Consider the following 110,031-nt stretch of genomic DNA (forward strand, 5'->3'; position numbering starts at 1 on the left):
AGGCCGCCGAATAGGGGCTGAAAGCCGGGGCCGGCGGCAACCGCGCCGGCCCCGGCGGACCGGGTTGGAACCGAGCGGGGTGGTCGCCCGTTCCAGCTGATCTTTCTCACGGGGAAATCATCATGGCGCCGCGCCCGGCCTGGAAAGGCTATCTGAAGCTCTCGCTGGTCACCTGCGCCATCGAACTGACCAACGTGGTCACCCATGCCGACAAGGTCTCGTTCCATATCCTGAACCGCAAGACCGGCAATACGGTGAAGCGGATCTATGTCGACGCCGAGACCGGCAACCCGGTCGAGGACGGCGACGAGATCAAGGGATACGAGATCGAAAAGGGCGACTTCGTCCACATAGAGGAGGATGAGATCGAGGCGGTGCAGATCGAAACCTCGCACACGATGAGCCTCGACGGCTTCGTCGACAAATCCTCGATCCGGCAGATCTATCTCGACACACCCTACTATGTCGCGCCGGCCGACAAGGTTTCGGAAGAGGCCTTCGCCGTCATCCGGGATGCGATGGCGGGCAAGAAGATGGCCGGGCTGGCGCGCATCGTCCTTTATCGACGCGAACGTCCCGTGGTCATCGAGCCGCTCGGCAAGGGCATGGTGCTGACCACGCTGCGCTACGACAACACGGTGCGCCAGCCGGAGACTGTCTTCGGCGACATCGAGGCGGTGAAGACCGACCAGGAGATGACCGATCTGGCCGAGCTCATCATCGACAAGAAGAAGACGAAGTTCGATCCCTCGAAATTCGACGACAAATATGAGGAAGCCCTGCTCGAACTGATCCGCGCCAAGAAGGCGGGGCACAAGGCGCCCAAGGCCAAGGAGGCGCCCAAACCCTCCAATGTGGTCAACCTGTTCGACGCGCTGAAGAAGAGCCTGTCGTCGGATTCGGCGCCAACCAAGTCATCCCCGGCGAAAGCCAAGCCGGCGGCCAAACGTGCCAAGGCGAAAAGCGTTGCGCCGAAGCGCAAATCGGCCTGAGGATACGAGATGGCCAGCAGCCTCGAACAGTACCATTCGAAGCGTGACTTCAAGAAGACCGCCGAGCCGGCGGGCAAGGTTGCGCGCGGCAAGCAGGACGGCGGCATCTTCGTCGTCCAGAAGCATGCCGCCACACGGCTGCATTACGATTTTCGACTTGAGTATGACGGCGTGCTGTGGAGCTGGGCGGTGACGCGCGGCCCGAGCCTCGATCCGCACGAAAAGCGGCTGGCCGTGCATGTCGAGGATCATCCCATCGACTATGCCGGCTTCGAGGGCACCATCCCCAAGGGCGAATATGGCGGTGGCTCGGTCCTCGTCTGGGACGAGGGCACCTGGACGCCCGAGGGCGATCCGGCCAAGATGATGGCGAAGGGCCACATCAACTTCGAACTCGATGGTCACAAGCTGCGTGGCAAATGGCATCTGGTGCGGCTGCGGCCGCGCCCCGGCGAAAAACGCGACAACTGGCTGCTGATCAAGTCGGACGATGCCGCCGCACGCCCCGGCGAGGATATTCTGCAAGACGAGCCGAAATCGGTGAAATCAGGCCTGACGATCGAGGAGGTCGGTGAAGGCAAGGCGGCCAAGGGTGAGAAGCCGAAGGTCTGGCATTCGAACAAGCCGGCCGCCGGCAAGGCCAGGACCGGCGGCAAGAAGCTCGATTTCATCGAGCCGCAGCTCGCCACGCTGGAGCGCGACGCACCCTCGGGCCAGGACTGGCTGCATGAGGTGAAGTTCGACGGCTATCGCATGCAGGCGCAGATCGCCGGCACCGACGTTCGGCTCCTGACCCGCACCGGCCTGGACTGGACGGAAAAATTCGGCGGCGAGATCGCGGCCGAACTCGCCGCGCTGAAATGCAGCGACGCCATCCTCGACGGCGAGATCGTCGTTCTGGCCGACAGCGGCGTGTCGTCCTTCGCGCTGCTGCAGCAGGATCTGTCGGCGAAGCGGACGAATCGCTTCATCTATTACGTCTTCGACCTGATGCGGCTCGACGGCAAGGATTTGCGCCGGGAGCCGCTTGTCGAGCGCAAGCAGGCCTTGCAGGCGCTGCTCGGCCAGCCATCCGACGCCACGGCGGTGCGTTTTTCCGACCATTTTGCGGAACCCGGCAAGATCATGCTGGAACATGCCTGCCGAATGGGGCTGGAAGGCGTCGTCTCAAAACGCGCCGATGCGCTCTACCGCGGCGGGCGCGGTCCGACATGGGTCAAATCGAAATGCACGGCACGGCAGGAATTCGTCATTGGCGGCTATCTGCCGTCGGACAAGACCGGGCGCGGCCTGCGCTCGCTGCTGGTCGGCTATTTCGAAGACGGCGGCCTGCACTATGCCGGCCGTGTCGGCACCGGCTTCTCCACGAAGAGCGCCAACGACCTGAAGAAGAAGCTCGATGCGCTGAAGGCGGACGCCTCGCCCTTCGATGCGGCCGTGCCGAAGGGTAAGGGCCTGGTCTGGGTCAAGCCGGAACTGGTCGGCGAAGTGGAGTTTCGCAGCTGGACGCCGGACCGTATAATACGCCATGCTTCGTTCCAGGGGTTGCGCGAGGACAAGCCGGCGGAGGAAGTCGTGCAGGAAAAGCCCAAGGCAACGGGAACAGGGGCCACGGGAACCAAGCCAGCGACAGGCAAGAGCCCGGCCAAGGCCACGCCGGCGGCAGGCAACGCCAATACGGCAGCAACGGCGGCGAAAACCACCGTGAAGCTGTCCCACCCGGACAAGCTTCTGTGGCCCGACGAAAAGATCTCGAAGCAGGCCCTGCTCGATCATTACGCGCTGGTATGGCCGCGCATGAAGCAATTCGTGGTCGACCGCCCGCTCAGCCTGGTCAGGGCGCCCGATGGCGTCGGCGGCCAGCGTTTCTTCCAGAAGCATGCCTCGCCCGGCATGCATGCGAAAATCGAGAAGACCAAGGATCCCACGGATGGCGAGGAAATCCTGTTCATCCGCGATTTCGACGGCATCGCGGCGCTGGTCCAGCTCGGCGTGGTCGAGATCCATATCTGGGGTTGCACCATCGACAAGCTTGAACAGCCCGACCAGATCGTCTTCGACCTCGACCCCGACGAGGGCGTCGATGTGAAGGCGGTGCGCGAGGCGGCGCTCGACATCAAGGGCAAGCTCGACGAGCTGTCGCTGCCCAACTTCGTCAAGACATCGGGCGGCAAGGGCTTTCACGTCGTCGTTCCGCTGAAGCCGTCGGCGGATTGGGCCGAGGTCAAAGGCTTCGCCCATGATTTTGCCAGGGCGCTGGAGCAAGGCGCGCCGGACCGCTACACCGCGACGCTGTCGAAGAAGGCGCGCACGGGAAAGATCTTCGTCGACTATTTGCGCAACGGCAGCGGCGCGACCACCGTCGCGCCCTACTCCTCGCGCGCCAAGAAGGGCGCGACGGTGTCGATGCCGGTTACCTGGGCCGAGATCGAGGCCGGCCTGCCGCCGAACGCCTTCCCGATCGGCGACAAGACGACGCTGAAACGGCTTTCCGAAGCCGATCCCTGGGTGGATTTCTTCAAGAAGGGCAAGGTGCTGAAGCGGGGGTAGCTCGACTTTCAACGCTGCGGGACTCTCACCCCAAAAACACCCTCTCGAACGCCTGCTTGCCCGGCGGCGAGAAAATCACCGCGCGGCTCTCTTTCTCGCGGCGCGCCCATTTCTCGGCAAGAATCTTGTCGAGGATGGCGGCGCCCAGCGTCCCGGCGAGGTGCGAACGCCGCACGCTCCAGTCGAGGCAGGCGCGGCACACCGGCCGCCGCGGCTTGGTGTAGACATCGATGCCGATCGCCACGAAATGCGATGCGGCGGACGGCCCGAGCCTGATCTCCTTGTCGTCGCGGACCAGTATGTTTTTCTCGACAAAGCGGTCCAGCATCGCAACCGCCTGCTCTCCGGCGAGGTGATCGTAGCAGACGCGCGCGACGCGCATCGCGCTGTCGCGCGGGCCCGGCCGGACGCGCCTGGGGCCAACGGCTTCCGCCACGCCGGTGATAGCCTCGATCATGCCGGCCACTTGCGGGCCGGCCAGACCGTAATAGCGATGCCGGCCTTGGCTGGCCAAGGTCAGCAGCCCGCCCTCCATCAGCTTGGACAGATGCGAGGAGGCGGTCGGCAGCGACACGCCGGCCTCCAGCGCCAGTTCGCTCGCGGTCAATGCCGTGCCGCCCATCAGGGCGTTCAGCATGTTGGCGCGGGCCGGATCGCCGACCAGGCTGGCTATGCGGGCAATGTCGGGTCCTTCACGCATGGTTTGATCCTCATCGAAGCATACTTGTCAGGTAACCATTATTCTCCGATGAGATCAAGGAGACGAGGATGGCCGCACGAACCGCTTTCACCCCCGAACCGGTCCCCCGCCGCCAATCGTTCCCGTTCGTCACCTGGGTCCGCTCACGGCTGCTGGCCCGCTGGTATGACCGCCATTCGCAGCGCCGCGACCTCTCGGAGATCGACGACCACCTGCTGCGTGACCTCGGCCTGACACGGGAGGACGTGCGCCGCGAATGCGCGAAATCCTTCTGGCAGGCGTGATCGCCAAGTCATCTGCCTAGCAGATCGGGTGGCACGACGTTTCGAGGCCGCTCGAACTATCGGCGCGAAAGCCATCAAGGAGAAAACGACCATGACCATCACCTGCTTCATCCGTTATGAGATCGACCCGTTCGGCAAGGCCGCCTTCGAGGAGTATGCCCGCAACTGGGGTCAGGCCATTCCACGCTGCGGCGCCGATCTGATCGGCTATTTCGCGCCGCATGAGGGCTCGGCCACGACGGCCTATGCCGCCTACAACATCGAAAGCCTTGCCGCCTACGAAGCCTACCGCGCCCGGCTTGCCGCGGACCCCGCCGGCAAGGCAAACTATGAGTTCGCCAGGCGCCAACGCTTTATCCTCAGGGAGGACCGCATGTTCCTGAAACTGGCTTCCGGCCCGCATGCGCCGCTGGTGAAGGCATGATCGCCGTCATCTTCGAGGTGCAGCCGGCGGAGGGCAAGCGCGATGCCTATCTCGGCATCGCCGCGAACTTGCGCCCGCTGCTCGACCGCATTGACGGGTTCATCTCCGTCGAGCGCTTCCAGAGCCTGGCCGACCCGAACCGGGTGCTGTCGCTGTCGTTCTGGCGCGACGAGGAGGCGGTGAAGGCCTGGCGCAACACCGAAGAGCACCGGCAGGCGCAGCAGGCCGGGCGCGGCGGTATCTTTGCCGGCTATCGGTTGCGGATCGCGCACGTGGTGCGCGACTACGGACTGACCGAGAGGGACGAGGCGCCGGCGGACAGCCGCGCGACGAATGGATAGCGCCGTTCCTTCCCGCTGCTAGGCATTCCCGATCAGCACGCCCGCCGCGAACACCAGGGCGCCGCCCAGCACCACCTGGAAGGCGGCGCGCAGGAACGGGGTCTGCATGTAGCGGTTCTGGACGAAGGCGATGGCCCACAGTTCGAAAAACACCACCACGGCGGCTACCGCCGTCGCGGTCCAGAAATGCGGGATAAGATAGGGCAGCGCGTGGCCGAGGCCGCCCAGCGTCGTCATGATGCCGACGGTCAGGCCGCGCTTGATCGGCGAACCCCTGCCCGACAGCTTGCCGTCGTCGGAAGCGACCTCGGTGAAGCCCATCGAGATGCCGGCGCCGATCGAGGCGGCGAGACCGACGAGAAGCGTCTGCCAAGTGTCATGGGTGGCAAAGGCGGCGGCGAAGATCGGCGCCAGCGTCGACACCGACCCGTCCATCAGCCCGGCCAGGCCCGGTTGCACATAGGTGAGGATGAACTGGCGCTGCTCGGCGGTCGCCTCCTCGACCTTGACTTCGCCCGGCACATGTTTCTGCTCCAACGCATGCGCCGAGCTTTCATGGCCCTGTTCGGCCGCGGCCAGATCGTCAAGCAGCTTGCGGGTCGAGGCGTCAGTGGTGCGCTTGGCCGCCTCGACATAGAACAGGTAGGCCTGCCGCTCCATCGCCTCGGCCTGGCGGCGCACAGCCTCGATGCCGAGCGGCCGCACCAGCCAGTCGGGCTTGCGCTCGAAATAGCCCCTCACATGCTCACGGCGGACCAGCGGAATGCGCTCGCCGAAACGCTTGCGGAAGAGTTCGATCAGCGAGTCGCGATGGCCGTCTTCCTCCTCGGCCATGGCCTCGAAGAGTTTGGCCGATTGCGGAAAAGTCTCGGACAATCCGTCCGCATAGGCCCGGTAGATACGCCCGTCATCCTCCTCCGATGAAATGGCCAGCGCCAGGATCTCCTGTTCGGAGAGCGATTCGAAGGAGCGGCGGCCGAAGCCGAAAACACGGGAAAGCATGAGGAAATCACCCTAGTTTAGAATTGTTCTAAACTATGATTTGCAACGTCCATGGTCAATCGTGCGCTTAGCCACAGTCAAGAATAGTTGAAGCCGGGCACTGGGCGTCTCTCTTCATATCAGCGAATGTTCACCTATATATGGGGGCCAAGCAAAAAAGGAACGAGCTGATGACGGACAAGAAGCCTCCGCACGCCTACGACCCGAAACCGGTCCTCGATCTCATCGCCAGCATCGAGGCCGACCTGCAGCGCCTGAAGGGACTGGTCGAGCAGCAGGTCGAGAAATTCGACCCCGCCAACCCGCACAACAAGGCACCAGACGGCAAGCTGACCGAGGAAGGCGTCGAGTGCTGCTACCGCATGTTCGACGAAGGCAAGTCGCGCTATTCGGTGGCCCAGCAGATGAAGATCTCGTTTGCCGCCGCCACGCATCGGTTCAACAACTGGCGCAAGCTGGGCGGCAGCAAGCGGCAGCGGACATTGCTGGGGTGAATTGCGACATGCGGGCGTGACGGCCGCAACGCTGGATACATTTGTATCTTTGATCACAATCGCGAACTTTGTCCCGGTCACATCTTTTCGTTGGCATCGCGCGAGCCTTTGCGTGCACCATGGCCGGATCGCATCGCCACAGGACCCGCCATGACCACCCCTCCCGGCATCGCCGACATCCACGCCGCCGCCGCACGGCTCTCGGGCCTGATCGTCGAGACCCCCTTGATCGAATCGCAGGAGCTGAACAGGCGCTTCGGCGGCCGCATCCTGTTCAAGCCGGAGACGCTGCAGCGGACCGGCTCGTTCAAGTTCCGCGGTGCCTACAACAAGCTGTCGACGCTGAGCGAGGCGGAGCGTTCTCGTGGCGTCGTCGCTTTCTCCTCGGGCAATCACGCGCAAGGCGTGGCGGCTTCCGCCGCCATGTTCGGCGTCAAGGCGGTCATCGCCATGCCGGCGGACGCGCCTGACATGAAGATCGCCAATGTCCGCAAGATGGGCGCCGAAGTGGTGCCCTTCGACCGTTTCAAGGACGACCGCATGGCGGTCGTGCGCCCCTATCTCGACAGGGGCATGGCGTTGGTGCCGCCTTTCGACGATCCGGCCATCATTGCCGGCCAAGGCACGATCGGACTGGAGCTGGTGAGGCAGGCGCGGGCGCTGGGTGTCTCGCTCGACGCGGTCGTCATCCCCTGTGGCGGCGGCGGCCTGACCAGCGGCATCTCGGTTGCCGTGAAGGATACCTCGTCCGGCACCGCGATCTGGGCGGTCGAACCCGAGCATTTCGACGACACGCGCCGCTCGCTGGCGGCGGGCGCCAGGGTGTCGAACGAGCCGGGCCATAGTTCGATCTGCGACGCCATCCTCACCGCCGAGCCGGGTGCGATCACCTTCGAGATCAACCGCCGCAACCTCGCCGGCGCCGTCGCCGTCTCCGAGGATGCCGTCAGGCAGGCGATGCGCGACGCCATGGCCTTTCTGAAGCTGGTGGTCGAGCCCGGCGGCTGCGTCGCGCTGGCGGCGCTGTCATCGGGCGAGATCGAGCTGTCGGGCAAATGCGTTGCCGTGGTGCTGTCCGGCGGCAATGTCGATTTCGGCACCTATGCCGGGATCATGGCGGCGTAGGGCGGCACGGTTCAGCTCTCGTCAGTCCAGCGTGCGCCTGAACCGCACCAGCGCAACGCCGGCGAACAGCGCGACAAAGACCACCAGCCAGCCGATCTCGGTCGCCACCGCCGGCAGTTCCGCGCCCTTCAGCATCACCGCGCGGGTGATGCGCAGGAAATGCGTCAGCGGGAAGATCTCGCCGAAGGTCTGCGCCCAGTCCGGCATGCCGCGATAGGGGAACATGAAGCCCGACAGCATGATCGAGGGCAGGAAGAAGAAGAAGGTGAGCTGAAGCGCCTGCATCTGCGTGCGTGCGATCGTCGAGATCGTGTAGCCGAGCAGCACCAGCGACAGCACGAACACCAGCACCGCCGACAGAAGCAGCGTCATCGAGCCGGTGAACGGGATGGCGAACAGAAGCTTCGACGCCGCCAGCACCACCCCCACTTGCACCGCTCCGACCGCCAGGTAGGGCAGCACCTTGCCCATCATGATCTCCAGCGGGCTCGACGGCATCGCCAGGAGATTCTCCATCGTGCCGCGCTCGGTCTCACGCGTCAGCGCGATCGAGGTCATCATCACCATCGTCATCTGCAGGATGACCCCGAGCAGGCCGGGCACGATGTTGTATTGCGAGATGCCTTCGGGATTGTAGCGGCGGTGGACGACGACATCGAGCTGGCCCCTGGCGGCTTCCGCCGCGGCTTCCTGCGTGCCCTGCGCTCTCAGCAGCGCCTGGCCGGCGATGGTGCCGAGCGTCGAGATGGCGCCGCTGGCGACCGCCGGATCGGTGGCATCGGCCTCGATCAGGATTTGCGGCTTGTCGCCGCGCTCGACGCGCCGGGCGAAATCGGCCGGGATGGTGACGACGAAAGCGACGTCGCCACGCGCCATCAGGAACTCGGCCTCGTCCGCGCTTTGCGCGACATGGTCGAAGCGGTAATAACCGGTGGTCTGCAGCGCCGCGACCATGGCGCGGGTATAGGGATCGCTGCTGGTCGCCACCAGGGCCGCCGGCAGGCTTTTCGGGTCGTTGTTGATGGCGTAGCCGAACAGCACGAGCTGGATAAGCGGCACGCCCAGCATCATGGCGAAAGTGATGCGGTCGCGCCGCATCTGGATGAACTCCTTGATCAGCAGGGCGCCGAGCCTGGCGAAGGAAAAGACGCTGTTCATGCCATGTTGTCCTTCGATCCCGACATGAACTGGATGAAGACATCCTCCAGGCTCGTCTCGCCCGGCGTCACCGTCACGCCCTTGTGCTCCCTCTCGACATCGGCAAGCGCGGCCTCGAGCTTCTCGCGGTCGGAGCCGACGACGTGCAGCGTCGCGCCGAACGGCGCCACCTGGTCGACGCCGGGGCGGCCTTGCAGCGCTTGCGCCACCTCGTCGAGCTTTGGACCCTGCAGTACGAAGGTGGTCAGGCCCGCATTCTTCACCACCTCGGCGACCGTCCCGGTGGCCAGCATCTTGCCATAGGAGATGTAGCTGATGCGGTGGCAGCGCTCGGCCTCGTCCATGTAATGTGTGGACACCAGCACGGTCAGCCCGCCGCTCGCCAGGCGATGGATCTCGTCCCAGAACTCGCGCCGCGCCTTCGGGTCGACGCCGGCCGTCGGCTCATCCAGCAGCAGCAGTTTCGGCTTGTGCATGATGCAGGCGGCCAGCGCCAGGCGCTGCTTCCAGCCACCGGACAAGGTGCCGGCCAGCTGGTTGCGGCGCGTCGTAAGCCCGAGCTCCTCCAGTGTGCGCGAGACATAGTCCTCGACCGGCCGCAGCCGGTAGAGCCGCGCCACGAATTCGAGGTTCTCGCCGATCGTCAGATCCTCGTAGAACGAGAATTTCTGCGTCATGTAGCCGACTTCGCGCTTGATCCTGAGGCTGTCGGTGCGGATGTTGAAGCCCAGCACCGTGCCTTCGCCCTCGTCCGGCGTCAGCAAGCCGCACATGATGCGGATGGTGGTGGTCTTGCCCGAGCCGTTGGGGCCGAGGAAGCCGACGATCTCGCCCTCGGCGACCGACATCGTCACATGGTCGACGACGGTCTTGTCGCCGAAGCGCTTGACCAGGCCGTGAACGTCGATGGCGTTCATTTTCCCATATCCGCGAGATCGACATCGACGATCTGGCCGGGCTGCAGCGGCCCCGCATCGCCCTCCGGCCGCGCCTCGACGAGGTAGACCAGCTTCTGCCGGTTTTCGAGGGAGTAGATCACCGGTGGGGTGAATTCGGGATCGGGCGAGACGTAGCTGACGCGCGCCTTCACCCCCGGGCCGCAGCCGTCGCAATGGACGCGGAGCAGGCTGCCGACCTTGACCGAGGAGAAGGCGCTTTCCGGAATATAGACGCTGAGCTTCACCGCGCCGTCGGGAAGCACCGAGATAACCGGCGCGGTCGGGCCCGCCGTGTCGCCGGGATTGCGGATGACGTCGTTGACGCGGCCTGGCGAAGGTGCCGCCAACACCCGTTTGGAGAGCCGCCATTGCGCCTGATCCAGTGCCGCCTGCGCCTGTTTGACCTGATTGTCGGCGGCCTTGATCGTTTCGGCGCGCGCCGGCAGGCCGCCGACCGCCAGGTTGGCCTCCGCCTGGCCGACCTGCGCATTGGCCGTCTCCAGCGTCGCGGAAGCCGTGTCGAAATCTGCCTGCGTGCCGGCGCCGCGTTTGAACAGGTCGCTGGCGCGGTCGAATTTTCGCTTTGCGTCGGCGGCCTGTGCCTTGGTCATGTCGACCTCGGCCTTCAGCACGGCGATCTCTTCCGGCCGCTTGCCGACCTGGAGATCGGCATACTGCGCCTGCGCCTGGGCCAGCGCCGCCTGCGCTTGCGCCACCGCGATCTTGGCGTCGGCATTTTCGAGTGTCACCACGGTGGCTCCCGGCATGACGCGGTCGCCTCGCTTCACCGCCACCGTATCGACCTGCGCCACCTCGATCGGCGCCAGGAGCACATAATCGCCCTCGACATAACCGACGGCGAGCGGCGCCACCGGCGCGCAGGCGCCGAACAATTGCGCGGCGAGCGGCAGCGAGCACAGAAAGCTCATTGTTTTGATCCCTTCATTCCTGGTCCCTTCCGGGCGGCCAGTATGGCGCCGAGATTGTCCGTGGTGACCGCCACCACCTTGGCGGCCTCGGCGGCGCCGATGTCGCGCCAGCCCATGCGGCGCATGACAGCCTCGCGGCCGATGCGGAAATAGATGACCTGCCCGATCAACGTGAACACAGTGAGCCGGGTGCGTTCGCTCTCGGCCGGCTCTCCGGTGGCCTGCTCCCAGATCTGGCACAGCCGGCGGTGCGTCGGCTCGAAGACGCCGTCATAGATGCGGTCGAGCGCCGCCGTCGGATAAGACAGCTCGCGCAGCACGAATTGCACGATCTCTCCGGCCTGCGGCTGAGCCACGATGAAGCCGACCATCCGCTCGAGCGCCGTGAAGAGCTGCGCGCCTGCCGCTTCCGGATCGCTTGCCGCCGCCTGTCCATGGCCGAGCCTCTCGCCTGCGCCCAGTGCCTGCCCGGCGACGGCCTGGATGGTCGCGACGATGAAGTCGGCGGCAGCGGCGCGAAGACCTTCCTTGCCGCCGAAATGATAGGCGATCGAGCCTATATTGGCGCCCGCCTCGGCGGCAATCTGGCGCGTCGAGGTGCCGTCGAAGCCCTGCCGCCCGAACAGTTTCAACGCCGCCTGGACCAGCGCGGCGCGCGTCGGCTCTGCCGGGGAGGTCTCGCGGCGGGGCCGCCTGGCATCTGGCAATTTGATCATGCAAAAGACTTTAATCAATCGATTGATTAAAGTCAACTTGCATGCGGCGCTGTCTTGCCATCGCGCGCGGCAACCGCTTTAGTGCGCGGCCATGGGCAAGGAAGTCGAGCGTAAATTCCTGGTCTCCAGCACCGCATGGCGGGATCTGGCGGAAGCCGATATCCGCATTCTTCAGTTCTATCTCGCCACGGCACCCGGGCGAACCGTCCGCATCCGCATCAGTGATGGCGCCTCCGCCAAGCTGACGCTCAAATTCGGCAGCAACGCGCGCGAGCGCGACGAATTCGAATATTCGATCCCGCTGGCGGAGGCGGTGGAGATGCTGGACTTCGCCATCGGACGTGTCATCGAGAAGACACGTCACCATGTTAGGCATCGCGGCTATCTCTATGAAGTCGATGTCTTTGGCGGTGCACTGGCGGGACTTGTGGTGGCCGAGCTCGAGACCCCAGAAGAGGTTCCGGACGAAATGCTGCCTGATTGGCTCGGCCGCGAAGTGACCGGCGAGCAGAAATTCTACAACGCGTCGCTCGCCCTCGGGGGGATACCGGAGATCGCCGCATGAGCTTTCGTATCGATCCGCGCCTGCCGCTGACCGGGGAGGTCAGGCGTATCCTTGCCGAGGAGATCGGCAAGGCCCTGCTGCATCTGGAGATGGCGCACACCCGGCCGGAACAGGGGCTGCACAAGTGCCGCAAGCGGCTCAAGAGCGCGCGTGCCTTGTTGCGCCTGGTTCGTTCCGGTGACGAAACTTTCTGCGCCACGGAAAACCAGTGCTATCGCAATGTCGCGGCGCTGCTTGCCGGTCCGCGTGAAGCCACGGCGCTGATCGAAACCATCGATCGGCTGGCGGCGGACTTTGGTAGGGAAAGCACCGGTAGCGGGCTTGATGCCGTGCGCGATAGGTTGATCGTACGCCAGCATGATCTGCACGAAGGCGCCGGGCTGAAGGCGGCGATCGGGGCGGCCAACGCCGCCTGCGAAGACGGCCTGAAGCGCATTGGAACCCTTGCTTTGCCCGATCAGCCGGAACAGGCCGCGGACGTGCTTGCCGAAGGCGCCCGCGTCGCCTTGCGGCGCGCCAGGAAGGCGCTCGACAAGGCTGGCGCGCGCGGTGAAGCCGACGATTTCCATGACCTGCGCAAGGCTGCCAAGACGCATGGCATGCACCTGTCGCTGCTGGGCAGGCTGTGGCCGACCCCGATCAAGGCGCGGCGCAAGGCCGTGGATGAACTGGGCGAGCGGCTCGGTGAACTGCATGATGTGTTCGTCATGCGCGCGCTGCTCGAGGCGGACAGCGAGCCGCTGGGGCCGCCCGAGGACACAAAACTTCTCGGCAAGTTGCTTAAGCGCTCGGAAAAGAGCCTCAGGAAAGCCTGTCTCGCCGAGGCCGCCGAACTGTTCGGCGACAGCCCCAGGCACGCGACGAAAAAGCTCGCCCGCAAGGCACGCGACGATCTTGCCGGCGCTGCCTCGCTGGAAGACACGAACGCCACCGCCAATTGACAGCGGCTGGCGCCCAGCCGCCCGTCCGTGGTAATCGCCGTATGGAATGACCAAGCCCGGCGACACGCTCCTGGATCGACTTGGCCGCTGGCTTGCCGGCCGGTTGCAGGACGAATCCTCCGGCTATGAACCCTATACGCCATCGGACCCAGAAACGCTGCGCCGCAGTTGGAGCCGGGCGACATCCTGCTGATCGAGGGCAACCAGAAGATTTCGGCGGCGATCAAGTACCTCACCCAGTCAACCTGGTCGCACGCGGCTTTCTATGTCGGCGACGCGCTGGCCGAACCGGAGGACGGTACGGAACGGCGGCGGCTGATCGAGGTCACGCTCGGCGAAGGCAGCGTCGCCGTACCGCTGTCGCGCTACCGGACCTACAACACCCGCATTTGCCGCGCGAGCGGACTGGGGCCGGAGGATCGCGACAAGGTGGTCGCCTTCATGATCGGCAAGCTCGGTTTGAAATACGACCTCAAGAATATCTTCGACATGCTGCGCTATTTCCTGCCGACGCCGCCAGTGCCGGTGCGTTGGCGCCGCCGCATGCTGGCGTTCGGTTCCGGCGACCCGACACGCGCCATCTGCTCGACGCTGATTGCCGAGGCCTATGGCCAGATCCGCTACCCGATCCTGCCCGAGATCACCCGCGCGCCCGGCCGTGCCTCGGCGCAGTCGAACTATTCGCGCAGGGAAATCCTGCACATCCGCCACCACTCGCTCTATACGCCACGCGATTTCGACCTGTCGCCGTTTTTCCGCATCGTCAAACCGACGCTGGAATACGGTTTCGACTACCGGCAGATGGTCTGGGACGACAAGGCAAGCACAGACGCCGAAGCCGCAAAGGCCGGAACAATCGCCTCAGACACGTGATGGCTTCGGCCTGGGTCAGGACATGCCCTGTGGCGCGGCCTGTCCGACGAGGTGCATGCGTTTCACATGGCGGCCTACATCATGCCGAAACCGCTACAGGGCCCTGGTTTTCGGCTCTGTGTTCGACCCAGACATGGACCGGTTCGTCCCGGCCGCGGATGCTCACCGGTCCATGATCGCGCGCATTCAACTGTGTCGCGGGCGATTCCGCCTTCGCGGCCTCGATCAGTCGTGATCCAAAACAGATATTCGCCTGAACCTCACGGCACAGCGACTGCAAACGGCTGGCGACGTTGACGGTGTCGCCCACCACCGCGAAGGACAGATTGCGCTCGCTGCCGACAGCGCCGATGACGACTGCGCCGTATTGTGCACCGATCCGAACGTCCAACGGCGGATATCCCCTGGACACACGCTGCACATTCCAGCCTTCGAGAGCGGCGATCATCGCTTCAGCGCACTGAATGGCGCGAGTCGCGTCGTCATGGCTGGCTTGCGGAACCCCGAATGTCGCCATGATGCAATCGCCGATATAGTTATCGACGGTGCCGTGGTGGTCGAAAATAACCTGCTCCATGCGACGGTGGAACTGACGCAGAAGTTCAAACACTGCTTCGGCCGGATGATCCTCGGAATAATGTGTGAAGCCGACGATGTCGGCGAACAGCACCGCGATATTCTGCCGGCGGACCGGGCCGAAGGGCTCGTCATCCGTGGCGAGCTGGTCGACGACGTTGGGCGAAAAATGCCGGGCAAGATTGGCGCGGGCACGCTCTGCCTTGACATAGTCCTCCGACAGACGTCGGGAACGAGAGACGACCAGCGCCATGATCGCGCCGATAATCAGCACAACCAACACATTGGTCGCCTGTGCGAACGTATCGACGAAATTGGGGTTGAGATAAAGCCTCAACCGCTCTGTCATCGGCAGCGAATAGAGGTTCGTCGCCGGAATGACGGTTCCCGGATGAAAAATCACCCATCCCACCCCGATCGCCCACGTCAAGGCCGCGAGCGCGCCGAGATAGAGCGCCAATCGTGTCGAAAGGGTCAGCGCGCCAAGGCACACGAAAATCAGCAGGAATTTGAAGCTGCCCTCGCGCAGTTGCATTGCGGCCGGCACCACCTCCGCGGAAAACGGGTTGGGCGTTACCAGCAGAATGGTCAACAGAATGATGTCAAGCGTACCGACGAGGTAACCGATCCACCATGGCCCCGTGCGACGGCGCACAAGAAGAAACTGGATCAGGCCGACGAGCTGGAACAGCACGAGGCCCGCCAGCACGAAGAGCAGTGAGGCATCCCAGCGGCTGATCAATGAAAAGAAGCAGGAGATCACAGCGAGCGATGCCGTACGCGCCCAGAACTGCAATGCAGCACCCTGGCGTTCTGCGCGCTCCCGCAAATTCTTCAGGCGCGAATAGCGGCGAAGTTCAAGTGTCGGTGAGGTCGGCATAGCATCACTTCGATTTCACGGGGACGAGTCACGCATTCGGCAAACTCGCCTAATACAGTCTGGCCCGCCTACTACAGTCTGGCAAATCAGTGTGCGAATTCTATCATGAATGTTGGTGCCGGATCTGTTCTATCCCAACGCGCCCTACCGGCGCGGTCGGTATCGCGGGCCGCGTGGCTGGTCCGGGCGGCCAGCCGGTGGCGAATGGTGGCAGTCGGCGCCGCGGGAGCGGTGCGCGACAAGCTCAGCCGCCAGGTGCAGCCAGGCTCGGGATGATTGGTCAGGCCGGCAGGGGGTGGCGTTTTGCAGGAGCGGCGGGCTGGGCGCCGGCATCGCGCGGATGCGGGCCGATCGGCATGATCGCGGGAAACGGCGTCGCCCCGAAGGCAAACGTCCATTTGTAACCGGTGAGCCCGTCCTCGGGCGTCGTATGCTGGTCGTGATGGGCGAGCAGTTTGGCGCGCTCGGCCAGCTCCTCCGCCTCACGCCGCACCATCTCCGCCGTCTCCGGACGCATCCGCCTGGAGAAGCTGACGAAGGTCGCCCCCTTATCGATATGGCTGATGGCCCAGCCGATGAAATTCTTGTTGGTCATCTCGAACAGCGGCCTGAGTGGCCCCTCGAAATTCCACTGGATCGGCGTTTCGACCAGCAATTTCGCCGACAGGCCACGGCCAAGCGCGATCAGGCCGAGCTGCTCGAGGTCGCGCAGATAGAGGAACATCGAGGCCTCGCTCAGGCCTTGCGAACGCATGATGCCTTCAGGCGTGAATTTCTCCGAGAGCATGACGAAGATGAACAGCAACGCCGGCCGGCCGGCGAGCCGGCGCTCGATCTCGGGCGCGATGTGGTTGACCGGCCCCGGCCCGCGGTTCATCGAGCCGAGCACGTTGTCCAGCTCGACACCGGCGGCGGCACAGATATCCACCAGCCGGTCGAGCTTGCAGTTCTTCTCGTGGAAGATGCGCTTCACCGTCGGCTCGGAAACGCCCATGCGCTCGGCAAGCTCACGATAGGTGACACCTTTCGCCTTCAGCGTCCGCTTCAGCGCCTCGAAGATCAGAGCGTTCATGGGATGCACCTCTTGCCGGCATTTTAGTATCGATATTCGAGACTAGCGGTAATCGAGCTTCCGGAAAAGTATCAAAAACACTAGCTACCCGCCTGTCATCACAGGAGAACAGCCATGAACCGTTTCATCCTCCCAGCCTTTGCCGCCATCATCGGCATCGCCACCGCACCCGCCGTCCGGGCCGGCGAACTCTGGCGCGCCACGGGCCTCGAACAACCGGAATCGGCGCTGTTCGATGCCGCCAACAATCGCATCATCGTCTCCAACATATCAGGCAATCCGGGCGAGGCGGACGGCAACGGCTATCTCAGCCTGCTGTCGCTGGACGGCAAGACGGTCACCCAGCATTGGACCGACGGCATGGACGCGCCCAAGGGCATGGCGATAGCGGGCGGCAGGCTCTATGTCGCCGACATCACCAAGATCCGCGTCGTCGATCTGGCCAGCGGCAGGCTGATCGCCAGCATCGCGGTGCCGAATGCGGTCTTCCTCAACGACATGACTTCGGACCAGACGGGCAAGGTCTATGTCAGCGACATGCTGGCCGAGACGATCTATCGCATCGACGGCGACAAACCGGAGCTGTTCGCCAGGGATGCGTTGCTGGCTTCACCCAACGGCGTCTTCGCCGATGGCGACAGGCTGATCGTCGCCTCCTGGGGCAAGGGCATCAAGGCGGATTTCAGCACGGCGGAGCCCGGCGGGCTGCTGGCCGTCGACCTCGCCACGAGGAAAATCACGCCTTTGCCCGGCGCGCAGAACTTTGCCGACCTCGACGGCGTCGTCGCCATTGGCGACGCCATCTATGCCACCGCCTACATGACCGGCACGCTCTACCGGTACAAGGCCGGCGGAACCCCGGAAGCGGTGGCGCATTTCAAGCCCGGCAGCGCCGACATCGGCACCGACGGCAAGTCGATCCTCTATGTGCCGCTGATGAGCGAGGGCGAAGTGGCGGCATTGAAGCTCGACTGAGCACCGGCGCTTCGGGGTCGATCCATGCGACCCATGCTAACAGCCGTGGAATGGACCGTGCTACGACGGTCGATCCCACGGTAATGGTCAAGGAGGATTGCCATGGACGACCGGGAAATCAGGGCGGCCCTGGATCGCCACTGGGCCGCCTCCGATGCCGGTGACTTCGAGGCCGAACACGAGATCTACCGGGAGGATGCGGTGCTCGACTATCCGCAATCGGGCGAGCGCATCCGCGGCCGGCGCGACATCCAGTCGTCGCGCGCCGCGCAGCCGGACCGCAAGCGCTTCAGCGTGCGGCGGATCACCGGCGCCGGTAACCTCTTGGTCACCGAATATGTGCTGACCTATGACGGGCGGCCCTCCTATACGGTCAGCATCATGGAGTTCCTTGACGGCAAGGTCGCCCGCGAGACGCAGTATTTCGGCGATCCGTTCGAGCCGGGAGCTTCGCGGGCGCAATGGGTCGAGCGGATGCCGTGAGTCACGGGGAGGATCATCAGCCGCTCGCCCGCTCCGAGCTGCCGGACGATACGGCCGCCCTCGCCCGGTTTCTCGTCGGCAAGCTGGTGGTGCGCGACTTGCCCGAAGGCAGGGTCAGCGGCCGCATCGTCGAGACGGAAGCCTATGTCGTCGGTGACGCGGCCGGGCACGGCTTTCGAGGGATGACGCAGCGCAACCGGTCGCTGTTTCTCGAAGCCGGGCACGCCTATGTCTACCTCGCCTATGGCACCTCCTTCATGCTGAATGTCTCGAGCGAGACGCCAGGGGTGGGGACCGGTGTGCTGATCCGGGCGCTGGAACCGCTGGAAGGCGTCGCGATCATGCGGCTGAACCGAGGCGTCGAGCGCCTGCGCGACTTGGCGCGGGGGCCCGGAAGGCTGGCCGCGGCGTTGCGGATAGATCGTTCGCTCGACGGGATCGACCTGTGCCGGGAAGGCCCGCTGTGGCTCGCCCACGATGAATGTGAGCCCTGTGCGATCGGACAGGGCATCAGGATCGGCATTTCGAAGGACGCCGACCGCCTGCTGCGGTTCTACGTCAGGGAAAGTCCGTTCGTCAGCGGCCCGGCATCGCTCAATCGTTGAGAGACAGCTGCTCCGCCCCTTGTTTCCCCGCCAATTGGCCCCGCGCGTCGCGGATCGACGCGGCATAGGTCACCAGCGGCGGCTTGACGCCGTGGTTGATCAGCATGCGCCGGATCTGCGGCGAGGCGCCCGAGATGATGAAGCGCACGCCGGCGCGCCCCGCCTTGTGGGCCGCGCTTTCGATGACATTGGCCGCCGTCGAATCGAAAAGCGGCACGGCCGAACAGTCGAGCACGAAGTTGCGGCGCTGGTCGGCGATGCGGTCGAGCACGCTGCCGACGGTGGACGCGGCACCGAAGAAGAAGGCGCCCGAGATGCGGTAGACGACGGTGTCGGCGTCGCTTGCCTCCGTGGAATCATAGGCGCGGGCGCCGCCGACGCTGTCGGCGACGTCGTCCTGCGCCAGGTCCGCCTCGACCGCGACGGACTTGGCCATTCGGTCGATGAACAGGATCGAGCCGAGCGCGAAGCCGACGACGATGCCTTCGGTGAGATCGCGGAAGACGACGATGAGGAAGGTCGCCATTAGCACCAGCGCATCGCCGCGCGATGCCATGAGCAGCGTGGCGAAGGCTTGTTTCTCGACCATGTTCCAGCAGACCACCGCCAGGACGCCGGCAAGGGCCGCGAGCGGGATGTAGCTGGCAAGCGGCGCCGCCACCAGCATCAGCACCAGCAGGATTCCCGAATGGACCATGCCCGAGACCGGGCCGTGCGCGCCGGCCCGCACATTGGTGGCGGTGCGGGCGATGGTGCCGGTGGCGCAGATGCCGCCGAACAAAGCCGACGCGACGTTGGCGAAGCCCTGCGCCACCAACTCGCAATTCGAGCGGTGCCGCCGGCCCGTCATGCCGTCGGCGACGACGGCCGACAGCAGCGATTCGATGGCGCCGAGCAGCGCGAACGCGATGGCGTCCGGCAAGACGTCGAGCATCCTGCCGAAGCTGACGGGTGGCATGCCAGGCCATTCCAGGCTGCGCGGAATGCCGCCATAGCGCGTGCCGATCGTCTCGGCCGGCAACGCCAACAGCGCCACGACCAGCGAGGCGAGCCCGATGGCGATCAACATGGCCGGCCATTTCGGCCGCCAGCGCTTCAGGAAGACGATGGTCGCGATGGTCAGCGCCGCCACGGCGGTCGCCGCGAGGTTGATCGTGCCGGCTGCTTCGCCAAGCTCGATCAGCTTGGGCACGAACGGTCCGGGCTCCCGGCCCGGCAAGGTCAGCCCGAACAGTTCGACGATCTGGCCGGAGAAGATGATGACGGCGATGCCGGCGGTGAAGCCGACAGTGACCGGATAGGGAATGAACTTGATGTAAGTGCCGAGTCGGAGATAGCCGATGGCAAGCAGGAACACACCGGCCATCATCGTCGCCAGCAGCAGGCCGTCAACGCCGACGCGCGCCACCGTCGCCGCCACCAGCACGATGAAGGCGCCGGCCGGCCCGCCGATCTGGAAGCGGCTGCCGCCCAAGGCCGAGATGATGAAGCCGCCGACGATGGAAGTGTAGAGGCCTCGCTCCGGCGTCACGCCAGAAGCGATCGCGATCGCCATCGACAGCGGCAGCGCGACGATGGCGACAGTCAGCCCGGCGATGACGTCGGCCTTGAAATGCGGCAGGCGGTAGCCCTCCCGCCAGACGGTCACCAACTTCGGCGTGAACAGCTCGGAGAATGTCGGCTTCACCGCCTGATGCACTGCCTGACGCGCTTGATCCATGAACTGCCCCTGCAAAAGGCGGCGGGATCGTCGGCAGGACTGTCGGCGGTCGCCGTCGCGATTTATTCCGGCTCAGCCTTGGGTTCCGGCGGCATGGCGGGCTTGAGGCGCACGCCCCTGCCGCCGCGCTCGCTGGCCTGGTTCTCGCCGATCAGTTCCACCCCGGCTTCGTCGAGAGCCTGGATGACCTTCATCAGCGTATCGACCACGCCCCTGACCACGCCGCCGCTCGCCTCCATGCGCTGGATGGTGGGAAGCGAGACGCCGGCGCGCTCGGCGAGCGTCCTCTGGTCGATGCCGGCCAGCGCCCTTGCGGCGCGCATCTGCGCGGCAGTGATCATCGGCCGGAATCCCCGTCTGAGCCTGCTGACATAACGTATAATACCATTATTATCATGTTTCAAGCATCATTAATGAAGTTTTAGACGTAACCACTGCCGGCTAATATCCATTTTCTTCGGTACTCACCAAGGATTTCGGGTAGGGTGGTGCAACAGAGGCAGGGGGTACGCGGGTGAACGTTTTCAAGACCTTGGTGATATCGGCAGGCTTGCTGTCGACGGTTTTGTCGCTGACAGGCTGCGGAGGCCACCTCATCAACAGGTTGATCTGACTCAGTCAGGCTCCTCGCTCACCGCCCTACGCCGTTGCAGAAGCCTCGCCACCAACCAGCATAGCATCGCCCAGGCGAAGCCGGCACACCAGCCCGCCAGCACATCCGACGGCCAGTGGACGCCGAGATAGATGCGGCTGACGCCGACCAGCACTGTCGTCAGCACCGCCAGGAACAGCACGTAGACCTTGGTCGTCCGGCCCGGCAGGAAGCGCGCCGCCAGCGAACCGAGCGTGAGGTAGGTCACCGCCGACAGCATGGCATGGCCGCTCGGGAAGGAAAGCGACATCTCGTCGACGAGATGCGAAACCAGTTCCGGGCGTGGCCGGTCGACGCCGACTTTCAGCAGGCTCGACAGCACCTGGCCGCCCGCCACGGCAACGAACATGAGAAGCGCCGTCGCCGGGCGGCGAATCAACAGCAGATAGATGATCGTCGCCGCCGTGATCAGCACCAGAACACTGGAGCTGCCGAGACTGGTGATATCGCGCATCGCGCCTTCCAGCCATGGCGGACCGATCGGGATCGCCGGTTGACCGGCCCGGCGGAATGCAAGGAGGATTTCGGTATCGAAGGCGTGCGGCGTGGTGGCCCGTGCCACCTCCATCAATTCCTCGAACCCCCACAGCCCACCGGCGATGACCAGGCCGGCCAGCAGCACCGGGAATTCCACCCGGTTGAGCAGAGCCTTCGCGACGTTCTTCATCGGCACCGTTACATCCGCCCTTGCAGATACGGTCCAAGCGTGATCAGCGCGACTGCGGCGATCGCCAGCGCGATGCCGGCCGCCTGCAGCGCGTTGACGCGCTCGCCGAAGAACACCAGCGCAACGACGTTGACCGAAACCAGCTGGATCACCGCCGAAAGGCTGAACGATACCGACATGCCGAATTCGCGGATCAGCCGCAGCATGATCAGATTGCCCAGCGAATAGAGCGCCAGCGTCAGCAGGATCTTGCCCAGGCTGGGCGCCAGTCCCCATTGCTTGGCGGCGGTAGCCGCCAGGAGGAAGATCACCGTCGAAAAGCCGAGCTGCAGAAGTCCCGAAAAACTCAACGTCCCGTCCCCCTTCGAAGCGGCTTTCGCCTGATAGCGCCGACCTTGTTTCCGAAGCGTGCCGGTACGTCAAGCGACGTCGTTCAAACGAGGGTCTTGGCAACCGCGAGGCTGAAGCTCAATGTGCCGCAATCGCCCAGCCTGTCGATAAAAGGGCGGCAAGGGGTTCATGATTCGTATTTTTCACAACTTGGCGCGGCGCTGGAGCGAGCTTTCCCTTGCTCTGCAATTCGTCGTTGCCGGCGGTTTTGGGCTCCTGGTCGTCATGGTGATCGTCGGGACCTGGGTGACGACGCAGATCCGGGACGGCGTCATTCGCAATTCGGCCGCCACGACGGCGCTCTATGTAGACAGCGTGATCGCGCCGCTGCTGCCCGACCTGCGCAAGAGCGAGGAGCTCAGCGCATCCGTCAAGCAGGCCCTCGACGAGACGCTCGGCCAGGGCGCGCTCGGCAAACGCCTGGCGTCCTTCAGGCTCTGGCGCCGCGACGGCACGATCCTCTATTCGAAGGACCCGGTTTTGACCGGCCGCCGCTTCGACCTGAACGACAATCTGCGTTCTGCCTTCCAGGGCAGCGTCGTTGCCCAGTTCGATACGTTCGACGAGAACGAAGACAAGGAGCGGGCCGCGGGTGTGCCGTTGCTCGAGATCTACAATCCAGTGCGCGAGCCCTGGTCCGGCGAAGTGGTCGCCGTCACCGAATTCTACGAGGTCGCTAGCGATTTCAAGGCGACCCTTGCTTCCGCCCTGCTGTCGAGCTGGCTGGTCGTGGCAGGCACCACCTTGACGGCATTCCTGCTTCTGTCGGGAATTGTCCTGCGCGGCAGCCGCATTATCGACGACCAGCGCGGGGCGCTGCGCCGCCAGGTGGCGGAGCTGCAGGGCCTGGTGACGCAGAACAGCGCCTTGCGGCATCGTGTGCAGCGGGCGTCCCGCCGCGCCACGGCGCTCAACGAAAGATATCTGCGCCGGATCGGCGCCGATCTGCATGACGGCCCTGCCCAGCTCGTGGCGCTGGCCGCGCTGCGCATGGACAGTCCGGTGTTTACCGGCGACGGCCATGGCAGCGAAGGCCGCTCGACCGAGGTCGCCATGATCCGCAAGACGCTGGAGGATGCGATGCGCGAAATACGCGGCATCTGCACCGGTCTGGTCCTGCCGCAGATAGAAACGGCGGCGGCGGCGGACGTTCTGCGGCTGGCCGTCGAGGAGCATGAGCGCCGGACGGGCACATCGGTGACGCTTACGATGCCGAAACATTTGCCGGAGCCTGGCGCTTCTGAGAAGATCAGCATTTATCGCTTCGTGCAGGAGGGGCTGAACAATGCCTACCGCCACGGACGGGGCAAGGATCAGGCGGTGCGTGCAGGCATGAAAAATGGTCGGTTTTTCGTTGAAGTATCGGACGGCGGACCGGGCTTCGATCTGGCGCGGGCAGAGGGGTTGGGCCTTGCCGGTCTCAGGGAGCGGGTTGAAAGCATTGGCGGCCAATTCGAAACACTGACAGGGCCGAAAGGCACGAAGCTGGTGATCCGTCTTTCGGTCGAGGAGCAAGCATGATCGGCGCCATCCGCATTGCCATTGTCGACGATCATCCGCTGTTCCGCGAAGGCGTGACGCGCAGCCTGTCGGAGATCGGCGGCTTCGAGATGGTCGGCGAAGGTGCGACCGCGCAGGACGCGGAGCGCATCGCCTCGACCATGCAGCCCGACATATTGCTCATCGACATTTCCATGCCGGGCGGCGGCCTGGCCGCGGTTGCCAGCATCCTTGCCGACCATCCCGCCCAAAAGATCGTCATGCTGACCGTTTCGGAGGCGAATGCCGATGTGACCAAGGCCTTGAACGCCGGGGTGCTCGGCTATGTCCTCAAAGGTGTCGGATCGCGCGCGCTTGCCGATATCCTGCGCAACGTGGCAACCGGCGAAAGCTATCTTTCGCCGATGCTGTCAGCCCGGCTGCTTTCCGATGTGCAGTCCCTGCAGCCCGCCAACGGGGTCGCGGACCGGCTGCGGCAACTCACCGGCCGGCAGACCGAAATACTGCGGCTGGTGGCGGAGGGACTGAGCAACAAGGAAATCGCCTTGCGCCTGGAGCTGCAGGAGAAGACCGTCAAGCATCACATGACGGGGGTGCTGTCGAAACTCAACGTGCGAAACCGTACTGAAGCGGCCCTCATCATGCGCGAGTTTCGCGACCGCGACAGGGACCGTTCGTAGCCATCGCGGAACGCCGCGAAACGAGGTCACCTCCGCCGGGGGCGGCGGAGGTGACGTGTGAAACTGGTCGTTGCCTGTCGACCAACTTCACAAGGCCGAAATTCAGGGGGCCGAAATTCAGGGGGCCGCAATTCATGGGGCCGCAATTCATGGGGCCGAAATCCAAAGCGCCGAAATTCAAAGCGCCTTGAGCCGGCTGGCATCGGCCGGTGTGGCACGGCGATCGATGATCGTGCGGCCGAGCTTATCCATCATGCTGAAACGGCCGTTCTCGATCTTTTCCGTCAAGCCGTCAGGGTGCTGAACTGTAATCTTGTTGCCGTCCACGTCGACCGTGTCGCCGGTCATGGCGTTGACATGGCTTGTGCTCTGGTCGCCCTGGCCCTGGCTCTTACCCTTCCCGCTATTCCCGCCGCCGCTGTTTCCGCCATTGCCACTGTTGCCGTTGTTGCCGCCACCGTTGCCGTTGTTACCCCCACCACCGTTGCCGCCATTGCCACCGCCATTGCCGCCGCCACCGCCGTTGCCGCCCTTGTCGGCATGTGCGGTCGCGGCATCGAGTCCAGGCACGAAGCCATGGAAGACTATTTCATAGGGAGCGATGGTTAGCGCCAGGACGGCCGCCGATCCGATAGCCAGACGGCAACAACGGGCCGTGATCGATCCACGCATACTGATCTCCGTCGATTGAGCCGGCGTGCCCACCCCAACGTTGCAGTGCAACAACATCGCCGAAAAACGTGGTGGCCGGAAGCGACCCCCGACCGTTGCGTTTGTCCCCCAGGACCTTTGCAGGCGCAAGATCGGACCAAAGTCCCAGGGCGACGCGTGGAGAATCGCCCTCGCGAGTGAGCAGCAGCGGAGATACCATGTCACGAAAATGTGATCAGCCTGCCGTAAGCGGTCGAACAGGCAACAAGCTCCAGCCAAAACCAAGCCAGAGGTTCCCATGACCGAACATCGATCCCCCGACGCCCGATTCCGCACCAGCCTGCTCGAGGAAAACGAGGGCCCCGCCAACAATCCTAGCGAAAACCGCACCATGGGCGAGATCATCGCCGCGCGATTCTCGCGCCGCGGCTTCCTCAAGGGTTCGCTTGCTGTTTCGGCGATCGCCGCCACCGTCAGCCCGCTGGCCATGATCGCCGCCGATGATGCCCGTGCCGCGGAAGGTTCGGCCTTCAAATTCGACGAGCTGGAGGCCGGTATCGACGACAAGCACCACGTCGCGCCCGGCTACGACGCCGACGTTTTGCTGCGCTGGGGCGATCCGCTGTTTGTCGATTCGCCGGAATTCGACCCCACGAAGCAGTCGGCGCAAGCCCAGGCCAGGCAGTTCGGCTACAACAACGACTATGTCGGTTACATTCCGCTCGACGGCTCGGCCGAACATGGCCTGCTGGTGGTCAACCACGAATACACCAACCCGCATCTGATGTTCCCGGGCATCGTCAAGATCGTCGAGAAGGACGGCAAGAAGTCGGCCGAGGTGGCGCCGCTCTCGAAGGAGCAGGTCGATGTCGAGATGGCCGCCCATGGCGGCACCATCGTCGAGATCCGCAAGGAGGGCGGCAAATGGCGGGTGATTCGCGACGGTAAGCTCAACCGCCGCATCACCGCCAACACCGAAATGGCGTTGTCGGGCCCGGTCGCCGGCCATGACCGCGTGAAGACCAATGCCGACCCGTCCGGCGTCAAGGTGTTCGGCACCATCAACAATTGCGCCGGCGGGGTCACGCCCTGGGGCACCTATGTGATGTCCGAGGAGAACATCCATGGCTACTTCTCCGGCGAGCTGCCGGAGGGCCACAAGGAGGCCGCCAACTACAAGCGCCTCGGCATTCCGGAAGGCGCCTATGAATGGGGCGCGCACTATGACCGCTTCAACCTGGCCAAGGAGCCGAACGAGCCCAACCGCTTCGGCTGGATCGTCGAGGTCGACGTCAACGACCCGGCCTCGGTGCCGCGCAAGCGCACCGCCATGGGCCGCTTCAAGCATGAGGGCGCCGAATCGATCGTCGCCAAGGACGGTCGCGTGGTCTTCTATCTCGGCGACGACGAGCGCTTCGACTATGTCTACAAGTTCGTCACCAAGGGCATGTTCAACGCCGGCGACCGCGCGGCCAACAAGGATATGCTCGACGACGGCACACTGCATGTCGCAAAATTCGCGGAGGACGGCTCGGTCGAATGGATGCCGATCGTGTTCGGCCACGGCCGGCTGACGGCGGAAAACGGTTTTGCCGGCCAGGCCGACGTGCTGATCGAGACACGCCGCGCCGCCGACCTGCTTGGCGCCACCAAGATGGACCGGCCCGAAGACATCCAGCCCAACGCCGGCAACGGCAAGGTCTATGTCATGCTGACCAACAATTCCAAGCGCAAGGCCGATCAGGTCGACGCCGCCAACCCGCGTTCCGAAAACGCCTTCGGCCACATCATCGAAATCGTCGAGGACGATGGCGATTTCGCCGCCACCAAGGGCAAGTGGGAAGTGCTGCTGAAATGCGGCGACCCGTCGGTGGCCGCCGTCGGCGCCACCTTCTCCACCGCGACGAGCGCCAATGGCTGGTTCGGCATGCCCGACAATTGCGCGGTCGATTCGGCCGGGCGCCTGTGGGTCGCCACCGACGGCCAGGGCCCGAAGGCCACCGGCCGCACCGACGGCCTGTGGGCGGTGGACACGGAAGGATCGGCGCGGGCGACCTCGAGACTGTTCTTCCGGGTGCCGATCGGCGCCGAGATGTGCGGCCCGCAGTTTGCGCCCGACGATCAGACCGCCTTCGTCGCCGTCCAGCATCCGGGTGACGGCGGCGAGGATTGGGAAGCGTTCGGCCGGCCCTCCTATTATGAGGACCTGTCAACCCGCTGGCCCGATTTCAAGCCCGACATGCCGGTGCGGCCGGCGGTGGTCGCCATCACCAAACAGGGTGGCGGCAAGATCGCCATCTGAGGTCACGCGAGACAAAAAATGAGAGGGGCTCCGGCGATCCGGGGCCCCTCCTTTGTGCGACATCGTATTCAAGCCTCGGGAAAGATTGGAAATTTACACGTGGCGCCCTAGATCGTGATCAGGAGATCATCGCCATGCCCAAGTCGATCTACGACCGTGGCCTGCTCAAACCTGACGAAGTGGCCACCTTGCAACGTGTCTTCGACGAGGCCTGCCGCCGACGGCAAGCGCATCCCGAATCCGCCGAGGCGCGTGAATTGGCGCTCACCTTGCTGGCCCTCTACAATGCCGGCATGGTCGACGAGGAGATGCTGACCGAGGCTGTCGGTTTCCGGCGGCTGGAGCCGAAATCGGCGTGAGGCCGACGGAAAATGTTGTCCTATGCGGTCGCTCAGCGCGATGCGCCGGAGGGGCGGGATGAGCCGGCGATCCGAGCAGCTATCGCCTTGGCCAATATGCCGGCATTGGCAAAGCAGCCGCGGATGCTCGGCCGCATGCCGGTGAACCACAGGCCGGGCAGTTTCGGATCGGCCTGGCCGCCGTTGAAGAGCGGAACGCCCTTGTCGTCGAGCACGCCGAGATTGCCGACCATCCGCTCCAGCCCGGTGCGGTAGCCCGTCGCGGCAATGACGATGTCGGGAGCGATCAAGCTGCCATTGGCCAGGATGACGCCGTCGCGGGTGAACTCCCGTACCCCGGGCACCACCACGATCCTGCCCGATTTGATGGCATCGACGGCGCCATCGTCGGCGGCGATCGCGGTGTAGTCCGAGCTCAGGCGACTGGCGCCGCCGGCGGGCGCGGGTGGCATGCCGAATTTGGTGAGATCGCCGAATACCAGGCGCTGCGTCACCGCCATCACCGCATCGGCGACGCGCAGAGGCAGGCGCGCCATGAGCGGCGAGAGGCGGTGCACGGCGATCTTGCCGACGCGCTTGGGCAAAAGGGCGGGGCCGTTGCGGGCCGACAGCCAGACAGCGGCGGTATCGACACCCGCCAGATGATTGAGTGCGTCGAAGCCCGAATTGCCGGCGCCGACAACCAGAACCTTCTTGCCCGCATAGGCCTGGGCATCGCCAAAATCCGCCGAATGGATGATCCGGCCCGCGAACGCCTGCATGCCCGTCCACTGCGGCGTGAAGGGTTCCCGGTCGCGGCCGGTGGCGACAACGACATGACGTGCCAGGCGCGAGCCGGCGCCGGTGCGCACGAGCCAGTGATCGCCCCTGAACGTGATGGCCTCGACGGAAACGCCAAACTCCACCGGCAGACGATTCGCCTCATGGAAATCGCTCATATGACGGATGACGACGTCCCGGTGCGGAAAAGCGGGGGTGCCCTTGGGATAGGCAAGGCCGGGCAGCGCCGAGAGATCGCGGTGGGTGTTGAGGTGCAGCTGCTCGTGGCGCCGGCGCCAGGGCTCGGCCAGCCGGCTTTCCTTCTCCAGGATCGCCGTCGCCACGCCGGCCTTCATCAAGGCCCTCGCGACGGCCAGCCCGGCGGCGCCGGCGCCAATGACGATCGCCGGCTCGACCGTCTCCGCCTGCTCCACCATCGATCTGCTTGTCGTATCAGCCATTCACTCTCGAATCCCATTCGCCCTCGCGGCAGCCCCTGAAGGCTCGCAGGCCGCTGTAACAGTTTGATCGCGCGCAAGAACCCGAACGGCAACTCGATGCCGATTTTCGATGGTCCCGCGCCGAGGCGGCTTCGCTTCCGGAGCGTTCCACCGCCCGGCGCAAACAGCCGGTCGCGGCACCGCGTCAAAACCACGACATGGAGCGGATTACCCGCTTCTGTCCGAATACATACAACCCTATATGGCATATCGGCGACATCGGCGATAATCAGGTCGCGGCAAAGTGATTGATTCGAGGTCCGGGGGCAGGCGGATCTCGTCACGGACGCGGGCATTCGAAACCGGCAACCCGATTTCGGCTTCCCTGCGGAAAATCAAGACGCCGTGGCGCGTCTTGCGTGTCGTCGGACACGTCGCGCCACGGACGGCACGCGGAATCTCGACCATGCCCTCCTTGCGGATCTATTTCGACAACATCCTCGAGGGGGCCTCGCCCAAGGTCGAGCGCCGGGCGCTGACGCATGTCGAACGGCTGGCGCTGGTGCGCCGCCATGGCGGCTTCTCGCTCGCCTATTCCACCGCCGTGCAAAGCAAGCTTTCCTATTTTGGCGATGCCGACGGTTACATCGCCTTCGGCACCAAGATGAAGCATCATTTCGCGCTCGGCGATCCGGTGGCGGCGCCGGATCGGCGGCCCGATTACATCAGACGCTTCGTCGAGAGCGCCGGCGGCCCGTGGTTCGTGCAGATCGGCGAACAGACCGCCCAGGTCCTTGCCGGCCTTGGCTACAAAATCAACCGGCTGGGCATCGACACGCGCCTTGTTCTGCCCGACCATGACTTTTCCGGCAAGCGGAACGAAACGGTGCGTTATTCCGAGCGCTGGCTGCTAAAGAAGGGCTTTTCATTCGAGGAGGACAAACGCACGATCCATCTCGACGAGATCTCCCGGCTGTCTCAAAACTGGCGCGGCGACCGCATCGTCAAGCGGTGGGAGATGGGTTTCCTCAACCGACCGTTCTACGATCAGCTCGGCACCGATATGCGCCGTTTCGTGCTGCACGGTCCCGATGGCGATCTGGTCGCCCTGCTCGATTTCGATCCGATGTTCGCCGACGGCAAGGTGATCGGCTACACCACCGCCTTCAAGCGCAAGCATATCGATGCCTCGCCGCATGCCGAGATCGGCCTGACCAAATTCGCCGTCGACCGCTTTCGCGACGAGGGCATTTCGGTGGTGACGCTCGGCCTGTCGCCGCTGGTCGATATCGGCCCGAGCGGATTTGCCGAAAGCGAGTTCTGGCGCAACACCTTCCAGCGCGCCTACGATTCGCCCTGGGTCAACCGCCGCAGGTTCAACCTGCAGGGACAGGCGGCATTCAAGCGCCGCTTCCACGGCGCCGAGGAGCCGGTCTATATCGCCTTTCGCGAGGGGACCTACATCGAGATGCTGGGATTGCTGCGGCTGGTCAAGGCCATTTGAGGCCTCCCCTCACGACTTTAGGGCCGCGTCAGTTCCTCAGCCGGTAGCCGGTCCGGAAGATCCAGGCGACGATCGCGATGCAGACGGCCAGGAACACCAGCGTCATGCCGAGGCTGACGACGACCGAGACATCGGCCTTGCCGTAGAAACTCCAGCGGAAGCCGCTGATCAGGTAGACCACCGGGTTGAACAGCGTGATCGTCTTCCAGATGCCAGGCAGCATGTGGATCGAATAGAAGCTGCCGCCGAGGAAGGTCAGCGGGGTGATGATCAGCAGCGGCACCAGCTGCAGCTGCTCGAAGCTTTTCGCCCAGATGCCGATGATGAAGCCGAACAGGCTGAAGGTCACCGCCGTCAGGATCAGAAAGGCGAGCATCCAGAACGGATGTTCGATGTGCAGCGGCACGAACAGCGAGGCCGTGGCCAGGATAATCAGGCCGAGGATGATCGACTTGGTCGCGGCGCCGCCGACATAGGCGATGACGATCTCCAGGTAGGAGACCGGCGCCGACAAAAGCTCGTAGATCGAACCGACGAATTTCGGGAAATAGATGGCGAATGAGGCGTTGGAGATCGACTGCGTCAACAGCGACAGCATGATCAGTCCCGGCACGATGAAGGCGCCATAGGCGATGCCGTCGATTTCGGTGATGCGCGAGCCGATGGCGGAGCCGAAGACGACGAAATAGAGCGACGTCGAGATGACCGGCGAGATGATGCTCTGCAGCACGGTGCGGAACGCACGCGCCATCTCGACCCGGTAGATCGCCCATATCGCACGCAGGTTCATGGCTCTTGCCTCAGGAGATTGACGAAGATCTCTTCGAGCGAGCTGTTCTTGGTGTCGAGATCGCGGAACTCGATGCCGGCGGCCTCGAGATCCCGGATCAGCGAGGCGACGCCCGGCCGGTCGCTCTGGTTGTCATAGGTATAGATGAGTTGTGTGCCGTCCGGCGACAGTTCGAGCGCGTAGCGCGAGAGCCCGTCGGGCACGTTGCCTAGCGGCGCGCGCAGCTCCAGCCTCATCTCCTTGCGGCCGAGCTTGCGCATCAGTTCGGCCTTGCCCTCGACCAGGATGATCTCGCCGCGGTTGATGACGCCGACGCGGTCGGCCATGGCCTCGGCTTCCTCGATATAGTGCGTGGTGAGGATGATGGTGACGCCGTCCTCGCGCAGCCGGCGCACCATCGCCCACATGTCCTGGCGCAGCTCGACGTCGACGCCGGCGGTCGGCTCGTCGAGGAACAGGATGCGCGGCTCGTGCGACAGCGCCTTGGCGATCATCAGCCGCCGCTTCATGCCGCCCGACAGCGTGATCGCCTTGGCGTCCTTCTTGTCCCACAGCGAAAGGTCGCGCAGCACCTTCTCGACGAAGGCCGGATTGGCCGGCTTGCCGAACAGGCCGCGGCTGTAATTGACGGTCGCCCAGACGCTCTCGAAGGCGTCGATGGTGAGTTCCTGCGGCACCAGCCCGATCATGCCGCGCGCGGCCCGATAGTCCTTGTTGATGTCATGGCCATCGACGGTGACGGTGCCCGACGAGCGGTTGACGATGCCGCAGACGATCGAGATCAGCGTCGTCTTGCCGGCGCCGTTGGGGCCGAGCAGCGCGAAGATCTCGCCGCGTTCTATGTCGAGGCTGACTTCCTTGAGCGCGGTGAAGCCGGTGGCGTAGGTCTTGGAGACCCCGGAAATGGACAATATGGAGGGCATGGTTGAAAACGGCTGCCTGAAAGAGGTGACTTGATATAGGCCTGTTGTCGCCCGGTGCAACCGCAAGTCCATGCCCTGCTGCCAGTTCTGGACATCGAAGCTCGAGGCTGGCTGGGAATGCGCCGCGCCTATCCGGAAAATTGTCCTGCGGCGTTCAGCCTCGCGGCAGGACGCCGCTTTGACCTGACCCTGCTTCGGGCCTATCCTTCGCCGGTATTGGAAGCAATCCCAGGAAAATGTGAACGGTTTTCCGTCCGGAATGCGTCGAAAAAAATAATAGCAGCCGGAGCCCGCCATGGACCCGCTCATACTGTCGCGCATGCAGTTCGGCGCGAATATTTCGTTTCATATCCTGTTTCCGACAATCACCATTGCCCTTGGCTGGGTGCTGCTGTTCTTCAAGCTGCGCTACAACGCGACCAGTGATTCCGCCTGGATGCGCGCCTATTTCACCTGGGTGAAGGTGTTCGCGCTGTCGTTTGCCATGGGCGTGGTTTCGGGCGTCACCATGAGCTTCCAGTTCGGCACCAACTGGCCGGGCTACATGCAGCATGTCGGCAACATCGCCGGGCCGCTGCTCGCCTACGAGATCCTCACCGCCTTCTTCCTCGAAGCGGCCTTTCTCGGCATCATGCTGTTCGGCTTCCGCCGCGTCTCCAACCGCATCCACACGCTGGCGACGGTGCTGGTCGCCGGCGGCACGACGCTGTCGGCGTTCTGGATCATCGCGCTCAATTCCTGGATGCAGACGCCGGCCGGCTTCGAGATGCGCGACGGCGTCGCGCACGCCGTCGACTGGTGGGCCATCGTCTTCAACCCGTCCATGCCCTACCGGCTGGTGCACATGCTGCTCGCTTCGGGGCTGACGGTGTCGTTCCTGATCGCCGGCCTGTCGGCGCTGCGCTACCTCAACGGCGACCGTTCGGAATCGATGTGGAAGGCGCTGCGCACCGGCGTCTTCACCGCGGCGATCCTGATCCCGGTCCAGATCCTGGCCGGCGACCAGCACGGGCTCAACACGCTGGAACACCAGCCGCAGAAGATCGCCGCCATGGAGGCCAACTGGAACACCGGTCCCAACGTGCCGCTGGTTTTGTTCGCGCTGCCCGACGAGGCGGCCAGGGAAAACAAGTTCGAGGTCGCGATTCCGGACGGGGCCAGCCTTATCCTGCGGCACTCGACCGCCGGCGTCGTGCCAGGGCTGAACGACTTTCCCGGCAACCATCCGCCGGTCTTTCCGCTCTTCTGGAGCTTCCGCATCATGGTCGGCACCGGGCTTTTGATGCTCGCCGTCTCCTGGTCGGCCGCCTTCTTCCTCAAGCGCCGCCACGCGCTGCCAAAGCCGCTCGCCATGCTGATGGTGCCGATGGCGTTGTCGGGCTGGCTGGCGACGCTGGCCGGCTGGTACACCACCGAGATCGGCCGCCAGCCCTGGCTGGTGACCGGCGTGCTGAAAACCGCCGACGCCGTCGGCCCGGTGGCCGGCAGCCATGTCGCGCTGACGCTTGCCATCTATCTCCTCCTCTACGTGCTTTTGCTGATCGCCTATCTCGGCGTGCTGGTGCACCTGGCGCTGAAGGCGGCCAAGGATGGCGACACCTCGCCGCTGCCGGGGGTGATGAAGACGGCCATGTCGCAACCGGCGGCGGGAGAGTGAGCATGTCTTCATCGCAGGTCCGCGCCGCCCCTCACCTGCCTGCCGGCATCCTCTCCCCGTATAGTGAAGGGGAGAGGGGCGCTGTCGTCGCCGGTTTCGCCAATCATCATCGTGGTAGCAGGAAGGGCGCCGGCGCTGCGGCCAGCCTCCTACTCCCCGTCACTATACGGGAAGAAGTGCCCGGCAGGGCGATGAGGGTCAGCGCCAACCCCGACAATCGATTTAAAACGATTGCTTCAAGCGGTAGGGCAGTGCACCCGGCCCATCGCGGCTCGGAGATATACCGATGACCTTCGACTGGCCAACCGCCCTCCCGCTGATCTTTGCCGGCCTGATGGGCCTTGCAATCCTGATCTACGTCATCCTCGACGGCTTCGACCTCGGCATCGGCATCCTGTTCGCCGCCGCCGAAGACACTGAGCAGGACACCATGATCGCCGCGATCGGCCCGTTCTGGGATGCCAACGAAACCTGGCTGGTGCTGGCCGTCGGCCTGCTGCTGGTCGCCTTTCCGCTGGCGCATGGCGTCATCCTGACGGCTCTCTACATTCCGGTCTTCGTCCTGCTGGTCGGCTTGATCCTGCGCGGCGTCGCCTTCGATTTCCGCGCCAAGGTGCCGGCAGGGAAGAAACATCGCTGGAACCGTATTTTCTTCCTGGGCTCGCTCATCGCCTCGCTGGCGCAAGGCTATATGCTGGGCGTCTACGTGCTCGGCCTCGATGTCGGACCAGGCGGCATGGCGTTTGGCGTGCTGGTGGCGTTCTGCCTGGCGGCGGCCTACGCGGCGATGGGCTCCGCCTGGGTGATCTACAAGACCCAAGGCGCGCTGCAGAAGAAGGCGGTGCTCTGGCTGCGCACCGCCCTGGTGCTGACCGCGCTCGGCATGGCCGCCGTGTCGCTGGCGACGCCGTTCGCCAGCCCGCGCATCTTCGCCAAATGGTTCGTCTGGCCTGAGATGCTCTATCTGTCGCCGCTGCCGATCGTGTCGGCGCTGCTGTTTGCCTGGCTGTGGCGGCAGACCTTCCATCTGCCGAGACCTGACGATCGCCATTCGCTGACGCCGTTCCTGACGCTGGCCGCCATCTTCGCGCTCGGTTTTGCCGGCCTGGCCTGGTCGTTCTATCCCTATGTGGTGCCCGATCGCCTGACCATCTGGCAGGCGGCGTCGGCGCCCGAAAGCCTGGCGATCATCCTGGCCGGCACCGTGGTGGTGCTGCCGGTCATCATCTTCTATTCGTTCTATGCCTACCGCGTGTTCGGCGGCAAGGCGACGGATCTGACGTATGATTGAGGCTTGTTAGAGCGGCAGGCAGGCCGGCGGGGCAGGCTGTCCCGCCGGCCTGTCGTCCTTTGTGCACCCTCGCGAGCAACTAATTGCTCGCCGACAGCACCAGCACCGGCTTTTCGCTATAAAGCGCCGGGAAAAGCGTCTTCAAATTCGCCACCTTGGGCAGGTCGTTGTAGACGATGTAGGGATAGGTCGGGTTCAGCGTCAAAAAGTCCTGGTGGTAGTTCTCGGCCGGGTAGAAGGTCTTGCCTGTCTCCAGCGTGGTGACGATCGGCTCGCCGAACACTTTGGCCTTGTCGAGCTGGGCGATGTAGCTCTGCGCGATTTTCTTCTGGGCGTCGTTCTCGGCGAAGATCGTCGAGCGGTACTGGGTGCCCGAGTCCGGACCCTGGTAGTTGAGCTGGGTCGGGTTCTGGGCGACCGAGAAATAGACCTGCAGCAGCTGGCCGTAGGTCACCTTGGACGGATCATAGGTGATCTCGACGGACTCTGCATGGCCGGTGCGGCCGGTGCCGACCGTCTCGTAGACGGCGTCGTCCTTGGCGCCGCCGGTATAGCCCGAGACCGCCTTGCTGACGCCCTTGACGTGCTGGAACACGCCCTGCACGCCCCAGAAGCAGCCGCCGGCGAAGATCGCCTTCTCGGTGCCGGTGGCGGCCTTTTCATCGATTTCCGGCGGTGGGATCTTCACGGCATCCTCGGCGGAAATGGCCGGCGTCAGCCAGAAGGCAGCGCCCGCGACGGCAAGGGCGAGTGCGGCGAGCGCGCCGCGGACAAAGCCTGTCGAACGGTTGTTGATAGTGGTCATGGTTGCACTCCTCATGGCTTCCATTTGGGATCAGTCTATTGGATCAGCTACGGTGGCGCGATGCGTGAGTTGCGGCGGAGGCTCACATTCGCGTGCGCCTCCCGACTGTCCCCGGCTGGACAGGGAGCCGCCAGGGACAGAAGGCCAATCTCAATTGGCGGTGGCATCCCTCGCCGGCTTCATCGCATCCGTGGCGGGTTTCATGGCATTCGCGGCTGGCTTCATGGAGTTGGTGGCCATCGGGTCGGCCGGCTTCATCGCTTCGGCCGGCTTCATCGCTTCGGTTGCCGGCTTCATGGCGTCCGCGGCCGGCGCCATGGCGTTGGCGGCGGGCTTCATCGCATTGGTGGCATCGTCGGCACGCGCGATGCCGCCGGCAAACAGCGCCATGGAGCACAAAGCGAGGGCGAGCGCCGGCAGCGTCAGGCGGGAGAAAGTGGTCATGGTCGGTTCCTTGGGTTTAGGGTTGTTGGCACGCCTTTTGGCGGCCGGGCTCTTGCACCGCTGCTCATGCGGCGGCGCAAATCTCTGTTTGAACAATTCCGCTCGAACGCGATCTAATTGGCGGCTGCGGCCAGGATCGGTCCGCCGCCGGGCGACTGCACCAGCACGGCGGTGCTGAGGCCGCCCGAGGCCGCCGGCAAATCGAGCGTCTTGGCGACGCCGCTCCAGCTGCCGAGTTTTGTCAGCGCATGCACGACATTGGCATGCGGCAAGGTGCGGCCGGTATTTTCGCCGCGCGCCACCGGCACCTCGACGACACCCTTGGTGTAGCGCACCAGCCAGACATCGGCGTGGCCGCCCGGAGCGGCGCCGGCGCCGATCGCGACCTTGCCGCCCTCGAGCGACAGCGACGGGCCTCCGGCCTTGGCCGTAGCCGCGATCAGATGTTCGATCTCGCCGGGCGCGGCGCCGACGACGTCGGCATGGCCGTTGACCACCACTTGCGGCGTGAACGGCCCGTCATGGCCGAGCGGCGGCTCGTAGGACACCTGGCGCTGGGTGAATTCCTGCTTGCCGAACGTGTCCTTCCAGCCGAGGTAGTCCCAGTAGGTGACGTTGAACGACAGCGCCAGCACGCCGGGCCGGTCCTTGACCTTGATGAGGTTGGCGTTGGCCGGCGGGCAGGACGAGCAGCCCTGGCTGGTGAACAGCTCGACCACGGTGAGCGGTTGGGCGATGGCGCCGGCAAGCGATCCGGCGAGCGCCAGCGCGGCGAGGCCGGACAGTGCGAAAAACCTGCTTGATAGGACTGGCGACATCGGCTTGCTCCGTGGGGACGACGCCACGATGCGCCGCTCATATCCCCACTTCGCCGCGACCGACCGTTTCGTTACGGCGCTCACCGGTTTGTGATTGAAGGCGCCTCTTCCCTGCGGGCGTCATTGGCGAACTCGGTCGCCGCATACGATCTCCCCACCAAGAGGGGGAGATCGTCTACGTCACTGCGTCAGTGCCGTCTCCGAGGGCCGCTTGTTGTAGTCGCATTTGCCCGTGACGTTGTAGAAGAAGTCGGCGTTGCTGACAGGCGCCGGAACCGAGTTACCGCCGTCTTCCCAGGCCTGATAGGCTGTCGCGCCGCAAGGCACGACGCTGAAGATATCGACGATCTGGCCGGTCGCGGTCTCATTGTAGGTCACCTGGTTGGTCTGCGGATCCTTGACCCCGCTGTAGAGTCGGTTCGAGGTGGTCGGATCATTTGTCTGGAGGTATTGCGGGTTCCCTGATGGCACATACATCTGCAGAGAGAGGCCACCCATCTGGCTGACGTCGATCGATGCGCCGGGGCCATTGGCGGGGTACATCGTGTCGACACAGTAATAGAACGTGCCACTCGCATCTTTCAGGAGCGTCACGCCGTTTGGCGGGTTTTTGCCCACAGTGCAGACCTGCTTCTGCACCAGCGTGGTGACGGTCTTGCCGGTTGAATCGGTGGTGAGGACGTTGACATTGGTGGTGCCGTAGCCCTTCGGGTCCCCGGTGTTCCCATAGGTGTAGTCGATCGTCATCAGCGGCTTGGCCGTCGTCCCGCCGAATTGCGTGCCGTAGAGCGTCATCTTCTTGTTCCAGTAACCCGACACCCCGGAGACCTTGAAGGTGGCATTCACCAGTGCCGGCGGCTTGCTTACCGCCGCGCCGACGGCGATCGGTACGGTGTTGATCCTGGCAATCGACATGAAAACGGTCGGCATGGCGAAGCTTGCCGTGGCCTGCGCCGTGGTGGCGGTGGTGGCGGTGCCGGCCACGAAGTTTGTCAGCGTCGCTGTGCCCTGCCCGCCATTGGCGGCGAAGGAATCCTGCAACAGCGTCTGGCGTTGCGCCAGCGTCGCCGTGGTGTCCATGGTGGTGATCGTCAGGATCGCGGCATCCAGCGCCTGCTGCTGGTTGGATTTGGTCTGGACCGCGCCGGTATAGTCGACCGAGAAGCCGATGACCGCGATCAGCGGCATCAGCATCACCAGGAAGAGCGGCATCATCGACCCGCTGCGGGAGCGGGCAAAGCCGCGCAAAACGCTGAACATTTCAAAACCCCCGACAGACATTAGCGAGCGTGCAATTACCACGTAGCCGCCAAACCAAGCTCTAATGTGATCGATCAAAGTTTATGCATTCCTTCCACGAGGGCCGGTTTTTCCGATTCTTTTGCCGATCTCACCGCTTTGTGAGTGGTAAGGCAGCCCTTAGGCGCCAAGCCTTGCCGCCGCTTGCCGCCCCTGCTAAAGCGCGCGGCATGAGCACGCCCCTCGACCACATCCGCAATTTTTCCATCGTCGCCCATATCGACCATGGCAAATCCACGCTTGCCGACCGCCTGATCCAGTCGACCGGCGGGCTGGAGCTGCGCGACATGAAGGAGCAGGTGCTGGACTCGATGGACATCGAGCGCGAGCGCGGCATCACCATCAAGGCGCAGACGGTGCGGCTGAAGTACCGCGCCAACAATGGCGAGGACTATATCCTCAACCTCATCGACACGCCCGGCCATGTTGACTTCGCCTATGAAGTGTCGCGGTCGCTCGCCGCCTGCGAGGGTTCGCTGCTGGTGGTCGACGCTTCGCAAGGCGTCGAGGCGCAGACGCTCGCCAATGTCTACCAGGCCATCGACAACAACCACGAGATCGTCGTGGTGCTGAACAAGGTCGACCTGCCGGCCGCCGAGCCCGAACGCATCCGCGAGCAAGTCGAGGAGGTGATCGGCATCGACGCCTCCAATGCCGTGCTGATCTCGGCCAAGACCGGCCTCGGCATTCCCGATGTGCTGGAAGCCATCGTCCACCAATTGCCGCCGCCGCGCGAGGGCGATGCATCAGCACCCTTGAAGGCGATGCTGGTCGACAGCTGGTACGACGCCTATCTCGGCGTCATCGTGCTGGTGCGCATCATCGACGGCGTGCTGAAGAAGGGCCAGACCATCCGCATGATGGGCACCGGCGCCAAGTACCTGGTCGAGCGCACCGGCGTGTTCACGCCCGCCCGCATCAATGTCGACGAGCTCGGCCCCGGCGAGTTCGGGTTCTTCACCGGCTCGATCAAGGAAGTGGCCGACACCCGCGTCGGCGACACCATAACCGAGGACAAGCGCCAGACCGCGCACGCGCTGCCCGGCTTCAAGCCGGCGCAGCCGGTGGTGTTCTGCGGCCTGTTCCCGGTCGACGCCGCCGATTTCGAGGACCTGCGCGCCGCCGTCGGCAAGCTGCGCCTCAACGACGCGTCCTTCTCCTATGAAATGGAAACCTCCGCCGCGCTTGGCTTCGGCTATCGCTGCGGCTTCTTGGGTCTCTTGCATCTCGAAATCATCCAGGAACGGCTGGAGCGGGAGTTCAACCTCGACCTCATCGCCACCGCGCCCTCGGTCGTCTACCGGCTGCTGCTCAATGACGGCTCGATGAAGGAACTGCACAACCCGGCCGACATGCCCGACGTGGTGAAAATCTCGGCGATCGAGGAGCCGTGGATCCGCGCCACCATATTGACGCCCGACGACTACCTCGGCGGCATCCTGAAACTCTGCCAGGACCGGCGCGGCATCCAGGCCGACCTCTCCTATGTCGGCAAACGCGCCATGCTGACTTACGACCTGCCGCTCAACGAAGTCGTCTTCGACTTCTACGACCGGCTGAAGTCGATCTCGAAAGGCTACGCCTCGTTCGACTATCACCTGACCGACTATCGCGAGGGCGACCTGGTGAAGATGTCGATCCTGGTCAATGAGGAGCCGGTCGACGCGCTGTCGATGCTGGTGCACCGCACGGCGGCCGAAAAGCGCGGCCGCCAGATGTGCGAGAAGCTGAAGGAGCTGATCCCGCACCATCTCTTCAAGATCCCGATCCAAGCCGCCATCGGCGGCAAGGTCATCGCCCGCGAAACCATCTCCGCCCTGCGCAAGGACGTGACCGCCAAATGCTACGGCGGCGACGTGTCCCGCAAACGCAAGCTGCTGGACAAGCAGAAAGAGGGCAAGAAGCGGATGCGGCAGTTCGGCAAGGTGGATATCCCGCAGGAGGCGTTTATCCAGGCGCTGAAGATGGGAGATTGAGAAGTCAAACGGTTCTTGATATGTTCTGGATGAGAAGAGCCACACCGCCCGGAAGGTCTCCAACCTTATCTTTACGGCCATCCTCTGCTGGTGGTTGGCTTGGTAGGGCTAGGTGTTTGGGCTATGCGCGATGCGCGGTTGGCCTTCATACAAATTCATTGGCAAATTCGGCTGGTATCACGCATGCTCGCCAAAGTGATTTGCGTTTACCAGTTAGGCGATAAGCGCAGGAGGTATCAATGACTGAAGCACTGAAAAAACTGATTGAAGCTACCAAGACGCTCGATCAGACAAAAACCGATAAGGAACAGCAACGCCGAAGCTTTGCTTATGGTAATACGAAGTTCGAGAACGATAGAATAACTCGTGAAATGGTCGATAAGCAGGCGGAACTTTTGAGCAAAAGTGCTAAGGGTTAATTGTCGGCTGAAGGTCATTATAGTGGTCGATTCCACACAACGTCACAGCCGAGCATTTGAAGCTGAGCTGATATCGGACCCGGAGCTTAAGGCGGAGGCTGAGGCCAGGAATGGCCTGAGGCAGTATGATTACGGCATCCAGACGGTTTATCAGGCGCTTGACCGCGGCAGCTTCAAGCTCCGACCGTCTCTGATACTTGCCTTGCAGCGAGAAGCGCTGGCTGGAATTAGCGCATATGCGGGTAATTTTCGGCCCGCAGGCGTTGAAATAGTTGGCAGTAAACACAAACCGGCTGAAGCTCACCTTGTGCCAGAACTAATTGAAGAGCTTTGTGACTACGTCAACGAGAATTGGGACAAGACAACGGCTATACATCTCGCAGCATACATAATGTGGCGACTTAATTGGGTGCATCCTTTTGCCGATGGTAACGGTCGGACATCCCGTATATTGTCCTATGTTGTTTTGTGTATAAAGGCGGAGAGCGTGTTTCCCGGAACACCAACCATTCCGGAACAGATAGTAGAGAACAGAAATCCGTACTTCGATGCATTGGATGCGGCGGACGCTGCCTCCAAAGAGGGGCGTATCGATCTTTCTCAGATGGAAGAATTGCTGTCTGGAATGTTGGCGCGGCAGCTAACAAACGCTTATGAAAAGGCTGGTGGTCGAGCTTAGAGTTCGCTCGGCTAACGGCTGCCCTCATCCTTCCTTCCCTTTCGCTTAACTCTCACTACGTCGCCTCTCTCTGTGGTGCCTTCGGCCTTGCCGGCACCTTCGTTGCCAGCGCTCCGCTGCGTGAATCCCTCTGGGCGATCGACGGCGTGGCGCTCGTCGTCGCCACCGCGCTGCTCACCATGAAATACCAGCGTCTCGGCAATGATTGCGTCGCCGCCGGGTTCCTGACATTCCTGGCCGGCGAAAGCTTGCTTCTATCCGGCAATGCGGCGGGGCTGGAAGCGAGCGTGCCTTCCTATGTCGGCGGCATCTCGCTGTGGGCGGCGGCGCTGATCATGGTCAGCGCGCCTGATACCTTCGCGCTGTGGATGCGGCTCACCGCCTTCATCGCTGCCGCGCTGTTCCTGGCCTCGGTGGGCATGGTGCTGTGGGGTACGCCCTTGCTGCCGACCTCGGCGCCGCTGCCGGCGGCAGGCTATCCCTTCCTGGTGGCGACCTTCGCCGGTTGGATCTGGACGTTGGTGAAGCCGGCGCGGTGAGCGGGACCGCCTTGTCTCCATGCGTCGGCGCCGCCCCTCACCTGCCTGCCGGCATCCTCTCCCCGTAAACGGGGCGACGGACGCTGTGATGGCGACTTTCGCCAATCGCCAACGCTTGCAGAAAAGGCGCCGGCCTTGCGGCCAGCTCCTCTCGCCCCGTTTACGGGGAGAGATGTCCGGCAGGACAGTGAGGGGCGGCGCCGACCTTGGCAACAGCAACAGTCCGCCCCGAACCACGGCCGGCCCGTATTGACATCGGGTCCGCGCATGCGTCATTGGACGCGGGCCGATTGGGGGACTATCCGTGAAAAAGATCTACGCAAAACCGAGGCTGAGCAAGCGCGAGAAGCTTTCGGCCGTGACGGCTGTCGCGTGTCCAGTGTCGGTCTGCCTGCGCTAAAGACGTTTTCTGGGAACGGGCAGGCCTGCTGCCGCCGCTCGCGTTCCCGCGACAAATCCCAGCAGGGTTGGTACGAATTCATACCAACCATCCGGCTCGGTTGATCGCGCGGCGCGGGGCCGGTACACAAATCTGGCGGCGGACCTTCATCAGGTCGCTAGTGGCCGGCGCGGGGCTCAGGCAATTGTCTCACAGGCATCGCGCCGGCCATCTTTCCCGAACGATATGAGTGTGGACCAAAGGCGCTCCACATCGCCCGGAGGTCCCGTCCTGACCTTCGTCAGTTGGATCTTGACGCTGCTGGCGACCGGGCAGGTGCTGGTACGTCGAGGTCAGCCCAGTCCGCGACGGGAAGAACAGCGTCGGCGCGACGTCCAAGATTGGCGCCGCGCCCGCGTCAGCTTTCAATCCAGACCTTCTCGAAATGCTGCTCCAGCGCCTGGTGCTGTTCGCAGCCTTCGATGCCCTTGCGGTAGGTCCGGTAGACGGAGCGCCAGTAGGGCTGGATGATGATGCCTGAGTCGCGCAGATTCTTCTCGATCTCGGCCATGATCTCCTTGCGCGCCTTGGGGTCGGGCATGGCGAGCGCCTTGTCGAGCAGCTCGTCGAACTCCTTCGAGGCATAGGCGCTTTCGTTCCAGGCGGCGCCCGATTTATACGCCAGCGCCAGCACCTGGACGCCGAGTGGGCGGCCGAGCCATTCGGTGCAGGAGAAAGGATATTTGCTCCAGTCGTTCCAGAAGGTGGCGGCGGGCAACACGGTGCGCTTGATCTTGAGGCCCGCCTCGCGCATCTGCGCTGATATGGCGTCGCCGGTGCTCTTCTGCCATTCGACGTCGACCGAGATGAGGTCGTACTCATGGTCGGCCTTGCCGCTCTCGGCCAGCAGCTTCTTCGCCGCCTCCATATCGCGCTTGGCCGGGCCGATATCGGCATATTCGGGGTGCATGGGGCCGACATGGTGGTTGTCGGCGGGCTTGCCGCGGCCGTCGAGGCCGAGCTTCAGCACGGCGGAATTGTCGACGGCGAGCTGCGCGGCGCGGCGCACCTTGATGTCGTCATAGGGCGGATTGGCGACATTGAAGCGGGCGACGATGGTCGAGCCGGTGGCGATCTCGGAATTCTTCAGCCCCATCTTGTCGGTCTGCGAGACGGCGTCGGAAGCGGTTTCGTGGTCGGTGTCGATCTCGCCGGATTCGAACGCCGACAGCATGGCGTTGGGGTCGGAGCCGTAGTCGATCCACTGGATGCCATCCAGATAGAACTCGCCCTTCCACCAGGGCTTGTCCCTGCGCTTGACCTCCGCACCCGTCTCGGCGTCCCATTTCACCAGTTCGCAGGGGCCGGTGGTGATCGCCAGCGCCTTCATCGGATCGCCGTCGCCATCATAGGAGCGGTGCATGATCAGCGCCGGATAGTCGGCCATGCCGGCGATCAGCGAAATGTCTGGCTTCGGCAGATTGAGCTTGATCGTGTACTCATCGACCTTCTCGATGCCGCCATCGACCACCTTCTTGGTGTCGGCATTGACCAGCGCGCCCATCCGCGCGGCGACCGAGTTGCCGGCAACGCCAGCCTCGCACCAGCGGGTGAGGTTGTGGATCACGTCGTCGGCGTTGAAGGCGTCGCCGTTCGACCAGGTGATGCCCTTGCGCACATGCAGCGTCAGCGTTTTGGCGTCATCGCTCATCTCCCATTTTTCGAGCAGCCAGGGCTCGAAGGAGAAGTCGGTGTTCCAGCGCACCAGATATTCGTTGCAGTGGCGCGCGACGTTGGACATTTCGACGCCGTCGAAGGTGCGCGGGTCCTTGAACCCCTTGACGTTCATGGCGACGCGCAGTACGCCGCCCTTCTTCGGCTCGGCGGCGCGGGCGGGCGTCGGGGCAATGCCGCCCAGCGCAAAAGCGCCGGCGGCGCTGACGCCGAGGCCGGCCATCAGCGCCAGATATTCGCGACGGCTGATGCCGCCCGCCTTGAAATCGTCGGCGACAGGTTTGGCGCGCGGGTGAAGTTTGCGGTCGGTCAGCATGAATTTCATCGTCGTTCCCTTTGTCGTTGGTGCATGCCCAAAAGTGCCCAGCAGCTTTAGGACGAGGCATGCACGGAAACAGGCTGCCCCCCGGCGGACAAGCCGACGCGGCGCCGCTGCGACCGCCGGGGCGCCATTGCCTGAGAGGGAATGATAGGGCTGGGTGACGTGGCGGAATGTTCTGGAATCCGCAGGACTTGTGCAGAGCTCCGCAGGGACCGTTGCCTTCGTCATCCTCGGGTCTGCGCCGCGTCGCCGCGCTCCTTGCTCCGCCCGTCACGACGAAGCGATGGCGACGCCCAACAAAAACCCGGCGCGAGGCCGGGTTTTTCAAGCGATGCCTGTCAGCCGCGGATCAGCTCACCTGGACCTTCGACGCGGCCTGGTCCTCGGCCAGCTTCTGCTGGAACATCTGCGCGAAGTCGATCGGGTCGAGCATCAGCGGCGGGAAGCCGCCATTGCGCGTCGCCTCGGCGATGATCTGGCGGGCGAAGGGGAACAAAAGGCGCGGGCATTCGATGAACAGGATCGGCAGCATGTGCTCCTGCGGGAAGCCCGAAATGGCAAAGACGCCGCCATAAACCAGCTCGACGTTGAACAGCACTTCCTGGTCGAAGGAAGCCTTGGCGTTCAGCGTCAGATTGACGTCGAACTGCTTGTCGGAAAGCGGGTTGGCGTTGACGTTGACATTGATGGCGATGCCGGGGGCCTTGTCGCGGCCGCGCAGCGAGTTCGGCGCGCCGGGGCTTTCGAAGGACAGGTCCTTCACATACTGGGCCAGCACGTTGAGCGATGGCTGCGCCGCGTTGCCGTTGCCGTTGGCGCCGACCGGCGCGTCATCATTGCTGGCCATGAGCCTTATCCTTTTCCCCTGGGCAGTCTCGCTCACCGAATTGAATCGGGGCTGACCGAATTGAAATCGGGCGTTCGCTACCATGGCCGGCATGACAAGACAAGGTTTGCCGCCCGGTGGTTCCGAGGCAATCGACGCGGACGCTTTGTGACGGGAAGATCATCGCCGAGGGCAGTGCCGCCCCTCACCTGCCTGCCGGCATCCTCTCCCCTTATAGTGACGGGGAGAGGGGTGCTGTCATCGGCGCTTTCGCCAATCGCCAACGTTGCAGGATTGAGCGCCAGCGCCGCCCCAATCAGCCCTTTCTCCCCGTCACTATACGGGGAGAAATGTCCGGCGGGACAATGCGGCGCCGGCCTCGACAAAACAGACCGGAACGCCGCGGCCGCGAGCTAGTCGTCCTTCAGCCGCCGCCACGGCGAATTGTGGTCCGGGCCGCGCTTCAGGTCGTCCTCGCGCGAATAGTCGCCGTCGTCGAGGTCGATGACCTTGTCGCGCTGCCGGCGGAAGCCGCCGGTGGAGAAATTGCTGGCCACGACGATGCGGCCCTTCAGCTTGCTCCAGGCAAGGTCGCGCACCGGCGGCAGGAACAGGAGCAGGCCGACAATGTCCGTGATGAAACCGGGAATGATCAGCAGGATCGCCGCCACCACGATCATGGCGCCATGGGCGAGCTGGCCGCTGGGGTCGCGGCCGGCGGCCATCTCGGTGCGGATACGGGTCATGACGCCGAAACGCTGGTGGCGCAGCAAAAGCACGCCGGCGAAGCTCGAGGCCAGCACCAGGCCGACCGTCGCCAGCGCGCCGACCTCACGGCCGACGACGACGAAACCGGCGATTTCCAGCAGCGGAAGCGCCAGGAGAAAGAGGGGAAGCAGCGAAATGCGCAAGTCTTTACCGATCATTCGATTGTTTTGTCCCCCTGGCGGCCAATCGCCGCTGGCACGGAGGCTGTTAGATAGGTATGCCTGCCTTTGATTTGAATGATTGCGCCTTGCGTTCTATATGCTTTGAATGGTGAACGCTATGCGACCGCGGCCTTCGGCTGGACGGTCCGGCCTAGAGGCAGGGATTGATTGGCGGAAAATATGGGCTTCTTCGACTTCGGCACGATTTTCTTCCTGATCGCGGCGGTGGTGATCTTCTTCCAACTGCGCAACGTGCTGGGCCGCCGGACCGGTAGCGAGCGGCCGCCTTTCGACCCCTACACGGCGGCGCGCACCGACAAGGACGCCACGCAGAAGCCCGAGAACGTCGTTTCGCTGCCGCGCAAGCGGGCGCCTGGCGAGCCGGCGGCGGCCGACACCTATACGGCCATCGACGCCTTCGCCAAGCCCGGCACCGATCTCAACAAGGGCTTGCGCGCGATCAAGGACAACGACTCCTCCTTCGACCCCAAGGGGTTCGTCGACGGCGCCAAGATGGCCTATGAGATGATCGTCATGGCCTATGCCGACGGCGACCGCAAAACGCTGAAGAACCTTCTGTCCCGCGAGGTCTATGACGGCTTCGTCGCCGCGATCGGCGAGCGCGAGGCCAAGTCGGAGAAGATCCAGTCCTCCTTCGTCGGCATCGACAAGGCCGACATCGTCTCGGCCGAGATGAAGGGCGGCGAGGCGCATGTGACGCTGCGCATCATCAGCGAGCTGATCTCGGCGACGCGCGACCAGGCCGGTACGGTCATCGACGGCGATCCCGAGACGGTGGCCGAGGTCAAGGATGTCTGGACCTTCGCCCGCGACACACGCTCGCGCGATCCGAACTGGAAGCTCGTCGCCACCGAAGAAGAAGACTGAGTCCGAAAAAGGCAGGCTCCGGTGTCGCTGTCGCCTCTCCTTGTAGAAAGGTCCTTCGGCGGCCTGCCCGGCTGGGGCGACGACGACCACCTGCCGGCCTTCGCTGCTTTTGCCCGGTCCGCCTTCCATGTGCCGGTAAAACCCTATCGCAGCGGTGCGCTCGGCGTCGATTTCGGCGCCTTCGCAGGGGCCTATGCGCAAGCACGCGAAGCCCCTGCCGCCAGTTCGTCCGAAGCGCGTGCCTTCTTCGAGCGCCATTTCGTGCCCATGCTGGTGCGGCCGGACACCGGCGCCGGTCTCGTCACCGGTTTCTACGAGCCGCGAGTCGAGGCATCGCCGGTACGGACGGAGCGTTTCTGCGTGCCGCTGCTGTCGCGTCCGGCCAATCTCATTGACGTGGACGACGCCAACCGGCCCGCCGGGATGGATCCTTACCTCGCCTTCGCGCGCCGGACCGCCGACGGCCTGGCCGAATATCCCGACCGTGGCGCGATCGAGCGCGACGCGCTCGCCGGCCAGGGGCTGGAGATCGCCTGGCTGGCCGACAAGGTCGATGCCTTCTTCATCCATGTCCAAGGCGCGGCGCGGCTTGTCATGACGGACGGGCGGCTTAGCCGCGTCACCTACGCCGCCAAGTCAGGCCAGCGCTTTACTGGCCCCGGCAAAATCCTGAGCGGGCTCGGTGAAATCCCGCTGGCGCAGGTGACGATGCAGTCGATCCGCGCCTGGTTCAAGGCGCATCCGGAGCGGGTCGACGAGATCCTGTGGCAGAACCGCTCCTACATCTTCTTCCGCGAGGCTGCAGTGGAAGATGCCGCGCTCGGTCCGATCGCCGCCGCCAAGGTGCCGCTGACGCCGGGCCGCTCGATGGCCGTCGACCGGCTGCTGCACACATTCGGCACGCCCTTTTACATCGACGCGCCGACGCTCACCGCCTTCGACGAAAGGCCGTTCCGGCGGCTGATGATCGCGCAGGACACCGGCTCGGCCATAACAGGGCCGGCGCGGGGCGACCTGTTCGCCGGCTCGGGCGATGCCGCCGGCGAGATCGCCGGCGTGGTGCGCAACGCCGCCGATTTTTATGCGCTGGTGCCGCGCGCGCTGGCCGGGGGCGCGAGATGAGCAAGCGCGGGGATAAGCTCAGCGACGACGATCGGGTGCTGTGGAACCTGGTGGCGCGCACCGCCAAGCCGCTCAAAGGCCGCGCCGCCGTCGACATTCCGGACATGGCCGTCGATGCCAGGCCGACGCCGGCGCAGCCGGTCCAGCCTTCCGCCAACGCGCCGGGCACGGTAAAGCCGAAGATCCAGCATGTCACGCACCGCCTCGACGAGCCGACGCTGGACAAGCTGCAAAAAGGCCGGCTGCCGATCGAGGGCCGCGTCGACCTGCATGGCATGACGCAGGACGAGGCCTATTCGCTGCTGTTCTCATTCCTGCACCGGGCGCATGCCGGCGGCGTCCGCTATGTGCTGGTCATCACCGGCAAGGGGTCTTCCTCGGGCGGCGATGGCATCTTGCGGCGCGCCGTGCCGGCCTGGCTGTCGACACCGGCGTTCCGGCCGCTGGTTTCCAGTCACGACCATGCCGCCCGCAACCATGGCGGCTCGGGCGCGCTTTATATCAGGTTGCGGCGGGCGCGCTCATGACGCCGTTCGGCGAGCGGCTGCGGGCGCTGCGCGCCGAGCGCGGCGTCAGCCAGAAGGACATGGCGGCGGCGATCGGCGTCAGCGCCGCCTATCTCTCGGCACTGGAGCACGGCAGGCGCGGCGCGCCGACCTGGACGCTGATCCAGAAGATCATCGGTTATTTCAACGTCATATGGGACGATGCGGAGGAGCTGGCGCGGCTGGCCGAAACCTCGCATCCGCGGGTGAAACTCGATACGTCGGGTCTTTCCCCCGCCGCCACCGAACTTGCCAATCTTCTGGCCGAGACCATCGAGAAACTCGATGAGGCCGAGCTTCTGCGCATTACCGCTTCGATCCGCGCGGCGCTGGGCCGGCGGTCTTAGCTTGACGGCGCCCGTCGGCGAGCAGCAGGCGGGCGCCGTGCTGAGATCAATTCTTGCCGGCTGTGCTGCCGCCATTGCCGCCACGACCATGGTCGCCATGACCCTGGCCGCCATTTCCACCTCCCAGGCAGTCCGAAGCGCCGGCCTCGCCGCAACAGCGGCCGGCCCACAAATCGTTGAGGTTGGTGTTGGCGCAGCTTGGAATGGTCTGCCCGGCCAGAGCGGATCCGGTCAGCGCCGCAACGGCAGCCGCGGCGAGGAGAGTGTTGCGCAGAAAAGCAGTCATTTGAAGTCTCCATGATTTGGGTTTCTATCGTTCACGGCTATGTGTCGCCGGGCGAAACGGAAATGGTTCACGGAGAGATGAAAGATTTACTGGAGAGCGACGCAAGACGCGCGATCGGCAATGTTAGCGCCGCCCCTCATCTAACGGCATCTTCTCCCCGTAGAAGGGGAGAAGGGGCAACCTCGCCACCCTTCTTGCACTACTAACAATTGGCAAAACCGTTGATGACGGCACATTTCTCCCCGTCACGGGGAGAAATGCCCGGCAGGGTAATGACGGGCGGCGCCGGCCATCGCAAGGAAAAAGCGGGAAGACACTTTCGGCACGAGAGCTGCGCGGTTCGAACCCGCAGCGCTCTTTGCTACTGCACCGAGCCGACCAGGACCTGCTGGCCGCCGCGGATCGAGACCCAGCGGCCGGTGTTGTCGATCGCCTGCCGCTTGAGGAAGCGGTAGCCGGTCTGGTCCCAGGACTTGACCTTGTCGGTCAGATTGTCGAGCACATAGTCGCCGCCGTCGGTGCGCACCGTCAGCACGGCGTGGCCTTCACCGTCGGGCTTGCGGACCACGGTTATCAGGAGGTCGGCGAGCGACATGCCCATGCGGGACAGCTGGCGCCGCTTCTCCAGCACGTAGTCCTCGCAGTCGCCGACGCCCTTGTCCGGATAGGCCCAGACCTCGTCCTTGCCGTAAATGTCCATGTCGCTCATCGGCTTTACGGCGGCATTGACCCTGGCGGTAACGTTGACCAGCTTGCGCATCAACCCCTCGGTCAGGACCGCCGGCGCGAGATTGGCCGGGCGGATCGAGCATTCGCCCGGACGCTGCTTGCAGAAATCGTAGTGGCCGATCGGCTGCGAGGTGAGGCCCCCGGTCGCCATGGCGCCCGAAGCCCAGGCCGGTGCCATCCAGCCCCCCGTTAACGCCAGCCCTGCTGCCGCGCATACGCGCAGCCTTCGCATGGTTGAGGAATTCATTGTCCCCGCTCGCCCTGTTGTTAACGAAACGTTAAGGGCGATTTACACTCCGTGTCAATTACGACGTCGGCCTCATTTGCGGCATGGTTACCAGCAGGGAGGCGCAGCGGCCCTTGTGCAACAGAATCGGACCCGCGGCCGGTTCCGTCTGCAAAACCGCCTACCTCTTGGCGGTGCGGACCAGCTTCGGCTTCACCGGGACGCGGTTCTGGCGGCCATAGCTGGTGATGAAGTCGACGATGCGCGGCACGATTTCGGAGCGGAAGCGCGAGCCGTTGAAGACGCCGTAATGGCCGACTGCCGGCTGCATGTAGTGCGCCTTCTTGTCGCCGGGGATGTTGACGCACAAATCCTGCGCCGCCTTGGTCTGGCCAAGACCCGAAATGTCGTCGTTCTCGCCCTCGACCGTGAACAGGGCAACGTTGCGTATGACGGACGGATCGATCCTGGTGCCGCGATGCGTCATCTCGCCCTTGGGCAGCGCATGGCGCACGAAGACCGTGTCGACCGTCTGCAGATAGAACTCCGCCGTCAGGTCCATCACCGCCAGATATTCGTCATAGAAGTCGCGGTGCTTTTCGGCGTTGTCGCCATCGTGCTTCACAAGGTTCATGAAGAATTCCTTGTGGGCGATGATGTGGCGGTCGAGGTTCATGCTCATGAAGCCGGAAAGCTGCAGGAAACCGGGATAGACCTCGCGGCCGAAGCCCGGCACTGGCCAGGGCGCGCGCATGACGACATTGTCGCGGAACCAGTCGATGCCCTTTTCCTTGGCCAGCAGGTTGACGGCGGTCGGGTTGCGGCGGGTGTCGATCGGTCCGCCCATCAGGGTCATCGTCGAAGGCACGAACGGGTCGCCCTTCGCTTCCATCAGCGCCACGGCCGCAAGCACCGGCACGGAAGGCTGGCACACGGCCATCACATGCGTGTCGGGACCCAGCGTGTGCAGCATGTCGATGACGTAGTCGATATAATCGTCGAGATCGAAGCTGCCATCGGCCAGCGGGACCATGCGGGCGTCGACCCAGTCGGTGATATGGACGTCGGCATAGGGCAGCATCGCCTCGACCGTGCCGCGCAGCAGCGTGGCATAGTGGCCCGACATCGGCGCCACGATCAAAAGCTTCGGGTCGGCCTTGCGCCCGGCGGGAACGGCGCGCTCGAACCGGACGAGATTGCAGAACGGCTTCGACCAGACTGTCTTTTCGGTGACCGCGACGCTCGTCCAGTCGACCACCGTCTTGGCTAGGCCGAATTGCGGCTTGCCGTAGCGGCGCGTGGTGCGCTCGAACAGCTCGGCGCCCGCGGCGATCGAACGGCCCCAGGGCGTATGCGAAACCGGGTTGAGCGGGTTGGAGTAGAACAACCGGACCGCGTCGGCATAGAGCCGCGCCGGCTGCAGGGCGGCGTGGTTCATTTCATAGAGCTGGTAGAACATACGTTACCCCGCGACCGAAGGGACGACGATCAGCGCCGTGCCCAGATGTCTCGCGGGAACGTTAACAACTAATTGCTGCGATGCAATACGTCACGTGGCGTGACCAATGCTTCTTTCGTTGAAAGCCTTTAAAACCGGGCACGGCCGGGCCCAGCCGGCTCAATGTGCAGTGCCGAAATGTGTACGATATGTGTCGCCTGCACCCGACCATGATCCCGAAAGTTCCCGGTTGCTCCGCTGATCCGCGGTCGGCAAGAGATCATGGTCAGGAGACGATCAAATCAGACGCGCGCCATGCAGACGGAAGTCTGTCCGGAGCCGACGAAGCCGAGCTGGCCGGCGGCGCCTTTCGACAGGTCGAGCACCCGGCCCTTGATGAAGGGCCCGCGATCGTTGATGCGCACGACGACGCTGCGGCCGTTGTTCTTGTTGGTGACCCGCAATTTGGTGCCGAAAGGCAGGGTGCGGTGGGCGGCGGTCATCGCCGAGGGGTTCATGCGCTCGCCCGATGCGGTCCTCGAGTGCAGCGCGTACCAGGAAGCGCGGCCACACTGACCGGCGGCGGCGGTTGCCGAAGTGGCGGAAGCGCCTACCATCAGGCCAGCAGCGATCGTTACCGCGACAAGCGCGGTCTGTTTCGTGGTCTTCATATTTGGGGGATGGCTCCGTTTTTGACAGACCCAAGCCGTTAGGTGGGAAATAAGGCAGGAAATGCGGCAGTGATCTGGCGGTTCCATGGCAAGATCACACGTTTGGAGTCGGGGGGTAACAGTTTGTCAGGGATTTTCGGACCGGACTTCATCAGTTATCGATGATGTTCGTGCCGATATCCGAGATCCGTTTGACAAGATCCGGGATTAATCTCCAAGTAGAAACCGCTGGGATCGAGCCACTTCCTCTGGCTCTTTCATCGCGGCTATGGCGCCGCTGTCGATCGACTGGGAAAGCGAGATCCGACTATGAAACTGACCAAGAATCTGCTGGCGTTGATTGTACTCGCGATCGGTGCGTTGTGGTCGCTGCAAGGCATCGGCGTGGTCGGCGGGAGCTTCATGACCGGCCAGTCGCAATGGCTCTATATTGGCCTCGCCGCTATGCTGGCCGGCCTGGCGGGACTGGTATGGGCGAACCGTAGGCAGGGTTGAGGTTCGAGCAAACGCGCCCGGTGCTGAGCGCGCCGGCCGTGACCGCGTTCACTGCGACCAGTACTGCCAGGCCCAGTAAAAACTCTCGTCGCGCGGTGGCAGGCGATCGCGCCCGGCGCGAAGATGGACCGGCGCCGGCGAGTGCGGGCTGTCCTCACTTGCCGCGTTCTCATCGGAAGCAAGGCCGAGCAGCCAGGCGCCGACATGGGCAAACAACACCGCGGTGGAATGGGTCATCGTCATTCTCCTTTTCCGATCATTCCCGCCCCGCCCATGGGACCAGCACGCGCTCGATGCGGCGGATGGTGAATTCGAGCACGAAGGCGATGGCCGCGATCACCAAGATGCCCATGATCACCACGTCGGTGACGAGAAACTGGGCCGCCGACTGGATCATGAAGCCAAGCCCGCGCGTCGCCGCCACCAGCTCGGCCGCGACCAGTGTCGACCAACCGGCGCCGAGCGCGATGCGCAGGCCGGTCAGGATCGAGGGCAGGGCGCTGGGCAGGATCACGTGGCGGACCACTTGGCGCCGAGTCGCACCAAGCGAACGCGCGGCGTTGATGCGCTCCCGCGAGACGCCGCGGACGCCCGAGGCGGTCGACAGGGCGACCGGCGCCAGCATGGCGATGGCGATCACCAGGATTTTCGAAGGCTCGCCGATGCCGAACCAAATGATGACCAGCGGCAGGTAGGCCAGCGGCGGGATCGGCCGCAGGAATTCGAGCAGCGGATCGAAGATGCCGCGCCCCACCGTGCTGATGCCGATGGCGAGCCCCACCGGCACGCCGACCAGGATGGCGGCGACCAGCGCGGCAAAGACGCGGCCCAGACTGGCGACGACATGCTGCGACAGCGTCGCGTCGACGAAGCCGTCGTTCATAACCACGATGAACTTGTTCCACACGGCAAGCGGCGAGGGCAGGAACACCGGCGACACCAGTTGCAGGCGGGCCGAGAGTGTCCAGAGCGCCAGCACCGCCAGGATGGTGGTGGCGCTGACCATGCGCGCCGAAACGCCCGTCCGTTTCGCCCGTGGCCTGGACCAGGGCACCGACAGGCCGTCGGTTTCGTCTGTCCTTGAACCGGGCCGTTCCGTGTAGGAGGAAATGGTCATGCCGCCTCTCCCTCGAAGATCGCGTCGGTCAGTTCGCCGCGCGCAGCCCCGAAGGCCGGATCGGCCTTGATGGCGCGAATGGGCTCGCCTGCCGCGTAACGCCTGGAGAAGCACGGCTCGAAGGTTCGCACCACGCGGCCCGGGCCGGGCGCCAGCACGACGATGCGGGTGGCGAGCACCAGCGCCTCCTCGATGCCGTGCGTGACCATCAGCACGCCGGCATGGCTTGCCGTCCAAAGGTCGAGCAGCGTCGTCTGCATGCGCTCGCGCGTCAGTGCGTCAAGCGCGCCGAGCGGCTCGTCGAGCAGCAGGAATTCGGGTTCGGCGGCGAGCGCCCGGGCAAGCCCGACACGCTGGCGCATGCCGCCGGAGAGCTCCCAGATACGTTTGTCGCCGGCTTCAGCGAGTTTGACCAGCGCCAGCAGTTCATCGGCGCGGCGCGCCCGTTCGGCTGGCCTCACACCGCGCAACCTGAGCGCGAAGGCGACGTTCTCGCGCGCCGTGAGCCACGGAAACAGAGCATCGTTCTGGAACACCACCGCCCGATCAGAACCGGGCCCGGTGATCGGCTTGCCATTGACCGTGGCACTGCCGCGCGCGGGCGTGACCAGGCCTGCCGCGACGTTGAGCAGCGAGGTCTTGCCACAGCCGGAGCGGCCGACAAGGACGACGAAATCGTCCTTGGCAACGCCGATCGACACGTGCTCGACGGCGGGTGCCGGCTGGCCGTCATAGTGGATGGAGATCTTGTCGAGCAAGAGATGCTGCATGGGCCTCGCCGATTTGAAGGATATCCGCCTGCCCCGAAACCGCGCCTCGTCTGCGACTTCGGGACAGGCAACGCGCGGCGTCAGGGAAGGAGAGCCGCGTGTGCGACGCGTCAGTTCGAGGCCAGCGCCTCGGTGACGTATTTCGAAGTGACATATTTCGAATAGTCCGGCAGCACCGCGTCGACCTTGCCTTGCTCCTTGAGGAAGGCGGATGCCGCCGCGATCGCAGTGACCGTGCCGCCGCCGAGGAACTTCCCGGATGCCTGCTCTTCAAGGGTGGGGAAGACGTAGCCCTTGAGCAACTCCGGCACCTCTTCCAGCTTGGCGCCCGTGAGCTTGGCGATCGCCGCGGCCTGCGGCGACGACACCGACCAGGCGTCGGGCTTGGCGAGATAGTCCCCATAGGCGGTGCCCGTCACCTTGACGAAGTCGCGCACGGCTTCCGGGTTCTTCTCGGCGAAGTCGGTGCGCACTATCCAGGCGTCGAAGGTTGGCGCGCCCCAGGCGGCGACCTGCGAGGAATCCAGCACCACCTTGCCGGATGTCTTGATCTGGCCCAGCGCCGGATCCCAGACATAGGCGGCGTCGATATCGCCGCGCGCGAAAGCGGCGGCGATTTCCGGCGGCCTTAGGTTGAGGATCTGGACCGATTTCGGATCGACATTCTCGTGCTTGAGCGCGGCAAGCAGGCTGTAATGCGTCGTCGACACGAACGGCACGGCGACCTTCTTGCCGGCGAGGTCCGCGACCTTCCCGATGCCGGCGCCGTTGCGGGCGACCAGCGCCTCGGATTGCCCGATCAGGCCGACGACGAAAATGGTCTGGATCGGCAGTTCTCGGCTTGCGGCGGCCGCCAGCGGGCTCGAGCCGACATAGCCGATATCGACCGAGCCGGAGGCGACGGCGGCGATGACATCGGCGCCGGAATCGAACTTGCGCCAATCGATGCTGGCCTTGGTGGCCTTCTCATAGGCGCCGTCGGCCTGCGGCACTTTCGAGGGCTCGACCACCGTCTGGTAGCCGATGGTGATCTTCAAGTCGTTGGCCATGGCCGGGCCGAGGAAGGCGGCGCCGGCAAGGGCAGCGGAAGACAGGAGGAGGATGCGTCGCGAAATGCTGGACATGAAAGGCTCCTTGAAAGGAAAAACCGGATTGCATGTCCATAGTTCGCTAATTCCATGGTTCTTGTAGAGTTAAATCCTTCCAAGGAAGAGGAGCTTGTTGGAAAAAAGCCACCGCCGGCGGGTCGCCACGGCGGAAGTGACGGTTGCCGGCGTCCAAGAGCGGCGGCCCACCAACTTTGACCCGAGGGCGCGACCTCGACGGTTGCAGATACAGACAGGTTCAAACGAGATTCCGATTTTTCCCTACTTCCTGCAAACTTGTGCTTCAAACTGCAGAGAATTTAAAAGCGGATTCCGCGTACCGGCATTTAAGTATAGTAACCTTATGGACATAGGAGTGAGGTGCCGATGCCTGGCCATACCAAGCGTATTATGGCGACCGCTGGGGCCACTGGGTTCCGGCTGCAGGCCTTCGTGCAAGTAAGCCATGTTTTCCGTGTCATCGGCGTCACAAGTCGGGGGTAAAATCGCCACAACGGCTTGAAAACCAAGCAAGATCAACCGCAATTGGCTTGAATATCATGTCGCTGGAATTTATGTGTCATGGTGGCTTCGGCGCGGCGGGGAGGCACCCGAGGCGTTTCGCAACGGATGGCTTAGGGCCATCGCAGGACAGAGAAACGTTCGGTTCATGCTCACCAAAAAAGGCAAGTACGGCCTCAAGGCGCTCGTACATCTCGCGCACATGCCGGCCGGACGGCTCTCCTTCGTCGGCGATATCGCAACCGGCAACAACATCCCGAAGAAATTCCTCGACGCCATACTGGGCGAGCTGCGCAATGCCGGCTTCGTCCAGAGCCGCAAGGGCAAGGAGGGCGGCTATCGCCTGGCCCGGCCCGCCGACGAGATCAAGGTCGGCCACGTCGTGCGCGTCCTCGACGGGCCGTTGGCCCCGATCCCCTGCGCCAGCCGCACACAATATCAGCGCTGTGAAGATTGCAACGAGGCGACATGCCAAGTCCGACATCTGATGCTGGAAGTCCGGCAGGCGATCGCCGAGGTGCTCGACCAGCGCAGCCTCGCCGAGATGCGCGACATTGCCGACGACCTCCCGGTCGCGAGGGACGACTTGCCGGTGGTGCGGAACGGCCTGTCGGTCGCGGTGAAGGCCCAGGCCTGAAATCGGTACTTCGCAGGGGGCTCGCTCGCGCATGACCGGGCGAACCAACCCGACCCGTTCCATCATCATCGTTGGCGGCGGCGCTAGCGGCGTCGTGCTGGCCGCGCATCTGCTCAAATCGCCCAATCCGGACCTGCGCGTCACACTGATCGAAAAACGCCCGCATTTCGGCCAGGGCATCGCCTATTCGACGCTGCTGTCGGCGCATGTGCTGAATGTCAGCGCCGCCGGCATGAGCGCCTACGCCGACGATCCCGGCAATTTCTGGCGCTGGCTGCTGGAGCGGGGGTTTGCGACACCGGAGCAGGCTCCGGTCTATGCGCCGCGCAGCCTCTATGCGCTTTATCTCAAGGAATTGCTCGACGACCTGGAAGCGCGCGAGCGCGAGGCCGGCCGGCTGCGCCTGATCCGCGAGGAGAGCCTGTCGATCACGCCGACTGCGTCCGGGGTCGAGGTGGCGCTCGCCAACGGCACCAGCGTGGTCGCCCATCTTGCCGTGCTCGCCACCGGCCATGACGAACAGCCCGCGCAGGGCCATGCGATCCGGATGGGCTCGGAAGCCGACACCGCGCTTGATCCCGATAGCCGTATCCTGGTGCTGGGCACGGGCTTGAGCATGGTCGATGCATTCCTTTCCCTGGAGCAGCGCGGCCATCGCGGCGACATCATCGCGGTGTCGCGGCGCGGCCTGCTGCCCTCGCCGCATCGCAAGGGCAATCCGATCAAACTCGACGTCGCCGATATCCCGCTCGGCACCCAGCTCTCCTATTTCGTCGGCTGGTTCCGCGACCTCATTCGTGAGAACCAGAAGGCCGGCGTCGACTGGCGCGACGTGGTGGACGGCCTGCGCCCCTTCAACCAGAAGATCTGGCAGAACTGGCCGGCCTCGGCCAAGCGCCGCTTCGTCGAACACACCAAGGCCTGGTGGGACATTCATCGCCACCGCATGGCACCCGAGGTCTACGCCAGGGTGACGGAAGCCGTGCAATCGGGCCACGTCCGGCCGCTCGCCGGGCGCGTCGTCGGCGTCACGCCGGGCGACGGCTTCGCGGTGGAGGTCCAGTCGCGCCATACCCAGCGTCTCGAAACATTCGACGTCGCCCGCATCTACGATTGCTCGGGTATCGTGCGCGACATCTCGACCTCGCCGAACAGCGTGGTGCGCTCGCTGGTCCGCCGCGGTCTGGCGCGGCCGGATCCGCTGCGCATCGGCCTCGACGTCTCGGCCAATTGCGAGATCATCGCCGCCGACGGCACCGTTTCGCGAAAAATCCTCGCCGTCGGCCCGCTGACGCGCGGCACCTTCTTCGAGATCGACGCCATTCCCGATATCCGCGTCCAGTGCGCCAGGCTGAGCAAGCGGTTGCTAGGGTAAGCAATCTCGGCGGGTGATCGCCTTCCGCGATCGCACCATATCCGGCTGAGTGCAGTCTGGTATCTATTCGGCTGGAACAACTTCCGTCTTTAACTATAGACCGCAGGACTAAAGTCTTGCGCGCTGGTAGGCCTTGGTCCGAGAGGCCTTCAAACGTTCTGTTCTTGTCCATTGGACGTTCCGTACTTTAGTCAATTGATATATATACGAGACGTGACGCAGTCCCGTCGCCAAAGGCGTTCTCATCCTCGACCGCGCTGAAGTGCATTTCAGCCGGCGCGAAGAGCCATTCTGGTTCGGCGCACCGATCACCGCTCTCCTAGTGGCGACATCGCGCGCCCAGCCTACGAGTTCAAGCTGGCCGCGGGCTACCCAGCGGACAAAGAATGGCCGGCGCGGGGATGCTTGGGTTGGAAGCAGGTCGCACCGGCCATCGCGGGTTAGGCTTCGATTGGGATCGTCCCCCGCATGGCCAAGCTACACATATATTAGCGGTTGCTCAACTGAGACTGAAGTCCCTCCAGCTACCGGCCGGAGGGACGGCGTTCAGCCGCCCAATGCCTCACACACAGCGCGCGCGGTCTCGGCGCCGGAAAAATTCTGCTGGCCGGTGATCAGGTTGCCGTCGCGCACCGCAAAGGCGCGCCACAGGCCGGCCTGGACATAGTTGGCGCCGATCGCCTTCAGCTCATCCTCGATCCGCCACGGCATCAGATGTTTGCCGCGCTCCAGCGCACCCATCTCCCAGGTCGCGTTGTCGGCGAAATCCTCCTCGATATTCGCGAACCCGGTCACCGTCTTGTCGGCGACGAGCAGCGATCCGTCGGCACGCCTGGCATAGCGCAGCAGCGCTGTGCCATGGCAGAGCGCCGCGGCCACCTTGCCTGCTTCGTGGAAGGCGACGAAGATCCGTTGCAGCGCTTCCGCCCGGGCGTAGTTGAACATCGGCGCCTGGCCGCCGGCGACGACGATCGCGTCGAAGCCGTCGAGCGCGATCTCCGCGACAGGCCTTGTGTTGTCGACCAGGCTCGCCAGTTTCGGGCTCGAGATGAAGCCGAGCGAGATGAGGTCGGTTTCCGAATAGCCCGAGGGATCACGCGGTCGCTCAGCGCGTCCGCCTCGCATCTGCCGCCATCGGGCGAGAAGATCTCGACGTCGTAACCCCGCTCTGTGAAAACGTACCAAGGATGCGTCAGCTCGCTCCACCAGAAGCCGACCGGCCAGCCGGTCGTGGTCGAGACGGCCGGATTGGCGATGACGATCGCCACCCGTTTCGGCCTGCGTGCATTGACCGGATTGGTATCCCGTACACTCATCCTGGCTCTCCTTCATGAAGCTGTCGCCGGTAAAGCCGAATGCTGCAATCTGGCCGTATGGGCGGGCAAAATCCGCTTTCGCCGCCGCCGGGCGTTGCCTAGGGTGGCGGCATGGCACCACGCGGCAGACTTTACGGTTGTCCAGTCGAGTTCGCGCTCGACGCACTGGGCGGCAAATGGAAGACGGTGATCCTGGCCCGGATCAAGCAAGGTCCGCTGCGCTATTCCGAGTTGCGCCGATCGATCCCTTCGCTTTCCGACAAGATGCTGACGCAGCGCCTGGCCAACCTGGTCGAGATCGGCTTTGTCGCGCTGGAGGCGTCGCCCGACGGCAAGGGACGCTATGTCTTGACCGAGCGTGGTCGCGATCTGGCCGCCACGCTGCAAGCGCTCTACGACTGGGGCGATGTGCACGGGCGCGCGGACGGCGTCCGCTTCCGCACCGACACCGAGACCCGGCAAGGCGCCTAGATCTTTTATTTTACGCAATTCCCTAGGGAAAGCGCGACGCGCTTTTCCCTGGAAAACCGATCGCACTTTTCCTGGAATTGCTTTAGCTCCCGCCGGCAAGCGCGCCGCAAAAACCCGCGACATCGGTGATGGCAGCCTCGCCGAGGAAGCCAAGCGTGGCTATCGAGCGGTCGCGGGCCACACGGTTGCCGAAGCCGCAGGCGTCCTCGATCACCACGGCGACAAAACCATTGTCGGTCGCCTGGCGAACAGTCGGCTCGATGCCGATCTCCATCGCCACGCCGGCGAGCGCGACGGCGCGCACACCGCAATCGCGCAAGGCAAAGCTCAGCGCCGTGGAATCGAAGGCCGACATGGTCAGCTTGTCGAACACCGCCTCGTCGGCGCGTGGCGCGAGTTCGGGAACGATCTTCGTCGCCTCGGCATCGCGCGGGAACCAGGGCTCGACCGTGTCTGGACTGTCACGCCGCTGCCAGGCCATGGCGGTGCGCAGCTGGGTGGCGCCCATCCACCTGCGTGGCAAGGAGAGATGGCGTGTGAACGCCACCCGCATGCCGGCCGAGCGGGCTGCTTCGAGGACGCTGCCGGTGCGCTCGACGATGTCGGCCGCACCAGCGATCTGGCGGCAGATGCCGACCTGCATGTCGTAGATCACCAGCGCCATGCGGCGGGGATCGCACCATTCAGCCAGGCTGGCGGGGATCTCGATGTCTTCGCTGGATCGGATCATGCTGCCGTCCGGTCCCATGGCTTGGCGATGTCGACAGTCGGGTCGAACAGATATTCGAGCGGCAAGGGGGCGGGGTCGAAGGCAAGAAAATACCATTCCAGCAGCCCGGCCTTCGACAGCGGGAAGTCGTCGGTGTAGTTTCTTGCTTCTTCGACGCTGTCGAGCTCGAAAACGACGATGACGCCGCCGACATCGGCGCGCGCAGGGTTTTCGCGCACGATGCCTGCCTTCCAAAGCCGCCAGACATTCGAGACTTCATCGCGCAAATAGGGTTTCAAATCGTCGAGGGTGACGCCGGGCTTGAAGTTGTCATAGGCGAGGATCTTCATCGGCCGCCTCCTTGAATTGATATGGCGTATGTTCGGCTAGCACGGCGAAATCGGCGGCGGCAACGAACGAGGTGGTTCGTTAGACGCCTCGCCTGGGACGGGCCATGGAATTTCATTCCCCGTCTGGCCACCGGATTGGCACGATCTATCTTCTTTCCAACTGCGATCGGCTGGAAAAGACGCTAGGTTGACCCATGGAGGCCCCGACATGAGCGAGCATAGAAAAACCACGGCCGACAGTGGCTCCTCGGACAGCGCACTCTCGCGCCTGCGCCCGCCCTATGCGTCGTTGCTCGATCTGATAGGGCAGACGCCCATCGTCGAGCTGACCAAATTCGACACCGGAAAATGCCGGCTGTTCATCAAGCTCGAGAGCCAGAACCCTGGCGGCTCGATCAAGGACCGTATCGCGCTGTCGATGATCGCGGCGGCCGAGAAACAGGGCAAGCTGAAGCCCGGCGGCACCATCGTCGAGGCGACAGCCGGCAATACCGGCCTTGGCCTTGCCCAAGTCGGCATTCCCAAGGGGTACCGCATCATTCTGGTGGTGCCCGACAAGATGTCGCGTGAAAAAATCCAGCATCTGCGCGCGCTAGGCGCGGAAGTGCGCATGACGCGTTCCGATGTCGGCAAGGGCCATGCCGAATATTACCAGGACATGGCGGAGAAAATCGCCGCCGAACTGCCCGGTGCCTTCTACGCTAACCAGTTCGCCAATCCGGCCAACCCGCTTGCGCATCAGACGACCACCGGCCCGGAGATTTTCTCGCAGCTTGACGGGGATGTCGACGCGGTGGTGGTCGGCGTCGGCTCGGGCGGCACGCTGACCGGGCTTGGCCGCTACTTCGCCGAGGTGTCGCCGAAGACGGAGATGGTGTTGGCCGATCCGGTCGGCTCGGTGCTGGCGCCGCTGATCAAGACCGGCAAGATGGAAGAGGCGGGAAGCTGGACGGTGGAAGGTATCGGCGAGGATTTCGTGCCGCCCAATGCCGATCTGTCTCTGGTCAAGAAGGCCTATTCCATCACGGACAAGCAGAGCATGCTGGCGGTGAGGGATATGTTGTCCCGGGAAGGCATCCTGGCCGGTTCGTCTTCGGGCACTTTGTTGTCGGCGGCGCTGCGCTATTGCCGCGAGCAGACGGTGCCCAAGCGCGTCGTAACCTTCGTCTGCGACAGCGGCAACAAGTACCTGTCAAAAGTGTTCGACGATTTTTGGCTGGCCGAGCAGGGCTTGGCCGAACACGAACAGCATGGCGACCTGCGCGACCTCGTGATGCGCACTCACCGCACTGGCGATACCGTCTATGTCGGGCCGGACGAGAGCCTGCTCAACGCCTATGGACGCATGCGCCGCTCCGATGTCTCGCAACTGCCGGTGCTCGACAATGGCAAACTCGTCGGCATCGTCGACGAGAGCGACATCCTTGCCCATGTCGACGGCCCGTATGACGGGCGCTGGGAGCGCTTCAACGGCCCGGTGCGCACGGCCATGACCTCGAACCTGCACACGCTGCAGGCCAGCCAGACGCTGGACGCGCTGCTGCCGGTGTTCGACCGCAACGAGGTCGCCATCATCTTCGACGGCGACGAGTTCGTCGGCCTGATTACCCGCATCGACCTGATCAACCATTTGAGGCGCGCACGATGACAACATCCGGAAAGAACCGCCTGGCGTTCTCGACGCGCACCATCCATGGCGGCCAGAGCCACGACCCGCTGACCGGTGCGGTGATGGTGCCGATCTACGCCACCTCGACCTATGGCCAGCAGTCGCCCGGCGTGCACAAGGGTTTCGAATATGCCCGCAGCCAGAACCCGACGCGCTTCGCCTTCGAGCGCGCCGTGGCCGATCTCGAAAGCGGCTCGGCGGCTTTCGCGTTCGCCTCCGGCCTGGCGTCGATCGCCACGGTCCTCGAATTGCTCGATTCGGGCGCGCATATCGTCGCCACCGACGACATTTATGGCGGCTCGTTCCGGCTGATGGAGCGGGTGCGAAAGCGCTCGGCCAATCTGCAGATTTCCTTCGTCGATTTCACCAATCTTGCCGCGGTTGAAGCCGCGATCCGGCCGGAAACAAAAATGCTTTGGGTCGAGACGCCCACCAATCCATTGCTGCGTATCGTCGATCTCGAAGGCGTAGCGGCGTTGGCGAAGCGCAAGGGGATCTTGTCCGGCGCCGACAACACCTTCTGCAGCCCCTATATCCAGCGGCCGCTGGAGCTCGGCATCGACATCGTGGTCCATTCGACAACGAAATATTTGAACGGCCATTCCGACATGGTCGGCGGCGTTGCCGTGGTCGGCGACAACCAGGATCTGGCCGACCGGCTGAAATTCCTGCAGAACGCCATCGGCGCCATATCAGGCCCGTTCGACAGTTTTCTGGCGTTGCGCGGTTTGAAGACCCTGGCGCTCAGGATGGAGCGCCATTCCGCCAACGGCCTGAAGATCGCGCAGTGGCTGGAAGCGCGAAAAGATGTGCGCCGCGTCATCTATCCCGGCCTCGCCAGCCATCCCCAGCACGCCATCGCGGTGCAGCAGATGCATGCCTTCGGCGGCATGATCACCGCTGTGCTCGATCGCGACCTTGCTGGCACCAAACGCTTTCTCGAACGCACGCAGCTGTTCACGCTGGCCGAAAGTCTTGGCGGGGTGGAGAGCCTGATCGAGCACCCGGCGCTGATGACGCATGGTTCCATTCCCGCCGAGAAACGGGCTGAGATCGGCATATCGGATTCGCTGGTGCGGCTGTCGGCCGGGATCGAGGATGGCGACGATCTGATCGCCGATCTGAATCAGGCGCTGGGGGGCTGAGTGCCTTCGGCATGACCAAGGAGCCCGCGTTGCTCGCTGCATGCTCCGAGGCGCGCCTTGCTCCGCCCCACGGACTGATGGCCGTCTCGCCGATCTGAGCCAGATCAAGCGTCGTGTTTGTGGCGGTGCTTTCCGCGATCCTTCTCGGCGTGCGACTCTCCGGAGCGCACCGGCTTGGAGTTGTCCTTGTCGCGGCGCCCTCGGTGCTGGTCGCCTATCGGAGATAGCGGCACGCCGTGGCGCGCGTTTTTCGTTTCGAGACGGGTGATGAAGATATCGAAGCGATTGGGCATCGTCCGGTCAGTGCTCCGTCGTACTGTCGGGTTTGTTGTCGGAAAGCCTGACGTCTGTCGGCAAGGCACTCGCGGCCTGCTTGGTCAGGCTGGTGTCGTTCCGGGCTGGCAGCCGCTTGTCCTGGCGTGCGGCAATCCGGTCGCGACCGGCATAGTAGGGCTCGAAAGCATCCTGTATCGTCAGGCTGTCCATCCTGTCCTCCCTTGGGAATCAGGGGCTAAATCTGCCAAAACCGGTTTCGTTCCCTACTGTGGCGAAGGAATGGCGATTGGCTTAAATCAGTGTGAGTTTTGCAAGCCGGCGCCAGCCATGCCAAATGGGTTTGGCGGGCCAAACAGGGGCTGCACGGAGACGGCATTGGTGACTGGCGAGACGGGCAAGCGCAGCTATGTGGTCGGGCAGACCGAAATCGCGGCCCGTCCGCTCGATCCGGCGCTCTATCTGGTGGCGACGCCGATCGGCAACCTCGCCGATATCACGCTGCGCGCGCTGGAGACGCTGGCCTCCGCCGACATCGTCGCCTGCGAGGACACGCGCGTGTCGCGCGTGCTGCTCGACCGCTACGGCATTCGCCGCCGCACCACGGCCTATCACGAGCACAATGCCGGCGAGGCCGGGCCGAAATTGATCGCGGCGCTCGAAGCCGGCCAGAGCGTGGCGCTGATCTCGGATGCCGGGACGCCGCTGGTCTCCGATCCCGGCTACCGGCTGGTCGGCGAGGCACTCGACCACGGCCTCCGCGTCGTGCCGATCCCCGGCCCGTCGGCGCCGCTTGCCGCGCTGACGGCGTCGGGCCTGCCGTCGGACGCCTTTCTGTTCGCAGGCTTCCTGCCGGTTAAATCGGGACAACGCCTGGCCCGGCTGGAGGCGCTGAAAGCCGTGCCGGCAACGCTGATCTTCTTCGAATCGCCGCGCCGGCTGGCCGAGTCGCTCGGCGCCATGGTCGAGGCGCTCGGCGGCGAGCGCAAAGCCGCCATCGGCCGGGAATTGACCAAGACGTTCGAGGAGATGCGCACCGGCACGCTGCGGGCGCTCGCCGACCACTACGCGGCGGCCGATACCCCCAAGGGCGAGATCGTCGTCTGCGTCGGCGCCGCCGAGGCCAAGGCCGACGAACCTGAAGACATCGATCGCCTGCTTTTGTCGCTCGCCGCTGAAATGCCCGCTTCCAAGGCGGCGGCGGAAGCGGCGAAAATGACCGGCGGCCAGAAACAGACGCTGTATCGGCGGCTGCTCGAGCTCAAGGACAGACCATGATCCCGAACCGAAGGTCAGCAAATGCAAAAAACGGAAACCGGTTTTCAGAAAAGGTCATGGCCGAGCAAAGAGAGAGAAGCGGTGGCTGAGCGCCCGAGCGCCAGCCGCCAAAAGGCCTACCGGCGCGGCCATCGCGGCGAATGGCTGGCAGCGGCCGCGCTGATGTTGAAGGGCTACCGGATTCTCGCGCGCCGCCACCGCACCCGCTTCGGCGAGATCGACCTGATCGCGCGGCGTGGCGACCTCGTGCTGTTCGTCGAGGTCAAGGCGCGTCGCACGCTGATCGAGGCCATGGAGGCGATCGGCCACGAATCGGAGCGCCGCATCGAGGGTGCGGCCGATATCTGGCTGTCGCGGCAGCCCGATTATGGCAGGCTATCGATGCGCTTCGACATGGTCGCCGTGCTGCCCTGGCGCTGGCCGGTCCATGTCCCGAATGCGTTTTATGGAAGGAGTTAGGCTCGTTGCCGGAGGCAATCCATTCGTCGAGGTTAGCGCTGCCCCTCATCGCCCTGCCGGGCACTTCTCCCCGTATAGTGACGGGGAGAAGGAGGCTGCCGCACCCTTGGCGCCTAACCTGCAACGCGTTGGTGGTTGGCGAAACCGGCGGTGACAGCGCCCCTCTCCCCGTCACTATACGGGGAGAGGATGCCGGCAGGCAGGTGAGGGGCGGCGCTGACGTTCGGGGATAGGTGACTGCAATCGAACCGGTCGCTGCGCTCATCCCCAGATCATCAGGGCCACCAGCCCGGCGATCCCCACCACCAGGCGCCACCAGCCGAACAGCGAGTAGCCGTTGCGCGAGACGTAGTCGAGCAGGTATCGCACCACGACCAAGGCCGTGACGAACGCGGCAACGAAGCCGATGGCGATGATCGGCAAGTCGGCCGAGGTCAGCACGTTGCGGTTCTTGAACAGGTCGAAGGCAAAGGCGCCGACCATGGTCGGGATGGCGAGGAAGAAGGAAAATTCCGCCGCCGCCCGCTTGTCGACACCCAGGAGCAGCGCGCCGACGATGGTCGAACCCGAGCGCGACGTGCCGGGGATCAGCGACAGGCACTGGAACAGGCCGATCTGCAGGTAAAGTCTGGTCGGGAAGCGCTCAACGTCGCGATAGACCGGCTTGAGGTTCATGCGGTCGACGACCAGCAGCACGACGCCGCCGATGATCAGCATGATGCAGATCAGTCGGGGTGATTCGAACAGCACCGTCTTGATGAAATCATGCGCCAGCGCGCCGATGACCGCCGCCGGCAGGAAGGCTATAAGGATGCCGATGACGAAATGCCGAGTCAGCCGGTCATGCGGCAGGTCGAGGAGCATCTGCCACAGGCGCCGGAAATAGACGCTGAGGATCGCCAGGATGGCGCCGAGCTGGATCAGGATCTCGAAGGCTTTGCCGGTCGACTGGAACCCGAGGAAATGGCCAGCGAGCAGGATGTGGCCGGTCGAGGACACCGGGATGAATTCGGTCAACCCCTCAAGCAGGCCAAGCAGCAGGGCTTCGACGATGGTCTGGCTTTCCATTTCTACCTCGGCATTGGCGTGACGGCTAACAGAATGGCTTGCTTGTCATGGCGCCGAAGTCCCCCTATAGGTCGCAACACCCCTGACGGCCCGCTAGCCGGGCGGCCAAGACTTACCGGTGCGCCCTGCGATTCGCCAGTGTGGCAATCCGGAATTCGCCACACCTGGGACGAGCGCGATGCGCGAATTCCGGATTCTGAACCATACCAGTGCGCTTTATCATCGCGGAACCATGCTGACGCTTTTCCACCATCCCATGTTCGCCACCTGCCGCTTCGTCCGCCTCGCCTTTGGCGAGTATGGCGAGGAGCTGGCGCTGATCGAGGAAAAGCCGTGGACGCGGCGCAAGGAGTTCCTGGCGCTGAATCCGGCCGGGACACTGCCGATCCTGCTGGCCGAAGGCGACGTGCCGATCATCGGCGCGACGGTGATTTCCGAATATCTCGACGAGACGCGGGGCGTGCTCAAGCGCGACAAGCGGCTGTTCGCCGAGGACCCGATGCAGCGCGCCGAAATCCGCCGGCTGATCGACTGGTATCTCAACAAGGCCGAAAGCGAAGTGACGCGCCATCTGGTGCGCGAACGCGTGCTGAAGCCGGTGATGCCGGAAACGGCGGGCGGCGGTTCGCCCGATTCAGGCGCCATCCGCGCCGCGCGCGCCAATATCCGCCAGCACATGAAATACACCAACTGGCTGGCCGGCACCCGTCACTGGCTGGCCGGCGGCAGGGTCACCTATGCCGATCTGGCGGCCGCCGCGACGCTGTCGGTGCTCGACTATCTCGGCGAGATCGACTGGCGCGAACACCCCGCCGCGCGCGAATGGTACACGCGGGTGAAGTCGCGGCCCTCCTTCCGGCCGCTCCTGACCGACCGCGTGCGCGGCCTGTCGCCGGTATCGCACTATGCGGATCTCGACTTCTGACGCGCCAAAACTGCGCGCGCTGATCGACGCGGAGGCGCGGCGCGCCGGCTTCGACGCGGTCGCCGTCACCGCTCCAGATGCCATCCCGCTGGCGCCGGCCCGCCTGGCCGAATTCATCGCCGACGGCTTTCACGGCTCAATGGACTGGATCGCGGAGACGATTGCGCGCCGCGCCGAGCCATCCACGCTGTGGCCCGCCGTGCGCTCGATCGTCGTGCTGGCGATGAATTACGGGCCGGACCATGATCCGCGCGACGTGCTGGCCAAGCGCGACCGCGGCGCGATCTCGGTCTACGCGAAAAACCGCGACTATCACGAGATCATGAAGGGCCGGCTGAAGCAGATCGCCGGCAAGATCGTCGCGCGCGCCGGCGGCGACGTGAAGGTCTTCGTCGACACGGCGCCCGTGATGGAAAAGCCGCTGGCTGAAGCAGCGGGCCTGGGCTGGCAAGGCAAGCACACCAATCTGGTCAGCCGTGAGCACGGCTCCTGGCTGTTCCTCGGCACCATCTTCACCACGGCCGAACTGGAACCGGACAAGCCCGAGATCGACCATTGCGGCTCCTGCCGTGCCTGCCTCGACGCCTGCCCGACCGACGCGTTCCCCGCGCCCTACAGGCTCGATGCCCGGCGCTGCATCTCCTACCTCACTATCGAGAACAAGGGGCCGATCCCGCATGAATTTCGGGAAAAGATCGGCAACCGCATCTATGGCTGCGACGACTGCCTCGCCGCTTGTCCTTGGAACAAATTCGCCCGCGCCGCGTCCGAGGCCAAGCTCGCCGCGCGCGACGATCTGCGCGAGCCGCCGCTCGCCGATCTTTTGGCCCTCGACGACGCTGGCTTCCGCGCCTTCTTCTCCGGCTCGCCGATCAAACGCATCGGCCGCGACCGTTTCGTCCGCAACGTGCTGATCGCCGCCGGAAATTCCGGCGATGGCGCACTTGCCGGCGTCGTCCGGGATCTGCTCGGCGATGCCTCGCCGCTGGTGCGGGGCGCGGCAATATGGGCGCTGGCGCGGCTGGTGCCGGAGAACGAATATGCCGAACGGGCCGCGAACGGCTTGAACAGCGAGGACGACGCGGCGGTGCGCGAGGAATGGCGCCTGGCGCGGCCGAACAGGGCACATGCATGAGCGGAAAACAGGTCTTCATTTTCGGCGCCGGTTATTCGGGCAAGGCCTTTGCCCGTGCCAATAGGGGAGCCGCCACGATCGCCGGCACGACACGCTCCGAGGAAAAATTCGAAGCGCTGCGCCAGGCCGGCATCGTCCCGCTGCTGTTCCACGGCAAGTTGACGAACGAAATCGGCGATGCGCTGGAGAAAACCACGCATCTGGTGGTTTCGGTCGGTCCGGAAGAAGCCGGCGATCCGGTGTTGAATGCCACCCGCCAGGCAATCGCAGGGATGCCGGCGCTGGAATGGATCGGCTATCTCTCGACCGTTGGCGTCTATGGCGATCATGGCGGCGCCTGGGTCGACGAGACGGCCGCCTGCCGGCCGGTGTCGAAGCGCTCGGTCATGCGGGTCGAGGCCGAGCAGGCCTGGGAGAAGCTCGGCCGGGAAATCGATTGGCCGGTGGCGATCCTGCGCCTCTCCGGCATCTACGGTCCGGGCCGCAACGCGCTGGTCAATCTGGAGAACGGTACTGCCAGGCGGCTGGTCAAGCCGGACCAGGTGTTCAATCGCATCCATTGCGACGACATATCAGGCGCGCTGTGGCATCTGCTCAGCGGCAATAGAGGCGGCATTTTCAACGTCACCGACGATGAACCGGCGCCGCCGCAGGATGTCGTCGCCTACGCCGCACATCTGATGAGCGTTGAGCCGCCGCCCGAAATCCCCTTCGACACCGCCCAACTTTCGCCCATGGCGCGGTCCTTCTATGGCGAGAACAAGCGGGTCGCCAATGCGGCGATCAAGGCGGCGGGCTATCGCTTTCGCTTTCCGGACTATCGCGCCGCTTTCGACCATATGTGGGCAAGCGGCGACTGGCATGACGGTGCGCCGCGCAGCCCGATGAGGGGCGCGGAGGGCTAGGATGATCGAAGCGTGGCGCTTGGCGTGGTATGATTCGGCGATTGCAGGCACGGGGGTGCGGTTCATGAAATCATCGATGCGGCCGCTTGGCGCAAGAAATGCGTTATTGGCGGCAGTGCTGGCTCTGGCAGGCCTCGCCGCGCAGCCGGCAGCAGCCGAGGAACGGGCGAAAGACCTGTTCGGCGCCGAGAAGCTGCCGACGGCCACCGCCCCGCAATCCTTCGGCTTCTATTCCAAGGGCTGCTTTGCCGGCGGTGTCGCCATCCCCATGGACGGCCCGACCTGGCAGGTGATGCGGCCCTCGCGCAACCGCCGCTGGGGTCATCCGGCCATGATCGCCTTGATCGAAAAGTTGTCGCGCGACGCGGTCGCCGACGGCTGGCCTGGCCTTCTGATTGGCGATATCGCGCAGCCACGCGGCGGCCCGATGACGACGGGCCATGCCTCGCACCAGATCGGCCTCGACGCCGACATCTGGCTGACGCCAATGCCTGACCGCACGATGACCAGGGCACAGCGCGAAAACATGAGCGCCACCTTGATGGTCGACGAAAAGACGCATCTGGTGAAAGACGCGCTGTGGACGCCGCAGCACACGGCGTTGCTCAAGCGGGCAGCGAGCTATCCGCAGGTCGAGCGCATCCTCGTCAATCCGGGCATCAAGAAAAAACTTTGCGATACCGTCAAGGGCGACCGCTCCTGGCTGCGCAAGATCCGACCGTTCTGGGGCCACGACTATCATTTCCACATGCGCATAGGCTGCCAGCCGGGCTCGCCCAATTGCAAGGCGCAGGAAACGACGCCCGATGATGACGGTTGCGGCAAGCCGCTGGCCTGGTGGTTCACGGAAGAGCCGTGGCGCCCCAACAAGAACCCGGATGCGCCGAAGGCGCGCGACCTGATGATGATGGCGAACCTACCCAAGGAATGCCGCGCCGTGCTCGACGCACCCGGACCGGCCTCCGCCGAGGCGGCGACCTATCACAGTGGCGCCGTGCCGGTCGCGGTGGCAGGGCCCGAACCGGAAACGCCGTCGCAGCCTGCCACCACGGCCAGTGGCGGCGGCGATCTGCCAGGCGCGGCAAATGCTTTCGCGGCGACGCCCAGAATGGGCGCGCCCGTTCCCCGGCCACGGCCGCCGGTTCCCGGGTCACAGCCGCCGGTGAACTGACTGCCAGCAGGTCATTTCCTGCGTCCAAAGATTGCCGCAGACGAGCCGATCGCCGAAGCCGGCGTTGCCCCTCATTGTCCTGCCGGACATTTCTCCCCGTATAGTGACGGGGGAGAAAGGAGCTGATCGTACCGATGACGCCCTTCTTGTAACGTTGGCGATTGGCGGAATCATCGACGAGAGCGCCCCTCTCCCCGTCTCTATACGGGGAGAGGATGCCGGCAGGCAGGTGAGGGGCGGCGCCTGCGCTTGAAAACCGGCACTGAAGCGGCTTTCCCTTTGTGGGGTCATGCGCTAGTCAACGACCGGGCGGTGAGAGGCCGCCGAAAAGAGGCGGACGAAGAGCATGGCAGGCGAAGACGACACCTCGTTGCGGTTTCCGATCCTGATCGGTGACATTGGCGGCACCAATGCGCGCTTTTCGATCGTGCTCGACGCCAATTCCGAGGGCGGCGAGCCGATCATCGTCCAGACCGCCAATTACAACACCATCGATGAGGCGATCCAGGCGGCGGTGCTCGACCGCTCCTCGGTCCGGCCCAATTCGGCGGTGCTGGCCGTGGCCGGCCCCGTCGACGGCGACGAGATCGAGCTCACCAACTGCCCCTGGGTCGTCAAGCCGAGGCAGATGTTCGCCAATCTGGGGCTGAGCGACATCGTCGTGCTCAACGATTTCGAGGCCCAGGCGCTGGCCGTCGTGGCGCTGGGCGAAGAGCATATGGAAAAGATTGGCGGCGGCACGCCGGAGCCCAATGCCGGCCGCGTCGTGCTGGGTCCGGGAACCGGGCTCGGCGTCGCCGGGCTGGTCCACGCGCTGCATCACTGGATCCCGGTGCCCGGCGAAGGCGGCCATATGGACATCGGGCCGCGGACGCCGCGCGATTTCAAGGTCTTCCCGCATATCGAGAAGCTCGAGGGCCGCATTTCGGGCGAACAGATCCTGTGCGGACGCGGTCTCGTCAACGTCTACCGGGCGGTGGCCAAGGCGGATGGCAAGCCGTCGCCCTTCACCACGCCGGCCGAAGTCACCGCTGCGGCGCTGGCCAAGACCGATCCGGTGGCGCAGGAAGCGCTCGAGACCTTCGTCACCTGCCTCGGCCGCACCGCCGGCGATCTGGCGCTGGTGTTCATGAGCCGGGGCGGCGTGTTCCTCACCGGCGGCATCGCGCAAAAGATCGTGCCGGCGCTGAAACAAGGCAATTTCCGCGCCGCCTTCGAGGACAAGGCGCCGCACAGCGCGCTGATGCGCACCATGCCGGTCTATGTCATCACCCATCCGCTGGCCGCCCTTCTCGGCCTTGCCGCCTATGCCAGGAACCCCTCGCTGTTCGGTGTCCAGACATCGGGCCGGCGCTGGCGCGACGAAGTTAGTCACCCCAAGGCATAGGCAAGCCGGCTGCTTGGCGTTAATAGGGGGGCCGAATTGCCCGGCCACGGGACGCGGAAACCGACAAAGCCCTCTGATTTTGACACTTCAAACTCCAAACAAGCTGAAAGCCAGGCCCGGCGAGGTCACAGCGGTGCTGCGCCGCATTCTCGCTGAGAACAGCCGTGACTATCGCTGGACCTATGTGATGGTCATCACCTGCTCGCTGATCGTTTCGGGCACGACCGCCTTCACGGCCTGGATCATGGCCCCGATGGTCAACCAGATCTTCTACGAACGGCGTGGCGACGCGATCGTGTGGATCTGCGCCGGCTTCATGGCGGCCTTCCTGCTGCGCGGCTTTGCCGGCTATGGCCAGGCGGTGGCGCTGGCCAAGATCGGCAACAATCTGGTGGCGCGCTACCAGAAGCGCATCTTCGATCACCTGATGAAGCTCGGCGTCGGCTTCTTCAACGACACGCGTTCGGGCCGGCTGGCGGCGCAGGTCAACGAAAACGTCGGCGGCATTCGCGACCTCCTGTCGTTGACGCTGACCTCGATCACCCGCGACGCGGTGACGCTGATCGGCCTGCTCGGCGTCATGGTCTACCAGGATCCGGTCCTGTCGCTCAGTTCGCTGCTGATCGGCCCGCCGCTGATCTGGGCCGTCGTCTACCTCACCCGTCGCGTGCGGCGCATAACCCGCGAATCCGTGCTGATCAATTCGCGCCTGATCGGCGCCGTTCAGGAGGCCACGCAAGGCATCGCCATCGTCAAGGCCTTCACCATGGAGGACGAACTGTCCGGCCGCATCGGCAAGCTCGCCAGCGACGCCGAACAGCGCTCGAACAAGATTGCCCGCGTATCCGAACGGCTGTCGCCGATTTCCGACATGCTGGCCGGCTTCGCCGTCACTTCCGTCATCGCCTATTCCGGTTACCGGGCTCTGGTTCTCGGGCAGCCGCCGGGCGCGGTCTTCTCGTTCATCACCGCGCTGATCCTGGCCTATGATCCGGCGCGCCGCCTGGCACGCATGCAGGTCGGCATGGAACGGGCGCTGGTCAATGCACGCATGATCTACGAGCTGCTCGACCTCGAGCCGAAGCAGGGTGACGCGCCTGGCGCCACCACGGCAAACTTCACCACGGGCGAAGTGCGCTTCAACAACGTGTCCTTCCGCTACGTCGAGGAGGCGCCTGTCCTTCAGGACCTCAGCTTTGTCGCCGCGGCCGGCAAGATGACCGCCGTCATCGGCGCGTCCGGTGCCGGCAAGACCACGTTGGTGGCGCTGCTGCAGCGCTTCTACGACGTCGAGAGCGGCGCGATCGAGATCGATGGCCAGGACATTTCCAAGGTCACCAAACAGTCGCTGCGCGGCTCGATAGCCTATGTTTCGCAGGCGCCCTACCTGTTCGAAGGCACCATCCGCGACAACATCCGCTATGGCCGCCCCTCGGCCACCGATGCCGAGATCGAGCAAGCCGCGCGACTGGCCGCGGCCGACGAGTTCATCCGCCAGCAGCCGCAAGGTTATGACACGCCGGTGGGCGAGAACGGCGCCACGCTGTCCGGCGGCCAGCGCCAGCGCGTGTCGATCGCCCGCGCCATCGTGCGCCAGGCACCGATCCTGCTGCTCGACGAGGCGACATCGGCGCTCGACAACGAGGCGGAAGCGCGCGTCCAGCAGGCGCTCACCAAGGTCATGGAAGGGCGCACAACCATCGTCATCGCGCACCGCCTGTCCACCGTGGTCAATGCCGACCACATCATCGTGCTGGAACAGGGCCATCTGGTCGAAGAGGGCACGCACGCCTCGCTGATGGCCGATCCGCACAGCGTCTATGCCCGTTTCCACCGGATACAGGGCGTCAAGGGCCTGGGGCTTGTCGACGACAGCGCCCCGGTCGAGACGTCGGTTCAGGAACTAGAGACCCAGAACATCGCCGGGAGCACGGCATGAGCGAGACAACATCAGGCAAGCCGGCCAGCGATATGGACCTTGTGGTGGTCGGCGCCGCCGGCCGCATGGGCCAGACGCTGATCCGCGCCATCCACGCCATTCCGGGCGCCCGCGTCATCGGCGCGGTCGAGCGCCCGGATTCGCCTCACCTGGGCAAGGATGCAGGCGAACTCGCCGGCGTCGGCCGCATCGACGTGGCGATCGGCAGCGATCCGTTGCCGGTCTTCGCGAGGGCCGACGGCGTGCTCGATTTCACCACTCCGGCCTCGACGGTCGAGTTCGCCGGCTACGCGGCGCAGGCGCGCATCGTCCATGTCATCGGCACGACAGGCTGTTCGGCCGACGACAACGCGAAAATCGCTGCCGCGGCCCGCCACGCGACGATCGTCAAGTCGGGCAATATGAGCCTCGGCGTCAATCTGCTGGCGGTGCTGGTCGAACAGGCGGCACGCGCGCTCGATGCCGATGATTTCGACATCGAGATCCTCGAAATGCACCACAGGCACAAGGTCGACGCGCCTTCGGGCACGGCGCTTCTGCTCGGCGAAGCGGCCGCCGCCGGGCGCGGCATTGCACTGGCCGGAAATGATGTGCGTTCACGCGACGGCCATACGGGTGTGCGACAAACCGGCTCGATCGGTTTTGCCACGCTGCGCGGCGGCTCGGTGGTCGGCGACCACAGCGTGATCCTGGCCGGCACCGGCGAGCGCATCACGCTGTCGCACCACGCCGAGGACCGCGCCATCTTTGCCCGCGGTGCCGTCAAGGCCGCGCTTTGGGCGTATGGCCAGAAGCCGGGACTGTATTCAATGCGGGACGTGCTTGGGCTTGCCTGAAACGACCCTGAACCATCTTCGTTCTTACGCAGGACGGAAAACCGTTACACATTTTTCCTGGAATGCTCAGACCCCAGAGGAGCAAAAATGTCGAGAACCCTCGTGCTCGTGCGCCACGGCCAGAGCGAATGGAACCTGAAGAACCTGTTCACCGGCTGGCGCGACGTCGACCTGACGGAGCAGGGCCATGCCGAGGCCAAGGCCGCCGGCCAAAAACTCAAGGCGCGCGGCCTGAAGTTCGACATCGCCTTCACCTCGGCGCTGATCCGGGCGCAAAAAACCTGCCAGCACATTCTCGACGCCGTCGGCCAGAGCGACTTGCGGACCATTCGCGACCAGGCGCTGAACGAGCGCGACTATGGCGACCTCTCCGGCCTCAACAAGGACGACGCGCGCCAGAAATGGGGCGAGGAGCAGGTGCATGTCTGGCGCCGCTCCTATGATGTGCCGCCGCCCGCCGGCGAAAGCCTGAAGGACACCGGCGCCCGCGTCTGGCCCTATTACCTGCACGATCTGCAACCGCATGTGCTGCGCGGCGGCACGGTGCTGGTCGCCGCGCACGGCAATTCGCTGCGCGCGCTGATCATGGCGCTGGACGGCAAGTCGGGCGAGGAGATCGTCAAGCTGGAACTCGGCACCGGCGTGCCGGTGATCTACCAGCTCAATGCCGATTCGACCGTGGCTTCGAAGGAAGTGCTGGAAGGCTAAGCCGGCAAGCGAGCAGCGGGTTTAAAAAAGCGCGTTGACAGCAATCGCTTGCCCGCTTATTGAGCCCGCACCAGCCCAGATGGCGGAATTGGTAGACGCGCACGGTTCAGGTCCGTGTTCCGCAAGGAGTGGAGGTTCGAGTCCTCTTCTGGGCACCATCTTTTCCCGACTACCAACGGGATCAATAAGATAAGCCTTTTCAATTCATTGTGCTCGCCCTTGTGTGTTACAAAGGTGTGCATCAATGCATTTCCGGCTGGTCAGACCCGTGAAGCGAAAAGGCACCATCAATCAGCAATTCAACCAGCGCATTCCGGCTGACGTGCGGGACCGCGCGGTAGGCGTCACGCTCCACATTCCCGTTGGCCTCCAGGTCGTAAGGAAAACGGTCACCTCTAAGGATCATGCCATCCGTGTGTCGCTGCGGGCCTCCACGCCAAGCGAAATCAAGGTGCGCCAGGCCCAAGTAGCCGGCTATTTGGAAACCGTGTGGCAAGGCCTCCGAGAGCCGCCTTTGGTCTTGTCGCACAGGCAGGCCGTTGCGCTTTCCCGTGATGTCTACGCCTGGGGGTCTCTGGCGGAGATAGACCCGGACCTGTCCGACGCAGAGAGCGCCTTCACTGGAGACATCGGTGGCGGGGTCTATAAGAATGCGATGGCGAGGCTAGAGGCTGGAACGGACCCTTCAGGCCGCGACCCCGCCATGGCTACGGCCCACCAAATTCTCGTTCGTCGCGGACTCCTTAACGTCAATCCTGTGTCGGTCGAGTTGCTTGCGCGTGAAACGCTTCGCTCCCTAAAGGATGGTTTCACACAGGCAGACCGGGAGACAGCGGGCGATTATTCGCCGGACCCGAAGGCAAGCCGGTTTCCTCCATTGGAGATTACGAATTCCACCACCACTACCGCCGGGCCGGCCGCAGCGATCTCTTTAACGGGGCTTGTAGAAGGCTGGTGGACTGAGGCGAAGACAGCCGGCCGGACCATCAGCACCTACGAAAGCTACAAAAGCGCAGCGGCTCGCCTAATCGAGTTCCTTGAAAATGACGATGCGGCGGCGGTCACTCCAACTAACCTTGTAGCCTTCAAGGACCATAGGCTTGCGCAGGGTGTTAGCCCCAAGACTGTAGGTGACAGCGACATTGCCGGGCTCCGTTCCGTCTTCAAGTGGGCGGTGGCTAACCTGAAGCTGCCAAGCAACCCCGCTGAGGCCATCACTGTGACCCGACCGAAGGTTGTCCGCACACGCGACAAAGGCTTCGCCCCGGAAGAGGTCCAGGCGATCCTTGCCCACAGTCTCTATCATCACCGGAAGGGTCGAGAGTCTGACAAGTTGGTGGCCGCCAAGCGCTGGGTGCCATGGCTCTGTGCCTACTCAGGGGGGCGCCTTGGGGAGATCGTCCAGTTGCGTAAGCAGGACATCCGCAAGGAAGGCGAATACTGGGTGATGACGATTACGCCAGAGGCCGGCACTGTAAAGGATAAGGAGTTGCGGTTGGTAGTTCTACATAGCCACCTCATAGAGCAGGGCTTCGCGGACTTCGTTACGGCCGCCCCTGCCGGCTACCTCTTCCTGAAGCCACGGAAAGATGGGGAGACGAGAGGGGTGCGGAGAAGCGTAAAGAACCGCATCACGGAATTCGTGCGGGAAGTCGTCAAAGATAAGGCGGTGGCCCCCAATCACGGCTGGCGGCATCTCTTCAAGACGATTGGGCGAGAGGCAGGCATTCAGGACAGCGTGTTGGATGGCATCTGCGGCCATGCCTCCAAGACAGTGGGTGGAAGTTACGGCGGGGTGAGCCTCAGGGCTCAGGTGGAAGCGTTCGAGAAGTTCCCCGCCTTCATTGTGTCTAGCTGAGTTTCCCTCCCTCTTCGCCAATGTTCTAATGCGGCCCATACCGACGCTTAGGCGAACGCGGCCTACGCGCTGTTTCCCAGAGTTGTGTCCCGAAAAACGCATTGAAGGCTACGTAGAATGGTGACGCTGACCCAAGAAGGGATCGAAGGCAACCGCCACATGCAAGCCCTTGTTCGATTCGGGCATGTGATGATGTGCGTGAGTAACGCAGACCATTATCTTCACAGGATGGAAACTCTCAAGAGAGAAGTCACTCTGGAGAACGTGCTGGAAATTGACGGCTTGTTGTTAGCCTTCAGTGTGACTTACGGCCGTCTCTTCACGGAGGCCGCTGGAGAGTTTCCTCGGCTCGATCGCAATGCAGTCTACAAGACCGGAGAGCTGAGGACGACGCACGACCGGATCATGGAGATACGGAACAAGCGGTACGCCCATGAGGGCGCTGGGAGAGACATTGAGTTCTCTATGGGGGTCGAGCTGAAGGACAGCGTACTGACCGTGAAGCCCAGCATTGCGTTCGCCATTCCGGGCCATGAGTTCCCAAGCTATCGAACGCTAATCGATGTTTTACAGACGTATACCTACGAGAAGCTGCACAAGATCATTGTGAAGGCGTCTTCGGCGCTGGGGGTGAGGGTAGATTTCCCGCATGGCCCCCCGCCCGCTAATAAGGTAGGACGCGACTAAGGCGCTTCGAGGCGTGGACACGATCCCGCCGCCGCTGTTGAAACGCCGGAGATTACAAAGGAGGTGGGATGGTGGACAAAGAAACAAGGAAGCTGTTTATCGTACTTGCGATCCTAACTGGTCCAGTTGCCGGAGTGATCTTCGCGTTCAAAAACTATGGTGAGACTAACCCTGTATGCTCCTTCCTAGGCGGCTTGGTGACAGGACCGCTCTTTCTAGTATTTACCTACGGTTTCATTCTGAGCGGGGCATATACGGGCGGTGCACTAGACAAGCGGTTCAACAAGCCGAAGCCGCGAGAGACCTACGGTGGAGGCTTCTATCCGCCTAACCAGTTTAAAGAGGGGCTTTCCATGGCGGGAGGGTTCGCTATCACCGCATGTTGGATGGTGCCTCTCTACTGGATGGCGATGGAACTACCTGTGATCGGAAGCCAATTGGGTTTCATGTTTAGGGACTGACCCGCTCATGTTCCGGTTCGGTCCAGCACCCTCATTACCTGAGTCGCGGACCACTTGCCTCCTCGTGAGTATTTTGCCCCCATGTCGTTTATCGTTTCGGCCATGGCGGTGAGGGTCTGACCGGCGCTCCGCAAGGGGCCTATGATCCTCATAGCCTTCTCCGCTTCGGCCTTCGCCTTCCTTTGTATCGCCTGGTTGCGCTTCATGGGTCTTGTCCCGGAGACCACCCAATTGAGCCCTGGCCGCCTTGAGGGCCGCCTTGGTGCGCTCCGAGATGAACTTCCGCTCCTGCTCCGCCATGGCGGCATAGAGGTGGAGCTGGAAGGGGTCCGCGTTCGGCATCTGGGCCACCCTGAGGCGAACCTTCTTGTCTTTCATGAGGGTGGCGATGAAAGCCACCTCTCGGCTCAGGCGGTCCAGCTTGGCGACCAGAAGCTCCGCCCCTGTCGCACGCACCAGCTTGATAGCCTCCGCGAGCTGGGGCCTGTCGTCGCTGCCCTCGGATAGCACGTCCTGGACGCGCCCTATGACCTCCCACGCGACCTCCGAGAAGGTCTCCAGGTAGATGCCGAAGTCGCGTTCCTGGGCCTCCAGGCCTAGCCCGCTGCGGCCCTGCTCTTCTGTGTGCTGACCCGCGTATAGACCACTTACTGCTTCATTGCCTTGCCCCGTCACACGACTCCAAGGGGAGTCTAGATGTCAACGATGGTTGTGCCTGTAAAACCACACAGGTGCCGATGACGAAGCCAGCGAGGCCGAGCCGTTTGAAGCGTCTGGGGGTGGCACGGGGAGAAGTCCCGTCCGCTGCCACGTAAATTGGAGCGCTCGGGTGGTCGACCCTTTTAGGCGGCCTCGGCAAGATTGCGTTCGGCTCGCGCCAGGACTACGTCAGGTGGATGACGAAATCAGCAGAAAGCTCTTTCTCTGACCCTAAGGTTCGCGTCGTTGACGGTGGGCTTCACATAGATGGCTACCCCGATGCTGCCTACCTGGTTCTCTTGAAATCCAAGAAGGCAAAGCGCCTCGTTCGGCTTAGGGCTCATCAATCCGCGCTCATTTTTTGCGAGCGGGCGATGCAAGAGCTGGGCGCAATCCCCGAGGACCGTTCCATAGCCAGGGAGGCAGTACTAGTCGGCGTGGCGGTCAAGTTCTTCTCTTGCTTTGGCCAGAATGCGGTGGTGGGGCCTCTCAGCGCGAATCGGGTCTTCACCGCGATGCCTGACGCGAGGGAGTGCTACGCATATTGGAAGGACATTCGGGACAAACATATTGTCCACGACGAGAGTGCATTGACCTTTGAAGGAACGGGGCTCGTCTTGGGTTCCGGCGGCGATCTCCATGACGTCTTGTCGATGAAGGTATCCATCGAGATCACAGATCGCGAACATGCCCAGCTTCTCTACGATCTTATTGACCACACTCTCAAACACCTTGAGAAGGAGGTCAGCGACTTGCTTCCTGCCGTTTTTGAGGAGGCGGCGGCCATGACGGCAGACGAGCGTCTCTCGCTGCCTTGCATGTCGTTCACGAAGCCGAACCTTTCCGATGTTGCTACCCGGCGTTAGCTTGGCGTGGAGACTCCTTCATAGAATGCTGCGAGCGACTCGGTGGAGGCTTGGTTCGGCGGAGCATAGACCGACTGTTTCCCCAAGTTCGACCTGCGAGGGGTCGAGCGCCTTCGGCGGACGATCAGGGAGATGGACGCACGATCATCGTCCCCTCCGCTCCCTAACTCAGTCGAAGCTAAAAGCGACTTGTTGCCTTTATGGTCTGGATGGTTGGCCAAACGTTCGCAAGTGTTCCCGCGATGTCTTGGTAGAAAGTCGCGACGTTACGTTGCGGAAATGCGTTGCATTCATTAGGGTTTACTTAAGCGAGTCGGGAGGACGCGACGTTTAGGGCAACCAGATGCGAGGTGACACGCAATGTCCGTCCAAGCAAAGAGAGCGTTCGATTACCGTCCCGACCATTTGATACAGGACTTCAAGGAACACATACGGGCCTTCGGTGAGCCGCATACTTGGCGGTATCACACCCATGAGCCCCCTGCTCCAGAAGGCGCGGAGGTCTTGCTGGCAAACTTCGTGATCCCCCGTGAGTTCGTCAGGAGCAAGGGTCTCGCGCCTTGTCCCATCTGTAGCCCGAAGTCCCCCCAATATGCGAAGGGCCACCTGATATGGTCGACGGTCGGCGGGACCCTCCACGCGGTTGGCCATTGCTGCGGTCACAAGCACTTCGAGGACGGTTCATTCGGGAGAGGCATTGCGACCGCCATAGAGCTTGAACAGCGACGGGCCGACGAGACATTCCTTCTGGACAACTGGGAGTACCCCCGCGAGTTGCTGGCACTCTCCAGGGACCTGACGCCATGGGCGAGGAGCTATGACCAGGTTGTGAAGAACCTGAAGGGCGGCCTGACCCCGATGGTCTGCAAGGCCATCTATCGCGCTGCCGGTGATGGCGCTTTCCTATCAGTCGAGGACCAGGTGCAAGGCCTGGGCCGCAAGATGGTGAGCATCAAGACGCCCTTCGGCTCAAGGCCGGTCCAAGGGGGACTAGTCCTCCGGGGTGGCAGGCGGGCTGTGTCGTGCGAGGGACGCATCAAGGCCGCATCACTGACCTTCGAGCAACTGGACTGGGTGTCATATGAAGACGCCTTTTGGTGGGCGTCCTCGCAACCAAGCGGAGACCTGAAGTTGCTGGCAAGGCACATCAAGGAGGCAGTCGCGGTGTTCCAGGACGCCCACGCCGACTTCCTCGCGCTGCAAGCCTTCCTCTCGGAGGAGAATTTAGAGCTGATCAGCGCATGGTCTGCGGTCGCCCATGCCGCCAACCCCCTCAGGCTTCACGCCCATGCTGGGGAAGACCTCGTGATCTGGCGGGGCGCCGTAAGGGTCCGCCGCATCCTCATCCCCCGGAACATCTGGGGGCGCCTATTGGCTCTGCCCGCACTAGCCGCCAGCGCGGACTGATTTGGATTGTGCCACCGACTGGTGTTGGGTGGCATGGTGGAGTTCCGTTCGCGGAGAGAGTGAGTGGAGGGTCTTATTAGGGACGCGCTTCCCCCTCCTTCTGGCGGGCGGAAGTACCATCAGTAGTCACTTGAGCGCTCAAAACAGGCGGCCAAAGGTTTCGCCCGGAACTTCATCGAGCACTGTGGCAGTCCACAAGGCCGGCTGCGATATCAAGGGCAACATCAACGAGGGGGGTGAGCACATCTACCACATGCCGGGGGAGGCGTATTATCTGGCTACGCGCCTAAACCCAGCCCGTGAGGAGCGATGGGTCTGCACCCAATGGGAAGCTTGGTGAGCTAGCTGGAGGAAGGTGAAGGTCTAAGGGACAGGCCCGGCGGATCAGAGAGGCTTCCTCACTCCATGTCCGCCACGTCGCCGCCCGCCTGCGGGGACAACGCAATGAGCGGTGACCCCGAATGCTTGGCCTCCAGATAAGCCCTGCGATTTGAGCGCACCGCAGGAGGCATCGAGGCCAATTGATGAGGAGGCATGACAAGGCCCGCGCGAGAGCAAGACGGCATGCGGGTCAGGGCAGTTGGCTTAAGTAAGGCCTGGGTTGTAGATTGGCTCAAATGCCGATTCGAGCCACTTGACGGAAGCCTCTGGGAAGGCTGTACGGAACATTCCGGTGGTCCATTTTCAGTTAGAATGGTCGGGACTGGCTCTCCCTTTTTTGGGCCGTAGGGAGTTATTTCGTGTCCGTTGAAAGTCCCGCGTCGAAGCGACGCCCATACAGTAGATTTAAGGTAAAGCAGGCAGATGGGGTGGCGACAGAATGCTCGTCTCGCGTCGCCAAAAGCGGAAACCAAGCGCACAGCTTCTACATCGGCGACGACAAGTTTACTATCTTTACAGAGGACGCCTTGTCCCCGGTCACTGTCGGAGATCGTGTCCGCTTTGATTATGAAATCCGTCACCTCAGGTCAGGATATCGTAACGAATACCTTTCTGTTGTTCCTGATAGCCTTGTTGTTTTTGCCCTAAGCGAGCTTAACGCGGTCGTCGAGGGAAGCGTCTACATCCTCAGCAACCCCTCGATGCCAGGGCTGCTGAAGGTTGGATTCACCACTGGAGCGGTTTCGAAACGTGCATCCGAATTGTCCGGCGTTACCAGCATCCCGACGGGCTTTCGAATCGAATGGACGTTGCCGATTACAGGTGATCCGCGAGCCGTCGAGCAACGCGCTCATGCACATTTAGCTCCCAATCGTCACGGCAAGGAGTTCTTTAAGGTTTCACTTGATGCCGCCAAGGCCGCATGCATCCAGAGTTTCGCTGAGCTATATCCTGATCGCGCTGCAAGCATGGATGAGGCGTTTGCCAAACGCGCTGAGGCAGAAGGCCAACGCCGAAACGAGCTACAGCGGCTAGCATCAATACGCGAAGAGGAGCGTCAAAAGGAACTCGAACAGAAGGCATTTGACGGGTCCAGAGAAGGGCGGTGGCGCAAAGAGGGTTCTTGCAAAGTGGTTCTGTTCGATTTTGATTCGGAACCCAATCGCAACCCACCTTCATTCCTCTCCAAGCTCTTTGGTGCGAGGTTTGCCGATTTCATGGAGTTCAAAATTGAGGCCCGTCAGCCGAGAGAGGGCATTGCCTGGGGCTTGTCAGTTTCGGGCCGCATCCAAGAAAAGTCGATGTGGGAGACTCGGGAATTTGCGACGCTTGAAGAAGCTATGGATCAGCTGGCGCGGGCGACTAGGGATTTTACGGTAGCCAATCGAAGGGCAACAATCCAAGTCCCAAACGTACTCATTGAAAATCCGCCAGAACTACCTGAGGACTATTTAAACCCTCGTGTGACGTTGTCGTTGCCGTCCCTCGACGGCTTAGTGTTCAGGCCTGCCCCGATTATAGACCGACGTTCTCGGTACAGATGAGCCCAACAGTCCCGCTTGACGACGCCGCTATCTAGCTCGGTGCTTTCGAAGTTGGCGAGGTCCACGGGGCAAACCAGCAGGATCGCACTGGTTAGGTTTTGACGGCCACAGGAAGAGCGATTCCAACCTCTGTCAATGACGCCGCTAACATATGTTGCGCAGCCGTAACCAGATCGCTCCTCGCCACCATGATCCCATCGTGCATGGGCAAAGCCGCTATCCCCATCCTCGCCAGCCGCAGCAAGACGGCAACCAAGATGCAGCTTTCGGTGAACATCAGGTCTAGCGCGATGTCCTTTCCAAAGAGCGGTACTAGGGCCGGATGCTTAGCCCCGATCGCCTCCGCCAGCATTCTTCCCGTCCAGCCCTCAGGCAGTTCCTTCTTAACCTCGCTCGGCAGCCGGGTCATCTCGTTCGAAGACGACAGCATGGCCGCAAAGCCCGCCTTCACGCCGGCACGATGTCCCTCCAACCCTGGGATGGCATAGAGGTCGCCTTCGGGCGGCTGAGCCCCTACCCGTGCATAGGCGAGCCTCGGGAACATGCTGGCGAAGTCGAGGTCGGCAATGGGCTCCCCGTTGATGCGAAGGTCATACCGCAGGCTCTTCGACATGGACTCCCAGAAGCCACCATAGAGCCGGCCATGAAGGTGGAAGGCATGCGGGTCCCCTATGTCGCGCAGCATGAAGCGGCGGGTCAGCCTGAAGCCGGCTTGGGGCTGGCCTTGTAGCTCTATGCGCTGGGTGGCGAGGAAGGTGTTGATCTCCTCCATCTCCCGCCGCAGTGAGCTTATCTCGGGGGTGTCCACATAGTCCACCAGTTGGTAGGGGAGCTTCTTGCCCTTGCCATCACGGCCCATCCTCGCGGTCAGCCATATGGTCTCCTCCCCCTCTGCTCTGCCCACCTCCGCCACTGTCCCCGGAAGCAGGGCTTCAAGCAGGCATCCGGTCGCCTCAATGCCGGTCCTACGCTTCTTGATGTGTGCTGCATGCTTGACCACTAGGCCCATGGTGGCCATCGCATCGATGACATGGGGAAGGTGCCCAAAACCCCTGCGGTCATAGCGGGACAAGGTGTCGTGGCGCAGAGGGATTGCGAGACGGCGGCTATGCCCGGGGTGACCTTGATGAATGACGGCAAGGTTGGCCACGATGCATGACACGATGTTGGTCACCCTCTCCACCTGCTCCTGCTTGGGTTGCCTGATGCGGGCTGGAGGTCCCTTGGTGGGGGCTTGGATCACGAGCCTTGTGATGGACTCTGAGAGGGCCTTAAGGTTGGGGCTTAGTGCCGTTGCCCAAGGATCAAACCAATGGTCGGGGGAGGAGAAGGGATGATCCATCACTGGCAAGCCACACGAAGGGAGAACCCAAGGTGTCGCTCCAAGCCGTCTGTGATTGAAGGGGCCGGGGGAATGGAGAACGCTTTACGGGGCACACCAAGGCGCACCACAAGGGGAATGGGGGGAGCTAAGGCCCGACATGTGCGTCCCCGATTGCTCACCAAGTCGCAAATCGGCATGACCAAATTTCATTGCAATGGCGGGTGCGAGGGATGGAGGCCAAACCGAACCGCCTTCAGTTCGATGATTTCCCGCACGGCCAGTTCAGTTAGTGGGTCACCGGCTTTCGCCAGAGCCTCACCGATCTTTCTCAGCACCACGCCCGATGATCGTGGGTAAGCGTGAATCTCAACTGGAATGTCTTGTCCCGAAGGATTCCACATCTGCCAGCGCCGATGCGTGCCACTCGCCAAACGATGCACAGCTTTCGCGGCCTGGACTAACTGGAACTCCCTCGTCCGATGGCTCCCGAAGTCATCCTCGATCAAGGCCGCTACTGCCAAATAGATGGCGATTAGGCGGCTCGCTGGAATCTCGGCCTCGCGTAGACGTGCGAAGGCAATTCTCGCCTTGGTGGCGGCATCCTGCCCCCTTAGGTTCATTGCTACTTCCGATCTCCCAGCAGCGGCGAGGCAGTGGTCCATTTCGACAATCGCAGAAAGCGTGTCGCCGGCTTTACGGTTTGCTGTCAGCCAGACTTTCGCGGCCGCAACATAGGGTTTTAGTTCGCTCGCTCTGTAAGTGCCGTGCCAGTGAGAACCATGCCGAGACTTCCGCTGGACGTGATAGCGACACCAAAACCTCGCTAACCCGTTTCCCTGCGAGAGCATGGACGGGCGCCCACAACCAGGCACCGAGCACAAACCTTCATCGGTAGACGCTAGCTGCTGCGAAATACGTCGTGCGGGATGGTTCTTGGCCCTCAAACCGAGTCCCCCTGCATTTTGCTACGGGCCAACTCATTGAGTTTCGTAATGATATTGTCATGCGGACCTCGCCGGCCTTTTGGAACGTGATGCATGCGCAAGATAATGCGCCGAGTGTCCATAACTCTGACGATCCTGACGAGGATTTCCGGATTGGCTAATGCCTGCTCTGCGCCTTTCCATCCGCGTGCCTTCCACTGATCAGCGTCGCAGCCCGCTCTAATGGCGTATTGACTGCGTGTATAGCAATCCACCGTCGAGCCGGATTGAAGTGACTCAAGCACTCCTGCAAGAGCTCCCAACATGGCCCGCTGATCGGTACTTCCTGGTCCACTGGGCTTCGCTTGTTGACGGAATATCGACGGCTCTGACTTACACTCAACACGCCACGCGGCCGCCGATCTGTCGTCCTTTTTCGTCCCTCCGATCCACGCATTGAAATCTCCAGGCTCTTGGAAAACAGGCTGAGCCTCGGGGTAAGGCCATTCGGGTGGTTCCATTGCAGCACATCCTTCTGTTTGCAGCCTCGCGCGGCTGGTGACATCGAAGGTGGCAATGCCGTCGTGAATTTCAAGTATTACATTACAACAAAAGTGCTGTTGTGGGATAAATGTCACTTATAAATCCGAGCTAGGTGGTTCATATACTCAAGTGTCATCAGTACGTCCTATCTCGCCACCTCATAAGCTAGACCATCAACTGGCTTCCATAGTCACGTACCTCACATGCACCATCCGATACAAGTCTACACCAAGCGTCTCCCTGGACATCTCCTTAGGTATCCCGATAGGCATCTCCCTAGTCATCCCCAAGGGTATCCCCTCAGGCATCCCCATAGGTACCCCTTAGGTATCTCCCCTAGTCATCCCCTTAGGCAGCTCCCTAGGCATCGAAGGCTGGCGATCGCAGCATGAATGTAGGCACGCTCGTCGCACCGCCTTGCATTGCGTTGGCCGTCGGTTAGACTCGTCTGCGAGCGCTTACGCGGCGTTCCGGGGTGTGGAAACCCTGAGTTCAAACATGGTGCCGACCAACGTCGGTGCCGATCCTCGACTTTTCGGTCGGGGAGCCTGTGGCGCATGTCCAGGTTCTCCGGAACTAAAGGCCGCAGGAACCGGAACTCGGTTTTCCAACTCCCCGATCAGGGGTCATGAGGAGGCTGTCTGCGGGGGCGCACCGCAGGCCTTTGCCTTTAGGGGGAAACCAATGCCATCGCGAGCGCTGCCGACACCAAGCAATGCCGTATCAACGGACCGTTACCAAACGTTTCGAGGGCGGGAGCCGGCAAGATGGCTAGCGGAATTCCGAGAGGCCGGGTGGCCCGATCTGGCAGCCGCAGCAGTGACTAGCTTTCTTATGGGCGCACGACCGGTTCCTCCGAGCTGGGAGGACGAAATGGTGCCAGCAAAATCTAGGCAGGCCGAAGCTATCGCCTCTGGTGCGACTGCGACCATCGTGGCGCAAATCGCTGGTCTAGAGCCACGGCCAACGGACGGCTATCTTGCCGGACGCCGACAGTCCAAAAACAACATTCCGGTTCTGATGGTGCTTGCCCTGGTGGCGCTGACGATTCTCATGGTGCTGTTCCGTCAAATCGCTACCATGGAGTATCGCCGGTCGGTCAACCACTACTGCATTTCTGGCCCGGCATCGCGCTGCCCCGACTATCCCCGTACCCCCGGCAAGTTCTCCTACGAGATTGATCCCGACGCTCCTGCCTCGTAGCGCACCGGCTACTCCATGTCCGGCACGTCGCCGCCCATAAAGAGCGTCGTGGGTTCCCCGTATTCTCCAAGCGAGGGGTTGGCATCACGCGACCACGCAATGACGCCGGCATGCTTCATAGCAAGGCCCTTCGCGGTCCTTATCGCCCGCTCCTCGGTCTGTTGCTCGGCAGGCCCAAAGACAGGGTGAAGGTCGCCGGTCTCATCGCGGTCAAAGGCGGTGACAACGATTAGCTTCGGGGCTTTCTGTGGCGGCAGCAGGCTATCCGACATGGAGGTCCTCTTTCCGCTGGACCAACAGCCGGTTGAAATTCGGCAGCGGCGGAGGCAGAACCTCGGTCATCTGGAATACAGGCACCATTGGGCCGCCCTGCTCTGGCGCTAACTGCTTGGCCAGTTCAGCGATTTCCTCGTCCCGTCTAGTTATTCGGCTCTCCAGATTGGCAATGCGCTCCGTGAGGAAATAGCGTCCAACAGCAAACCCACCGCCTCCAAACAGCACGGCAAACGTCAGAAAGGCTGCCGGGTTGGCGACTACTAGCGCTGCATTCGTGCCAATGAAAACGATAAGGTCATGCATAGAGCGCTGCCCCGATTACCCCATCACTGGTGGCGTGTCGTCATAGCCGATTGAGACTATCCCCGGATGCCGGTGGGCGATGGCGAGTATCTGGGTCTCAAGCTCGCAATTGTAGGCCATGAGCGCCTTCACGGTCTCAAGGGGGCTATCGTAGCGGGCTATCAGCTTCACGGCTTCTGAATGCAACTCGGCTTTGGCTTCGGCGTCAAAGTGCATCGTGCCCATGCTGTTCCTCCTAGCGTGTCGCACGGCGTGGTGCGGACAGCACGTCAAGGCGTTCCTGAAGGTGTCCGTTGAGCACGATCATTTCCTTGAGGGCCTTCATCACATCACCCTTGTGGACGGCAACGAAATCATCGGCGTGGGCCTGGAGGGCGGCCTCTTGGCGGCTGTTGAGTGTCACGATGCGGTCCATTAGCGCTTACTCCAACATGGCTGCGCTTAGTGAACAAAAAGGGAACAGAAATGTCAAGAGCGAATTGACTCGGTGAGGAATGCGTTCCTATTTTTGAGCCATGCCCGATATCGACGGAAGACGAAAGCGCGGTGGCGCGTGGACGCTCGGCAATGCCCAGGCGATAGGGCAACTCGTGCTTGTCCGCTGCGGGCTCTGCAACGTCAAACGCTGGTATCAGCCGAGTGACCTCAAGGAAATCTTCGGGGACATTGAGGCCGACTTGGTGGGGAGCAAAATGAGTTGCGAACGGTGCGGCAAGAACGACTTCATGCATGCCGAGACGCGGAGCCCAACGGCAAGAGAGAGGCAGGGCATTCGGGTTAGGCGGCTTGCTGAAATCAGGACAGTGCGGCGGATCGTCTGGAGGGATGAGGATTAAGGAAGGCTGCTTTCGACCCTATGCGGGCAAAGATGCGGCGCTTCTAATTGTCAGGACCGGAGGCTCTCTAGCAAGCGCCTCCACGCAGATATCCAGCCCGCTTACCAGGAAATGAACTATCGATTGAGCCGAGCCGCTTGCACTGTTCCGGAATTCATAAAGGTAATTACTTCGCTCGATTGAGTATAGAGTACCAACTCCAATCTGCTCTTCTGATCGAGCGGACCAATAGCTGGTCATCTCGCCCTCATCTTGAACGCGAAAGCTCACAGCATCCGAAAAAACAACTTTGGCGATCCGACCATCACGCTCTAGCTCGATGTGAAGACACCAGTTGGTCTTATGACCAAACTCAATGTTTGTGATCTCCCACAAACCGCCATCGTTTGGCCAATCGTCGTTGTCGAGCAATTTGAAGCCTTGCGTCATGGTTTTCCACCCATTTCGGACGGTTCACTAGAGCCGCCCTGTTGCCGTCTTGGTTAGAACAACGAACCTTGAGCCGGAGCCTGCTGCGGAAACTTGATCTGCGTGGCCGGCTTCTGGACAATCACAAGGGCATCGTCTGGGGCTGTGCGCTGTAGCCGCTTCGCTTCCGACCAGGGCGCGGTAAGCCACGTCTCCGTCTCCTCTTGCGTCCTCAGGATCACCGGCATGGCCTTCTCGTGGATCGGCTTGATGAGAGCGTTGGGTGCGGTCGTCATGAAGCCGTAAAGCTCGAAGTCGCCCGGGCCGTCCTTGACCTTGCGCACCCCCCGCCACGGCGTCCAGAGGCCAGCGAAGAAGAACAGCGGGCGGTCCTCATTGAGCGCGAACCAATAGTTCCGCTGGATGCCTGTCTCAGGGTCCTTATCGCTGGGTGTTGGGCTGGGCTCCGCAAAGCTCGTCACGGGCACCACACAGCGATGCTCGACGCCGACATACTGCTGCCAATGGCTGTACTGAGGATTGCGTATGTTGGTGGTGCCGTAATCCGCCTTTCCCTTCATCCGCTCAACGGGTGTCGGCATTCCCCAAAGCAAGCTGGCCATCTCCCGCTGCCCATCCGGGGCATTGCGGACCACGGGGCCGGGGCGGTTGGGATAGATGTCAATGGATGGCTCAAGGTTGCCCAAGATGTCCCGCAATGCGCCGGTCCACTGGCGGATGGCCTCTTGCGATGTGGTGATGTTGTAGAGGTTGCACATGCTTCATTCAGTCCCTAGGGGCTAGGGTTCTTTTGCCGTAGCTCCTCAAGCCAAGCACCCAAGGCGGCACCATCCTTTAGCTCTAGGCGATAAGGCATGAACTTGGTGAATTCCGGCGAGGTAAGCACGCCCGGTTGGAATGTTGAGGTCGTAGAAATTACGGCCTTTGATGCATTCTGATCGGCGGACAATACACCTAGCATCGCCCGAAGTTCATCGTGCCCGACTTGATGGCCGGGCGAATATGCTTTCGCTTGGTCAAGTATCCTGACAGACCCAAAGCCATCCTTCGATGCGATGACGTCCCGTCCAAAATCCCCTCGCTGCGGAGTAAGTATCACATCATAGCCGGCACGCTCGTAGGCCCCAGCAATGAACTCTTCAAACTTGCGAGGGGCTTGGACGAAATGAAAGAGGAATTTCGGATCTTTGGCGATCTCGGCCATGATAGCCAGCCATGGCAGGGTAACCGTGACGATCCGGGCACCCTCAGGCACATGGACGCCGGCCGTCACAAGCGCTTGGAGCAGGAGCGCGGTAGTTGGAACCTCGTTGCTGTCGCGTGGCCTAGCAGGTCGCTGGTTGCCGGCCATGCCTAAACCTATTCCCAGTCCCAAACCAACCATCGGTCTCGACCTCCTCAGAACTCTGGCACCGGCTTGTCCCGGCAGCCAAACTTGCCGCCCGTCCCCGAGTCCTTGATGTTTGAATTGTAGAAACTTCCTTTGGACTCTGCGGCCAACAGCGCCGACACCGTGCCTTGGTCGATGTCGCAGTAGTGATACCAAACCTGCTTAAGCCGAATGAGCATATAGGAGTGCTCGGCGTTGTAGCAGACGCGCTTGACCACGCTGCTGTCCAGTTCCCCGGTGCATTGGAACTTGGCGAGGTCCACTGGGCCGCGATACTTCACGTCCACCGTTTCGGCGGCAGCTGGCCAAGAGGCCATCAACGCGAGCCACAGGGCGGCACCAGCCGCCAGGCATCTTGCCTTCACATGCATTCCTCACCCCCATCCACCTAGCTCGTAGGCGCCGCCTCTGCGTGTTCTGCCAGTATCCGGAAGATGCTAGCCCTGCTGATACCCAGCACCGCCACCGTATCGGTAACAGATTTACCCTCTGCTCGCAGCCTCAACACGTCCTTTGCCTTGGCGCGGGCTGTGGGTTGCCGCCCCGCATACTTCCCCTTTGCCTTGGCCTTTGCGATGCCCTCGCGTTGCCTCTCAAGCATTAGCTCGCGTTCGAACTGGGCAATGGATGCAAACACGTTGACCATAAGCTCGCCCTGCGCGGTGGCGGTATCCAGGTTCATGCCGAGAATGCGCAACCCCACCCCCTTAGCTTTGAGCTGTTTGTTGATGTCCACGAAGTCAGCCACGGAACGGGCCAATCGGTCCAATTTGGTCACCACCAAAGAGTCGCCTTCACGCACCCATTCCAGGACCGCAGCAAGTTGTGGCCGCTTGGTCGCCACAGACGAAATCTCTTCGCGAAACACCTTGGTGCATCCCGCTTGCTCAAGGTCGCGAAGCTGGGCCTCAAGCCCTGCCTTTTGGTCGGTGGTGGAGGTGCGGGCGTAGCCGACGAGAGCGCTAGTGGTCATAATGAGATGTCTCCCCAACGAGGTCTTTACGAGGCCTGATTGTCTCGCATGACTCTAAGAGCATATGAGACAAGCGACTCAAAAGTCAAGTTCAGGCTTATGTGAGACTGTTTTAGCGGCACAACCGAAGATTCACATGGGCTTGGTCTAGTGAGACGACCGCACACCCATGCGGCCGTGTGGCCTTGAGGAATGCGAACTGCTATTCGTGCGGGGTTGTGGGGAGGCGGGATGGCAATCTGGCGGGAAGAAGTTGTAGAAGCACTACGCACGATAGGCGGGCAGGGCTCTCTTGAGGAGATTTACCGGGCTGTTCGAGGTCGTGGTACCCGTGCACTGCCAGCAACTTGGCAAGCGATTGTTCGGCGCGAGTTGGAGTACAATTCGAGCGACAGCAGGAGTTACCAGCATCGATTCGACCTCTTCTTTAGCGTTAGCGGGATCGGGGCGGGTGTTTGGGGGCTGAGAGAACTTGAGCGCGATACGCCGCTAGCATCAGACCTAACGCCGCCCGACAGGACGTTGACCGAGGTTTATCGGATACTGCGAGACACTCAGTTGGCACGGAGGATAAAGACCCTCCATAGCAATCGCTGCCAGCTATGCGGAACGGCGCTAGGCCTCGCTGACGGGACTGATTATTCGGAGGCGCACCACATTCGTCCGCTTGGTGCTCCCCATAACGGACCAGACGTGGCAACCAACATAATCGTGCTCTGTCCAAACCACCACGCTCTTCTAGACTATGGCGCTATTGGGCTTGAACAAAGTGCTATCTCAGTGGTGGACGGACATATGATCGGGCAAGAGTTCATCGCCTACCACAACGTAACCATCGGGCCGGAAAAGCGTCCCTAACTCTGAGACCTTTGGCGACAAGATTGAGGGCATCCGCCAACGCCCGGTGAGTACCCGCAAAACGCTGGATCGGGAGGGGGCACGGGGGGAACTCACCAACGCCCTCACGTATCTGAGGTCTCAAATGTGTGCCCCCCAAATTTCATTGGACGACGCTGAGCGATAGCTACGCCCCTCCTACCAAGCCGCCAACAGCTTCGCTGCCGCCTGAATTGTCTCCGCACGAGCAGAAAGGAAGCCTTCATAGTCATCAGCAAGCGCAGCGGCGTAGGCTAAGGGCGAGATCAAATTCGACGCCAGAACATCTTCCAGAGCGGGACCAAGGTTCTGCTCGACTTGCTTTAAATAATCTGAAGGAGCTCGATTTGTGATAGTCTTGTTGCTTGCAGCTGTTAAGAAGATAAAATTGGAAAGCGAATTGGCTCGACGGATAGAAACACCTTTATTCTTTAGATAGTCTTTGGGAAAGAAATGATGGTACTCTTTCAGGTTACCATGAAACAGCGCACTACCAGCATCAATCTTCGCCCCCGTGAGGAGGTCTCTTGGCTGACGAAACACTAGCAGAAGGATCAGAATCTTGGAATGCGCCGAGTTGGATCGGAATTCGCGTTGGTGCCAGATTGAAGTGGGTGGCGCGGAAACAGGGGCTTCAATCTCAGCGGTGGCTCCTTTCACAAACGCCAAAGCTGCGGCTTGATCGGACGCCATATTGCCCGTGTTCCAACCCCCAAAGTACCCGCTGATCGCCGTTCGCCAAAACCATTGCCGCATCGCCTCAGTTTGCGCTGCATTCGGCGCTTTGAGATTCCGGAAAACCTCCCCAAGGACAACAACTTGGTTGACATACGGAAGCTGTCTATCGCTCGGGATGTGAAGTTCCGTTGAAAGGAAATCAACGGCTTTCTGGTAAGCGGCTTTGGTTGCCTCGACTGCACCTTTCAAAGCCGGCGCATCATGTTTGCGAAGTTGGTCAATGCTCGATTCCGAGAAGCCGCCACCTGCAGCAGCTGAAATGCTTCGGAGAACAGTTTTGCGCTCGATGCCGCCAAAGTTTTTGTTGCCGAGGTCATCCACGATCCCCTGTATCTCGTCCACGAGGTCGAAGTCCTCGCTCCAAGTAGCGGCTCGCATGAGATCGACGATAGTAAGAGGCGTGCCTTTGCTGTTAATTCTCTCAAAGATCGGTGCAACGGCCTCAATCGACATATCATGGAGAGTCACGGTTGCAATTTTGTAGTCTTTGAACCTGTTGAAGAGCTCCTTCGCGGCTTCGGCAAGACTTTGACCATCGGGTCCTTGTTGTAGCGCTCCTACCTGTGAAAAGAAGGCCGCAGCATCCGGTATCCGATTAAGGCGCACTTGGTGCAACGGTGGCGAGTCAAGCGTCTCAAGATGCAAGAAGCGCTTCTCCTTAACATCATAGGCCAGATTCCAACGACTACGCGCGTCTGACCCCATCCAATAGAGCGCACCACAGATGGTGGATAGCCGCTGCTGACCGTCCAGCAAATAGTTCACGGGATAATCCATTTTGGTTGGGGCAATGTCGAGGTCAGCGATGTTTCTTTCGCTTTTTAATTCTTGGCGACTGCGCCAGAGTAGGACACTACCAACGGGATAATTATTTGAGATGGAGTCCAAGAGGTCCAAGATTTGCGACCTCTCCCATACAAAATCTCTCTGGAATTTTGGAAGCAGGATATCACCGCTCAAAATACGAGCAGCCAGCTCTTCGATTCGATCAACCGTTGGCTCAGGCGCTCTGCTGAAGCCGGTCGACTCAACAGCGGGTTTCCCTGTCACTTGAATTGCCATTGTCGCGAATCCCCCAAGACATAACTACAATCCTAGGGATAATCCTTGGCTAAGCAACAACCTGCCTTGGTCAAAAAACACCCCGCCATACCGTACTGCCTCCGGGTACGTGGTCACTAGACTGGCAACTTGACGGCCTCCACAAGCGCCCTCTTTTCCTTCTCCGGGTCCATCCCCGCGTAGCCGTGCTGGCTGAGGTCTAGGCTCTTCGCCCGCTCGCTGTCCGTATGCCCAACAACCCACCACGTGATGGTCCACTCGTCAAAGCCCTAACTAATTGCCGTTGATCTGTGTTTGACAAACGTGCTGCGGACCCTGTTTGGCGGGCGACTTCGCTCGCACAGCTAGTAAGTTTCACTGCTCAGAAGCCCGAACCCCAAGCCAACCGCTAAGGCAAGGATGCCAAGTAAGTCCAATGTTAAACCGCGAACCGAAATACTGAATGTGCTCACTAGCAAAATGGCCGCCCCCCAAAACGCGAAGGTAGCTAACCTGACAGCTTGTGCGTTGTAATTCTTGAAGAAATAGGAGGTTGTGCCAATTGCTATCGCCCCTGCTATCAGTCCTCGCATCAATTCGGGGAACCACAGAAGCGATATCTGATCGAAATATGGAATCCAGCTATGCCCCAGATAGGCTCGCATAAAGAACGAATAAATTATAACAACTATTGCTGCCGGTATTAGGCCCACAAGCACCATAACAATCGAAAGCACTGCCGCAGGTATCGTGCGGTCGGGTGCTTTTGGCATCACATCATTTGAGCTGCTCATTTTATCCCCCAAAGCTTCGCTGGTAACGTCTCATATTTTTCCGAGCACAGCAACGAGAGGGAAGAATGTGAAGTCTGAGTCTCTACGGCGCTTGCCAACATCAAACGGGCGCTCTGCGGCCCCCTAGCCCATGACGCTCACCCGTCTTGCCAATGAGCCATCGGATGGCCGTGTCACGAGAGTGTGTTACAACGCCTAGACGGCGAGTAGAATTGTCTTTAAGAATCAATAATGAGGCTGGCGTCGAGCGCAATCCTCTTCTGGGCACCAAATTCCAGTTTCGAACCATTCGACCGGTTCAGAAACCCTGAGAAAAAGCCCGGTTCGTCCGGGCTTTTTTCTTGCGCGATGACCTGCCCTCCTGGCCAGTCCACGAACAAACCGCTTCAAACCGCGCGCCCCCTTCGCTACGCTCGCAACCATGTCTCAATCCAGCACCGCGATCTTCGGCGCCCGCCGCGACCAGGCCTTTCCCGTCCTCGCCGAGGCGGACATCGAGCGCATGCGCCGGTTCGGTGAGGCCAGCACCTATGCCGCCGGCGAGCACATTTTCGAGGCCGGCGATGTGTCCCCGGGGCTGATCGTCGTCCTGGCGGGCAAGGTAGATATCACCCAGGACGGCAAATTTGGCCGGCGCGAGACGATCGTCACGCATGGGCCCGGCAACTTCGCCGGCGAGCTGGCGCAGCTTTCGGCCCGTCCCTCGCTGGTCAATGCGCAGGCGGCCGAGCCGGTCGAGGCGTTCGTCATCTCGTCGCGGCGGCTGCGCGACCTGATGGTTCAGGAGGCCAATCTCGGCGAGCGCATCATGCGGGCGCTGATCCTGCGCCGCGTCGGGCTGCTCGAGAGCGGCACGATTGGTCCCATCATCGTCGGACCTGCCGATAATGGCGACGTCCTTCGCCTGCAAGGCTTTCTCGCCCGCAGCGGCCAGCCCCACCGCGTGCTCGATTCCAAAGCCGATCCTTGCGCGAAAACCCTGTTCGAGCACTTCCATGTCGATCCCCACCATCTGCCGGTCGTGCTGTGCCCGAACGGCAGGCTGCTGCTCAATCCGGCGGAGAAAGACCTCGCCCGCTGCATCGGCCTGCTAAGGCCGGTCGACGCCAGCAAGGTCTATGACGTCGCTATCGTTGGCGCCGGGCCGGCCGGTCTGGCGGCGGCGGTCTACGCGGCCTCGGAAGGGCTGTCGACCATCGTGCTCGACTGCCGTGCCTTCGGCGGCCAGGCCGGCGCTTCGGCGCGCATCGAGAATTATCTCGGCTTCCCCACGGGCATTACCGGCATGGCGTTGATGGCGCGCGCCTACAACCAGGCGCAGAAATTCGGCGTCGAGATGGTCATCCCCGACGAGGTGAAGCTGCTCGGTGCCGCCACCGACGGTGCGCGTTACCAGCTTGCGGTCGGCGACGGCGAGACGGTGCGCACCCGCTCGGTGGTGATTGCCAGCGGCGCGCGCTATCGCCGCCTCGATGTCGCCAATCTCGCCGAGTTCGAGGGCACCTGCGTGCATTATTGGGCCTCGCCCATCGAAGCACGGCTTTGCGGCGGCCAGGAAGTGGCGCTGGTCGGCGCCGGCAATTCGGCCGGCCAGGCGGCCGTCTATCTGGCCAGCCAAGTCAGGAAAGTGGTGCTGCTGGCCCGTGGCGGCAGCCTCGATGCCTCGATGTCGCGTTACCTCGTCGAGCGCATCAGGGCGCAGCCGAACATCGAGGTGCTGACCGGCGCCGAAATCGAGGCGCTGGACGGCGAGGAAGGCAATCTTGCCACGGTACGCTGGCGCGACCGCTCGAGCGGCGCCTCGACGACGCGGCCGATCCGCCATCTCTTCCTGTTCATCGGCGCCGACCCGAACACCGATTGGCTCGCCCAATCCGGCGTGGCGCTGGATGCCAGGGGTTTCATCCGCACCGGATCGGACATAGCATCGGCGCATGGCGTGATGGAGACCAGCCGCAGCGGCGTGTTCGCCATCGGCGACGTGCGCTCCGGCTCGGTCAAACGCGTCGCGGCGGCTGTCGGCGAGGGCGCCCAGGTGGTGGCGGCGTTGCATGCATTTCTTGCGCGGGACGGCAGCCAGGCCGACGCGCCTCACGTATGATCCCGCAAAATAGGAACCGGTTTTCGGAAAAGATCATGCTTCAAATGAGAGATAGGTCGGGAGAGTGTGATGGCGGATGAATGCAAACACGCCGCTGGGATCAAGGACGTGACGCCGAGCGCGCTCGGCTGCGAGGAGTGCCTGAAGAGCGGTTCGTGGTGGGTGCATCTGCGGCTCTGCCGCACCTGCGGTCACGTCGGCTGCTGCGACGACTCCCCAAACCGCCACGCCACCAAGCATTTTCATGCCACCAGCCATCCCGTCATAGAGGGCTACGACCCGCCGGAAGGCTGGGGCTGGTGCTATGTCGACGAGGTCTTTCTCGACCTCGGCGACCGCACGACCCCGCAGAACGGACCGATCCCGCGCTTCTATTGAGTGTTTCCCAGAGCTGGGGAAAAGCCGGTTCGGCCTGCTTTATCGCACCGAGCCCGTGACGGTCCGGTCGACATCCGGAACGGATTTGCGATCGTTGCCGGCAAGGGCTGCAATAAGCAGCAGGCTGGCCACGACCGGAACGAACAGCACGGCGATGCGGGCCTGTACATGAAGGATGGCGCGCCATTCGCTGCGCTTGTCGGGGCTGTCGCTCATCATACTCACTTTGCCATGGATCCCCCCGCGAGGTCACATAGGCCCGAACGGTTAAGCAAGTCCTTCCGACTTCGTTAACGCAGCTATTCAAGGACGGGTTCAGCCGAGCCCGATCCGCCTGGCGCCTTGCCGAAACAACGCCTCGGCATCCGGCTCGAAGCGGAACGTGGCGATGAAATCGTCGGCGCGGTAGTCCGGCAACGTCTTGCGGATGCCGGCGGCAAAGGCGCGCGCCTCGTCGAGGCGCCCCGCCAGCGCCAGGCAATGTGCCGCGATCGCCAGGATGATGGCGTGCGCGTTGGGCCGGGCCGCTGCCTTCAGCGCCCATCCAGCCGCCTCCTCGAACTGGCCAAGCCGGACATGCGCCATGGCCCGCGCCCCCAGCATGCCGAACAGCAGCGGATCGAAAGGGCTGAGATGGCGCGAATGATCGGAAGAGCCGATCGCCGCCTGCGGGTCGCCCGACTGCGAATGGACGAAGGACAGCGCGTAATGGCCGAGCGCGAAATTGGGGCTGAGTTTGACCGCCTGTTCCAGTTCGCTGAGCGAGCCGTCCTGTTCGCCGCGCAGCCACAGCGCGCGGCCCATGGCCCAGTGCGCGGCCGGATTGTGATCATCGACCAGCAGGCTCTGGCCGGCGCTCTCGAAGGCGAGCGCGCTTTCCCGGTCGCGGTCGCCCCAGCGCTGGAAGGCGTTCTGCCAATGAGTAAAGGACAGGCCGGCATAGGCGCGGGCAAAGGTCGGATCGAGTTGCAGAGCCCTGGCAAAGAAGTGCCGCGCCGTTTCGTTCTCGGCCTGTGTGAAACGGTACATGTGCCAGAGGCCGCGATGATAGGCCTCCCAGGCGTTGAGCGAGTTGGGCGCCTTGAGCAGGGCGCGGTTGCGCTCGACGGTTTCGATCTCGGTCGAGATCGACGACACGATGCTGTCGCCAATGTCGTCGAGCACGGCGAAGATGTCGTCCGGACGGCGCTCGAAAGTCTCGGCCCAGACGATCCTGGCAGTACGCACCTCGATCAGTTCGACGCTGACGATCAGGCGGCCGGTCGGGTTGCGCACCGCGCCGGTGGCCACATAGTCGACATTCAGCCGGCGGCCCGCCTCCTCCGGCGCGATGGCTTCCTCGGCCAGCGCAAACACCGATCCGCGCGCGATGACGAAGAAATCCCGCAGCTTGGCGAGACGGGTGATGATATCGTGTGTGAAACCGTCGGCCGGTCCGCCGCGCGTCTCTCCGGCAAACGGCATCACCGCCAGCGAAGCGTGGCTCGGCTTGGTGGTCTCGGCGACGGTCGGCCCGGCCACCGGCTGCGATACCATGGACAAGGCGGCCGGCCGCCGCTCGCGGATCGCATGCCAGGCCGCGCGCAGAGGCGCGAAATCCAGGTCTTCCGACCCGAACAGCTGCTCGGCCGCCGCCAGATGTTGCTCGGCCGCGCCGACGGCGCCACGCCGCGCCAGACTGGCCAGCAGCGCCCGGTGCGCGGGCTCCTCGAACGGCGACAGTTCCAGCCATCTGTCGAGATGAGCGACCGCTTCGTCGCAATCCGCCGGCAAGGTTTCGACGAGCCTTTCCAGCACGGCCACGTGCCAGGCACCGAAGCGACGGCGTTGTGCCGTCAGCCAGCTGTTGAAAAGCGGGCTTCGCGCTAGCTCCAGGCCGTCAAGGAACTCGCCGGCGAACAATTTCGCCAGCGCCTGCAGGCGCTCGACACCAAGCGTTGCGATGCCTTCGAAGCCGGCGCGGCTGACCTCCAACGCATCGACAAGGCAGGCGCCGAGATCGAGCGCGACCGTATCGTCCTGCGTGCGGACACGGCGCCGGTCCGGCGTGTCGAGAGCGCTGCGCAACTTGCTCAGGCACCAGCGCAGTTCGCCTCGCGGATCGTTGGGCACGTCCCACAGAAGTTCGCAAAGGCGGCTGCGCCCCACCGGATGTGGCGCCAGCACGAGGTAGGCAAGCAGCGCTCGCAGCTTGCGCGAGGCCGGCAACGCCGTTGGCACGCCGTTACGGGTGATCGCCAGCGGCCCGAGCAGCCGCACCGACAGGCACGGCATGCCGCTGTCCTGCCTCGACGCTGCGGATTCCACGTCCGTTTCCACGCCTGCTCCCACGCTGGCCTGCCGGCCCTTGCTCTATCACCAAACATGACACGGCGCATCCGGCGGCGAATCTCGTGCCGGCAGCGGTCCTTGCCGCATCGCTGGAACGTCAGTGTTAGCGCGGCAAGGTCTCGAAACCTCGCCGCCCTGGCCGCCGGTTTGTAACCGGCCCGTGAAGATCAACACGATCGAGGAGATCAACGATGTTGAACACACAAAGCATCAGGAGCACCGCAGGGCGCGGCCGCCTGTTCGATAGCATTCTGGACACCGTCGGCGACACGCCGGTGGTGCGCATCAACAATCTCGCGCCGGCGCATGCGACCATCTTCGTCAAGGCCGAGTTCTTCAACCCTGGCGCCTCGGTGAAGGATCGGCTGGCGCTCAACATCATCGAGGAGGGCGAGCGCAGCGGCGCGCTGAAGCCGGGCCAGACCGTGGTCGAGGCAACCAGCGGCAACACCGGCATTGGCCTCGCCATGGTCTGTGCGCAGAAAGGCTATCCGCTCGTCGTCACCATGGCCGACAGCTTTTCGGTCGAGCGCCGCAAACTCATGCGCATGCTGGGCGCCAAGGTGGTGCTGACGCCACGCGCCGAAAAAGGTTTTGGCATGTACAAGAAGGCGATCGAACTGGCCGAGGCCAATGGCTGGTTCCTTGCCCGCCAGTTCGAGACCGCCGCCAATGCCGCCATCCATGAAGCAACGACCGCGCGCGAAATCCTAAACGATTTCGCAAGCTCCCGGCTCGACTGCTTCGTCACCGGCTATGGCACTGGCGGCACCGTCGTCGGCGTGGCGCGCGTCTTGCGCCGGGAACGGCCCGATGTCCGCATCGTGCTCTCCGAGCCGGCCAATGCGCAACTGATCGGCAGCGGCAAGGCGCAGCAGCGCGGGGCCGGCGGCGCCCCCGCCGCCAGCCATCCGGCCTTCGAGCCGCATCCGATCCAGGGCTGGACGCCGGACTTCATCCCCAACGTGCTGCAGGAGGCGATCGACGCCAGCCTCTATGACGAGGTGATGCCGATCGCCGGGCCAGAAGGCATCAAATGGGCTCGGGCGCTGGCCCAGAAGGAAGGAATCTTCACCGGCATTTCCGGCGGCGCCACCTTCGCCGTGGCGCGTCAGGTCGCGGAGAAGGCGCCACCCGGATCGGTGATCCTATGCATGCTGCCTGACACAGGCGAGCGCTACATGTCGACACCGCTGTTTGACGGCATCGAGGCCGAGATGGACGCCGACGAAATGGCCCTGTCGCGCTCGACGCCCGGCTGCCAGTTTCCGGCGGCGGCTTGACGGGAGGCTGTCATGGACATCGCGCAGGAAGGCCTTGGCGTGTCGGCCGAGGAAACGCTTGACCCCGCCGACTGGGCCGATTTGCAGGCCTTCTCGCATCAAATCATCGACGATGCGGTGGACTACCTCCGTGAGGTGCGCGAGCGCCCCGTTTGGCGGGAAATGCCCGGCGAGGTGCGGGATCTTTTCACCGCACCCCTGCCGCGCTCGCCGGCACCGCTTGCCGTCGTGTACGGAGAGGTCTCCCGCACCGTTATGTCCTATCCCATGGGCAACATCCATCCGCGCTTCTGGTCGTGGTACATGGGGTCCAGCAACTTCACCGGCGCGCTCGGCGATTTCCTCGCGGCGATCCAGGGCTCCAACCTGGGCGGCGGCAACCATGCCGCCGGGCTGATGGACGGCCAGGTGGTGAACTGGTGCAAGCAGATGCTGGGCTTTCCGGCCTCGGCCTCCGGCACGCTGGTCAGCGGCGGCTCGATGGCCAACATCATCGGGCTGACGGTGGCGCGCAACGTCAAGGCCGGCATCGACGTGCGCGAGCACGGCGTCGCCGCGATCGAGAAGCCGCTGCGCTTTTATGGCTCGGACCAGATCCATTCCTGCCACCGCAAGGCGATGGAAGCGCTGGGCCTCGGCAATCGGGCGCTGCGCCGCATCCCGACGGATGCCGGACTACGGATCGACATATCGGCCTTGCGCACGGCGATCGTCGAGGACCGGGCAGCCGGGTTCAAGCCGGCCTGCGTCATCGGCAATGCCGGCACGGTCAACACTGGGGCGATCGACGACCTGCGGGCGCTTGCCAAACTCGCTCACGAGGAAGGCCTTTGGTTCCATGTCGATGGCTGCATCGGCGCGCTGATCGCCATCGCCCCGCAAAATGCCCACCGCGTCACCGGCATCGAATGGGCAGATTCGGTCGCGCTCGATCCCCACAAATGGCTGCATTCGCCCTTCGAGGTAGGCTGTGCCCTGGTCAGGGACGCCGCCGCGCACCGCCGGACATTCGCGGTGACGCCGGAATATCTGGAATCGACGCCGCGCGGCCTCGCTTCCGGCGAATGGCTACACGATTATGGTCTGCAGACGTCGCGCGGCTTTCGCGCCTTGAAAGTGTGGATGGCGCTGAAGGAACATGGTGTCGAAAAGTTCGGCCGCCTGATCGACCAGAACATCGCGCAGGTCTCCTATCTGGCCGGGCTGATCGAGGCCGAGCCTTCGCTGGAACTGGCGGCAGCGCCGACCATCAACATCGTGTGCTTCCGCTACCAGCCCGGTTTGGCGGGCGAAGCGCTGAAGGCGCTCAACACCGAGATCATGCTGCGGTTGCAGGAGCAAGGCATCGCGGCGCTCTCCGACACCACCGTGCATGGCGGGCATTGGCTGCGTGTGGCGATCACCAACCATCGCACCCGACGCGACGATCTCGATCTGCTGGTGCGTGAACTGGTGAGGCTCGGGCATGAGATCACGGCACAGGGCCACGTGTCTTCCTAGTTCCCGGCCGCCGTGCGAACCTGCCCGCGATGATTCGAGGGAGGTCGGCGGTGACGCTGTTTCGCATGCTTGCGCTGGCGGCACTGGTCCTGGCCAACTCGGCCGAGGCCGCCGACATGGCCTTTTTCGTCAAGAACCTGCGCAAGGAGGGGGTCGCGGTCGAGCTGTTCAGCCGCGATCGCGAAACCGTCTGGCCGGGCAACGACAAGGTGTTCCTCGTCGATCCAGGCTCGCGGAAATCAGTGCCGATCTCCTGCAACCAGGGCGAACGCATCTGCTATGGCGCCTGGGTCGATGGCAATGACAAGATTTCCGCCGGCGTCGGGCCAGACAACGACCAGCCTTGCGATACCTGCTGCTTCATCTGCGTGGAGCACACGACCGAAACCATCGACCTTGTGCCGTAGCGGCGCTTCGGTGCAGGAGCCAACCCGGTGCGTCAGTCCGGAAGGCCGGCCTTGCGAAAGCCATCGACGAAGTGCTCGCGCGTCGCGTCGTCGCGGAAGGGCTCCGTCCAGACCCAATGCCGGGTCGTGAAATGCGGGTTGCCGACGAGGAACAGTTCTACCTCCGTGCGCGCCTCCTCGAGCCGACCAAGTTGCGCAAGGCTTGCCGCAAGGAAGCGGCGTGAGCTCGTGCGGTAAGTCTCGTCCCGGCGCAGCGTCTCGACGGCGGCTGCGTAGTCGCGCGCCGCGTATTGCGCCTGGCCGAGCGTCAGGTAGTACCAGCTCGGTGGAAACGGGTTCAGCCGGAACGCCTTGCGGATTTGCTCCAGGGCCTCCTCGACCCGCCCGGCCAGGGTCGTTATATCGGACAATGTCGCCCAGGCATCGGCCTCGTTCGGGTCGAGTTCGAACGCCCTGGCGAATTCGGCATCCGACTCCGCGAACTTATGCTCATAGGCAAGCAAATTGCCGAGCACCCAGTGGCATCCTGCATCGTTGGGATCGATCGCGACCGCCTTGCGCGCCAGCTCCAGGGCAATGCGGCGGTTAGGGTCGATCGGCTCGCCCCAATGCACCCATCCCATCCAGTGGTTCATGGCAAGCCAGCGATAGGCCTCGGCGTAGTGGGGATCGAGCGCAACCGCGCGCGTCAACATCAGATGCGCTTCCCGTGCGGTCTGCGGCGAATCATCGATCAGCTTGCGCGCCCGCACGCACAAGTCGTAGGCGTCGAGATTGGTGGGCCGGTTGCGTGGCGGCGGCGCGCGCAGCCGGCCAAGCAATGCCTCCACGATCTTGGCGGTCACCTCGTCCTGGACGGCAAAGATATCGTCCAGGCCGCGGTCGAAACGTTCCGCCCATAGATGGTCGCCGCTCGCCGCGTCGACCAGCTGCGCGTTGATGCGTACCCGCCCCGCATCGCGCCGCGCGCTGCCCTCCAGCAGATAACGAACGCCGAGTTCCCTGGCGATCTCGCGCACGTCCATTGCCTTTCCCTTGTAGGCGAAAGTCGAATTGCGCGCGATGACAAACAGGCCGGAGATCCTCGACAGGTCGGTGATCAGGTCTTCGGTCAAGCCGTCGCAGAAAGAGTCCTGCCCGGCATCGTTGCTAAAATTGACGAAGGGCAGCACCGCTATGGAAGGCTTGTCCGGCAGCGGCAAGGGTTTTGGCTTGGCGCCGGCGAGCTGTTCGACGGCCCCCGTGAAGCGATAGCCGACGCGCGGAACGGTCGTGATCCATTCCCCGCCTCCTTCACCCACAATGCCTGGCGGGCCGAGCAGCTTGCGCAACTGCGCGATCTGGACGGTGAGGTTGCCTTCCTCGACGGCCGTGCCGGGCCACGCCGCGTCCATCAGTTCGGCTTTTCCCAGGATTTCGCCGGGTTTTGCGACGAGCGCCGCAAGCAACTTCAGCCCCCGATAGCCGACGGCCACGGGATCGTCGTTCCTAAGCAGCGTTCCCGCGCCCGGATCAAGCACGAACGGACCAAAGGCGAAGCGCTCTCCCTGCATGGGCGCATCTATAGAGCAATTCCGGGAAAAGTGCGAAGCGGTTTTGCCGGGAAACGCGTGGCTAGCTCTCCCCGAGAGTGACGTCAAAACAAAGAGTTATCGCAAGTTTGGAACTTTTGAGAACTATTTGGGAGGGCTTAATTACGGCGCCGCTCATATCCTGCAGAATTCAATCTCTTTCCGGGTGAGGTCCACGGTTCCCCGACGGTGTCGGACCCGCAAGCCCAATGGAGGTTGCCCCAATGGAGGTTGCCATGAACAGTACAATCACATCGATCCAGCATCGGGCAGTGCGGCCGGGTGTGCCCGTCCAACGATCGTCGCATCCGCGCTCCCTGCGAAGCATGGTGGCAAGCTGGCGCGAGCGGACACGCTTTCGCTGGGACCTCAAGCGACTATCGGAGGTCAGCCCGCATTTGATCGATGACATCGGCATGACGACACGACAGGTCGAAGCAGAGATCGCCAAACTGCCATTCTGGCAGCGCTAAGGCGAAAATGCCGCGACGATTTGGAGGGGATTGCCGAGCATCGTGCCTTTAGCATCCGCCCGCGTCATGTCATGATCCTGCATCGGCCGTGGGGGCCGATTCTACATCGGGGGTTTCCATGTCCTTCACATCCGCGCGCCGGCTCGCCGCCGCGTTTTCGCTTGCCGTCCTGTTTGTACCAGCCGCCCATGCCGGCGACGTCACCTTCGCTGTCAAGAACAGCCATCCCAACGCGATGCGCCTCGAACTCTATAGCCAGGACCGCGACTATGTCTGGCCGGGCGATGGCAAGGATTTCTATCTCGACGACGGCGAGACCAAGTCGTTGCCGATATCCTGCAACGAAGGCGAATCGATCTGCTACGGAGCCTGGGTCGATGGCGATGAGGGTACCTATTGGGGCGTCGGTCCCGGCAACAAGGAAAAATGCGAGGATTGCTGCTACACCTGCAGCGGCGGCGAGACCGAGGAGATCGATCTGGTCCCCTGACCGGTTTGCCAGCTTGACGGTTTTCCTGTTCGAGCCATAGCTTGGCCATGCATGCCGCCCAAAACCGGTTCGCGGCTTTGGCGCAACGACATGCATGGAAACAAGACCATACCAAGGGCACGCCGCGCCTGTGCATTCAGACGCGGCGTACTCCAGGCAACAGGAGCATCGCGATGGCCGGCACGGTCGAGGGTGAAAAAATCGACGTCGGGTTTTCCGGCAAGCGCTGCATCCACTCGCGCAATTGCGTGCTCGGCGACCCGCATGTCTTTGTGCCCAATGCGCCGGGCCAATGGATCCATCCCGATGCGGCCAGCGTCGAGAAGATCGTCGCGCTGGCCGAGAACTGCCCCTCGGGCGCCATCACCTATGCGCGCAAGGATGGCGGCCCGCGGGAAAAGCCGCCCGTGGTCAACACCGTGCGGCTGCGCGAAAACGGCCCGCTGGCGGTGCATGCCGAGATCGTGCTTGGTGCCGAGACGTTTTTCCGCGCCACGCTTTGCCGCTGCGGCGCCTCGCAGAACAAGCCGTTCTGCGACAACAGCCATATCAAGGCGGGCTTTGCCGCCACCGGAGAACCGGCGCTGAAGGACACGCCGGCGCTGGAGGTCCGCGACGGCCCGCTGCGGGCGACGCCGACCACGAACGGCCCGCTCAAGCTCGAAGGCAATGTCGAGATCGTTACCGGCACCGGCCACACGGTCGACCGCACCACGAAGGTCTTCCTGTGCCGCTGCGGCCACTCGGCCAACAAGCCGTTCTGCGACGGCAGCCATAAGAAGGTTGGGTTCGTGGGATAGGTGGGTAGCCAATCTCCCTCTCGGGGGGAGATGTCCCGCGGGACAGAGGGGGCGCCTCTTGCCAACCTTTCAATATGTTCTCCACCGCGCCAGTGCCGCGTCCCTTGGCCCATCTCTCCCGGCTTTATCCGCAAGCCGGTATCGGCTAAGGGCAGGCAACCAAACAATCTGCCCGGACTTTCGCCCAAAATGACCGCCAAGACCAAGCCCGCCCCTCTCTTCCTCGGCATCGACACCGGTGGCACCTACACCGATGCCGTGTTGTGGTCCGAGACCGAAGGTCCGCGGGAGGGGCCGAGCAAGGGCAAGGTGCTGGCCAAGGCCAAGGCGCTGACCACGCGGCATGATCTGGCCGTCGGCATTTCGGGCGCCGTCGATGCGGTCCTGGAAAAGGCGGGCACCAATCCGGCCGACATCAAACTGGTCTCGATGTCGACGACGCTCGCCACCAATGCGCTGGTCGAGGGCCAGGGCGGCCGCGTGGCGCTGGTCATGATCGGCTTTTCCGAGGCCGATCTTGCCCGCGATGGTTTGAAGACGGCACTCGGCACCGACCCGGTGGTGTTTTGTGCGGGCGGCCATGATGTGCACGGCAGCGCCGCCAAGCTCGACCTGTCCGGATTGGAGGCGATGCTGCCGGAACTCGGCGTGTCGGTGTCCGGCTTTGCCGTATGTGCCTATTTCGCCACCCGCAACCCGGCGCACGAGATCGCCGCCCGCGAGCTGATCCGCGACAGGACCGGCCTGCCGGTCACGGCGAGCCATGAGCTATCGGCCAAGCTCGGCGGTCCGCGCCGGGCGCTCACGACGCTGCTCAATGCCAGGCTGATCTCGATGATCGACCGGCTGGTGGCGGCGACCGAGGGGTTCCTTCAGGCCCGCAACATCGCCGCTCCTTTGATGGTGGTGCGCGGCGATGGCGCACTGGTTTCGGCGGCGTTTGCCCGCCAGCGGCCGATCGAGACGATCCTCTCCGGTCCCGCCGCCAGCCTGGTCGGCGCCCGCCACATGACCGGGTTCGACAACGCGGTGGTCTCCGACATTGGCGGCACCACCACCGACGTGGCGGTCCTCGATGGCGGCCGGCCGCGGCTCGATCCGGAAGGCGCCACCGTCGGTGGTTTCCGCACCATGGTCGAGGCGGTCGCGATGCGCACTTTCGGCCTCGGCGGCGATTCCGAAGTGATGCTGGAGGATGGCGCGCTCAATCCGAAAATTCTGCTCGGGCCGCGCCGCCTGGTGCCGCTGGCGCTGTCCGGCATGGCGCATGGCGAGGCGGTGACCGCGGAACTCGAACGCCAGTTGCGCGCGCCCAACACAGGCCGCATGGACGGCCGCTTCGCGGTCCGCACCGGCGTGCCGGACAGGCTCGCCGCGGGGCTGACCGCCCCGGAGGCAAAGCTCTACGAAGCAATCGGCGCGACGCCGCTCGCCCTCGACAGGCTGCTGACCTCGAATGCCCAGAATGCCACGCTGAACCGCCTGGTCTCGCGCGGGCTGGTGCATATCTCGGGCTTCACCCCGTCGGACGCCGCGCACGTGCTTTGCAAACAGGCGAACTGGGATGCCGCCGCCGCCCGGCTTGGCGCCGAACTGTTCGCCCGCAGGCGCGATGGCCGGGGCCAGGCGATCGCGGCCTCCCCGGAAGCGATCTCGGAACGGGTGCTCTTGACCCTGACGCGCTGGTCGGCCGAATACATCCTGGAGACCGCTTTTGCCGAGGACGGGCTCGACGGCGCGGCGACGGTGGCGCATGCGCTGGTGCAGCGCGCCGTCGATGCCCACCCCGGCATCGCCCGCCTCAGCGTCGCGCTCGACCGGCCGGTCATTGGGCTCGGCGCTTCGGCGCCGCTGCACTATGCCGGCCTGGCGCCCTTGGTCGGGAATGACTGCGTCGTGCCCCGGGATACCGACGTCGCCAACGCGCTTGGCGCCGTCGTCGGCCAGGTCAGGGTTTCGGCGGAGGCCCGCGTCAGCCAGCCCACGGAAGGCCTGTTCCGGCTTGCCTCGGGTGAGACGGTGCGCGATTTCCTCGACGAGACGGCGGCGATCGCGGCCGCCGAGGCCGATGTGCGGGCGATTGTCGCCCAGCGGGCTCTTGATGCCGGCACCGACAGTGCCGAGATCGACGTGGCGACGGAGTTCCGGGTCTCGACTGTCGAAGCGCAGCGCATGTTCATCGAAGCGCATATCGTGGCGGTGGCCTCGGGCAGGCCGAGGATAGCGGTGTGAGGAGAAGAGCCATCTCCCCCCTCGTCGGGAAGATTGGCTAACCGCCCAAAATGCCCCACCTTCACCCTAAGCTGAATTGACCCTGCACCCCCTGACATGCCAAACGCCCCGCAACGCCTTTCATCTGGAGTAGCCTGATGACCGATCGCATCGAGATCGCCGGATTGCGCATTGCCCGCGAGCTGCATGACTTCGTCGTCGACCAGGCTTTGCCCGGCCTCGGCATCGAAGCGACGCGTTTCTGGGACGGGTTCTCGGTCATCGTCCATGACCTGGCGCCCAAGAACCGGGCGCTGCTGGCAAAACGCGATGCCATGCAGGAAAGGCTCGATGGCTGGTATCGCGACAATGGCGCGCCCATCGACATGGACGCCTACAAGGCGTTCCTGAAGGTGATCGGTTATCTCGTGCCGGAAGGGCCGGCCTTCAGCGTCTCGACCGACAATGTCGACCCGGAAATCGCGGTCGTGGCCGGACCGCAGCTGGTGGTGCCGGTGATGAACGCGCGCTATGCGCTCAACGCCGCCAATGCACGCTGGGGCTCGCTCTATGACGCGCTCTATGGCACGGACGCCATCCCCGAAACGGATGGCGCCGAGAAGCGCAAGGGCTTCAACGCGGCGCGCGGCGCCAAGGTCATCGCCTGGGCCAAGGATTTTCTCGACCAGTCCGTGCCGCTCACCTCCGCAAAATGGGCAGGGGTCAACGGCCTGTCGGTCGCCAACGGCGCCCTGAGGCTCAGCGCCGGCGCCGGCTCGACGACGCTGGCCGATCCCAGCCAATTCGTCGGTTATCGCGGCGACGCCGCCAATCCGCAAGCCGTGCTCCTGGTGAAAAAC

The 110,031-nt window shown here is 63.2% G+C and carries 117 protein-coding genes, 1 tRNA gene and 1 pseudogene (2 of these 119 running past the window's edge); 64 read left to right on the forward strand and 55 right to left on the reverse strand.

All coding sequences use genetic code 11. The annotated features are described in order from the left end of the window. From ACVWWD_RS07925 to ligD, 3 genes are all read left to right on the forward strand, one after another. Positions 1–14, forward strand: partial view of a YciE/YciF ferroxidase family protein gene (locus ACVWWD_RS07925; RefSeq protein ID WP_015314781.1) — the 3' end only. Its footprint begins 493 nt before the window's first position; 14 of the gene's 507 nt are visible here — the last part of the coding sequence; the start codon falls outside the window, past its left edge; the stop codon is at positions 12–14. Positions 15–122: 108 nt separating this feature from the next. After that, a complete protein-coding gene (ku, locus tag ACVWWD_RS07930; RefSeq protein WP_023771966.1) occupies positions 123–992 on the forward strand; it encodes a non-homologous end joining protein Ku in 870 nt (289 codons plus the stop codon). A 9-nt stretch (positions 993–1,001) separates the two neighbouring features. Further along, complete coding sequence (gene ligD, locus ACVWWD_RS07935) at positions 1,002–3,542, forward strand: DNA ligase D (protein WP_352548920.1); 2,541 nt, start codon at positions 1,002–1,004, stop codon at positions 3,540–3,542. A 25-nt stretch (positions 3,543–3,567) separates the two neighbouring features. Here ligD and ACVWWD_RS07940 read toward each other — a convergent pair whose 3' ends face one another. Next, entirely contained in the window at positions 3,568–4,242 is a 675-nt protein-coding gene (locus tag ACVWWD_RS07940) for an ArsR/SmtB family transcription factor (protein WP_352548922.1), read from the reverse strand. A gap of 68 nt (positions 4,243–4,310) precedes the next feature. On the opposite strand from ACVWWD_RS07940, the gene ACVWWD_RS07945 reads away from it, so the two are divergent. The 3 genes from ACVWWD_RS07945 (at position 4,311) to ACVWWD_RS07955 (ending at position 5,291) form a co-directional block, all read left to right on the forward strand. After that, positions 4,311–4,526, forward strand: coding sequence for a DUF1127 domain-containing protein (locus tag ACVWWD_RS07945; RefSeq protein WP_140876083.1), 216 nt, complete (start codon positions 4,311–4,313; stop codon positions 4,524–4,526). A 91-nt stretch (positions 4,527–4,617) separates the two neighbouring features. Next, complete coding sequence (locus tag ACVWWD_RS07950) at positions 4,618–4,950, forward strand: NIPSNAP family protein (RefSeq protein ID WP_023782018.1); 333 nt, start codon at positions 4,618–4,620, stop codon at positions 4,948–4,950. After that, on the forward strand, positions 4,947–5,291 hold the full coding sequence (locus ACVWWD_RS07955; RefSeq protein ID WP_023782017.1) for an antibiotic biosynthesis monooxygenase family protein: 345 nt from the start codon (positions 4,947–4,949) through the stop codon (positions 5,289–5,291). Before ACVWWD_RS07950 ends, ACVWWD_RS07955 begins: the two co-directional genes overlap by 4 nt. Positions 5,292–5,309: 18 nt before the next feature. Here the strand turns inward: ACVWWD_RS07955 and mbfA are convergent, their stop codons facing one another. Then, on the reverse strand, positions 5,310–6,293 hold the full coding sequence (gene mbfA / locus ACVWWD_RS07960; protein WP_023782016.1) for an iron exporter MbfA: 984 nt from the start codon (positions 6,291–6,293) through the stop codon (positions 5,310–5,312). Positions 6,294–6,463: 170 nt separating this feature from the next. Here mbfA and ACVWWD_RS07965 point away from each other — a divergent pair, with 170 nt between their 5' ends. Further along, positions 6,464–6,787 (forward strand): hypothetical protein, encoded by a 324-nt coding sequence (locus tag ACVWWD_RS07965; protein ID WP_023771974.1) that lies wholly within the window; start codon positions 6,464–6,466, stop codon positions 6,785–6,787. 150 nt (positions 6,788–6,937) lie between these two features. Then, positions 6,938–7,912, forward strand: a complete 975-nt coding sequence (locus tag ACVWWD_RS07970) for a threonine/serine dehydratase (RefSeq protein ID WP_023782015.1) — start codon at positions 6,938–6,940, stop codon at positions 7,910–7,912. A 21-nt stretch (positions 7,913–7,933) separates the two neighbouring features. Here the strand turns inward: ACVWWD_RS07970 and ACVWWD_RS07975 are convergent, their stop codons facing one another. From ACVWWD_RS07975 to ACVWWD_RS07990, 4 genes are read right to left on the reverse strand one after another with little or no spacing between them, the layout of a single operon-like run. Then, complete coding sequence (locus ACVWWD_RS07975) at positions 7,934–9,070, reverse strand: ABC transporter permease (RefSeq protein ID WP_023771976.1); 1,137 nt, start codon at positions 9,068–9,070, stop codon at positions 7,934–7,936. Further along, positions 9,067–9,987, reverse strand: coding sequence for an ABC transporter ATP-binding protein (locus ACVWWD_RS07980; RefSeq protein ID WP_352548926.1), 921 nt, complete (start codon positions 9,985–9,987; stop codon positions 9,067–9,069). The genes ACVWWD_RS07975 and ACVWWD_RS07980 overlap by 4 nt, the downstream gene beginning before the upstream one ends. After that, on the reverse strand, positions 9,984–10,937 hold the full coding sequence (locus ACVWWD_RS07985; RefSeq protein ID WP_352574965.1) for an HlyD family secretion protein: 954 nt from the start codon (positions 10,935–10,937) through the stop codon (positions 9,984–9,986). Before ACVWWD_RS07985 ends, ACVWWD_RS07980 begins: the two co-directional genes overlap by 4 nt. After that, complete coding sequence (locus ACVWWD_RS07990) at positions 10,934–11,653, reverse strand: CerR family C-terminal domain-containing protein (protein WP_023771978.1); 720 nt, start codon at positions 11,651–11,653, stop codon at positions 10,934–10,936. The genes ACVWWD_RS07985 and ACVWWD_RS07990 overlap by 4 nt, the downstream gene beginning before the upstream one ends. Before the next feature lie 91 nt (positions 11,654–11,744). On the opposite strand from ACVWWD_RS07990, the gene ACVWWD_RS07995 reads away from it, so the two are divergent. The 3 genes and pseudogenes from ACVWWD_RS07995 (at position 11,745) to ACVWWD_RS08005 (ending at position 14,032) form a co-directional block, all read left to right on the forward strand. Next, on the forward strand, positions 11,745–12,218 hold the full coding sequence (locus tag ACVWWD_RS07995) for a CYTH domain-containing protein (RefSeq protein ID WP_352548932.1): 474 nt from the start codon (positions 11,745–11,747) through the stop codon (positions 12,216–12,218). After that, positions 12,215–13,159 (forward strand): CHAD domain-containing protein, encoded by a 945-nt coding sequence (locus ACVWWD_RS08000; RefSeq protein ID WP_352548934.1) that lies wholly within the window; start codon positions 12,215–12,217, stop codon positions 13,157–13,159. The genes ACVWWD_RS07995 and ACVWWD_RS08000 overlap by 4 nt, the downstream gene beginning before the upstream one ends. Before the next feature lie 46 nt (positions 13,160–13,205). Then, a pseudogene (locus ACVWWD_RS08005) lies at positions 13,206–14,032 on the forward strand (lipo-like protein). A 79-nt stretch (positions 14,033–14,111) separates the two neighbouring features. Here the strand turns inward: ACVWWD_RS08005 and ACVWWD_RS08010 are convergent. Then, entirely contained in the window at positions 14,112–15,488 is a 1,377-nt protein-coding gene (locus ACVWWD_RS08010; RefSeq protein WP_352548936.1) for an adenylate/guanylate cyclase domain-containing protein, read from the reverse strand. A 280-nt stretch (positions 15,489–15,768) separates the two neighbouring features. After that, a complete protein-coding gene (locus ACVWWD_RS08015; RefSeq protein ID WP_352548938.1) occupies positions 15,769–16,560 on the reverse strand; it encodes a helix-turn-helix domain-containing protein in 792 nt (263 codons plus the stop codon). A 114-nt stretch (positions 16,561–16,674) separates the two neighbouring features. Here ACVWWD_RS08015 and ACVWWD_RS08020 point away from each other — a divergent pair, with 114 nt between their 5' ends. The 3 genes from ACVWWD_RS08020 (at position 16,675) to ACVWWD_RS08030 (ending at position 18,623) form a co-directional block, all read left to right on the forward strand. Beyond that, positions 16,675–17,535 carry an SMP-30/gluconolactonase/LRE family protein gene (locus ACVWWD_RS08020; protein ID WP_023793413.1) on the forward strand — a complete coding sequence of 287 codons (861 nt, stop codon included), beginning with the start codon at positions 16,675–16,677 and terminating at the stop codon, positions 17,533–17,535. 102 nt (positions 17,536–17,637) lie between these two features. Beyond that, complete coding sequence (locus ACVWWD_RS08025; RefSeq protein ID WP_023793411.1) at positions 17,638–18,018, forward strand: nuclear transport factor 2 family protein; 381 nt, start codon at positions 17,638–17,640, stop codon at positions 18,016–18,018. Then, on the forward strand, positions 17,997–18,623 hold the full coding sequence (locus ACVWWD_RS08030) for a DNA-3-methyladenine glycosylase (RefSeq protein WP_023771986.1): 627 nt from the start codon (positions 17,997–17,999) through the stop codon (positions 18,621–18,623). Before ACVWWD_RS08025 ends, ACVWWD_RS08030 begins: the two co-directional genes overlap by 22 nt. Here ACVWWD_RS08030 and ACVWWD_RS08035 read toward each other — a convergent pair. From ACVWWD_RS08035 to ACVWWD_RS08050, 4 genes are all read right to left on the reverse strand, one after another. After that, positions 18,613–20,343, reverse strand: coding sequence for a SulP family inorganic anion transporter (locus ACVWWD_RS08035; protein ID WP_457102990.1), 1,731 nt, complete (start codon positions 20,341–20,343; stop codon positions 18,613–18,615). The two genes, ACVWWD_RS08030 and ACVWWD_RS08035, sit on opposite strands and share 11 nt — an antisense overlap. A gap of 62 nt (positions 20,344–20,405) precedes the next feature. Continuing rightward, the gene (locus ACVWWD_RS08040; RefSeq protein WP_023771988.1) at positions 20,406–20,684 is read right to left on the reverse strand and encodes a helix-turn-helix domain-containing protein; all 279 of its coding nucleotides are present in this window, start codon (positions 20,682–20,684) and stop codon (positions 20,406–20,408) included. A 273-nt stretch (positions 20,685–20,957) separates the two neighbouring features. Beyond that, on the reverse strand, positions 20,958–21,662 hold the full coding sequence (locus ACVWWD_RS08045; protein WP_023793405.1) for a phosphatase PAP2 family protein: 705 nt from the start codon (positions 21,660–21,662) through the stop codon (positions 20,958–20,960). A gap of 8 nt (positions 21,663–21,670) precedes the next feature. Beyond that, entirely contained in the window at positions 21,671–22,012 is a 342-nt protein-coding gene (locus tag ACVWWD_RS08050) for a hypothetical protein (RefSeq protein ID WP_015314759.1), read from the reverse strand. A 169-nt stretch (positions 22,013–22,181) separates the two neighbouring features. On the opposite strand from ACVWWD_RS08050, the gene ACVWWD_RS08055 reads away from it, so the two are divergent. Together ACVWWD_RS08055 and ACVWWD_RS08060 are read left to right on the forward strand one after the other, a co-directional pair. Continuing rightward, complete coding sequence (locus ACVWWD_RS08055; protein ID WP_352548942.1) at positions 22,182–23,573, forward strand: sensor histidine kinase; 1,392 nt, start codon at positions 22,182–22,184, stop codon at positions 23,571–23,573. After that, a complete protein-coding gene (locus tag ACVWWD_RS08060) occupies positions 23,570–24,232 on the forward strand; it encodes a response regulator (protein ID WP_023771991.1) in 663 nt (220 codons plus the stop codon). Before ACVWWD_RS08055 ends, ACVWWD_RS08060 begins: the two co-directional genes overlap by 4 nt. Positions 24,233–24,409: 177 nt before the next feature. Here ACVWWD_RS08060 and ACVWWD_RS08065 read toward each other — a convergent pair whose 3' ends face one another. Further along, entirely contained in the window at positions 24,410–24,904 is a 495-nt protein-coding gene (locus ACVWWD_RS08065) for a hypothetical protein (protein WP_352548944.1), read from the reverse strand. Positions 24,905–25,181: 277 nt separating this feature from the next. Between ACVWWD_RS08065 and ACVWWD_RS08070 the strand changes: the two genes are divergently transcribed. Then, positions 25,182–27,185: a PhoX family protein gene (locus ACVWWD_RS08070; RefSeq protein ID WP_352548945.1), complete on the forward strand. Its 2,004-nt coding sequence runs from the start codon at positions 25,182–25,184 to the stop codon at positions 27,183–27,185. Positions 27,186–27,319: 134 nt separating this feature from the next. After that, the gene (locus tag ACVWWD_RS08075; protein WP_023771993.1) at positions 27,320–27,544 is read left to right on the forward strand and encodes a hypothetical protein; all 225 of its coding nucleotides are present in this window, start codon (positions 27,320–27,322) and stop codon (positions 27,542–27,544) included. A gap of 32 nt (positions 27,545–27,576) precedes the next feature. Here the strand turns inward: ACVWWD_RS08075 and ACVWWD_RS08080 are convergent, their stop codons facing one another. Continuing rightward, a complete protein-coding gene (locus ACVWWD_RS08080; protein ID WP_352548947.1) occupies positions 27,577–28,764 on the reverse strand; it encodes a flavin-containing monooxygenase in 1,188 nt (395 codons plus the stop codon). Positions 28,765–29,209: 445 nt separating this feature from the next. Between ACVWWD_RS08080 and ACVWWD_RS08085 the strand changes: the two genes are divergently transcribed. Next, positions 29,210–30,247 carry a phosphatidylglycerol lysyltransferase domain-containing protein gene (locus tag ACVWWD_RS08085; protein ID WP_352548948.1) on the forward strand — a complete coding sequence of 346 codons (1,038 nt, stop codon included), beginning with the start codon at positions 29,210–29,212 and terminating at the stop codon, positions 30,245–30,247. Positions 30,248–30,275: 28 nt separating this feature from the next. Here ACVWWD_RS08085 and ACVWWD_RS08090 read toward each other — a convergent pair whose 3' ends face one another. Together ACVWWD_RS08090 and ACVWWD_RS08095 are read right to left on the reverse strand one after the other, a co-directional pair. Next, a complete protein-coding gene (locus tag ACVWWD_RS08090) occupies positions 30,276–31,037 on the reverse strand; it encodes an ABC transporter permease (protein ID WP_457102991.1) in 762 nt (253 codons plus the stop codon). Further along, entirely contained in the window at positions 31,034–31,960 is a 927-nt protein-coding gene (locus ACVWWD_RS08095; RefSeq protein WP_023771997.1) for an ABC transporter ATP-binding protein, read from the reverse strand. Before ACVWWD_RS08095 ends, ACVWWD_RS08090 begins: the two co-directional genes overlap by 4 nt. 295 nt (positions 31,961–32,255) lie before the next feature. Between ACVWWD_RS08095 and ACVWWD_RS08100 the strand changes: the two genes are divergently transcribed. Both ACVWWD_RS08100 and ACVWWD_RS08105 read left to right on the forward strand, forming a co-directional pair. Beyond that, a complete protein-coding gene (locus ACVWWD_RS08100) occupies positions 32,256–33,617 on the forward strand; it encodes a cytochrome ubiquinol oxidase subunit I (protein ID WP_352548951.1) in 1,362 nt (453 codons plus the stop codon). Positions 33,618–33,903: 286 nt separating this feature from the next. Further along, positions 33,904–34,908, forward strand: a complete 1,005-nt coding sequence (locus ACVWWD_RS08105; RefSeq protein WP_023771999.1) for a cytochrome d ubiquinol oxidase subunit II — start codon at positions 33,904–33,906, stop codon at positions 34,906–34,908. A 79-nt stretch (positions 34,909–34,987) separates the two neighbouring features. Here the strand turns inward: ACVWWD_RS08105 and msrA are convergent, their stop codons facing one another. The 4 genes from msrA to ACVWWD_RS08125 form a co-directional block, all read right to left on the reverse strand. Then, positions 34,988–35,713, reverse strand: a complete 726-nt coding sequence (gene msrA, locus ACVWWD_RS08110) for a peptide-methionine (S)-S-oxide reductase MsrA (protein ID WP_352548953.1) — start codon at positions 35,711–35,713, stop codon at positions 34,988–34,990. A 150-nt stretch (positions 35,714–35,863) separates the two neighbouring features. Then, a complete protein-coding gene (locus tag ACVWWD_RS08115) occupies positions 35,864–36,157 on the reverse strand; it encodes a hypothetical protein (RefSeq protein ID WP_352548955.1) in 294 nt (97 codons plus the stop codon). A 113-nt stretch (positions 36,158–36,270) separates the two neighbouring features. Continuing rightward, positions 36,271–36,975 carry a DUF1223 domain-containing protein gene (locus tag ACVWWD_RS08120; RefSeq protein WP_023772002.1) on the reverse strand — a complete coding sequence of 235 codons (705 nt, stop codon included), beginning with the start codon at positions 36,973–36,975 and terminating at the stop codon, positions 36,271–36,273. Positions 36,976–37,155: 180 nt separating this feature from the next. Continuing rightward, positions 37,156–38,235, reverse strand: a complete 1,080-nt coding sequence (locus ACVWWD_RS08125; RefSeq protein WP_352548956.1) for a TadE/TadG family type IV pilus assembly protein — start codon at positions 38,233–38,235, stop codon at positions 37,156–37,158. Positions 38,236–38,444: 209 nt separating this feature from the next. Between ACVWWD_RS08125 and lepA the strand changes: the two genes are divergently transcribed. The 4 genes from lepA to ACVWWD_RS08145 all read left to right on the forward strand — a co-directional run bounded on the left by lepA (position 38,445) and on the right by ACVWWD_RS08145 (position 41,887). Next, complete coding sequence (lepA, locus tag ACVWWD_RS08130) at positions 38,445–40,250, forward strand: translation elongation factor 4 (protein ID WP_352548957.1); 1,806 nt, start codon at positions 38,445–38,447, stop codon at positions 40,248–40,250. A 239-nt stretch (positions 40,251–40,489) separates the two neighbouring features. Beyond that, positions 40,490–40,669, forward strand: a complete 180-nt coding sequence (locus ACVWWD_RS08135; RefSeq protein WP_023772005.1) for a hypothetical protein — start codon at positions 40,490–40,492, stop codon at positions 40,667–40,669. Between the two features lie 22 nt (positions 40,670–40,691). Continuing rightward, complete coding sequence (locus ACVWWD_RS08140; RefSeq protein ID WP_023772006.1) at positions 40,692–41,348, forward strand: Fic family protein; 657 nt, start codon at positions 40,692–40,694, stop codon at positions 41,346–41,348. A 146-nt stretch (positions 41,349–41,494) separates the two neighbouring features. Further along, complete coding sequence (locus ACVWWD_RS08145) at positions 41,495–41,887, forward strand: hypothetical protein (protein WP_352548959.1); 393 nt, start codon at positions 41,495–41,497, stop codon at positions 41,885–41,887. A 797-nt stretch (positions 41,888–42,684) separates the two neighbouring features. Here the strand turns inward: ACVWWD_RS08145 and ACVWWD_RS08150 are convergent. From ACVWWD_RS08150 to ACVWWD_RS08160, 3 genes are all read right to left on the reverse strand, one after another. Further along, positions 42,685–44,325 carry an ABC transporter substrate-binding protein gene (locus ACVWWD_RS08150; protein WP_352546301.1) on the reverse strand — a complete coding sequence of 547 codons (1,641 nt, stop codon included), beginning with the start codon at positions 44,323–44,325 and terminating at the stop codon, positions 42,685–42,687. Between the two features lie 346 nt (positions 44,326–44,671). Beyond that, positions 44,672–45,169 carry a protein-export chaperone SecB gene (gene secB / locus ACVWWD_RS08155; RefSeq protein WP_023772008.1) on the reverse strand — a complete coding sequence of 166 codons (498 nt, stop codon included), beginning with the start codon at positions 45,167–45,169 and terminating at the stop codon, positions 44,672–44,674. 392 nt (positions 45,170–45,561) lie between these two features. After that, complete coding sequence (locus tag ACVWWD_RS08160) at positions 45,562–46,059, reverse strand: FxsA family protein (RefSeq protein WP_352546408.1); 498 nt, start codon at positions 46,057–46,059, stop codon at positions 45,562–45,564. Positions 46,060–46,257: 198 nt separating this feature from the next. On the opposite strand from ACVWWD_RS08160, the gene ACVWWD_RS08165 reads away from it, so the two are divergent. From ACVWWD_RS08165 to ACVWWD_RS08180, 4 genes are read left to right on the forward strand one after another with little or no spacing between them, the layout of a single operon-like run. Continuing rightward, the gene (locus ACVWWD_RS08165; RefSeq protein ID WP_023772010.1) at positions 46,258–46,965 is read left to right on the forward strand and encodes a Tim44/TimA family putative adaptor protein; all 708 of its coding nucleotides are present in this window, start codon (positions 46,258–46,260) and stop codon (positions 46,963–46,965) included. 21 nt (positions 46,966–46,986) lie between these two features. Further along, positions 46,987–48,087, forward strand: coding sequence for a murein transglycosylase A (mltA, locus tag ACVWWD_RS08170; protein WP_457102992.1), 1,101 nt, complete (start codon positions 46,987–46,989; stop codon positions 48,085–48,087). Further along, entirely contained in the window at positions 48,084–48,614 is a 531-nt protein-coding gene (locus ACVWWD_RS08175) for a Smr/MutS family protein (RefSeq protein WP_023781992.1), read from the forward strand. The genes mltA and ACVWWD_RS08175 overlap by 4 nt, the downstream gene beginning before the upstream one ends. Further along, positions 48,611–48,979 (forward strand): helix-turn-helix domain-containing protein, encoded by a 369-nt coding sequence (locus ACVWWD_RS08180; protein WP_023772013.1) that lies wholly within the window; start codon positions 48,611–48,613, stop codon positions 48,977–48,979. Before ACVWWD_RS08175 ends, ACVWWD_RS08180 begins: the two co-directional genes overlap by 4 nt. A gap of 46 nt (positions 48,980–49,025) precedes the next feature. Here ACVWWD_RS08180 and ACVWWD_RS08185 read toward each other — a convergent pair whose 3' ends face one another. From ACVWWD_RS08185 to ACVWWD_RS08200, 4 genes are all read right to left on the reverse strand, one after another. Further along, complete coding sequence (locus ACVWWD_RS08185; protein WP_023772014.1) at positions 49,026–49,265, reverse strand: hypothetical protein; 240 nt, start codon at positions 49,263–49,265, stop codon at positions 49,026–49,028. 361 nt (positions 49,266–49,626) lie between these two features. Then, complete coding sequence (locus ACVWWD_RS08190) at positions 49,627–50,241, reverse strand: transglutaminase-like cysteine peptidase (protein WP_023772015.1); 615 nt, start codon at positions 50,239–50,241, stop codon at positions 49,627–49,629. A 160-nt stretch (positions 50,242–50,401) separates the two neighbouring features. Beyond that, positions 50,402–51,679, reverse strand: a complete 1,278-nt coding sequence (locus ACVWWD_RS08195; RefSeq protein ID WP_023772016.1) for a polyhydroxyalkanoate depolymerase — start codon at positions 51,677–51,679, stop codon at positions 50,402–50,404. Between the two features lie 281 nt (positions 51,680–51,960). Continuing rightward, entirely contained in the window at positions 51,961–52,329 is a 369-nt protein-coding gene (locus ACVWWD_RS08200; protein ID WP_023772017.1) for a septal ring lytic transglycosylase RlpA family protein, read from the reverse strand. A 309-nt stretch (positions 52,330–52,638) separates the two neighbouring features. Between ACVWWD_RS08200 and ACVWWD_RS08205 the strand changes: the two genes are divergently transcribed. After that, entirely contained in the window at positions 52,639–52,824 is a 186-nt protein-coding gene (locus ACVWWD_RS08205) for an LPXTG cell wall anchor domain-containing protein (RefSeq protein WP_023781990.1), read from the forward strand. A gap of 48 nt (positions 52,825–52,872) precedes the next feature. On the opposite strand, the gene ACVWWD_RS08210 is transcribed toward ACVWWD_RS08205, so the two are convergent. The 4 genes from ACVWWD_RS08210 to tauA form a co-directional block, all read right to left on the reverse strand. After that, the gene (locus ACVWWD_RS08210; protein WP_023772019.1) at positions 52,873–53,061 is read right to left on the reverse strand and encodes a hypothetical protein; all 189 of its coding nucleotides are present in this window, start codon (positions 53,059–53,061) and stop codon (positions 52,873–52,875) included. A gap of 19 nt (positions 53,062–53,080) precedes the next feature. Next, positions 53,081–53,941 carry an ABC transporter permease subunit gene (locus ACVWWD_RS08215; RefSeq protein WP_023772020.1) on the reverse strand — a complete coding sequence of 287 codons (861 nt, stop codon included), beginning with the start codon at positions 53,939–53,941 and terminating at the stop codon, positions 53,081–53,083. Then, positions 53,938–54,711 carry a taurine ABC transporter ATP-binding protein gene (locus ACVWWD_RS08220; RefSeq protein WP_023793362.1) on the reverse strand — a complete coding sequence of 258 codons (774 nt, stop codon included), beginning with the start codon at positions 54,709–54,711 and terminating at the stop codon, positions 53,938–53,940. The genes ACVWWD_RS08215 and ACVWWD_RS08220 overlap by 4 nt, the downstream gene beginning before the upstream one ends. 110 nt (positions 54,712–54,821) lie before the next feature. After that, on the reverse strand, positions 54,822–55,835 hold the full coding sequence (gene tauA / locus ACVWWD_RS08225) for a taurine ABC transporter substrate-binding protein (RefSeq protein WP_023772022.1): 1,014 nt from the start codon (positions 55,833–55,835) through the stop codon (positions 54,822–54,824). 631 nt (positions 55,836–56,466) lie between these two features. Between tauA and ACVWWD_RS08230 the strand changes: the two genes are divergently transcribed. Together ACVWWD_RS08230 and ACVWWD_RS08235 are read left to right on the forward strand one after the other, a co-directional pair. Then, complete coding sequence (locus tag ACVWWD_RS08230) at positions 56,467–56,955, forward strand: RrF2 family transcriptional regulator (protein WP_352546303.1); 489 nt, start codon at positions 56,467–56,469, stop codon at positions 56,953–56,955. Between the two features lie 31 nt (positions 56,956–56,986). After that, complete coding sequence (locus ACVWWD_RS08235) at positions 56,987–58,330, forward strand: FAD/NAD(P)-binding protein (protein ID WP_352546304.1); 1,344 nt, start codon at positions 56,987–56,989, stop codon at positions 58,328–58,330. 546 nt (positions 58,331–58,876) lie between these two features. On the opposite strand, the gene ACVWWD_RS08240 is transcribed toward ACVWWD_RS08235, so the two are convergent. After that, positions 58,877–59,455, reverse strand: a complete 579-nt coding sequence (locus ACVWWD_RS08240; protein ID WP_352546305.1) for a type 1 glutamine amidotransferase domain-containing protein — start codon at positions 59,453–59,455, stop codon at positions 58,877–58,879. 302 nt (positions 59,456–59,757) lie between these two features. Here ACVWWD_RS08240 and ACVWWD_RS08245 point away from each other — a divergent pair, with 302 nt between their 5' ends. After that, complete coding sequence (locus ACVWWD_RS08245) at positions 59,758–60,117, forward strand: winged helix-turn-helix transcriptional regulator (RefSeq protein ID WP_023772026.1); 360 nt, start codon at positions 59,758–59,760, stop codon at positions 60,115–60,117. Positions 60,118–60,199: 82 nt separating this feature from the next. Here the strand turns inward: ACVWWD_RS08245 and ACVWWD_RS08250 are convergent, their stop codons facing one another. Then, a complete protein-coding gene (locus ACVWWD_RS08250) occupies positions 60,200–60,847 on the reverse strand; it encodes a cysteine hydrolase (protein ID WP_352546306.1) in 648 nt (215 codons plus the stop codon). After that, on the reverse strand, positions 60,844–61,176 hold the full coding sequence (locus ACVWWD_RS08255) for a hypothetical protein (protein ID WP_352546307.1): 333 nt from the start codon (positions 61,174–61,176) through the stop codon (positions 60,844–60,846). Before ACVWWD_RS08255 ends, ACVWWD_RS08250 begins: the two co-directional genes overlap by 4 nt. Positions 61,177–61,384: 208 nt before the next feature. Here ACVWWD_RS08255 and ACVWWD_RS08260 point away from each other — a divergent pair, with 208 nt between their 5' ends. Both ACVWWD_RS08260 and ACVWWD_RS08265 read left to right on the forward strand, forming a co-directional pair. Continuing rightward, the gene (locus tag ACVWWD_RS08260) at positions 61,385–62,824 is read left to right on the forward strand and encodes a pyridoxal-phosphate dependent enzyme (RefSeq protein ID WP_352546308.1); all 1,440 of its coding nucleotides are present in this window, start codon (positions 61,385–61,387) and stop codon (positions 62,822–62,824) included. Further along, complete coding sequence (locus tag ACVWWD_RS08265) at positions 62,821–63,990, forward strand: trans-sulfuration enzyme family protein (protein ID WP_352546309.1); 1,170 nt, start codon at positions 62,821–62,823, stop codon at positions 63,988–63,990. The genes ACVWWD_RS08260 and ACVWWD_RS08265 overlap by 4 nt, the downstream gene beginning before the upstream one ends. A gap of 104 nt (positions 63,991–64,094) precedes the next feature. Here ACVWWD_RS08265 and ACVWWD_RS08270 read toward each other — a convergent pair whose 3' ends face one another. Both ACVWWD_RS08270 and ACVWWD_RS08275 read right to left on the reverse strand, forming a co-directional pair. Next, on the reverse strand, positions 64,095–64,283 hold the full coding sequence (locus ACVWWD_RS08270; protein WP_435053967.1) for a hypothetical protein: 189 nt from the start codon (positions 64,281–64,283) through the stop codon (positions 64,095–64,097). 7 nt (positions 64,284–64,290) lie between these two features. Then, positions 64,291–64,476, reverse strand: a complete 186-nt coding sequence (locus ACVWWD_RS08275) for a hypothetical protein (RefSeq protein ID WP_023772030.1) — start codon at positions 64,474–64,476, stop codon at positions 64,291–64,293. Between the two features lie 168 nt (positions 64,477–64,644). On the opposite strand from ACVWWD_RS08275, the gene rsmI reads away from it, so the two are divergent. Then, complete coding sequence (rsmI, locus tag ACVWWD_RS08280; protein ID WP_023781984.1) at positions 64,645–65,541, forward strand: 16S rRNA (cytidine(1402)-2'-O)-methyltransferase; 897 nt, start codon at positions 64,645–64,647, stop codon at positions 65,539–65,541. A gap of 81 nt (positions 65,542–65,622) precedes the next feature. Then, positions 65,623–66,000: a YraN family protein gene (locus tag ACVWWD_RS08285; RefSeq protein WP_015314716.1), complete on the forward strand. Its 378-nt coding sequence runs from the start codon at positions 65,623–65,625 to the stop codon at positions 65,998–66,000. A gap of 261 nt (positions 66,001–66,261) precedes the next feature. On the opposite strand, the gene ACVWWD_RS08290 is transcribed toward ACVWWD_RS08285, so the two are convergent. Next, positions 66,262–67,068 (reverse strand): undecaprenyl-diphosphate phosphatase, encoded by an 807-nt coding sequence (locus tag ACVWWD_RS08290; protein WP_352546310.1) that lies wholly within the window; start codon positions 67,066–67,068, stop codon positions 66,262–66,264. Between the two features lie 232 nt (positions 67,069–67,300). On the opposite strand from ACVWWD_RS08290, the gene ACVWWD_RS08295 reads away from it, so the two are divergent. The 12 genes from ACVWWD_RS08295 (at position 67,301) to ACVWWD_RS08350 (ending at position 79,080) form a co-directional block, all read left to right on the forward strand. Beyond that, positions 67,301–67,993, forward strand: coding sequence for a glutathione S-transferase family protein (locus ACVWWD_RS08295; RefSeq protein WP_015314714.1), 693 nt, complete (start codon positions 67,301–67,303; stop codon positions 67,991–67,993). Continuing rightward, positions 67,974–69,128 (forward strand): tRNA epoxyqueuosine(34) reductase QueG, encoded by a 1,155-nt coding sequence (gene queG, locus ACVWWD_RS08300; protein WP_352546311.1) that lies wholly within the window; start codon positions 67,974–67,976, stop codon positions 69,126–69,128. Before ACVWWD_RS08295 ends, queG begins: the two co-directional genes overlap by 20 nt. Further along, positions 69,125–70,033 carry an SDR family oxidoreductase gene (locus tag ACVWWD_RS08305; RefSeq protein WP_457102993.1) on the forward strand — a complete coding sequence of 303 codons (909 nt, stop codon included), beginning with the start codon at positions 69,125–69,127 and terminating at the stop codon, positions 70,031–70,033. Before queG ends, ACVWWD_RS08305 begins: the two co-directional genes overlap by 4 nt. A gap of 64 nt (positions 70,034–70,097) precedes the next feature. Then, a complete protein-coding gene (mepA, locus tag ACVWWD_RS08310) occupies positions 70,098–71,204 on the forward strand; it encodes a penicillin-insensitive murein endopeptidase (RefSeq protein WP_352546313.1) in 1,107 nt (368 codons plus the stop codon). Positions 71,205–71,550: 346 nt separating this feature from the next. Beyond that, the gene (locus ACVWWD_RS08315) at positions 71,551–72,591 is read left to right on the forward strand and encodes a glucokinase (protein ID WP_023793336.1); all 1,041 of its coding nucleotides are present in this window, start codon (positions 71,551–71,553) and stop codon (positions 72,589–72,591) included. A gap of 79 nt (positions 72,592–72,670) precedes the next feature. Continuing rightward, positions 72,671–74,530 carry an ABC transporter ATP-binding protein gene (locus tag ACVWWD_RS08320; RefSeq protein ID WP_352546314.1) on the forward strand — a complete coding sequence of 620 codons (1,860 nt, stop codon included), beginning with the start codon at positions 72,671–72,673 and terminating at the stop codon, positions 74,528–74,530. Further along, positions 74,527–75,366, forward strand: a complete 840-nt coding sequence (gene dapB / locus ACVWWD_RS08325) for a 4-hydroxy-tetrahydrodipicolinate reductase (protein ID WP_352546315.1) — start codon at positions 74,527–74,529, stop codon at positions 75,364–75,366. Before ACVWWD_RS08320 ends, dapB begins: the two co-directional genes overlap by 4 nt. A gap of 87 nt (positions 75,367–75,453) precedes the next feature. Beyond that, a complete protein-coding gene (locus tag ACVWWD_RS08330) occupies positions 75,454–76,074 on the forward strand; it encodes a 2,3-bisphosphoglycerate-dependent phosphoglycerate mutase (protein WP_023772042.1) in 621 nt (206 codons plus the stop codon). 73 nt (positions 76,075–76,147) lie between these two features. Further along, a tRNA-Leu gene (locus ACVWWD_RS08335) sits at positions 76,148–76,232 on the forward strand. Positions 76,233–76,318: 86 nt separating this feature from the next. Next, on the forward strand, positions 76,319–77,932 hold the full coding sequence (locus tag ACVWWD_RS08340) for a tyrosine-type recombinase/integrase (RefSeq protein ID WP_457102994.1): 1,614 nt from the start codon (positions 76,319–76,321) through the stop codon (positions 77,930–77,932). A 117-nt stretch (positions 77,933–78,049) separates the two neighbouring features. After that, complete coding sequence (locus ACVWWD_RS08345) at positions 78,050–78,619, forward strand: hypothetical protein (RefSeq protein ID WP_457102995.1); 570 nt, start codon at positions 78,050–78,052, stop codon at positions 78,617–78,619. Positions 78,620–78,687: 68 nt separating this feature from the next. Continuing rightward, a complete protein-coding gene (locus ACVWWD_RS08350; RefSeq protein ID WP_457102996.1) occupies positions 78,688–79,080 on the forward strand; it encodes a hypothetical protein in 393 nt (130 codons plus the stop codon). Here the strand turns inward: ACVWWD_RS08350 and ACVWWD_RS08355 are convergent. Then, positions 79,036–79,755 carry a recombinase family protein gene (locus ACVWWD_RS08355; RefSeq protein WP_457102997.1) on the reverse strand — a complete coding sequence of 240 codons (720 nt, stop codon included), beginning with the start codon at positions 79,753–79,755 and terminating at the stop codon, positions 79,036–79,038. The genes ACVWWD_RS08350 and ACVWWD_RS08355 overlap by 45 nt on opposite strands. 221 nt (positions 79,756–79,976) lie before the next feature. Between ACVWWD_RS08355 and ACVWWD_RS08360 the strand changes: the two genes are divergently transcribed. The 3 genes from ACVWWD_RS08360 to ACVWWD_RS08370 all read left to right on the forward strand — a co-directional run bounded on the left by ACVWWD_RS08360 (position 79,977) and on the right by ACVWWD_RS08370 (position 83,977). Further along, complete coding sequence (locus ACVWWD_RS08360) at positions 79,977–80,645, forward strand: hypothetical protein (protein ID WP_457102998.1); 669 nt, start codon at positions 79,977–79,979, stop codon at positions 80,643–80,645. 360 nt (positions 80,646–81,005) lie between these two features. Beyond that, entirely contained in the window at positions 81,006–82,052 is a 1,047-nt protein-coding gene (locus ACVWWD_RS08365; RefSeq protein ID WP_457102999.1) for a hypothetical protein, read from the forward strand. Between the two features lie 809 nt (positions 82,053–82,861). Continuing rightward, complete coding sequence (locus ACVWWD_RS08370; protein ID WP_457103000.1) at positions 82,862–83,977, forward strand: GIY-YIG nuclease family protein; 1,116 nt, start codon at positions 82,862–82,864, stop codon at positions 83,975–83,977. Between the two features lie 91 nt (positions 83,978–84,068). On the opposite strand, the gene ACVWWD_RS08375 is transcribed toward ACVWWD_RS08370, so the two are convergent. The 3 genes from ACVWWD_RS08375 to ACVWWD_RS08385 all read right to left on the reverse strand — a co-directional run bounded on the left by ACVWWD_RS08375 (position 84,069) and on the right by ACVWWD_RS08385 (position 86,862). Continuing rightward, positions 84,069–85,151 (reverse strand): hypothetical protein, encoded by a 1,083-nt coding sequence (locus tag ACVWWD_RS08375; protein WP_457103001.1) that lies wholly within the window; start codon positions 85,149–85,151, stop codon positions 84,069–84,071. Positions 85,152–85,507: 356 nt separating this feature from the next. Continuing rightward, entirely contained in the window at positions 85,508–86,149 is a 642-nt protein-coding gene (locus tag ACVWWD_RS08380) for a hypothetical protein (RefSeq protein WP_457103002.1), read from the reverse strand. Positions 86,150–86,241: 92 nt separating this feature from the next. After that, a complete protein-coding gene (locus tag ACVWWD_RS08385) occupies positions 86,242–86,862 on the reverse strand; it encodes an RNase H family protein (protein WP_457103003.1) in 621 nt (206 codons plus the stop codon). Positions 86,863–87,640: 778 nt separating this feature from the next. On the opposite strand from ACVWWD_RS08385, the gene ACVWWD_RS08390 reads away from it, so the two are divergent. Then, positions 87,641–87,970, forward strand: coding sequence for a hypothetical protein (locus ACVWWD_RS08390; protein WP_457103004.1), 330 nt, complete (start codon positions 87,641–87,643; stop codon positions 87,968–87,970). A gap of 8 nt (positions 87,971–87,978) precedes the next feature. Here ACVWWD_RS08390 and ACVWWD_RS08395 read toward each other — a convergent pair whose 3' ends face one another. The 9 genes from ACVWWD_RS08395 to ACVWWD_RS08435 all read right to left on the reverse strand — a co-directional run bounded on the left by ACVWWD_RS08395 (position 87,979) and on the right by ACVWWD_RS08435 (position 92,177). Beyond that, positions 87,979–88,242 carry a hypothetical protein gene (locus ACVWWD_RS08395; RefSeq protein ID WP_457103005.1) on the reverse strand — a complete coding sequence of 88 codons (264 nt, stop codon included), beginning with the start codon at positions 88,240–88,242 and terminating at the stop codon, positions 87,979–87,981. Further along, positions 88,232–88,549, reverse strand: coding sequence for a hypothetical protein (locus ACVWWD_RS08400; RefSeq protein WP_457103006.1), 318 nt, complete (start codon positions 88,547–88,549; stop codon positions 88,232–88,234). Before ACVWWD_RS08400 ends, ACVWWD_RS08395 begins: the two co-directional genes overlap by 11 nt. A 15-nt stretch (positions 88,550–88,564) precedes the next feature. Next, positions 88,565–88,774 carry a hypothetical protein gene (locus tag ACVWWD_RS08405; RefSeq protein ID WP_457103007.1) on the reverse strand — a complete coding sequence of 70 codons (210 nt, stop codon included), beginning with the start codon at positions 88,772–88,774 and terminating at the stop codon, positions 88,565–88,567. Between the two features lie 10 nt (positions 88,775–88,784). Next, complete coding sequence (locus tag ACVWWD_RS08410; RefSeq protein ID WP_457103008.1) at positions 88,785–88,964, reverse strand: hypothetical protein; 180 nt, start codon at positions 88,962–88,964, stop codon at positions 88,785–88,787. 439 nt (positions 88,965–89,403) lie between these two features. Next, entirely contained in the window at positions 89,404–89,814 is a 411-nt protein-coding gene (locus ACVWWD_RS08415) for a hypothetical protein (protein ID WP_457103009.1), read from the reverse strand. Positions 89,815–89,867: 53 nt separating this feature from the next. Beyond that, a complete protein-coding gene (locus ACVWWD_RS08420; RefSeq protein WP_457103010.1) occupies positions 89,868–90,572 on the reverse strand; it encodes an SOS response-associated peptidase in 705 nt (234 codons plus the stop codon). Positions 90,573–90,586: 14 nt separating this feature from the next. Then, positions 90,587–91,018, reverse strand: a complete 432-nt coding sequence (locus tag ACVWWD_RS08425; protein ID WP_457103011.1) for a restriction endonuclease — start codon at positions 91,016–91,018, stop codon at positions 90,587–90,589. A 194-nt stretch (positions 91,019–91,212) separates the two neighbouring features. Next, positions 91,213–91,575 (reverse strand): KTSC domain-containing protein, encoded by a 363-nt coding sequence (locus ACVWWD_RS08430; protein WP_457103012.1) that lies wholly within the window; start codon positions 91,573–91,575, stop codon positions 91,213–91,215. Positions 91,576–91,592: 17 nt separating this feature from the next. Then, positions 91,593–92,177: a recombinase family protein gene (locus tag ACVWWD_RS08435; RefSeq protein WP_457103013.1), complete on the reverse strand. Its 585-nt coding sequence runs from the start codon at positions 92,175–92,177 to the stop codon at positions 91,593–91,595. Positions 92,178–92,408: 231 nt separating this feature from the next. Here ACVWWD_RS08435 and ACVWWD_RS08440 point away from each other — a divergent pair, with 231 nt between their 5' ends. Continuing rightward, positions 92,409–93,035 (forward strand): HNH endonuclease, encoded by a 627-nt coding sequence (locus ACVWWD_RS08440; RefSeq protein WP_457103014.1) that lies wholly within the window; start codon positions 92,409–92,411, stop codon positions 93,033–93,035. Between the two features lie 177 nt (positions 93,036–93,212). On the opposite strand, the gene ACVWWD_RS08445 is transcribed toward ACVWWD_RS08440, so the two are convergent. Both ACVWWD_RS08445 and ACVWWD_RS08450 read right to left on the reverse strand, forming a co-directional pair. Beyond that, positions 93,213–94,853, reverse strand: a complete 1,641-nt coding sequence (locus ACVWWD_RS08445) for a GmrSD restriction endonuclease domain-containing protein (RefSeq protein WP_457103015.1) — start codon at positions 94,851–94,853, stop codon at positions 93,213–93,215. A gap of 344 nt (positions 94,854–95,197) precedes the next feature. Beyond that, on the reverse strand, positions 95,198–95,626 hold the full coding sequence (locus ACVWWD_RS08450) for a hypothetical protein (RefSeq protein ID WP_457103016.1): 429 nt from the start codon (positions 95,624–95,626) through the stop codon (positions 95,198–95,200). A gap of 421 nt (positions 95,627–96,047) precedes the next feature. Between ACVWWD_RS08450 and ACVWWD_RS08455 the strand changes: the two genes are divergently transcribed. Together ACVWWD_RS08455 and ACVWWD_RS08460 are read left to right on the forward strand one after the other, a co-directional pair. Then, positions 96,048–97,727: an FAD-dependent oxidoreductase gene (locus ACVWWD_RS08455; protein ID WP_352546328.1), complete on the forward strand. Its 1,680-nt coding sequence runs from the start codon at positions 96,048–96,050 to the stop codon at positions 97,725–97,727. Between the two features lie 69 nt (positions 97,728–97,796). Beyond that, complete coding sequence (locus tag ACVWWD_RS08460) at positions 97,797–98,105, forward strand: UBP-type zinc finger domain-containing protein (protein ID WP_015314705.1); 309 nt, start codon at positions 97,797–97,799, stop codon at positions 98,103–98,105. Between the two features lie 39 nt (positions 98,106–98,144). On the opposite strand, the gene ACVWWD_RS08465 is transcribed toward ACVWWD_RS08460, so the two are convergent. Further along, a complete protein-coding gene (locus ACVWWD_RS08465; RefSeq protein WP_032922059.1) occupies positions 98,145–98,324 on the reverse strand; it encodes a hypothetical protein in 180 nt (59 codons plus the stop codon). Between the two features lie 96 nt (positions 98,325–98,420). Continuing rightward, on the reverse strand, positions 98,421–100,379 hold the full coding sequence (locus tag ACVWWD_RS08470; protein WP_352546409.1) for a BTAD domain-containing putative transcriptional regulator: 1,959 nt from the start codon (positions 100,377–100,379) through the stop codon (positions 98,421–98,423). 248 nt (positions 100,380–100,627) lie between these two features. Between ACVWWD_RS08470 and cysK the strand changes: the two genes are divergently transcribed. The 3 genes from cysK to ACVWWD_RS08485 are packed head-to-tail and all read left to right on the forward strand — an operon-like array spanning position 100,628 to position 103,626. Beyond that, a complete protein-coding gene (cysK, locus tag ACVWWD_RS08475) occupies positions 100,628–101,719 on the forward strand; it encodes a cysteine synthase A (protein WP_352546329.1) in 1,092 nt (363 codons plus the stop codon). Positions 101,720–101,731: 12 nt separating this feature from the next. Beyond that, a complete protein-coding gene (locus ACVWWD_RS08480) occupies positions 101,732–103,219 on the forward strand; it encodes a pyridoxal phosphate-dependent decarboxylase family protein (protein WP_457103017.1) in 1,488 nt (495 codons plus the stop codon). 50 nt (positions 103,220–103,269) lie between these two features. Then, positions 103,270–103,626, forward strand: coding sequence for a hypothetical protein (locus ACVWWD_RS08485; protein ID WP_023772047.1), 357 nt, complete (start codon positions 103,270–103,272; stop codon positions 103,624–103,626). 32 nt (positions 103,627–103,658) lie between these two features. Here the strand turns inward: ACVWWD_RS08485 and ACVWWD_RS08490 are convergent, their stop codons facing one another. After that, entirely contained in the window at positions 103,659–105,179 is a 1,521-nt protein-coding gene (locus ACVWWD_RS08490; protein ID WP_023781963.1) for a winged helix-turn-helix domain-containing tetratricopeptide repeat protein, read from the reverse strand. 254 nt (positions 105,180–105,433) lie between these two features. Between ACVWWD_RS08490 and ACVWWD_RS08495 the strand changes: the two genes are divergently transcribed. From ACVWWD_RS08495 to ACVWWD_RS08515, 5 genes are all read left to right on the forward strand, one after another. Then, the gene (locus ACVWWD_RS08495; RefSeq protein ID WP_023772049.1) at positions 105,434–105,670 is read left to right on the forward strand and encodes a hypothetical protein; all 237 of its coding nucleotides are present in this window, start codon (positions 105,434–105,436) and stop codon (positions 105,668–105,670) included. Positions 105,671–105,788: 118 nt separating this feature from the next. Beyond that, positions 105,789–106,160 (forward strand): hypothetical protein, encoded by a 372-nt coding sequence (locus ACVWWD_RS08500; RefSeq protein WP_023772050.1) that lies wholly within the window; start codon positions 105,789–105,791, stop codon positions 106,158–106,160. Positions 106,161–106,333: 173 nt separating this feature from the next. After that, entirely contained in the window at positions 106,334–106,960 is a 627-nt protein-coding gene (locus tag ACVWWD_RS08505) for a CDGSH iron-sulfur domain-containing protein (RefSeq protein WP_352546331.1), read from the forward strand. A 189-nt stretch (positions 106,961–107,149) separates the two neighbouring features. Continuing rightward, a complete protein-coding gene (locus tag ACVWWD_RS08510) occupies positions 107,150–109,192 on the forward strand; it encodes a hydantoinase/oxoprolinase N-terminal domain-containing protein (RefSeq protein WP_457103018.1) in 2,043 nt (680 codons plus the stop codon). A 137-nt stretch (positions 109,193–109,329) separates the two neighbouring features. After that, on the forward strand, positions 109,330–110,031 hold the start of the coding sequence (locus tag ACVWWD_RS08515) for a malate synthase G (RefSeq protein WP_352546333.1). The gene runs 1,467 nt beyond the window's last position; the window shows 702 of its 2,169 coding nt (coding positions 1–702); its start codon is at positions 109,330–109,332; its stop codon lies off the right edge, out of view.

This window comes from Mesorhizobium sp. URHB0026 (assembly GCF_054059755.1).

Coding starts and splice junctions, on each gene's coding strand:
- ku (WP_023771966.1), top strand. CDS start 123: ATGGCGCCGCGCCCGGCCTGGAAAGGCTATCTGAAGCTCTCGCTGGTC.
- ligD (WP_352548920.1), top strand. CDS start 1,002: ATGGCCAGCAGCCTCGAACAGTACCATTCGAAGCGTGACTTCAAGAAG.
- ACVWWD_RS07940 (WP_352548922.1), bottom strand. CDS start 4,242: ATGCGTGAAGGACCCGACATTGCCCGCATAGCCAGCCTGGTCGGCGAT.
- ACVWWD_RS07945 (WP_140876083.1), top strand. CDS start 4,311: ATGGCCGCACGAACCGCTTTCACCCCCGAACCGGTCCCCCGCCGCCAA.
- ACVWWD_RS07950 (WP_023782018.1), top strand. CDS start 4,618: ATGACCATCACCTGCTTCATCCGTTATGAGATCGACCCGTTCGGCAAG.
- ACVWWD_RS07955 (WP_023782017.1), top strand. CDS start 4,947: ATGATCGCCGTCATCTTCGAGGTGCAGCCGGCGGAGGGCAAGCGCGAT.
- mbfA (WP_023782016.1), bottom strand. CDS start 6,293: ATGCTTTCCCGTGTTTTCGGCTTCGGCCGCCGCTCCTTCGAATCGCTC.
- ACVWWD_RS07965 (WP_023771974.1), top strand. CDS start 6,464: ATGACGGACAAGAAGCCTCCGCACGCCTACGACCCGAAACCGGTCCTC.
- ACVWWD_RS07970 (WP_023782015.1), top strand. CDS start 6,938: ATGACCACCCCTCCCGGCATCGCCGACATCCACGCCGCCGCCGCACGG.
- ACVWWD_RS07975 (WP_023771976.1), bottom strand. CDS start 9,070: ATGAACAGCGTCTTTTCCTTCGCCAGGCTCGGCGCCCTGCTGATCAAG.
- ACVWWD_RS07980 (WP_352548926.1), bottom strand. CDS start 9,987: ATGAACGCCATCGACGTTCACGGCCTGGTCAAGCGCTTCGGCGACAAG.
- ACVWWD_RS07985 (WP_352574965.1), bottom strand. CDS start 10,937: ATGAGCTTTCTGTGCTCGCTGCCGCTCGCCGCGCAATTGTTCGGCGCC.
- ACVWWD_RS07990 (WP_023771978.1), bottom strand. CDS start 11,653: ATGATCAAATTGCCAGATGCCAGGCGGCCCCGCCGCGAGACCTCCCCG.
- ACVWWD_RS07995 (WP_352548932.1), top strand. CDS start 11,745: ATGGGCAAGGAAGTCGAGCGTAAATTCCTGGTCTCCAGCACCGCATGG.
- ACVWWD_RS08000 (WP_352548934.1), top strand. CDS start 12,215: ATGAGCTTTCGTATCGATCCGCGCCTGCCGCTGACCGGGGAGGTCAGG.
- ACVWWD_RS08010 (WP_352548936.1), bottom strand. CDS start 15,488: ATGCCGACCTCACCGACACTTGAACTTCGCCGCTATTCGCGCCTGAAG.
- ACVWWD_RS08015 (WP_352548938.1), bottom strand. CDS start 16,560: ATGAACGCTCTGATCTTCGAGGCGCTGAAGCGGACGCTGAAGGCGAAA.
- ACVWWD_RS08020 (WP_023793413.1), top strand. CDS start 16,675: ATGAACCGTTTCATCCTCCCAGCCTTTGCCGCCATCATCGGCATCGCC.
- ACVWWD_RS08025 (WP_023793411.1), top strand. CDS start 17,638: ATGGACGACCGGGAAATCAGGGCGGCCCTGGATCGCCACTGGGCCGCC.
- ACVWWD_RS08030 (WP_023771986.1), top strand. CDS start 17,997: ATGGGTCGAGCGGATGCCGTGAGTCACGGGGAGGATCATCAGCCGCTC.
- ACVWWD_RS08035 (WP_457102990.1), bottom strand. CDS start 20,343: ATGGATCAAGCGCGTCAGGCAGTGCATCAGGCGGTGAAGCCGACATTC.
- ACVWWD_RS08040 (WP_023771988.1), bottom strand. CDS start 20,684: ATGATCACTGCCGCGCAGATGCGCGCCGCAAGGGCGCTGGCCGGCATC.
- ACVWWD_RS08045 (WP_023793405.1), bottom strand. CDS start 21,662: ATGAAGAACGTCGCGAAGGCTCTGCTCAACCGGGTGGAATTCCCGGTG.
- ACVWWD_RS08055 (WP_352548942.1), top strand. CDS start 22,182: ATGATTCGTATTTTTCACAACTTGGCGCGGCGCTGGAGCGAGCTTTCC.
- ACVWWD_RS08060 (WP_023771991.1), top strand. CDS start 23,570: ATGATCGGCGCCATCCGCATTGCCATTGTCGACGATCATCCGCTGTTC.
- ACVWWD_RS08065 (WP_352548944.1), bottom strand. CDS start 24,904: ATGCGTGGATCGATCACGGCCCGTTGTTGCCGTCTGGCTATCGGATCG.
- ACVWWD_RS08070 (WP_352548945.1), top strand. CDS start 25,182: ATGACCGAACATCGATCCCCCGACGCCCGATTCCGCACCAGCCTGCTC.
- ACVWWD_RS08075 (WP_023771993.1), top strand. CDS start 27,320: ATGCCCAAGTCGATCTACGACCGTGGCCTGCTCAAACCTGACGAAGTG.
- ACVWWD_RS08080 (WP_352548947.1), bottom strand. CDS start 28,764: ATGGCTGATACGACAAGCAGATCGATGGTGGAGCAGGCGGAGACGGTC.
- ACVWWD_RS08085 (WP_352548948.1), top strand. CDS start 29,210: ATGCCCTCCTTGCGGATCTATTTCGACAACATCCTCGAGGGGGCCTCG.
- ACVWWD_RS08090 (WP_457102991.1), bottom strand. CDS start 31,037: ATGAACCTGCGTGCGATATGGGCGATCTACCGGGTCGAGATGGCGCGT.
- ACVWWD_RS08095 (WP_023771997.1), bottom strand. CDS start 31,960: ATGCCCTCCATATTGTCCATTTCCGGGGTCTCCAAGACCTACGCCACC.
- ACVWWD_RS08100 (WP_352548951.1), top strand. CDS start 32,256: ATGGACCCGCTCATACTGTCGCGCATGCAGTTCGGCGCGAATATTTCG.
- ACVWWD_RS08105 (WP_023771999.1), top strand. CDS start 33,904: ATGACCTTCGACTGGCCAACCGCCCTCCCGCTGATCTTTGCCGGCCTG.
- msrA (WP_352548953.1), bottom strand. CDS start 35,713: ATGACCACTATCAACAACCGTTCGACAGGCTTTGTCCGCGGCGCGCTC.
- ACVWWD_RS08115 (WP_352548955.1), bottom strand. CDS start 36,157: ATGACCACTTTCTCCCGCCTGACGCTGCCGGCGCTCGCCCTCGCTTTG.
- ACVWWD_RS08120 (WP_023772002.1), bottom strand. CDS start 36,975: ATGTCGCCAGTCCTATCAAGCAGGTTTTTCGCACTGTCCGGCCTCGCC.
- ACVWWD_RS08125 (WP_352548956.1), bottom strand. CDS start 38,235: ATGTTCAGCGTTTTGCGCGGCTTTGCCCGCTCCCGCAGCGGGTCGATG.
- lepA (WP_352548957.1), top strand. CDS start 38,445: ATGAGCACGCCCCTCGACCACATCCGCAATTTTTCCATCGTCGCCCAT.
- ACVWWD_RS08135 (WP_023772005.1), top strand. CDS start 40,490: ATGACTGAAGCACTGAAAAAACTGATTGAAGCTACCAAGACGCTCGAT.
- ACVWWD_RS08150 (WP_352546301.1), bottom strand. CDS start 44,325: ATGAAATTCATGCTGACCGACCGCAAACTTCACCCGCGCGCCAAACCT.
- secB (WP_023772008.1), bottom strand. CDS start 45,169: ATGGCCAGCAATGATGACGCGCCGGTCGGCGCCAACGGCAACGGCAAC.
- ACVWWD_RS08165 (WP_023772010.1), top strand. CDS start 46,258: ATGGGCTTCTTCGACTTCGGCACGATTTTCTTCCTGATCGCGGCGGTG.
- ACVWWD_RS08175 (WP_023781992.1), top strand. CDS start 48,084: ATGAGCAAGCGCGGGGATAAGCTCAGCGACGACGATCGGGTGCTGTGG.
- ACVWWD_RS08180 (WP_023772013.1), top strand. CDS start 48,611: ATGACGCCGTTCGGCGAGCGGCTGCGGGCGCTGCGCGCCGAGCGCGGC.
- ACVWWD_RS08185 (WP_023772014.1), bottom strand. CDS start 49,265: ATGACTGCTTTTCTGCGCAACACTCTCCTCGCCGCGGCTGCCGTTGCG.
- ACVWWD_RS08190 (WP_023772015.1), bottom strand. CDS start 50,241: ATGAATTCCTCAACCATGCGAAGGCTGCGCGTATGCGCGGCAGCAGGG.
- ACVWWD_RS08195 (WP_023772016.1), bottom strand. CDS start 51,679: ATGTTCTACCAGCTCTATGAAATGAACCACGCCGCCCTGCAGCCGGCG.
- ACVWWD_RS08200 (WP_023772017.1), bottom strand. CDS start 52,329: ATGAAGACCACGAAACAGACCGCGCTTGTCGCGGTAACGATCGCTGCT.
- ACVWWD_RS08205 (WP_023781990.1), top strand. CDS start 52,639: ATGAAACTGACCAAGAATCTGCTGGCGTTGATTGTACTCGCGATCGGT.
- ACVWWD_RS08210 (WP_023772019.1), bottom strand. CDS start 53,061: ATGACCCATTCCACCGCGGTGTTGTTTGCCCATGTCGGCGCCTGGCTG.
- ACVWWD_RS08215 (WP_023772020.1), bottom strand. CDS start 53,941: ATGACCATTTCCTCCTACACGGAACGGCCCGGTTCAAGGACAGACGAA.
- ACVWWD_RS08220 (WP_023793362.1), bottom strand. CDS start 54,711: ATGCAGCATCTCTTGCTCGACAAGATCTCCATCCACTATGACGGCCAG.
- tauA (WP_023772022.1), bottom strand. CDS start 55,835: ATGTCCAGCATTTCGCGACGCATCCTCCTCCTGTCTTCCGCTGCCCTT.
- ACVWWD_RS08230 (WP_352546303.1), top strand. CDS start 56,467: ATGCTCACCAAAAAAGGCAAGTACGGCCTCAAGGCGCTCGTACATCTC.
- ACVWWD_RS08235 (WP_352546304.1), top strand. CDS start 56,987: ATGACCGGGCGAACCAACCCGACCCGTTCCATCATCATCGTTGGCGGC.
- ACVWWD_RS08240 (WP_352546305.1), bottom strand. CDS start 59,455: ATGCGAGGCGGACGCGCTGAGCGACCGCGTGATCCCTCGGGCTATTCG.
- ACVWWD_RS08245 (WP_023772026.1), top strand. CDS start 59,758: ATGGCACCACGCGGCAGACTTTACGGTTGTCCAGTCGAGTTCGCGCTC.
- ACVWWD_RS08250 (WP_352546306.1), bottom strand. CDS start 60,847: ATGATCCGATCCAGCGAAGACATCGAGATCCCCGCCAGCCTGGCTGAA.
- ACVWWD_RS08255 (WP_352546307.1), bottom strand. CDS start 61,176: ATGAAGATCCTCGCCTATGACAACTTCAAGCCCGGCGTCACCCTCGAC.
- ACVWWD_RS08260 (WP_352546308.1), top strand. CDS start 61,385: ATGAGCGAGCATAGAAAAACCACGGCCGACAGTGGCTCCTCGGACAGC.
- ACVWWD_RS08265 (WP_352546309.1), top strand. CDS start 62,821: ATGACAACATCCGGAAAGAACCGCCTGGCGTTCTCGACGCGCACCATC.
- ACVWWD_RS08270 (WP_435053967.1), bottom strand. CDS start 64,283: ATGCCCAATCGCTTCGATATCTTCATCACCCGTCTCGAAACGAAAAAC.
- ACVWWD_RS08275 (WP_023772030.1), bottom strand. CDS start 64,476: ATGGACAGCCTGACGATACAGGATGCTTTCGAGCCCTACTATGCCGGT.
- ACVWWD_RS08290 (WP_352546310.1), bottom strand. CDS start 67,068: ATGGAAAGCCAGACCATCGTCGAAGCCCTGCTGCTTGGCCTGCTTGAG.
- ACVWWD_RS08295 (WP_015314714.1), top strand. CDS start 67,301: ATGCTGACGCTTTTCCACCATCCCATGTTCGCCACCTGCCGCTTCGTC.
- queG (WP_352546311.1), top strand. CDS start 67,974: ATGCGGATCTCGACTTCTGACGCGCCAAAACTGCGCGCGCTGATCGAC.
- ACVWWD_RS08305 (WP_457102993.1), top strand. CDS start 69,125: ATGAGCGGAAAACAGGTCTTCATTTTCGGCGCCGGTTATTCGGGCAAG.
- mepA (WP_352546313.1), top strand. CDS start 70,098: ATGAAATCATCGATGCGGCCGCTTGGCGCAAGAAATGCGTTATTGGCG.
- ACVWWD_RS08315 (WP_023793336.1), top strand. CDS start 71,551: ATGGCAGGCGAAGACGACACCTCGTTGCGGTTTCCGATCCTGATCGGT.
- dapB (WP_352546315.1), top strand. CDS start 74,527: ATGAGCGAGACAACATCAGGCAAGCCGGCCAGCGATATGGACCTTGTG.
- ACVWWD_RS08330 (WP_023772042.1), top strand. CDS start 75,454: ATGTCGAGAACCCTCGTGCTCGTGCGCCACGGCCAGAGCGAATGGAAC.
- ACVWWD_RS08340 (WP_457102994.1), top strand. CDS start 76,319: ATGCATTTCCGGCTGGTCAGACCCGTGAAGCGAAAAGGCACCATCAAT.
- ACVWWD_RS08345 (WP_457102995.1), top strand. CDS start 78,050: ATGGTGACGCTGACCCAAGAAGGGATCGAAGGCAACCGCCACATGCAA.
- ACVWWD_RS08350 (WP_457102996.1), top strand. CDS start 78,688: ATGGTGGACAAAGAAACAAGGAAGCTGTTTATCGTACTTGCGATCCTA.
- ACVWWD_RS08360 (WP_457102998.1), top strand. CDS start 79,977: ATGACGAAATCAGCAGAAAGCTCTTTCTCTGACCCTAAGGTTCGCGTC.
- ACVWWD_RS08365 (WP_457102999.1), top strand. CDS start 81,006: ATGTCCGTCCAAGCAAAGAGAGCGTTCGATTACCGTCCCGACCATTTG.
- ACVWWD_RS08380 (WP_457103002.1), bottom strand. CDS start 86,149: ATGCTCTCGCAGGGAAACGGGTTAGCGAGGTTTTGGTGTCGCTATCAC.
- ACVWWD_RS08390 (WP_457103004.1), top strand. CDS start 87,641: ATGGTGCCAGCAAAATCTAGGCAGGCCGAAGCTATCGCCTCTGGTGCG.
- ACVWWD_RS08395 (WP_457103005.1), bottom strand. CDS start 88,242: ATGTCGGATAGCCTGCTGCCGCCACAGAAAGCCCCGAAGCTAATCGTT.
- ACVWWD_RS08400 (WP_457103006.1), bottom strand. CDS start 88,549: ATGCATGACCTTATCGTTTTCATTGGCACGAATGCAGCGCTAGTAGTC.
- ACVWWD_RS08405 (WP_457103007.1), bottom strand. CDS start 88,774: ATGGGCACGATGCACTTTGACGCCGAAGCCAAAGCCGAGTTGCATTCA.
- ACVWWD_RS08410 (WP_457103008.1), bottom strand. CDS start 88,964: ATGGACCGCATCGTGACACTCAACAGCCGCCAAGAGGCCGCCCTCCAG.
- ACVWWD_RS08415 (WP_457103009.1), bottom strand. CDS start 89,814: ATGACGCAAGGCTTCAAATTGCTCGACAACGACGATTGGCCAAACGAT.
- ACVWWD_RS08420 (WP_457103010.1), bottom strand. CDS start 90,572: ATGTGCAACCTCTACAACATCACCACATCGCAAGAGGCCATCCGCCAG.
- ACVWWD_RS08425 (WP_457103011.1), bottom strand. CDS start 91,018: ATGGCCGAGATCGCCAAAGATCCGAAATTCCTCTTTCATTTCGTCCAA.
- ACVWWD_RS08430 (WP_457103012.1), bottom strand. CDS start 91,575: ATGCATGTGAAGGCAAGATGCCTGGCGGCTGGTGCCGCCCTGTGGCTC.
- ACVWWD_RS08435 (WP_457103013.1), bottom strand. CDS start 92,177: ATGACCACTAGCGCTCTCGTCGGCTACGCCCGCACCTCCACCACCGAC.
- ACVWWD_RS08440 (WP_457103014.1), top strand. CDS start 92,409: ATGGCAATCTGGCGGGAAGAAGTTGTAGAAGCACTACGCACGATAGGC.
- ACVWWD_RS08445 (WP_457103015.1), bottom strand. CDS start 94,853: ATGGCAATTCAAGTGACAGGGAAACCCGCTGTTGAGTCGACCGGCTTC.
- ACVWWD_RS08450 (WP_457103016.1), bottom strand. CDS start 95,626: ATGAGCAGCTCAAATGATGTGATGCCAAAAGCACCCGACCGCACGATA.
- ACVWWD_RS08455 (WP_352546328.1), top strand. CDS start 96,048: ATGTCTCAATCCAGCACCGCGATCTTCGGCGCCCGCCGCGACCAGGCC.
- ACVWWD_RS08460 (WP_015314705.1), top strand. CDS start 97,797: ATGGCGGATGAATGCAAACACGCCGCTGGGATCAAGGACGTGACGCCG.
- ACVWWD_RS08465 (WP_032922059.1), bottom strand. CDS start 98,324: ATGATGAGCGACAGCCCCGACAAGCGCAGCGAATGGCGCGCCATCCTT.
- ACVWWD_RS08470 (WP_352546409.1), bottom strand. CDS start 100,379: ATGCCGTGCCTGTCGGTGCGGCTGCTCGGGCCGCTGGCGATCACCCGT.
- cysK (WP_352546329.1), top strand. CDS start 100,628: ATGTTGAACACACAAAGCATCAGGAGCACCGCAGGGCGCGGCCGCCTG.
- ACVWWD_RS08480 (WP_457103017.1), top strand. CDS start 101,732: ATGGACATCGCGCAGGAAGGCCTTGGCGTGTCGGCCGAGGAAACGCTT.
- ACVWWD_RS08490 (WP_023781963.1), bottom strand. CDS start 105,179: ATGCAGGGAGAGCGCTTCGCCTTTGGTCCGTTCGTGCTTGATCCGGGC.
- ACVWWD_RS08495 (WP_023772049.1), top strand. CDS start 105,434: ATGAACAGTACAATCACATCGATCCAGCATCGGGCAGTGCGGCCGGGT.
- ACVWWD_RS08500 (WP_023772050.1), top strand. CDS start 105,789: ATGTCCTTCACATCCGCGCGCCGGCTCGCCGCCGCGTTTTCGCTTGCC.
- ACVWWD_RS08505 (WP_352546331.1), top strand. CDS start 106,334: ATGGCCGGCACGGTCGAGGGTGAAAAAATCGACGTCGGGTTTTCCGGC.
- ACVWWD_RS08510 (WP_457103018.1), top strand. CDS start 107,150: ATGACCGCCAAGACCAAGCCCGCCCCTCTCTTCCTCGGCATCGACACC.